Below are 115,343 nucleotides of genomic sequence, written 5' to 3'. Positions count from 1 at the left end.
CTCTTTAGGATTAAAACAATCACTTACCACAAAACCACATTTTTCATAGGCCTTTATAGCACGAGAATTTTTAATCCATGGTCGAATAATAAATGTGCCTACCTCATAGTCTCTAGTCAAGCTGTCAATTAACAACTTCATAGCTTTTGAACCAATCCCCTTCCCAGTATATTTCATTGAACGCAACCACATATCTAGCTCCATATTAGGTATCTTACCATCATTGTATGCATGAGAAATGGTACCCACAATTTGATTATCATATTCTATAAGCAAGTATTTATTAAGACCAGGAGTACTACTAAAAAAGTAAGATTCTTCATCATGAATGTCAGACCAGTCAAAATCCTCTTTATTGTCAAACATTGACTTCCATATCTCATCTTCCTCAAATGCCATATCATATATTAGTTTTCTATCATAATCTTCAGCATAAAAAAGTTTTATTTTATCTCTCATTACATATAAATCTCGCTTCATAAAAATCACTACCTTCATATAAACAATATTATAAATTAAATAGCTGTCTCTCTATTCTGATACAAAATTATTAATTTCGCTTTGCAATTTACTTAAGAACATTTTAGTTGCCTTAGAAAAAACCTGATACTTTTTCCATACAATATTTAAGTGTGCTTCTAATCTCGGTTCTAAAGGTCTAAAACAAAGATTGCTATTACCTGTTGTATTGATTAGCTTATCCAAGCAAAGAGCATACCCAACCCCTTCATCTACCATAAGAGAAGCGTTGTAGACAAGATTATAAGTTGCCACTATATTAAATGCTTGAAAATCTTGCCCAGACCAACCAGAAATTACATTTTGAACCAATGTTTGACGTGAAGTTAAGATAGGAATTTCCTTCAAATCATCTGGACATACCGTTTTCTTTTGAGCAAGCTCACAATCTTTTTTCATAAGCAATCCCCATACATCATTAACAGGAAGTTTGATATAATCATACTTTTCCATGTTGGCAGGTTCGATTAAAATTCCAAAATCTAAAAGCCCTTTATCTAGTCTTTCCGTTACATCATCAGCATTTCCACTAAATAGATGATAACGGATATGAGGGTATTCTTTCTTCAATTCTTTCGCAGTTTTGGCAATAAAACGCATAGCATCTGTTTCTCCCCCACCAATATAAACATTTCCTCGTATATCATCACAATCATTGTTAAAATCTGAAGTAGTTTTATCTGTTAAGTCAATTATTTCCTGTGCACGTTTACGTAAAAATAAGCCATCCTCTGTAAGTGTGATTTTTCTGTTACCACGCAAAAACAACTTTTTCCCAAGTTCATCTTCAAGTTCCATAAGTTGTTTTGAAAGCGTAGGTTGTGTCACATTAAGTGATTGAGCTGCACTTGTAATACTTTCCTCTTTTGCAACTGCCAAGAAATATCTCAATACTCTAAGTTCCATTATCTATACCTCCTATTTATAGTGTACTTTTCCCTACTATGCCTGTCAACTATGGGAAGGCATTCTTTATAAGTATTTGCTATTATATTGTTTCGTTAATATAATAAACGTATAGAAACTATGATATAAATTTTAATAAAAACAATAACATAAAAAGGAGAAAAAAATATGAATTTTAATATGTATATACCAACTCGTTTTATCTTTGGAAATGGACGCTTAGATGAATTACATCAACAAAAACTACCTGGAAAGAAAGCCTTGCTTGTTATTTCAAGTGGAAAATCAACTAAAGAAAATGGTGCACTTGCCCGAACAGAAAAACAGTTAAAAATGGCAGGAGTAGAATTTGTGTTATTCAATGAAATAGACGCAAATCCTAATAAAAATTCTATCATGAACGGAGCTTTCTGTGCTCGTAAAACAGAATGCGATTTTATCATTGCCTTAGGTGGTGGAAGTGTCATGGACGCTTCAAAGGCAATTGCAATGATGGTGACAAATGATGGTGACTTATGGGATTATGTAAATGGAGGTACTGGAAAGGCTCAACCATTACAAAGTGAACCACTACCAGTTGTTTGTATTACAACCACTGCTGGAACAGGTAGTGAAGCTGACCAATGGGGAGTTGTTACAAATGAAGAAACCCATGAGAAAATTGGTGTTGGTGGTTATGACTCTTTATTCCCTGTTTTGTCCATAATTGACCCAGAATTGATGAAATCTGTACCACCTGAACTTACTGCTTATCAAGGATTTGATACTTTATTCCATGCCGTGGAAAGCTATATATCTTCTTTTTCCAGTGTTATGAGCGATATGTATGCTTTAACTGCTATCGAAAATGTAGGCAACTATCTTGCACATGCAGTAAAAAATGGTAATGATATGAAAGCAAGAGAACACATGGCTTTTGCAAATACAATTGCAGGAATTGTCATGACAATCAGTGTCACTACAGCACAGCATTCTTTAGAACAAGCTATGTCTGGTTATTACCCAAGACTTCCTCATGGTGCAGGTTTGATTATGATTTCTAAAGCTTTCTTTGGATTTTTTATAGAAAAACATGCTTGTGATGAACGCTTTGTACGCATGGCACAGGCATTGGGAATGAAAGATGCTAACAAAGCAGAAGATTTTATTACGGCTCTTAGCAAATTACAAGAAGCTTGTGGGGTTGCAGATTTAAAAATGTCCGATTATGGAATTACACCAGGAGATTTTAATCTAATAGCAAAAAGTGCACGAGAAACAATGGGAGGTTTATTTGCAGCAAATCCTTGTGAAATGACACATGAGGATTGTGTAGAAGTATTGAAAAAATCTTACAGTTAATCAGAAAGGATGTGCAAAATGAACTTGAACTTAAATACATTTTTAGAACACCTTAATCAAGGACTTATTGTTGTTGGAGGTTCAAAGTTACATCAGTTTATGAGTGAACTTAGCAATGAAGCCATGAAAATTACATCTAAATTAAACAATCATTATCATGAGCCGGAAGAAATTAGAACATTATTTTCAGAGTTAATTGGAAAACAGGTAGATGAAACATTTAACATGTTCCCTCCATTTTATACTGACTGTGGAAAAAATATAACAATAGGTAGAAATGTTTTTATAAATTCAGGATGTCGATTTCAAGACCAAGGTGGTATTACTATAGGAGACAATTCGTTAATTGGTCATAATGTAGTATTGGCAACTTTGAATCATGATTTTGCTCCAAGCAAACGAAGCACTATGCACCCAAAACCTATTAAAATAGGGAAAAGTGTCTGGGTTGGTGCTAATGTCACAATAACTCCTGGTGTAATAGTAGGAGATGGGGCAATTATAGCAGCTGGAGCTGTTGTAACAAAAGATGTGACACCTAATACATTGGTGGGAGGTGTACCAGCAAAGTTTATAAAAAAAATTGAGGAGGAATAAATAAATGAACAAAAAAGTCTTAATTATATCTACAAGCTTTCGCAAAGACGGAAATTCTGAAATGTTAGCAGATATGTTTTTAAAAGGAGCAAAAGAATCAGGAAATATTGTTGAAAAAATCTGTTTGTATGATAAAACTATTCACTTTTGTAAAGGATGTCTTGCTTGTCAGAATACAAAAACAGGGCATTGTATAATGCAAGATGATGCCGATATGATTGTACAAAAGATGATGACTGCTGATGTAATTGTTTTTTCAACTCCAATCTATTTTTATGAAATGAGTGGACAGATGAAAACATTACTTGACCGTTCTAATCCACTATTTCCCTTAGAGTATTCTTTTAGAGATATTTATCTTCTAACAACTGCTGCTGATAAAGAGGAACATGCAATGGATGGTGCAGTGAAAGGATTGCAGGGCTGGATTGATTGTTTTGAAAATGCAACACTTAAAGATGTTTTGCGCGGTACAGGTGCAGATGAATATGGTTCTATCTCTGCTTTACCTAATCTATTAAGTAAAGCATATCAAATGGGAAAGGTAGTATAATCATATGAAGCAATGTAATCATATAAAAAAGATTATAACCCTCATGTTAACTGCACTCTGTAGCTTTGCACTATTAGGTTGTACAAGTATTCCAGCCTCAAAACAAACAGTAAAACAAGAATCTAAAAATAATACTTTGACTGCAACTCCTATTTCTTATAAAGAAAAAGAAGTAATAACACCAACTGAAAATAAACCAATTAAAAATAACATTATAACTGCCAATCTTAAAATTGGAGATAAAGACTTTGTATTGAAACTTTATAATAATTCCTCTGTACAGGCATTAATAAAAAAAATGCCACTTACAATAGATATGAAAGATTTAAATAAAAACGAAAAATACAATTACTTTATAAAAGATTTGCCATCAAATGCAGAATCCGTAAAAAATATTAAAACTGGTGATTTTATGCTCTACGGCTCTGATTGTTTGGTTCTATTTTATAAAGATTTTCAAACCTCATATAACTACACTAAACTGGGGTATATTGAAGATACCAGTAAGCTTGCTGAAATATTAGGAAGTGGAAACATACAAATAGTACTTAGTATTATTGATTAAAATAATAGTGTCATCATGGCAAATGCATCTACTATGATGACACTATTAAACCAAACGTTCTCTAACTTACAATTCTATTTTTCCCATTATTTTTAGCTATGTAAAGTTTTGTATCAGCTCCTTTTACTATCTTCTCCATAGTCATATTTTCAACATACTCCTCTACACCACCGCTGACTGTAATTTTGTCCACTAAATCAAATAATTTTTTGTCACTAGAAACATGTATGCGAATACGCTCTGCTACCTCAACCGCTTTAGATTTAGTAAAGCTAGGCATTACCACTATAAACTCTTCTCCTCCATATCTTGAAACAATTCCATCATTTCCAACCTCTTCAATTAAAATCTCACTAAATCGAATTAATACATTATTTCCACATAGATGACCATATTTATCATTTATTTTTTTAAAATCATCTATATCAAATAACACAATGGACATAATTCTTTCTTCCAATGGTTTTTTTAATATATCGGACATATATTGTATTAAATATCTTCTATTATATAACTTTGTCAAATCATCTATAATTGCCTGCTTTTCAAGTCTTTGGTTCAATTTATATACTTTATCACGCTCATGAGAATACTCTTGTAAAACCACAATCATTACTATACATAAAAACAATGAAACTATAATAAAATTACTTATCGTATCTGATGCACGAGATTCACCTATAGACACAATTAAGTTTGGGTAATTAAATGCCAAAAATATACATATACTATACACAAGTGTAGATACAAATATTATAACTATTCTCTTAAGACCATTAAGAGTCAATGATATAACACATATTCCCAACAAGAAATAAAACATCATACCACTATCCACTCCACCACTTATAAAAAAGAGTACTGGAAATAAGAATATATTAAGTCCTATATTAATTACTAGGCACCCTCTATCAATATCTTGTGTTTTAAGAGAATAGATTGCCAATATTGACATGATACAAAAACAAGAAAAACTCCCCCATACAGATATACTAGGAAGATTACTAAAAAGAGCTGCAACAAAGGCTAAAAAGGAACAAACAACTCCAGCAAAACAAAAAAGATAAAAAAGTCTTTCTTGTAAGTTTAATTTTTTATTGAAATACTTCTCCATATAATCTTTAATAGACTGTTGTATAGATGCCAAATATTTAATCTCCTCCTTTATTAAGATATTTTAATTTAATTATACTTATAATATTATATCATATAATAAGTATGTTTAAATAATAGCTTGTATATCCAATATATGGAATTAAATTTATCTAATAAGTATATATAATAATAAAAGTATGTAGAAAAATATTAAAAGTAAAACTTATAAAAAATAACAGACAATTACATGTATAAAATAACAAAGCAAAGCACTCATATTATATTAAAGTGTCTTGCTTTGTTTATATATTCTATAAAAATTTATAACCTATAATTTTTATTCCAACTCAAATGCCTCTGTATAAAGACTATAATAAACAAAAAATGTAAAGGAAAAATATATTCGATTCTTTATAGATAAATTTACTGGTTTGTAAATAGAAAAAAGGGGTTTAAATAGAAAAAAAGAAGAACATCAAATATAAAGGTTCTTCTCTTTCATCTTAGTATACTATTTTTTAGTGTTTTAACTATATTCAAATATATTTTTTATATAAATATATTCTTACTAATAAATCTAATATTACATTGTACCTAATTGTATAATTATGGTATAAATTTGCTTTGTTTTTATTGATTTACTGCTTTATCAATTTACTTATTTATTGTATTAATTCATCTTTATTGTCTCACTTAATATTTATTGTTCTACTTCATTTTTATCGCCTTACTATATTTATTGATAATATTCCATGTCCCATTTTCTTTTCTTAATTCAAGACTTATTTTTGAATAATACTCTCCATCTTCACTAGATTGTGTCACTATAACTTTATTTCCAGACTTATTCTTATAGGTACGTTCTTTTATCTTATTTTTGGTATGCCCAACTACAATAGCATCTATTCCATCTACTGTAGTAGCAAGTTTTTTTATCTCGCTACTTGGATTTTTTAAATTTATATTATCACTATCTGAATGTACAACTGTGACAATTGCATCTGGATTTTCTTTTTGCATAACCTTTACCCACTCATTTGCATCCTTCACTAAGTCATTAGTATATAATCTATTTGTTTTTTTAGAATTTTTTTCTGAACTCGAATCATTGGTATTTTTTTCATCTTTATCTATAGTAAGCCCCAATATTCCAACCTTTATATCACCTTCCTTAGTCTCAACTTTATGCATTATATAAGGTTTTACATAATTTTCTCCAGACTCATCATATATATTAGCTGATAAAACAGGAATTTTCATTTCCTCAAAGTTTTCTATAATAGAATCCAATGTAGACTTTTTTTCTTCAAAATCATTTTTTTCAGATAGAAGTTCATGACTACCAAGTACTACAGCATCATAGCCGAGATAAACAATAGGCCATTCGTTTATTCTTTTATGAATACCTTTTTTTGTATTATACTGCCATTCTTTAGACCATCTAGTCATTTCTTTTGTATTAGCATCAAAAAAGTCTCCAGTATCAATAAAGATTGGCTGTACAGCTCTATATCTTTCATTAAATAAACTAACTGCCATTTCATCTGAAAAATTTGAATGTAAACCAGATGTCGTAATTATATTTACTTCTTTTCCAAATACCTTTAATTCACTATGCTTATCTTTTATAAACCACTTATCATTCTTCTTATCCAACTTAAAATTAATCTTTGATACACTATCACCATGAGCTCCAGGCTGTGTCACTATCACTTCTTCACCAGATTTATTTTTAAATGTATGTTGCTCTATCTTTTCATGCGTATGACCAGCTACAATAGCATCTATTCCTTCTACTGTTGTTGCCAGCTCCTTTATTCTATTTCCTGGGTTTTTAGGATTTTTAGGCTCTTCACCTGAATGTACAATGGCAACGATTATATCTGGACTTTCTTTTTTCATGATTTTTACCCATTTTTGGGCATCTTCCACCAAATCATTTGCATATAATTTACCTTTATATTGTGCTTGTTCTTCAAGTGCTCTAGCTTTTTTATCTTGCTCAAAGCTTTTAAATCTTGAACGTTCTCCTACTTCTTTTATAGTAAGCCCTAGTATTCCTACCTTTACATTCCCTTTTTCTGTTTTGACATCTTTCATTATGTACGGTTTTACATAGTTTTTTCCAGATTGTTCATATATATTTGCAGACACTAATGGTATGTTGTTATTTTTAAAATCAGAAACTAACCTATCAAGACCTTGCTTATCATTAGAAACGAACTCATGATTTCCAAATGTAACTGCATCATATTTTAATTTTGCCATTTCTTTAGCTATAGGAACTTCTCCTTCACGTGGCTCAGCTATTTTTTTAAATTCCGGCATCCCATCATTAAATCGTACTAGTTTTTGACCAGTAAACCATCCATTCATATCAATACTTTGTATGTCAAAAAAATCGCCTGCATCAACCATTAGCAAGTTTTCATCGTATTTTCTCTCTTCTTGCACATAAGAAACTAGGTTTTCTGGGACTATTGAGTGTAAGTCGCTTGTACCAAGTACATTGATTTCTATATCTTTAGTACTTTCACAGCCCACTAATAATATTATTAGAAATATTATTGATGTAACTATAATAAATTTTATTTTCATAAAAGCCTCCCCCTTAATTTTTTTGATGATAATAAAATTTACTCTTATACCTTATCTTTACTATATAAGTTTGTACTGTTTATTATACTAAAAAAACTATATGTAAATTCCTTTTTAAATAAATCTACATATAGTTCTTGATATTTTTCAGTTACAAAACAAGGCTTACTCTAGTATGCTAAAATTATTCAACCTCAATTGTTTTACTAGATTTATCATTAATAACCCATGAACCCTTTTCTTTTTTCACTTTAAAAGTAATTTTAGAATAATATTTACCATGTTCACCTGGTTGTGTCACTATAACTTTACCTCCAGACTTATTCTTATAGTCATGTTCATCTATCTTTTCATGAGTATGACTAGCAACAATAGCATCAATCCCATCTACTGTAGTTGCTAGTTCTTTTACTCTATTTCCTGGATGCTTGGGATTTTTAGGCTCTTCTCCTGAATGTACAACTGCAACTATTATATCTGGATTTTCTTCTTTCATCACTTTTACCCACTTCTTTGCATCTTCTACTAAATCATTTGCATATAATTTACCTTTATATTGAAATTGCTCTTGTAAATTTACATTTTTAAGACCTTTACCTACCTCTTTTATCGTAAGACCCAATATTCCTACTTTTACATTTCCTTCATTTGTCTCCACATCTTGTATGACATATGGTTTAACATAGTTTTGTCCAGATTGTTTATATATGTTTGCTGATAATACAGAAATTGTTGTCTGTTCAAAATCCTCTACAACGGCATCTAAAAGACGCTCATCTGCCCAAAATTCATCTTTCTCGGATACAAACTCATGATTGCCAAGTACTACTGCATCATACATGCCCTGATTCATAGCTATTGCCATTGGGCATCTACTAATCACTGTATCAGTATTATTATCCCTTATAGCCTTCCACTCTTTATACCATTCAATCATTTCATCTGTTTGAGGGTCTAAAAAGTCTCCTGCATCTACTACAACAGGTTCAATTGGCTTACTTCGTTCATTAACAAGGCTTACTAATAATTTGTCAGAAAAATGTGAATGTAAATCTGCAGTAGCAACTATATTTATTTCTTTATCAACTATTTTTAATTTGCTAGTTTTTTCCTTTATACCCCATTTACCATTCTTCTTATCTAATTTAAAGCTAATCTCTGACACACTACCTGCATGCGAACCTGGTTGTGTAACAATTACTTCTTTCCCAGATTTATTTTTATATGTATGTTGCTTTATTTTCTTATGAGTATGACCTGCTACTATTGCATCTATTCCATCTACTGTAGTTGCTAGTTCCTTTATTCTATTTCCTGTATTATCAGAACTCTTAGATTCTTCCCCAGAATGTACAACTGCAACTACTATATCTGGATTTTCTTTCTTCATCACTTTTATCCATTTCTTTGCATCTTCTACTAAATCATTTGCATATAATTTACCTTTATACTCAGCTTGCTCTCCAAGTTCTCTTGATTTAGTTTCTTTTTCAATATCTTCAAATCCTGAACTTTTCCCCACTTCTTTTATAGTAAGACCTAGTATTCCTACTTTTACATCACCTTTATCTGTCTTAACATTTTTCATCACATATGGTTGTATGTAGTTTTTTCCAGATTGTTCATATATATTTGCTGATACTACTGGTATATTATTATTTTTAAAATCAGAAACTAATTTATCAAGACCTTGCTTATCATTTGAAATAAATTCATTATCGCCAAGTACTACAGCATCATATCTCAATGGTATCATGTCTTTAACTATAGGTACTTCATCTTGACTATTCTTAACTATGTCTTCATATTCTGCTGTACCACTCTCTCTAATATTAACTAGTTTTTTGCCAGAGGTCCATTCCCACATTTCTTTACTCTGTTCACCAAAAAAATCTCCTGCATCTACCATAAGTATATTTTCATTCTTTGCTCTTTCTTCATTTACATATGAAACTAGAGAATCTGTCACAACTGAATGCAAATCACCTGTTCCTAATATTTTTACTTCTGTATCTGATACATTAACTTTTGTATCTTCTATTTTAGTTTCTTTATTTTTAGTACTTTGACATGCCACAAGCAATCCCACTAAAAACACTATCAATACCATTATAATAAATTTTATTTTCATAAAAGCCCCCCTCATAAATTTTTAGATTATAATAAAATTTAATATCATGCTTTATTTTAAACTATAGCAGGTTATAGGATTATGAGCAACATTCATTGGACTAGTAGATTATTACCTGTAAATATATCTATAATTTAAAGATATACATTTCATTTCTTATGTCATGGTATTTAAACATACTTAATAATATATTTAAATATACTATTAGAAAACTTTAAATAGATACTTCAAATAACAAACTTTTATTTAACACAGATAGCTATGATGAGATTGTAGCGATATTAAAATATATGGAGAAAATCGAGTATAAAATATTATTTGAACAGTTAAGTAACCAGAATGGTTGTAAAATTGATAAAGGGACTTGTGTATTTTTGACTGTATTACGTATATTTTATCTGATATTCAAAATATAGAAATACAAAGTAATTTTATATCCTCAGATATGATTGTTGCATATGTAAGCATCCTCAATATGCATGCTTATAGGAACTTCATTGTACCACTTCACTTTCTTATGTTAAAAGGTACAATGAAATTCTATTTTATTTATACTATCCTTTATAAATTAGAGCATTACTTCTTAGGATTTATAAGTTCATCAAGCAACATTGGAAGTAACTCGTCTATTTGTTCATCATTAAATTGGCAAGTCCCAACAGCTTTGTGACCTCCACCGCCATACTTAAGCATTAGACTACCAACATCAACATTTGAAGTTCTATTTAAAATACTATATCCTACAGCTACAGAACACCCTTTCCCACCCTTTCCATTTACAATCCAAGCAGAAATATTTTGTTCTGGATACATACTGTAAATCATGAAACGATTACCTGTATAAATTGGCTCTACTCCACGTAAATCAGAAATAATAACATCTCCTTCTGTACGTGTGTATTTAGCAACCATTTCTTTAAATTTATCTGTTTGCTCAAAATAAACTTCTATGCGTTCCTTTACATCTGACAGATTTAAAATTTCTTCTGTATCTAAAGTTCTACATGCATCAATTAACTTTTCCATCAATTGATAGTTAGATATAGTAAAGTTTCTCCAACGCCCCAACCCTGTTCTTGGGTCCATAAGATAACCAATTAAAATCCATCCAGTTGGATTTTGTACCTCTTCTATAGTAAGATTTCCAGAATCAACTTTGTCTACTGCTTCTAACATTTCATTAAAATGAGAAAATTTTTCATTTCCACCATAATACTCATAAATAATTCTTGCACAAGAAGGAGCAATACGACTTTCGCCTTTATACCTTCCTTTAAGCTCATTTCTCTCAAATTCACTAGAATGATGGTCAAACCAAAGACCACACCCTTCTACAAATGGTACATTGGCAAGACAATCATTTTCTGTCACCTCAACCAACCCATCTTGTAAATCCTTAGGATGAGCAAATTTCCAATCATCAATAATACCTGCTTCTTTTAATAATGCACCACAAACTAATCCATCAAAATCAGAACGTGTAATCAATCTCATATGTTTCAACCCCTTTGCTTTAAATATATGCCTATAGATATTGTAATTTTTTCCTTAAATATATAATATCACTTTACATGTCAGCTTGATATACATTTCAATATATACTAACAAAACTTATTTTTGGGACTATAAATAGCTTTATTTATTATCTAAAGTACAACGTTGTCTTTTACTAAGAATATAGTTATAACTTGCCTAACAGCCAAAATTAAATCAAAATAAAATACTTATATTACTATGAATATACTTATATTTTGTTGTAGTCTTAAATATAACCTATATCACGTTATATCAATTCATCATATAAATTTTATAAATTAACATAAAAATATCACTTATCACTTATCACTTATCACTTATCACTTATCACTTATCACTTATCACTTATCACTTATCACTTATGTAAAGTTTAACATGCTAAAATAAAGATAGCAATTTGATATAGAAATCAAACTGCTATCTTTATTTTAAAACTACCCTCAATATTTTATTTAATCATACTAGCTTATATATTGTTTACACTGCACTTCAACAATTTTACTTTATTCTTCTTTAGGAGGTGCAATTATTAATCCTATAGAGTGCATTTTGCGTCCTTCTCCTGATGAGTTATTTCTTAAAGGTTCTAGTATATCACCAATCTTTCTAGCTACTTCAGTTATTTCTTCTAGATTCGCATATATTGGACAGACAGAAAAAACAGAGCCATCTTTTAAAATATCTTTTTCTTCTCTTTTAGCATAATCATAAAACTCCTTCATAAATGCCATCATATATTGAGTAAACAGCTGTACATATGCTTCTGCTGAGTTTTCATTTATCATTTTTTTTGCATCATCATCAATATCTGACTTAACAGCATATACCTTTTCAACAGTTCCTCGTATTTTATTTTCTTCAACTACCTTTAGAATATTATCCTTTAACATTTTATCAAGATAACGATAAAGTGTAGCTTGTGATATATCCTTAAACTTCTCTGCTAATTGCTTTGCTGTAGTTTGCTTATTTGAATAAATCTCAAGTAACAACTTGCATTTAACTGGATTTATGAAGCAATCCATAAGTTTATCATTCATATTATACTACCTCCTCATTATTATTAATAAGATAATATTATTATATTGATAATATTTAATCAAGTTTATTAAAAATTTTATATAAACAAATAATATTCAAAAAATAAAAAAAGCCCTTGAATTATTTAAATAATTCAAGGACTTTTTTTATCATGATTTAATACTAAGCTAATTTTGCTTTAGCAACTTCTGCTAATTTAGCAAATCCATCTGGATCTTGTATAGCCATTTCAGATAACATTTTTCTGTTAACTTCAATACCAGATAATTTTAATCCATTCATTAATCTTGAATAAGATATTCCATTCATTCTAGCTGCTGCATTTATTCTTTGTATCCAAAGTTTTCTGAAGTCTCTTTTCTTTAACTTTCTTCCTATATAAGCATTTTTTAATGCCTTCATTACGAATGTATTTGCTGGTCTATATAATTTGCTTCTAGATCCTCTGAATCCTTTTGCAAGTTTTAATATTTTTTTATGCTTCTTACGAGCGTTCATAGCTTTTTTAACTCTTGCCATCGTTATGACCTCCTTTTATATCCCTCTTCTATAGTTATTGTTTATAATCCGTATCCTATCCTAGTATGGTAATAATTGTGCTATTCTCTTAGCATCTCCATCACTTACTAGAGTTGATTTTCTTAAGTTCATCTTAGTTTTTGCAGATTTTTTAGTTAATATATGTTTTTTATAAGCTTTAGCTCTCTTTAACTTTCCTGTTCCTGTTTTCTTTAATCTCTTTGCTGCACCTCTATGAGTTTTCATTTTAGGCATGACAAATTCCTCCTCTCAGTTAATCATCTATTTTTTTGGATCTATAATTACAACCATATTATTACCCTCAAATGCAGGGGCTTTTGTTGGTTCTCCAAACTCTTTTATTATCTCTAAAAACTTTAACATAACTTCTCTACCTATATCTTTATGTCCTAGTTCTCTACCTCTAAATCTAAGTTCAACTTTGACTTTATCCCCTTTTTTAAGGAATTTTATAGCATTATTAGCTTTCGTATTTAAATCATTTTGTTCAATACCTGGTCTAAGTCTTACTTCTTTTACAACTATAGTCTTTTGTTTTTTCTTAGCTTCTTTATCTTTTCTCGCTTGCTCATATCTAAACTTTCCATAATCCATTATCTTACACACTGGTGGATTTGCATTTGGCGAGATTTGAACTAAATCTAAGTTTTTACTAGTAGCCATTGCTTGAGCTTCTTTAGTAGGCATTACTCCAAGTTGTTCACCTGTAGGTGAAAGGACTCTTATTTCCTTGTCTTTTATTTGTTCATTGATTGCTAATTCTTTGCTAATTGTAGGACACCTCCAAAATTTTTATAAAATATAAAATAAAAAGCGGATGACATAATCATCCGCAATATAAGTTACCAAATTTAAACAAGCTTAAATTACTATTAAGCTTTAACTTATATTTACCTTACTAACCATCGGCGTAAGGTGAGAAGCGGACTTCTTCTTTGTTTTATTCTTACCCTATCTACTATATCATTTTATCAAATTTTTTGCAACTATTTTTTTAAGTTTAATAAATTTTTACTAAATTAACTGCTTTTTTATTTAAACCTACATATATTTATTATAAGGTACACAGTATTTGCATTTAATTATTTCTTCCTAATACTTATTATATGATTGTACTATTTATTTTGCTCTTATTTTTCAAAATTTAATTAAAAAAATTCAAACTTCAACTTTAAAATCTTTTATTATCCTACTACTCTATATAGTAAATACCTAAAAACACTTCTTTAGCCAATTTTATACTGAATACTTTACTTTACATCCTTTAATATCTATATTATGGTTTTTTCATCATTTCAATTTTATCTTGATTTGTCGTATTTTTTTAGTATATAAAGTTAATTTGCACATATTTATAAATGACTTTTTTCAGTTAAATTTATGAATTTATTTTTATTTAGATTGCATGTATATTTTTTCCATAAAAAATAAATAATAAAAAATAGTAAATATGGAAAATATAAAATTGATTAACAATAATTAATTACCTGAGGTGTGAATATGAAAATGCTAAACAACTTTTTTAAAAAAATTAACAATCCAGTTCCTGTCTTTGCACAGACAAAAATGGAAAGAGAAAATCAAACAGATGATTCACTTTCTACAAAACCAAAAACTACATTTAGAGATGTAGCTGGATTAGACGAAGTAAAAGAAGAACTATTTGAAATAGTTGATTTTATGAAGTCTCCACAAAAGTATCAAAAAATGGGTGCAAAAATACCTAAAGGGGTATTATTTTATGGTCCTCCAGGAACAGGAAAAACATTACTTGCATCTGCTGTAGCTGGTGAAACAAACTCATCATTTTTCAATGTTACAGGTTCTGAGTTCGTTGAAAAATATGTAGGTGTAGGAGCAAAAAGGGTAAGAACTCTATTTGAAAAAGCTAGAAAAGAAGCTCCAAGTATAATATTTATAGACGAAATAGATGCTGTAGGAGCAAAAAGACATCTTGAAAGTAACAATGAGAAAGACCAAACGTTAAACCAACTTTTAGTTGAAATGGATGGATTTAATAAAGACTCCAATGTATTAATAATAGGTGCTACCAATAGACTTGACTTATTAGATGAAGCTTTACTTAGACCAGGAAGATTTGACAGACACATTCATATAGGTGCACCAAATTATCACACTAGATTTGAAATTCTAAAGGTACATACAGATGACAAGCCTATAGACAAATCTGTAAATCTAGAACTTTTAGCTAAAAAAACTCACGGTTTCAACGGAGCCCATCTTTCAAATATAGCAAATGAAGCAGCTATATTTGCAGTTAGAGATGACAGTGAATATATTACAGCAGAACACTTCGACAAAGCACTTGAAAGAGTTATTGCAGGATTAGAATCTAAAAACTCTTCATTAGTTGAAAAAGAGAAAAAGATAGTAGCTTATCATGAGGCTGGACATGCTCTTGTAAGTGATATCGTTGGAATTTGTCCTATACAAAAAATATCTATAGTACCTAGAGGACAAGCATTAGGTTATGTTCTTCAATTACCTGATGAAGATAGATATATTTATACTAGAGATGAACTGATTGGAAAAATAAAAATATTACTTGCTGGAAAAGCATCAGAAGAATTAATATTTAATCATAAATCTACGGGAGCAAAGGATGACTTAAAGAAAGTTACTGAGATAGCTAACCAAATGGTTTGTGAGTATGGTATGAGTAACTTAGGATTTATGACTATTGATGGAAATGATAAGACTTTCTTATGTGATAAAATTCAAAAAGAAGCTAATCGTATAGTTGAAAGTTGTTATAAGGAAACTTTAGAGATGTTAAAGGATAATCTTGAAGATTTACATTCTGTTTCTAAATTCCTATTTGAAAAAGAAACTATGACTCATGAAGAATTAAAAGATTTAATAGGAAAAGAAGCTGTAAATTAATTTGATAGTATTTTAAATAATTCTTACATTAAAATTAATAATTAATCTTAAAAAGAATTTCAATATTTAAAATGTACCAAAATACTTTAAGATGATATGTCTTGAGGCTGTAGATAGATTTGTGTAAAAACAAATTTACCTACAGCCTCTTCATTAATTTTATAGCCTCTGACTACTCTATTCTTTCTTCAAAATCCTATATTTGTGATTTGTCTTTATCAGTTACATCTATAGCAATTAGATTTTTGTATATTAAAGCTACACAACTTTATCCTTATGTAAATATGATAATCTCTTAATATAAACATGACAATCTCTTATCTGATTTTAAGAATCATTTAGAGATTGTCTCTTTTTATTTATATGCTTAATAATAAATGCTATCTTCCTGTAAACATAAGATTAACATTACTATGATATTGTTTTGTATATAAATACCAATAGACTAATATATAAGACACTAATAAAAAGTAAATTTTAAATGTTAAACACATAAATAATACATATAAAAAGGGGGAAATATCATGAATAAAAAATTAAATGCAAGAATTATATCTACAGGAATGGTTATGACTACACTAGTTACAGGAGTTGCTCAGGCACAAGAAACTGCTCAAGGTAATACTAATATAGAAAAGTCAGAAAAAACAACACAATCTAAAAGTAGAAAAGAAATTAAAACTAGTAGTACTACATATAGTCAACTAGCTGATTTTCTTTTACAATCAGCTAAATCATATAATTCTAATATAGATAAAAAGAAAATCCTGTCTGGATACGAAAAGAAAGAAAATCAAAAAGTTAATAGACTAGATGGTCTTATCATGATAAGTAGAGCTTTTGGAACTTTATCAGCTCCAAAAGGTCAAAATGAAAGAGTGGCAGATAAAAATGTAAGTTTTACAGATATCCCTGTTTCTGCTAAGTCTCATATAGATAACTTAATAAAGGGTGGAGTTATGGTTAACACTAAAGACAAAAAACTTCATGGTAGTGATGTTATGACTGTAGGAGAAGTTGATACTATGGTTAGACGTATCTGGGCATTTAAAGGTAGCAATCCAAAAGATGATTTTTATAATTTTGTAAATAAAAAGTCTTTGGAAGAATCAAAGCTTCCAAGTGACGAAGCAGTATCTGGTGGTTATGTTGATATTGAAAATGAGAACACAAAAAAAATTAATGCTATTATTAAAAAGATAGTAGAAGGGAATCATAAAAAAGGTAGTGAAGAGCAAAAGATTAAAGATTTCTATCTTAATATACTAGACATGAAAAGCAGAAATGAACTTGGAAATAAACCAATAAAAAAATATCTTGATGCTATAGATAAAGCAAAGAATGTAAAAGAACTTAGCGATATTCAAAAAAAATCACTTGAAGAAATAGGAACTGGTGGTTTGATTACTCTTTCTTTAATGCAAGACAATGTAGGTGAAGCAAAATATGCTTTATATATAGGAACAATAGCTGATACACATTTATTTAGCTCCTATTCAAATGATCAAGTAATAGAAAATAGTAAAACATTTTTTAAAAAACTGTTAATTTTAAGTGGAGAAAGTGAAGCACAAGCTAGTAAGCATGTTGATGAGTATATAAACTTTGTAAAAAAAGTATCTGGAGGTGAAGAAAATATTGATAAGAGGATGACTTTAAAAGAGATGGAAGAAAAAATGCCAAACTTAGAGTTGTCTAAAATGCTTACTGCTGCTGGATATACTAATCTTCCTAAAGAAATCAAGCTAATGAATCCAAAAGATTTAGAACTATTTAATAAGGCATACACTAATAATAATTTAGAAGTTTTAAAAACACTTTTTAAAATAAAACTTTCTGAAGAAAATGCGCAATTTTTAGACCAAAACTATCTAAATGTTTGGGCTGAAAATTTTAATCCTGGTGCAGATGCTTCACAAAGTAAAATAACTGAAAAAGATGCATCAGTATTAACATCAGAAAGGTTCAATTCATATCTTGGAAAATTATTTGTAGAGAAATATTTTCCTGAAAAATCAAAGAAAGATATTGAAGATATGATTAAATCTTTTGTAGAATTATATAAAGAAAGAATTAAAAAACTTGACTGGATGAGTGAATCTACCAAAAAAGAAGCCATAAAAAAACTTGATAAAATGACATTTGTAGTTGGCTATCCTGATAAATGGGAATCTGATACAGAAAATGTAGACATTAAAAGTAAAGAAAATGGTGGAAATTATTTTGATAATATAACTGCTTTTAAACTTGCACGTCTAAAAAAGGATGCTGAAGATACAGGTAAGGTAGTACCAAAAGATAGATTTAATTTAGCAACATTTACTGTAAATGCAGTGTATGGAATGTATGATAATGCAATGACTTTCCCAGCAGGTATTTTACAAGCACCTTTATATGACCCAAATGCATCAAGAGAAGAAAATCTAGGTGCAATAGGTGCAATAATAGGTCATGAAATTTCTCATGCATTTGACAACAGTGGAGCCAAATATGATTCAAGTGGGAAAGAACATGATTGGTGGACTAAGGATGATTACAGAGAATTTCAAGAACGTTGTAATGATGTAGTTAATTTCTATGATGGATGGGAAATAGCTCCAGGTGTAAAAGCAAATGGTAAGATAAGTTTAGGTGAAAATATTGCAGATATAGGTGGTGTAGGAGCAGCCTTGGGAATTTTATCAAAGATGGAAAATCCAAATTATGATAAGTTCTTCAAGAGTTATGCAAAGTCATATACTAGATTATACACAAAAGAATATGCAAAGAACTCTACAGGAGATGAGCATAGTCCAAATACTTTAAGAGTAAATCGTGTCTTATCAAATTTCGAAGAATTCTATAAAACGTATAATATAACAAAGAATGATGGTATGTATGTAGCTCCTGAGGATAGAGTAAATTTATGGGATAATCTAGACACTAATGTAAAATCTAAAAAAATGACTGGAGATGACAGATTCGAAACAGCAGTAAAAGTATCTAAAGAAGGCTGGAAAACTTCAAATACTGTAATACTTGTAAACGGTACTGATAAGCACTTAGTAGATGGATTATCGTCTACTCCACTTGCAAATACAAAAAATGCACCAATGTTACTTTCTAATGGAAATAATGTAGATAAATCAACAATGGATGAAATTAAAAGATTAAAAGCATCTAATGTAATAGTTGTAGGTGGTGAAGCTTCAATATCCAATTCAGTTGTTAACCAACTAAAAGGTGTTAATAAATCTATGAATGTAAAAAGAATAGGTGGGAAATCAAGATATGAAACGTCTTTAAATATAGCTAAAGAAATGTCTGGTAATAACAATATTGATACAATATATGTAAGTGCTGGAGATGGAGAAGCTGATGCACTCTCTATTTCATCAGTAGCAGGAAAAAATAACTCTCCTATAATACTTACACAAAAAGATGGTTTAGATAAAGATACATATGATTATATTAAATCTAAAAAAATAAAAACTTCTTACTTTATAGGTGGGGAAACTAAAATCTCTCAAAAAGCTATAGAACAAATTAATAATGTAACTTCAAATGATGTATCAAAAAATAGAATTGCTGGAAATGACAGACAAGAAACTAATGCCCGTGTTATTGAACATTTCTATAAAGATAATAGCATAAATGGGGTGATATTAGCTAAGGAAAATAATCTGATTGATGCTTTATCAGTAGGTCCATTTGCCTCAAAGGAAAATATGCCAGTTGTAATAGCTACAAGTAGTTTAAATAAAGAGCAAGAAAATATATTAGATAAAAAAAACTCAGAAAAAGTATATCAAGTAGGTGGTGGCATAAAATTATCTGTACTTAATAAATTGAGACTTTTATTAAACAAATAATATAAATAAAAAAATATACTATAAATATAGGTTTACTAAATTAATCACAAGTATTCAAGAAAGTATTCTTCATTTTGAATTTGAAGAATACTTTTCTTGTTTATACAGTATTATTAGTATATCTTTAATATAATTTTATCCTAAATGGTAGAATCTCTTTTAATTAATTCAGGCTTAAGCATTTCAACTACTGGCTCACAATCATCTTCTTCTAATAAGATTTTAAGTATATTAATCGTTTTTCCAATTAATAAGTCTAATGGTTGTCTAATCGTTGTTAAACTATAACTTTTCCATGAAGCCATCTGAATATCATCATATCCCATTACTGATAAATCCTCTGGTATCTTCAATTTATACTCAAATCTTGCGGCATCCATTACACCCATAGCTATCAAATCACTTGTACAAAAAATTGCTGTTGGAGGATTTGATAATGCTAACATTCTCTTTCCAGCTTCATATCCAGAATCATAATCATAATTTGCAGATTCTTCTTTAAGGTTGTGAATTCCGTTTTGTCTTAATTTAGAATAAAATCCAATTTTCTTTTCCATTTCCTCACTTGTTTCTCTTGTAAATTGAATGTATCCTATATTTTTATGTCCCCTATCAATTAGGTATTCAGCAGCCATTCCTCCACCTTCAATTGGGTCTACATAAACTGTACTTATTTTTATACCTGGTATAAAACGATTAAAAAGAATCACAGGAATATTATTTTCTTCACATGTCTCAGCCATTACCTTATTCATAGCTGAAGCTGTAATAATCACAGCTTCCACTTGAAACTGAATTACTCTTGAAATTATATTATCTATTCTTTCTTGTCTAGGAACCTTAAAAACAAGACACTGTTTACCTATTTCTTGAATCTTTTCCACGAATAAGTTAATAATTCTGTTGTAAAACGGACCTAGATTATCACCAACTATCAATCCTATAACATTTGTTTTGCCACTAATCATTCCTCTTGCAACTAAATTGGGAACATATCCAATTTCATCTGCTACACGGAAAATTTTTTCTCTCACTTCAGGTTTTACACCTTTTCCATTTGCACTACCAAATGCCCTTGAAACTGATGACTGCGATACTCCTGCTAATTTTGCAACATCTTTTGAAGTAGCCGATTTATTATAATGAACTTTCTTTTGATTCATTTAGTATTTCTCCTTAAACATCTTGTATTTCTTTTTAAACATCTTGCATTTCTTTTTAACGCCCTTTACTTCTTATTAAACATCTTGCATTTCTCATTAAAATTGTATTAAAAATAAGATTATATATTGGACAACGAAAAAAACTAACACAATTAACTCTTGTTTACCTAAAGAAAATGGCAATACAGACACTCCATCTACTTTATCTATTCCTTGTGAAATAAGTTCTTTTCTCATACCAAATACAGTATATTTTTTAATATCTTCTATATTATGATTATCCTTTAAAATGATACTAAAAATATATCCAAATATTAATGTTATTGTAGCACCTATTGCTGGATTCCACAACCAACTCACATTATATTTATTAGAAATAAAAAATCCTAAAACTAATCCTATGATAAAACCAATAGATACCCCTTTATCATGAGTTTTGTATGTAAACATAGCCAATATAAATGCACCCGTAGCTGGACCAGCAAAATATGAAATATAGTTACCAACAAGGTCAAGAATTGATTTGATGCTTCCTCCAAATCCCATAATAATAAAACATGTCATAACAATACCTATAATCATTGTTATAATCATCGTGACTTTTAATGACGATTCCTCATTATCTTTTTTAAAATAAAACTCATAAATATCCTTTGTAAAAACAGTTGTCATACTATTTAATATAGAGTCAATACTAGACATCGCCGCTGCAAATACACCAGCAATAATAATTCCAATTGCCCCTACTGGAAGTTCATTCAAAATAAAAGTAATCATTATTTCATTTGAAGTTTCAAATGTCCTTCCCTTATAATAAACAAATAAAATCACTCCTACTAATAACATAAAATAGTAAGCTAAATTCATAACAAATGCACTAACTACAAAAGAATTTTTGGCTCCTTTTAAAGATTTAGATGTCAAAACTCTTTGAACTTGAGATTGGTCAAAGCAGAAATATCTTATCCACATTACAGTTCCGCCAATCAGAGTAGCCCAAAAAGTATTTGTAATTGAAACATCCATATTAAAATCAAATGTATTTAATTTACCACTCTGTTGTGCAATTTGCAATGTATCAAAAAAGCCAAGATTCATTCCTTTTAGTGCTGTCATACTTACTATAAATACAGCACCTATTACTACTAACATTTGAATACTATCAGTCCATATAACTGCTTTAATTCCCCCTAGTAGTGTATATATAATTGCTACACATACAACTATTGGAACCAAAATATAAAGTGACCAACCAGTGATTATTTGAATAATAAGTACTGGTATATACACCATAGAACTCGCTTGAATCAATGAATTGATAAAAAATTGAATAATAGTTAAGCCCCTTGAATAATTGCCTAAACGAAGTCCCATATATTCATATACAGATGTTATTTTTAATCTATAAATAACTGGGGTGGTAATGCTCAGTGCAAAAAATATTGCTAAAGGGACTGTAATGTTAACCATTACTGGATACATTCCATCCATATATGCCCATCCAGGCCCCCCTATAAATCCATTAGCACTAATCATAGTAGCAGCAACTGACAAAGCGATTGGAATCCATGGCATTGACCTACCTGCTAAGAAATAATCTTCTTGATTTTTATTATCTTTTCCTGAATAATAACCAATAACCAACATTAACAGCAAATATCCTACTATAATACACACATCGATTACTGAAATCATAAGCCACCCCTTTCTAACCAACAAAATAGTTCTTAGAATTCTACTCTTTCTTGTTTAATGTTTCTGGTAAGAACAGCCATACAATAGCACCTGCTAAAAATACTGCTGTTGATATATAAAAAATAGTTGTCATACCTAAAGCACCAGAAGCTGTACCAGCTATTGCAGGAATTGCAAATGTAGATATAATTCTTCCTCCATTAAATGACATTCCAGAGGACAATGAACGATATTTACTTGGGAATAATTCTGTATAGTATGCTCCCCATGCTCCAGAATATCCAACAGCAATTCCTAATAATACTGATATCATATAAAATGCTGTTGTATTATTTCCTCCTAGTTTTGTATATATAAATACAAATACTGCTGCTAATGCCATCCCTATAAAAGGTACTTTTCTTCCAAATTTATCTGCTATTGAACCCCAAAATAAATATCCTACTAATTGCCCAATTCCTTGTAAACTATATATAGAACCTGCTACTGCTGCTGTCATTCCTATCCCTGTTACCAAATATGTAGTTGCATTGTTTGAAAATGCTGAGTATGCTGTGAAGTTAGCACCTGATAAAATAATTGTTCCTAGTCCAATCCACAAATATTTCCCCTTATACATACTTACATAGCTAATTTTTTCACCTGTTTCTTTTCCTTTTTTAACTAATTCTCTTGTATACTCTGAATCATCTGGTACAAAGAAAAATGCCAAAATAGCTCCAACTATAGGTGGTATAATCGCAGTATACATTAATATTTGCCAATTTGCATCACCTAAAAATCCATACACTTTCCCACCAAAAATCATAGCTAGTGAAAATAATGCAGTTAATACAGCAGCTAACTTACCACGATATTTGCTTGGAAACATATCTGCAACTAGAGGCATAGCTGTTCCAAATACACCACCCAATACTACCCCTGTGCATAAACGTGCAATTTTCCACAATATAATATTTGTAGGAGATAACATTGGAATAAAAGTCGTCAACCCAATTAATAAAGCTACACTAATTAAAGTTTTCTTTTTACCAAGCTTTGTAGAAATCACTCCAAAAATGAATGTACCTGGAATTGTACCAAAGGACATGACAGCAAATATTTCTTCTGTCTGTTTTAATGAAAACCCAAATCCACCTTCTGCCAAAGTATAAATCATTGTTGGTTTAATAAAGGTACCTACCATAAAGTTATAGCAATAGAAAAAGTATATTAAAGCAATCGAAAAAAATGCAATTCCCCTTTTTAGATTTGAATAATCTTTTCCTAGTATAATATCATTTTCTATCACATCTGTTGTTTTCATATTATTCATAATTACCCCTCCCTTACTATTAAGCATACTATTGCTAAAACTTTAAATTTTTACTTTTCATACATATTTCTTGCTTAAATTATATAACAAGAATACTTATTATATAATTTCTAAAAATATTTATACTCTAAACTATCTTACTCTTCTACACCCATGTACATCTGCTTCAAAACATCCATACCATCAAAAGTCATCCATTCTTCCTTTACCTTACCTTGTAGTACATGATAATGATTAATTCCCATTACCTCTACATGCTTACCAGAAGGTTGTCCAAAAAATCCAATGCCTTCATTTATTCCACGTAGTCTCCATCTCACAGATACATCATATCCTTCATTTTTTTCCTTTTGATTACAAGTTACTCTTTCTACTTCATAACTGCCATTTGGAATTGAAGCAAGTAAACTTACAATCATTCCTTGAATCTCATCATACCCATTTAAATCTTTATCACATATGAAATGTACTACTGCATTATCGTGATAGTACTTTTTAACTTCATTTATATATTTATAATTGTAAATACGACTTGTCATCTCAAGCATCATTTCACCAACAGAATCATCTTTAGCTTGATACTTTGCTGGCATAAATTGACCATCCATAGACTCACAAATACCATAAGTTGATTGTAAACTCAATACTTTAGATGCACTTGCCTTTGCCATATTTTTTGCCACTTCTTGAGGATTTAATCCTAACTGAGTAACAATCCATAGATTATCTCTAACTAGCCATTCTTCATGGATTCTATTATTCGTAGTAGCACAATCAATTACAGTTCTAAAATTTATCTTTTTTCCAGTTGCTGGAGCAAAATTACTGTCACCTAAATTAGTTGCTGTCGACAAAACACGATGAGAAGACAAAAAACCATCAGCACCAAAATTAGACCATATTACATTTTGACCAATCAGCCTTCTATCTGGAAACGCATGTAAAGTTTGAAGAGTATTCGAGATAACATCTTTTATACCAACTAAATTAGAAGAACCACAGTGCATTGTTACATTATTGTGATATGTATCATAAATAACTCCAATACCTTTTTCTTCCCAAATATTATGTGTAATTTTCATAATATAGTCTACAAAATCTCTGTATTTGGAATCAAATCCAGGTAACTTCTGCTCCCTTTTTGTTTGATTTGAAAAATCATTATAATCCATTACTCCAACAGGTGTTACTTCTAGTGAATCTCCATAGTAAATTTTTGTAGACTCCATATTTGTTTCTCCCTTCAATGTAATTTCTTCAGCTTTTTTAATAGTATTATTCTCATTGATTTTATCTATATTAGCTTTATTTACTTCAACATTATTAGCTTTATTTACTTCAACATTACTTAATTTAATCTCATTTATATCAACTTCTTTTGCTTTTGCTTTTTCTTTATCTTTTTCTCTTACATCATTTTTATCAATATACTTCAATTTACATTATCTCCTTCCTTGAATACGTATTCAAAATTAATTATTAAAAATTAAACATTAAAAATACTTTTAGTTCTTTCAAGAATATCAAGACCTTGTTGTTTTAACCAGTATGGAATATCAATCAACACCCAATTTTCTTTAAGTTTATCTCCTTTACGATAGTAAACATCAACGACTTGCATATCTGCCTTAACCTCTCCACCTGGCAATCCTAAAAATCCTCCACATGGGATATTGCTTAAGTTAGGCCATCCAAAGAAACAAGCAAAATTACCTTCTGCGAATCTACATACATGTCCATTAAAAGTCTTTCCTTTTAAATTATTTCTAAATGGCAATTGATGTTGTTCTTGATATCTAGGTATAGTATAAGAAGCTCCAATCCCCCCTGGTCCATACCAAATCATATCTTTAGCCCATGATTTTTCAAGTATCTCTGGTGGGCATCCCATAGAACCACTGTCATTTAGTTCAGACAAATCATCTACCATTTTATTGACTAATGCTAAAGTCTTAACCCCCTCTACTTCATCTGCATCTTCAAAAAGTAATCCATTATGGTCAATTGGTCCTGGATATACAAAATATGAACCTGTTTGTGGTGGCAATGGATTGACACCTGCCTGAATCATAAATCCAATTATATCTACAAATAATCCAGTTTTGGAAATTCTACCATCCTTCACACAGTTAAATTCCGCATATCTTAAGCTAATCATCTTGCGAGTATGCTTAATCCCAAGCCAATCATTATCAAAAAGTCCCATAAAATGACCCATACTCATTACCCACTCACTGTTATCAATTTCATTAGTACCTGCAATGAAGATATCTTGTCGTCTTTGCATATTACTCAATGAATGCTTTAAAGGCTTCCAAAATATATCTGCTACATTTTCAACTCCTTTTTGTTCACGAAATGGATATACGCCTCTCCAGTCATAATCTGACTTCATGTGCTGTTTTAAAATTTTTTTAATTTCATCTCCATTGGCATTTTCTAATGCTTCAAAGTAATTTCTTACAACTCTTTTTGATTCTTGATATTTTCCCATGATTATATCCTCCCAAATTTATAAAGTATAATCTAACTTTATTGACTTGTCATTGCATACGTTTTCTTTTTTATAGCTTTTTTATCTATTTTAAGGCTATTTTATGAATACATATGCATTTTTCTAAATATTAACATATATCTAAAAAATTGTAAAGAAAATGTTATCATAAAAATGTAAATTGTAACTTATATCTACTCAAATTTATATGTTTTTAATCATTCCTAATAAAACTAATCTTTATCTCCCATATTTATTGAAATACTTGCACCAATAAACAACTATAAAAAAATAAAGGTGACAGTCTTTTTAAAGCTATCACCTTTTTGATTTAGTCAATAATATGTTTTTATTTGTATTCTGATATTTATTTTTTAACCTTTAATTTAATTGTTTATTTATTGAATTTCTAACCCTATTTTTTATCAGTATCTTTTTTTTCACCTTTAATTTCTTCTTTAGTATTATTTTTATTAACCTCTTCTACTTGTTCATCAGTTGCTGTTTTAGATTCATAAATTTTTTCATATTCTTTTATATTATTTTTCTCAGTATCTGATTTATTTTCAGACACTATTTTTTCATCTACATTTTGGTTTTCAAATCTTCCACATTTCTGATATTCATTGTTTTCTTGATAATTTTTAGCATCAAATTCTTCATTTTCTTTAAATTCTCTGTAAGTTCTTTCATGACCACTTGGTGCAAATCCTTCATGACCTCTACATTCTCTATTGCCATGACCTCCTTCGTATCCTCTTGGCACAAATTCTTCATGACCTCTATATTCTCTATTGCCATGACCTCCTTCGTATCCTCTTGACGCAAATCCTTCATGACCTCTATATTCTCTATTGTCATGACTTCTACATTCTCTATTGCCATGACCTCCTTCGTATCCTCTTGGTGCAAATCCTTCATGACACATCATTTCAAATATTTTGCACCCTTCACATACATGATTCCATGGATGTCTATGAGGACCTCCATATCCCACTTGAGCATGATGTTGTGAATATTTACTATCTTCTCCATGATGTTCTTGGTGTTTATGATGTCCTCTCATTTCAAAATCTCCATATCCTCTAAATCCTTCTCTTTTATCTTTGTAATAATTCATATTAACTCCTCCTAATTAACTCGATTTTTTCTATTAATTTATTTTTTCAGTTTTATTAAGGTACCTTATCTATTTTTAATTATAAAGGTACCTTACAATTTTGTCAACACTATTTTTAAGGTACCTTTGTATTTTCTTCAATTTCTTTTATTTTCTATTTTCAAAATGAAAAAATTAGGGATACTCCTACTAATAAAATAATTATTTAAAAAAAGTGAACCATTTATAGTAAAATTTTATCTAATAAGTGTAAGGCAAAAAAGTAGCGCTACGATTTGCATAGAAAGGTAGGAGTACAATTGGATAAAACTACATTTATTAATAATATTCTTGAGTCAGAACAGACTTTGTATCGCATATCTAAGTCTATTTTAGGAAATGACCAAGATTGTGAGGATGCTGTCAACAATGCTATTTTAAAGGCATATGAAAAATTAGACTCACTAAAAGAACAACAATATTTTAAGACTTGGTTGATTAGAATAGTCATAAATGAATGTAATTCATTAAGACGTAAACAGTTTAACCTTCTACCCTTTGAAGAAATTCTCAAGAACAAAAAAGTAGAAGAAGATGATGATTACAGTGATTTATATATTGCTATTCAAGGTTTATCTAAAAAAATTAAGATTCCAATAGTTCTTTATTATATCGAGGGATATTCAATAGATGAGATTAAAGAAATATTAGATATACCTCAAGGAACTGTAAAAAGCAGATTATCAAGAGGTCGAAAATTATTAAAAACTAAATTAGAAAATATGGAGGTAATGTATGAACAAAAACAAATTAAATAATTCATTTCCGAAAGCTCCAGAAAGCTTTCATAATAGATTAAATAAAACATTAAATAGTCTACCAGAAAGAGGGGAAAATTATAAAATGATTAATAATAAAAAACATAAATTACCATTTAATTTATCATTCAAAAAAGGATTAATTGCAACTTTTGCTGTTACTCTACTTTTGGGTACAACAGTTCTTGCTGCAGGAGAGATATCTAGTATAATTGGAAAATCAAGTACTAGGGCTACCTATACATCTATCCCAACTACAGAACAAGTAAAAAAAGACTTTAAATTTGCCCCTAATATAGTTTCTGAATTTAGTAATGGATATAAATTTAAAGGAGCTTATACTATAAATGAAAAAGGACTTGATAAGGAAGATAACATTTTAGGCGAATTAAAAGCACTTGATTTTACCTATGAAAATGGTAATGATGAAATATCTCTTAAAACATCAAATAATGTACTTGGAAAAGATTCTGAGAATATAAAAGTTGTAGATACATACAAAGATGTAAATATTTCTTATGAGGAATTCAAGCAAAAGTATGTACCAGAAGGTTATAAAATGACAGAACAGGATAAACTTGATGAAAAATCAGGTAAATATGTATTTAGTGAGTGGTCAGGTGATGTGGAAGTTAATGAATATAAATATTTGAGCTGGAAACAAAATGGAGTTTATTACTCATTTATAGTTCAGGACTCAAATTTATCTATGAATAATTTAGTAGAGATGGCTCATGAAGTAATAGATACAAAATAAAGATAAGTAACATAAAGCATATCTAACAATTGAATTATTTATGAGTCTATTATTTGTGACTTTAATTTATTTATTAGTAAACATAACCATCTCTTTTATATTAATATTTTTTTTAGAATTTATATCAGATTTTAACTATTTAACTGCTATACAAATTCTAACTAAATAATACTACTAAAAAAGCCCTTAAAAAACATCTATTTTGAATTTTAAGGGCTTTAACTTTATCATAAAATACTCATATAAATATTCATTACAAGTACATAATAAATATATAATAATCCTAAAAAATTAGAAAAGAGTTAAAATTTCATTATTTTAATATTACTTCAATATTATTTTAATATTGTTTTAGTATTACTTTAATCTTACTTTAATATTGTTTTAATAAAGAACTTATCTCATCTAAATAATATATGTTTAGTACATGAAGAGCTCTTGTACAACAAGTATAAAGGAGCAACCTTTCATCTTCATTATTATAATTTTTATTACTTGCATTATATATAATAACCACATCAAATTCAAGCCCTTTAGATAGATATGAAGGCATTATTAACACGCCATTTATATACTCATCATCATCTTTTGTTATACACTGTACATCAACATCATTCTCTTTTAAAAACTCGTATACTTCTCTAGCTTCACGAACTGTTTTTGTTATGATACCAACAGAGTTATAATTTTTCTTTTTATAACCTTTTATATCTTCAATAAGTTTTTTATTCAGTTGATTTTTATCTTTAAAACCGATTATCTTAGGCTCATCACCATGTCTTTCAACATATTCATCATTTATAGATTCAGTAAGAAGTTTTCTTGAAAATCTAGTAATTTCCATTGTTGAACGATAGGTTTTACTTAGATTTATTATACAAGTATCATTCTTTAATATATCATGAATATTATTGTAATCTCCAACATTCATAAATGGATTGATTGATTGGTTGATATCTCCTAATATAGTCATATTTGCAGAATTAAAGAGTTTATAAAATATTTCATATTGTAATGGACTGTAATCCTGTGCTTCATCTATGATTACATATTTAATTTGTGATGTATTTGGGATACCTCCAAGAACCCCTTTTAAATATAAAAGAGCAATTTGGTCCTCATAATAAAGGCTCTTTACACTCAAATTATCCATTGTATAAGTTCTTATATTATCTATAAGATTTTTATCATACTCAATATTCGTTTTATCTAAAAACAGCTCCAAATTCTCAAATAGATTTTTATAAGTGTCTATCAAGTCTAGCTCTGTCATTTTTAAAACTTTAGAATAGATTTCTTTCAAATTTTCTTTTACAATAAGAGTACTTTTTTCTATCATTTCTTCTTTTTCTATATAATCTCCAGATTCTTCAAGTTCTTTAAATATTTCATCAACCCAAATTTTTTCATATGGTTCAATTAGAAACATTATTCTTGATTTTATCTTTTCTAATCTTCTCTTGATTGGTAGATTTGAATAATCATTGGAAAACAAATCTTGCAAATCCTTAGATGAAATTATCAACTTGCCTCTCACAATAATATCTTCAAAGCATCTATCCTCTGTCTCTAGATGAGTTATATATTTTTTTAATATATCCACAAACTCTGAAGATGTTTTAAATTCTATATTTTCTATCCTATCTCTATATGTTATTTTTTGATTATTATCAAATATATACTCCATCATTTCTGATGGACTTTCTTTTTTAAAATCATTTCCTAATTCTTGATGCATATAGTCTTTAAATGTGGTCTGACAAATATTATCTTCACCAAGTTGTGGTAATACATTTGATATATAGTCGTTAAATATGTTATTTGGAGAAAATATTATTATATTTTTAGATGTTATTTTATCTTTATGTCTATATAGTAAATATGCAATTCTATGAAGTGCTATAGATGTTTTTCCACTTCCAGCGGCGCCTTGTACAATTAAGTTTTTATAATCTTCATTACGAATCACTTGATTTTGCTCTCTTTGAATAGTTGTAACTATAGTTTTCATTTTCTCATCAGAGTTTTTGCCTAAAAGCTCCTGTAAGACATCATCATCAATATTTAGATTGCTGTCAAACATATACTCAATTTTTCTATCTTTTATTTTATACTGTCTTTTCTTAGTTATTGCTCCAGAGATTAATCCTTCTGGGCAATCATAACTTGCTTGTCCAATCTCATAGTCGTAAAACATACTTGAAATAGGAGCTCGCCAATCATATACAAAAAAATCATAATCATCATCAATGAGATTTGATAGCCCAATATAACACTTTTGAGTATCAACTTCATTATCTTCAGTAAAGTCAATTCGTCCGAAATAAGGAGATTCAATCATTTTTTCGTATTTATCTTTGAGCTTTTCAGTAAATTCATGGCTCCTTTTTTGATGCTTCATAACATCCATAAATGACATAAACTCAGAAAGTTGTTCTAATCCATTTTCAATAGAAATAGCCCCCAAATCACTCCATAATTCCCTTTGAGTTTCTATAGCATCTTTTTTTAGTTTATCCTTTTCTCTACGTTTTTCCTCAAGCTGTCTGTTAGCTTCTTTAAGAACTTTTTGGAGCCATTCATTTTCAAGATTCAATTCAAAATCATTTAGATTCATATTATAATCCTCCTCAATTGAAATTAACGTTTAATCCGCTATATCAATTATATAGAAATGAGGATATATTCATAGTCTTAAAAAAACTTTTTATTTATGATATAATTATAGTGGGAAGATAGATAGTTTCTAATCTTCATTAACATCCTTTTCGCTATACTTTTCATCCTTAGATACATTCTGCTCATCAAATTTCTTATTCTTGAAAAACTCTGGATGTTCTTTTACTATCTGTTCAAAAAATCCTGGATGCTGTTTCGTCATTTGCTCAAAGAATTCTTCTCTATTAAAAAAAGCTTGAAATGCTTCCATACGTGGATTGTAAAACTCTTTTTCTTCTTGAGAACTTGGATGTGGTTCCTCATGTGGATTTGGATGTGAACCCATATGCCCCATTCCAAAACCTTCTCTTCCATTAAAACTTAAGCGTTGACCAGGATATGGTCTTGAGTGTGCTCCCATATGCGCCCCATCAAAATTAATATTATCATCATTTTTTATAGTTCTCTCCAACTCATTAGTAATCTTAGTAAGAATATCACTTAGAATACTTTTTTCTTCTTTTTCTAAAATATCGAATATTTTATTAGTTGGGTCTTCTTCCTGCTCAATTTTATTAATTTCATCCATACCCTTTGATGTCAGTCTTACTACCATTACTCTACGGTCTTTTTCTGAAGGTGTACGAGTAATAAATCCTTGATTTTCTAGTTTTGAAAGCAACTCGCCTAAAGATTGAGGTCTCATATCAAGCAAATAAGATAGTTCTTTTTGAGTAATTTCTGGTTTTATTTTTAGCATAGATAATACTCTTCCTTGACCTCTATGCGTTCCTCTAAAAAAACCATGTGATTTATGATTTTGAAGGTGAAATTTATGTAGTAACGATTGTACTTTAAAAAATTGCTCTAATAAATTTTCATCTTGAGTTTCATTCATGATTTTTACCTCCTAAATTAATTATTAATTTTGTAATCATACATTTTACTAATTATATGATTTTTTTCGAATAAGTCCTTTAAAAAGGTACCTTACTTGTATTGAGTATAAGAGCAACCCTTCGATTTGTCAAATATTTTAACACTTTATTACACTTTAACTGTACTATATTTTAAACTTTTACTAATATTATGCCCCGATTATACTCTACTCATATTTCTTATGTTTAAGCTTTTCTCTTAGGCATTTTGTAGCCTTCTAAAGCTTTATTAATATAATCATTAAAAGGTTTCATAAGTAAGAATTTATCAGTAACCATTTTACAAAATTCATATAAATTGTCTAAGTCACTATCCTGTAAGTGATATTCAATATACCAGCTTTTGTGTTTTAAATACTCTCCTTTAGTAAAATCTTTTGGATATCCTCTTGGAATATTTTTTAGTTTTTCGCCATCTAAAGTAAAATTCTCTGAAAATTTATGATTATACAAAATAGATTCTAATTCATCTGAATGTTTAAGTATATAATCCCTCACTCTTGTTGTTGCATCTGAAAGCTGTGGTGTAAAAAGTCCTGCTCCTAAAAATATATTTTGTGGAGAAATATCTATGTAATACCCTACTGGAATTGGTACTCGTCCAGCAGATGAAATATGTGCTCTAAATGATGGGTTATAAGGTGATTTATCATTACTAAAACGAGTATCTCTATTCAACCTAAATATTAAATCTTTTGCATTTAGATGTGCAATAGATTTATCTTGATAAGCTAAAGCATTAATTATATCTTGTACCAACTGTTCAAATTGCAATGTAGATTCTTTTTTCCATTCTTTATTTTCCATCATCCACTCTCTTGAATTATTGTTTTTCAGTGCATTTAAAAACTCTAATATACAATTTTTTTTCATAATTTTCTCTCCCTTTTTATATTAATTTTATTAATATTTTTAAAAATTATTTAAATACTTGATTGATACTCAAATACCATATAGCTATTTTAAAATACTCATTAATTAATTTTTAAAATTACATATCTAAATAACTTCTAATACCCATACTTAATACTTATTAAAGTTTTGCATCATATTTTAAAAATTTTCTAAGTATTTATAAATTTTTAATTATTGAGTAGCAGTCTGAATGTAAAAAATCTGTTAGAAATTTTTTTAATTTTTCACTAGAATAATATGATGGAAGTCTTGAAAATACTGTTGAAAAATTTTCAGCTTCCTCCATAGCAGATTTAAATTTAAATATAGTATTATCATCATCTTTTTCTAGACTAGAATACTCCAAGTTTTTAGGATTTATACGGTGATTAACTATTGCATAATTAATACGCTTCTTGCACTGACATACCCCTTTTCCACTTAATCCACAATACTCATCTAAAAATGAGGCCATTTTCTTCCTAATTCGTGATAGCCTCTGTCTATATGCTTCAGAAGATATATCCAAAATATCAGCAGCAACTTTACTATTTAGTTTAAACATTGTACCTAAAATAAAAATGCATCTACTCTCTACATCCAAGCATTGTAACATTACATTTGTACATGAATATTTTAGTTCTTCTTCAATAATAGAAGTTTCAACATTTTGAGATAAATCAGGTATATCTTTTGATTTGCCATTTTTGATATCAGCTCCATAATATTCAAAACTTAAATGCTGTTTAGAAAACATACTTTTTTTATAATTTTGTAAATGATTGTATGCTATCCTAAATACCCATGTAGAAAAAGAACTTTCTTTTCTAAATGTAGATAGATGAGTAATTACACGTATCATAATTTCTTGACTGGCATCCTCTGCATCCTGTACAGTACCTAACATTCTTAAGGATAAATTAAATACTAAATCCTGTACATCCAATAACAAAATTTCAAGAGATTTTTTGTCTCCTAAAATAGCTCTATCTATCAAATTTTCTATTTCATCTTTTTTTACATTATTTTGTGTACTTTCACTCATAATTTCACCCCCATATTAAGTTAGACAATTTAAAAAGTACTTTGTGACATAAAATTTTTATTTTTAGTATATTATTACAAAATAAAAATACCCAATCAACCTAAATAGTCCAATTGGGTATAAATTCTCTAAAAAATCATTTTGTATTTAAATAATCATCTTTATATTTGAATAATTATTTTTGTATTTGAATTTTTATCTAACTCTAATCTTTATCTGATTCAAATCTTTATCAAGCTCTAGTCTTTATCTAACTCCAACTTTTATTTAACTCTAGCTATTAGAGAAATTGTATTAAAATACTTACCATCTTCTACTTCCATCATTTTTTTATCATTTTTTGCATAAGAATTATCGCAGTTTAGCCAATCTTGCCATGCTTCTTCATGACAACTTAAAGCTTCACATTTCTCTAAAATCACAGACTCCGATTCTGACCAAAGCTCATTCCACCATTTAAGAGAATGAAAATTCATGTTATCTTGCCAAAATGGAATAAGTTCATCAGGTATACAATCTACAAAATCTTGTTTTAATCCTGGCATTGCCATTGCAATTATTCCACCCTCTTTTACAAGAGGCGATATGTGATTTTCTAAAAAACCTTCTTTATTTCCAAAGTAGTGATAAGAATGAACACTTATTACTGCATCAAAAAAACCTTCTGCGTAAGGTAATTCATGTGCCTCTGCTTGTATTGGAAATATTTTATTATCTAAGTTAAAGTCCTTAAATCTTTCATAATTCTCAGTTGGTTCTATCCACAAATCTGTTGCAAATACCGTTGCATCAAATTCATTTGCTAAAAATATAGAAGATATACCTCTTCCACATCCTAAATCTAAAATACGCATTCCCTTTTCTAATTTTATCTTATTTGTCAGTTCCTCTAGTATTTTTATACAATTAGGTCCCATCATATTTTTCATGAGGAACTCTTTGTCATACTTATTACTTTTCGTAAATACCATTCTATCTTTCCTTTCCTTATAAATTATTATTTATTTAAATTGTTTATATTTTAATGTATATACTAATTAATCTATTTAGTTTAGCGGATATTTGACACTTTACCTTTTATTATACCATTTATTCTCATAAATATAATAATTCTATTATTTTAAAATTAATATTTATAATAATTTAAAATAAATACTTATAAAATATAGTTTATCATAATAATACTATAAAAAAACATCGAAAAATAAGTATTCTATAGTGAAATAGGAAAAATAACCTTGATATATGTTAGCTATAAAATATGAACAAATAAAGAAGCAGATATGAATAGATTTTGGAATATCTAAAAAATCTAACTCCAAGACAATTTCTTTAAATTCTCCAGAGAGTATTACGATACTACATTATAAAGCTAATTAAGATATTATTCTAAAAACAATAAAATAGGCAGTCAGTAAACACAAATTTTTACTGACTGCCTATTTTTGTTTAATATCTATTATAAATCTTCTAAATAATACTTTCCTTCCAAGAATTCTGATTCTAGCCCTAGATTTTTGAAGTAATTAACTAAAGACATACATGCAAATTTTTCTGTAGAATAATGAGTAGCACCTATAACATTAATTAAATTCTCTTTTGCAATTCTATGAAATTCTAATACTGGTTCAAAATGTTTTAAAGGCTTGGTAAATCCAGTAATATATAAATTTATACCAAGCTCATCAACTTCACTTGCTACAAATGGGTAACTTCCTCCCCCTGCTGCAATAGCTACTAAACCATCTTTTAAAACAGAGCTTCCATAATCATATAGTTTCACATCATGTCCAACTGCTTTTTTAACAAGCTCCTTAATCTCTTCTACTGACTTTAAGGATGTTTTACATATAACTCCTACCTTGATTTTATCATCATATTTGCAGAATGGTTTGACAATTTCAAGACCTAAAGCATTTGCAAAACTAACAGAAGTTGAATAATCACTATAATTGTCTAATGGAGAATGTAATACATAAAAAGAAATTCTACGTTTTTTCATCTCTTCCATATAAGATAGTGGAATATCATGAAATGGAAAACCTTCATCAGATGCTATATACCCCATTGCATGGTGTGAAAAAAGTAATATATCTCTTTCATCTTTATCTATGATTTGCTGAATTATTTCTTTATCTGGAAAAGTAACTGTATATACTTTATTAATGTCTTGAGAATTATCTAATACTAAACCTATGTATTTTTTCTTAAACTCTGGAGTAATAAAATCATTTTCAAAATTCATAAAACTCCAATCATCATCAATATTTTTAATATCAAATTCTAAGTCTAACTTTTTATAAAGTTCTTTTGCTTTAATACTAATCACTCCTTTACAATAATATTTAACTAATATCTATTTATACAAGAGTTCTATAGTATACTTATACTTTAAAAATCAACTATATCTCAAAACACTATAAATACTCACTTATTTTAAAGAATAGTTTATTTTTCTAGTATACATTCTATCTCAATACTCTTGTCTAGAAATATCTTTTCATTTTAATTTACATCATTAATCTTGTCAAATACTATTATTTTATATGATTAGATTTTTTGGAGGCTTTTTCTTAACTTCAATAATCTTTAAAATATCATCAAGCTCTTTCTCATTCTCCACTCTATAATTTATCCATCCTCCACTTCCACAAGGGTATCGCTTATCCCAAAATTCATTTGTCTTTGGTAATAAGTTATCCAGTATATCTAATAGCTTGTCTACATCATTACTTCCAATTTGAATAGTTGTTGTAAAGCAATCTTTCTCAAAAAACACATAAAATAGATGCATTGTTTTATGTGAATACTTATATCCCCAGCCATAATTATTTCCAAAAGGAAATCTTAATTCTTTACGCAAATCATATTTTTTATCTAATAAATTCTCAAGATGCAAAATAAGATTAAAATGTTTTTTGCCAACATACTCAGAAATCTCTTTTTCTGATGGCATAACACTTTTATTCAACATTCTTTCATACAATTTTAATCACCACTTTTGATTTATTTTTAATCTAAAAATACTAGTAACAAAATTATTCACTCCTTTTACATTCCTCTACAAATTCAATTGGATGTTGAATAATCTTAGAAACTTCTTCTACAGAATACCCTTCATCTAAGTATCTTCTGGCTATAACTTCCATAGCTTCTCCTACCTCAATAATATGCTTATCAGGGTCATAAATACGCACTACTCTCTGTTTCCATTCATATTTTAGTGGTTGGTGAACATACTCTACATCTTTATATGATTTAAGTTTTTCAATAAATTTATCAAAATCATCAGCTTCAAAATAAAGTTCCATATTGTGTGATTTTTTCACAACTGTATCTGGATTTAGTCCTGTTAACCATGCGAAATCCTCTTGTATTGCAAATCCTCCACTAAAAGTTACATTTTTCCCTAAATCTAACACAACTTTTTGGTCAAACAATTCTCCATAAAACTTTTTTGACACTTCTACATCATTTACTGCCAATAATGAACATTGATATTTCATAAATATCCCCCCTAATTTTTATTATTATTTTATTGTACCAATTTAAACTTGAAAGCTATATGTCATATTTATAAAAATTATGAAATTATGTATTCTACACAACTACAATCCATATGCAAAAAGCTACCCTAAAATATAGTTATTTAATTGATAACTAAAGGTAGCTTTTTATATTGAATTAATAGAATTGTCCATCATTAATTTACACTCATATTTAATTTTATTTTGGTTCATATTACAATCCACTTATAATTTATAATTTTCAAATACAGATATACTACATATCATAAATATACTGTATATGATTTATGTTTATATTATACAAAATTTTGCTTTAATTTTGCTTTAAGATTGTATTTTTATAATATTTAATTTACATATAATCTATTAAATTACATAAATCACCAATCTAATGTTTTACTTATATTATACAAGCTCACAAAATTTCTAAAAATAAGTTTTCATATTTTTAGGTATCATGTTTTATTTTACAAATAGCTACTATTTTTCTTTAATCTTATTTTCTTATTTTTATTTAATACTTCTTAACCACTCTTCAATAAAAAGTATATCTTTTTCACTTATATTATCATCTGCATGAAGTGATAATAATAAGCTTTTTATAGAGGAATCATGAATATTACTAAAAAATTCTCTCGTTTCAACATTCAAGTAGTCCTTTTTATTAATTAAAATCTCATACTGTGTATGTTTATTTACCTTTTTAGAACTTAAAAATCCTTTAACTACTAATCTAGATAAAATAGTTAAAGTTGTCGTTTGCTTCCATTGATATTTTTGCTCCATAGCTAAAATAATATCTTTTGATGTTATTTTGGAATCTACTTTCCATATAAATTTCATTATCTTCAATTCTGATTGTGGCAACTTTTTTATTGGCATAATAAACCTTTGCTACTCAGAATACAGACAAGCAATATTCACAGTAAAATTTTCATCAATTTAATTGATGTTATATTCATTTAAATTACTGTAATTTTATAAGATTTTCTCAATCTTAAATTCTAAAGTTAGCTATTTGTACATAATAAACATGTGTAAATAGTGTCAGAATTACTTTATATTGCTTAAGTTTTATGAAATATCTTGTACTCAGCTATATACTTCTGGATACTTGTCTCAGTAGCTCTCCCTTCTTTTAAATTTTTCTTTCTAGTTTTAAGCATTTATATTTTAGTAATCTTACTTCTTTTAATTTTGACTTATTGCTTCTCTAGCTTTTAAAAAAAGAATCTCTCATTTATGATTTTTATAATCCAAACCTTTTCCTCAACAGCTCTTTATAGCTCTAATTTAATTCAACATATCTAGACATCTATACTTTATATCACTAAAAATCAGACACCAAAACTCTACTTTAGTAGAGTTTATATGGTCAAAAAATGTCTATTTAAGATGCTCTTTCGCTCTAAATACAAGGTTCTAATAAAATATTCCTCTAATAATTACATAAAAGTTCTTCTAATTAAATCTGCTCTTAAAATCTGGTTATCTTCTTCTCAAAATTAAAAACTACTATATTATAATTCTATTTTAGTAGAATATTTTTGTCAATAATATTTTAAGTATTATTGAAAAATATTAAAAAAAAGGGAACTATTTAAAGAGTTTAACAGTCTTACAATAATTCCAAAATATATTATTCCTATGAAAATTTTGATACCATGAGTAACTTAGCTCTAAGCGCATAAAGCAAAAGTTACTATTTTATTTAATAAAACTTGACAAGAAAAGAATTTATATTTATTCTACTACGATAGAACATTTTTGTCAATAAATAATAAAATTATTTTCAAAATATTTTCATTGTTCACGCTTATTTATTATTTTATCATAAAATTTTACTTTACTAGTGGTAATTTTAAAGTTATTTTTAGACCATGACAATCATCACTTGTGATATTTAATTTACCTTTATGTGCGTTTATAATACCTGCTACTATTAAAAGACCCAGACCATGATTCTGACCTTTAGCATATGCATCACTCAAATTATATTGATTATTCAATAAATAACTAATTTTATCTTTGCTCATACCTTTTCCATCATCTTCAATAGTTATATAGCAAAAATCTAAATCAGACCTTGAAACTACATTTATATTACACCCATGTTGATTGTGAGTTATACTATTTTGTATCAAATTGCTAATAGCTCTTTTTAATAACTTTTTATCTGCATCTATAATAATATCTTCATCCAATATATTAATCTCAATATAAAAGTTATTATCCAAATTATTATTTATAAAATCAGAAACAACCTCTCTCAAGAAAACAGAAACTCTAATTTTACCACAATCCAATGGTTGCATATTGTATTCCAATTTAGAGACTAAGTTAAGGTCGCTTACTAATTCCCTAATCTTAATACCTTGATTACATATAATAGATACTTGCTCATGTTCTCTTTGATAAAGATTTTTACTTTCCTCAAGCTCTCCAGCATATCCTATTATCATTGAAAGTGGTGTTCTTATATCATGAGATATTCCTGCAATCCAATTAGACCTAGCTTCTTCTCTTTTTCTAAGCTTTGCATTTTTTTCCTGTAATTCTCTAGATACAGAGTTAATAGATTTTGAAATATCACTAAGTATTCCCTTTTCTTGAAGAAATACTGGCTCGCCCTTTGAAATAAGCTTCATCCCTGTAATAATTGGCTTTATAGATTTTACCATTTTTAATCCTATGAACAAAGCTATTAAAAAAGTAATTATTGCATTAAGCAAAAGCATAACTAATATTAACCTTGGAAATTGCTCTATTTCTCTAATGGTATAAGTAAGGTTAAACCTAGTATACTTGTCTTTTGGATATCCTGTAACTAGAAGCCCCTCAGGATGCTCCCATACATACACAGGATAGTCTTTTAAAAAGAATTTTGAAAATTTAGCTACATCCGTTAAAGTATAATGCTTTGGTATTTCTTTGGGTAAATCATACTCCCATATTCTGTCCCCATTATCATCAATTAACATCGCCCAAGCTTGATTTTTATGTAACACATCTTTGCTAGATTCATCCAAAACAAATTTACCATCTTTTGAGGTTAACTTTTCTTCAAGCATCATTAAATTTGCTTTAGTCTCTCTGCTAGTGCTTATATCCGATTCTCCCAAGTATGGATATATAAAGGTTACGTATGAAAATATCAAAAATCCTGTTATGTTTAAGATAATTAGAAATAATGAAATCAAGATGCTTGAACCTATAAATCGCCTCAATATATATTTTACACTATCCAAAGTTAAATCACTCCTCTTGAAATCTTCCTATGGCATAAATCAATTAACAATTAATTTATATCCAAGCCCTCTTACTGTAAGAAGATGCTTAGGAGAAGATGGTGCTTCCTCTATCTTTTCTCTAACTCTCCTAACATGTACCATAAGAGTATTTTCATACCCATACATGTCATCCCCCCATATAGCTTGACATAGTGCATCACTAGTAACAATTCGCCCTTTATTTTCATACAACTTTAAAAGCAGGGAATGTTCTTTAGCAGTTAAAGATATTTCTTGTCCATCTTTTTTTACACATGCAGTATTTAAATTTACAACAACAGAATCTCCTAGTTTAAATACTGGCAACTCCTCTTCTTCCATAGGAATATATACACGATTTAGTATACCTATTAACCTTAAAGTAAGTTCTTTAGGTAAAAATGGCTTTACTATATAATCATCAGCTCCTAAACCCAAACCAATCAATCTATCTTCATCCTCTCCTCTTGCAGAAAGAAAAATAACTGGTATCTTAGACGTCTCTCTAATTTTTCTCATAATAGAAAATCCATCTCCATCTGGCAATACTACATCTAAAATTGCACAGTCTGGTTTTATATTTTTAAATACTTTCACAGCTTCTTCATAACTAGAGGCTAGAAAAATTCTATTAAATCCATCTTTTCTTAAGATTTCATCTATCATTTTTAATAATTCTTTATGGTCATCAACCACAAGTATTTTTTTATCCTTTATTGTTTCCATAATCATCACCCTCCATAAGTATATCATATACCCATTTTTATAACTTTACCCCAATAGACTATTTAAGGTTATCGTAAGGTAAACTTCAGCTATCTGAAATGTAAGTACTTTATTGTATTAATATAAGCTACAAACACTACTATATGTAAGTCATAAAAATTCATACTAAATTATAGAAAAGAGGATAAAACATATGGAAATGATAGTTAAAACAAACAGACTTTCAAAAGAATACAATAAAATATTTAGAGTAAAAGACTTAGACCTTAGAGTACCAAAAGGAGCTGTATATGGCTTTTTAGGCCCTAATGGTGCTGGTAAATCTACTACTCTTAAAATGCTACTTGGACTTGCAAAACCTACACAAGGAAATATTAGTATTTTAGGTAAAGAGTTAAATGATAAAAACAGAATATCAATTTTAAATGATATTGGCTCATTGATAGAATCTCCATCATATTATGGACACTTGACAGGGCTTGAAAATATGACTATTATGCAAAGACTATTAGATTTACCTAAAAAAAATATACATGAAGCCTTAAAAATAGTAAGACTAGAAAATCAGAAAAATAAGAAGGTCAGTCAATATTCACTAGGTATGAAACAACGCCTTGGCATTGCCATGGCAATAATGAAGTTTCCAAAACTATTGATACTTGATGAACCTACAAATGGACTTGACCCAGCTGGAATTGAAGAAATTAGAGAACTAATAAAATCTCTTCCAGAAAAATTTGGCATGACAGTTCTTATTTCTAGTCATCTTCTAAGTGAAATTGACCAAATCGCCACATCAATAGGAATAATAAATCATGGTGAACTTGTTTTTCAAGATAGTATAAAAGAACTTCATGATAAAGGTCAAAGTCATATTGCTATTAAAACACAAAATCCAATATCTGCTCAAAAACTTTTAAATACACAAGGATATATGTCACTTATACAAGATGGATATTTAACTATTGAAAATTTAAAAAATACAGATGTAGCTAAAATAAATAACATACTTGTACATTCAAATATGGATGTATTTAGAATAGAAGAACATAAAAAGAGCTTAGAGGATATATTCCTTGAACTTACTGGCAAGGCGGTGACTTTATAATGAAATATCTTAGTTTAGAATTTTATAAAATTAAAAGAAAGAAAATTATTTTGATGACATTTTTATTTGTAGCTGTTGAAATAATATGGTGTATCATGAATTCAAGTAGAGCTCTTACAAAGAATCCAGACATGCTAAGTGGATTTGAATATTCATACATGATTATGAGTTTTACAAGTTTAAATGGATTATTTTTTCCTATCTTAATATCAATAATTACTTCCCGAATAAGCGATATAGAGCATAAAGGAGATACATGGAAACTTTTAAAGTCTTCTGCTACACCCTTAAATAGTATTTATTTTTCTAAATTTTTATGCTCTACTATTTTGATATCATTATCTATACTTATACAAATATTGGCTATTTTAGGTTTTGCATCTTTTAAGGACTTTATCGAACCATTTTCTATGTCCTTAATTGTCAAATATACCTTAGGTACGATACTAGTTAGTATAGCTATAATAGCACTGCACCAATGGGTTGCAACTGTATTCCAAAATCAAATGCTTGCTGTTACACTTGGTATGTTAGGTAGCTTTATAGGTTTAACATCAGGACTATTTTTTCAAGGTATTCGTAGATTATTTATATGGTCTTATTACATAGAATTAACGCCTCTAAATTATGCTTATGACACTGCCCTTGGTTCATCAGTTTACAAAGTAAATATGAATTTTTCAATGACTGTTTTAATCTTCTTTGTTGGAATGTTAATTTATTATATTGGAAAAAATCATTTATTAAAAAAGGAAATATAGGAGGGATTTAAATGTTAAGAAAATCAGTTTTGGGAGAAATCCTAAAGTTAAAAAATTCTTTTATATGGTATATATTATTGGCTTTACCACTTCTAAGTGTGCTAATTGGTACTGGAAACTTTTATCTAAATCAAGATATCCTTAAGAAAGAATGGTATAGCTTGTGGACTCAAGTTAGTCTATTTTATGGTGAGTTTTTCTTTCCTATATTAATAGCAATCTTTTGTGCCTATGTTTGCAGACTTGAACATATGAATCATAATTGGAATAATGTAATGACACTTCCAATCAATTTAAAAAACATTTTTTTATCTAAACTTATAGTTATTTCAATACTTACGGCTATCACTCAAATTGTTTTCGTTATTTTTTACATAGTTGCTGGAAATATGATTGGATTTTCCCAAAGTGTACCTAATGAACTCACTGGCTGGATTGTTAAGGGTTGGATTATTTCAATTTCAATAGCTTCTATACAACTATACCTATCTATAAAGATTAGAAGTTTTGCTACTCCTATTGGTATCAGTCTTTGCCTTTCTCTATTTGGAATGGGCTTACTAATAGCACAACCTTCTATTGGTATATTTTTCCCATACTCTATGTTAGGAAGTGCTATGGGTATTATAAAACAATCTGCTTTAAACGTTAATGATACTATAGTTACAATATGTGTTGCATTTGCCACTACTATAATATTTTCTGAAATCGCTAAGAGAAACTTTAGAAAAAATGATGTTATATCTTAGCCTTACAATAAAATTATATATGACAAGATGGTGTCATCCTATTGTATTATAATAAATCAAGGATATACGATAAATAATTCAAATCACCTCTTGACCATCTAATCAATAAAAAAGACTTTCATGATGTAGTATGGTAAAATATAAAAAAGCTTGCCTATATTTGCAATTATGTCATATGAAAAATCTGGATTCAAGAAATCTGATAAGGCAATGACTGATTTTTTATTAGATGAATATGTATCTCTCTATGGAGCTGGAGATTATGTAATAGATGGAACTGCTATTTTGGTAAAACACTTAGATGTGTAATGCATTTTATTATGAAAAGTGATAAAACTATTGATAAGGCTATAGTACACTGCTATTTTCATTTTCTAGAATTAACCTTAATAGAATTAGCTTTAATATAACAGATAAAAAAATTTAATCCACAGGAGTATAAATTAAAATGATAATTAGACAAGAAAAAGCCAGTGACAAAGATAAAGTATATGAAGTTATTAAAGCTGCATTTACAAATGAAGAATCTTCTGACCATGATGAACAAAACCTTGTTAATCGATTAAGAAATAGTACTAGATTTGTTCCAGAACTTTCACTTGTTGCTGAAGATGATGGAGATATAGTTGGGCATATTCTATTTACAGAAATAAAGATTAAAAATGATGTACTACTTGCACTAGCACCAGTAGCAGTTTCTCCAAGTGTCCAAGGCAAAAAAATAGGTTCAAAGTTAATTGAAGAAGGACATAAAATTGCAAAGTCAAAAGGATATAAAGGTTGTGTAGTTTTAGGTCATGACAAATATTATCCTAAGTTTGGCTATCAAGTAGCAAGTAAGTTTAATATAAAAGCTCCATTTGAAGTGCCAGATGAAAATTTTATGGCTATAGAGCTACTAGACAATGGATTGAAAGAAGTGTCTGGTACTGTAGAATATGCAAAGGAATTTTTTGAACAGTAGTTATAAACTATGATTGGTAATTCTATTTAATATTTAAGATATAAGGAGTGATATAATGGGTGAACTTTCTAAATTACCAAATATAGGTCCTGTAGTTGAAGGTCAATTAAACCAAGTTGGAATCACAACCTATGAACAGTTAAAGGAAATAGGTAGCAAACAGGCATGGTTAAAAATAAAATCTGTTGATGCTTCTGCATGTATTAACCGTCTATATTCACTAGAAGGTGCAATTCAAGGCATCAGAAAAAGTCAATTATCTTCAGATGAAAAGGAAGAATTAAAAGAATTTTATAATATATTTAAGTGTTAGAAAAGGAGAGTTTATATGTTTGAATCAAGATGTGGTGTACTCTGTAACAGTTGTGCAAGAAAAGAGAAAGTAAATTGTAAAGGATGTACTCAAATGAAAGGTCCATTTTGGGGTGGTGAATGTAAGGTTAAGACTTGCTGTGAAAGCAAAGAACTTAATCATTGTGGAGAATGTGATACTTTTCCTTGTGATATGCTTTCAAATATGGGGAAAGAGCAAGGTTTTGACCCTACAATAAAGATTGAACAATGCAGAAAATGGCTATCTGAAGAAAAATCTTTAAATGATTCTCTTAATTAATTTAATTCATTGATTGAAATACATATTATGTTAAGATACATATGATGAGTGAGGTATTATAAAGGAGCTAAATAATAGTTTTAATTATTATTCAAAACTGATATTTAACTCTTTTATAATCACTCTTTAGTCTTTTATAATTATTCTTTAATCCTTCATAATTATTCTTTAGTCTTTCCAATACCACCACTTTAGTTTTTCTGGGTCTGGGTTTTCTGTTGATGCAAAATATATTGCACAGCGGTATACATATAGTTGACATCTATCTATATGTTGCCCACTCATTAAGCATTCTTTTTGGTACAACTCTTCTGGATTGGCATCTTTAAGGGATTCAATTGTTGTATATCCCAACATTATTAGGTCTTTTTCAGTTTCCTTTCCTACCCCAGGAATTTTTCTCAATTCTCCCATGTTATACCTTCTTTCTAGGATATGTGTTTTTATATTTTATTGTATATTAAATATTATTTTTATGCTACATCTAATATTGAAATTTCATAGTACTTAATTTATATTTTTTAATATAAATTAATAATGCTGACTAAATCCTACTTTTTTGATATAAAATATTATTATTGTATGCTTTTTAATAAAATAAATTACTTAGTTACAACCTAAGTGATACCAAACACTTCACCTTTCAATTAATATTTACTTTCCCATAAAAATGGTCATAGAAAATCAGTTCTTTATACTTCACTTTTTGCCTATTTTTTGATATTATTATGTTAAGAAAATTAATATAATTTAGTATTATCAAATTAAATTAGTTTACATTTTCCTAAAAAGTTTATTTAAACACCTTATATGACGTCTATTAAAAGCCTATCTTTCCTTTTAAAAATTTTTAGCTTAAAATAGGAGGTAAATATTGTGCATAATAAACTTTTGTCAATTACCCAATTAGCAAAACTTAGAAACCTTACAAGTGAAACACTAAGATATTACGACAGAATAAATCTTATAAAACCTAACTACGTAGACCCTAATACTAAATATAGATATTACTCTATTCTTCAATATGAAGAGTTAGGAACTGTAAAAGAACTAAGACAATTAGGAATGTGTATTAATGATATTACAAGTTATTTTAATGACAGAAATTTCAAAAAATCTATTGAAATTTTTGAAAAATACCAAGAAACACTTCACTCAGAAATCAGAGAAAAAATAGAGCTTGAAAAGGTATTAAATAAAAAGGTTGAATTTTTAAAACAACTAGATTCTCTATCTCCAGTAAATACAATTACAGAACTTACACTTCCAGATAGATATATGATTACCTTTGATAAACCAACTGGTGGACCTCATGAATTAGCTCTTGCTGTAACTGAATTGGAATCTCATTTAAATGAGATTGCTCCAATTGTTGCAAGCGATAGAGTGGGTGCTTATGGTAATGATTTAATTTTAGACGAATCTAAAGATTATATTCCTTTATCTCCATTTATATTCATAGAAGATGATGATATACAGTCCTCTTTAAAAAAACTTGTTCCAGGGGGGTTATATCTTTCTATGTATTATGATGGTGATGAACTTGAAAGATACCATCCATCTTTTGATTTTATAAAAGAGTATATGAGTGAGCACAACCTATGCCTTAATGGCGATATTTATCAAATATTTAAAATAGATGTGACTCTTACTAGTTACTTAAATGAAACGCTTATGGAAATTCAAGTTCCAGTAAAAAAAATATAGTCTATTACATAAAGGCTATGATTGTTAGCTTATCATAGCCTTTTTACTTACTTTTATCCATAGTCTTTTTATTACTTTTGTGATTCCCAATCTGCTGGGTATGTTACATATATAAACCTAGCATAATTAGGTACTGAAAACTTTATACTACTTCCTTTTGGTATGAGTATTAGTTCCCCTTCAGATGCTGTTATCTTTCTGCCATCTATTAATATATCTAAAGTTCCTTCTATTATATAGTCTACTTCATCATAATTTAAGGTCCAATCGAAAGTTGTTTCTTTCATTTCCATAATTCCACAACCTAGTCTTGGACTTTCTTCTAAAGTAAATAAATCTTTTGTATAAACTATATCATTTGGATTACCAGTATCTAATCTATTACTTTCATCTACCTTTACTCTTGGTAATTTTATAGAAGTTATTCCACTTATATCTTTGTGTCTATTAAAATCTATATTATTTTTAGAACCATTTAAATTTTCTTCTATTATTTGTCTAACTAAGACTTCCAACATATCTTTGTTTAATGTACTTATATCCATCTCTTATTACCTCCTTAACCTTATATCTCTATATCACCAATACTTTTACTCATTTGTTATTCATCCGCAAATTCAAGAGAATCGACTATACCAACTATAGTTGCATCTATTGGAACACTCTGTCTTTCTATTGAAGTTCTAGCAGCAGAGCCTCTAGTTATAAGAACTAAATCTCCATTCCCTGCCCCTGCATTATCTGCTGCTACTAAAAAACCTTCTTTATATGTATCTTTAGCATTTAATAGTTTCACAACTAAGAATTTTTGTCCATTTAACTTTTCATCTTTTCTTGTTGCCCATACATTACCAACTATTTTTCCTATTTCCATAAGTCTCCTCCACTATATTCTTTTTACTGTTATATTATGTATTCTTATAAAATCAATAGCTAATGGAGTTATTATACTATTTTTGCTTACGATAATATCCTTAGTTCCACTTATCATAGGCTTTCTCAAATCAGACTCAGATATAAGCCTTTTTTGTGTCAAATCTATGCTAAAATTATCATCTATTTTTACTTTTTCTTCGTTCAATATTTCTTCATTCAATATTTCTTTATTAAACGTTTCCTCACTAAATGCTCTCTCACTTAATGTTATCTCATTTAAATTCTTTATAATCTTTACTCCATACCTACAAATATCCTCTTCATAAGCTCTGTATTTATTGTATAGTGCTTTAGGTGCAGTGTCTTTATAGAGTTTGTATTCTATTCCTTCATCTAACACATATACTTTCTTACCTTTCATAAGCATTTTTAATAGAAATCTTTCTTCATTTGAAAAACTATTTCCTAATGCTAAGTTGCAAATACCCCTCATACAAAGTTTTGATACTATTACTGCATCACAATCTTTTGTAGCACTATCAAACATTTCTATATTAAACTTATCATTTAATAAGTCAAATTTACTTTTATCATTTTCATATAATATAATTACTTTTTTTCTATTTTCATTTTCTATATATCCAACATTCGTAGTATTTATTTTTTTGTAAAGTTCTTCTACTATAATCTCTATAAGATTGTTGTAATCCATAAGCTTTCCTTTCTAGATATATAGCTATCTCTTTATTATCCTTGCAATACTTCCTTTTGAATATGCGCATGCATTTGCCTCATCGTAATCTATATGCATATAAGTTTTAAACTTATCGCTAACCCTAACAACTACATCATCAAATATTAGAGGTCTTTTACCAAATACTTTAACTTCAACTACCTCATTGTCTCCCACATTAAATTTTTTGGCATCTTCTATCGACATGTGTATATGTCTTTTTGCTACCATAAGACCTTTTTGAAGTTCAATCTCTCCTTTTTCTGTAGCTATTTTAATACCTAAAGTATTTTCTAAATCTCCACTTTGCTTTATTGGTGGCTTCAATCCTAATATGGAACCATCTGTTAGTGATATTTCTACTTGTGTTTTCTTTCTACAAGGTCCAAGGACTACAACATTTTTTAATGTACCCTTTGGTCCAATTATTGTAATTCTTTCTTTACAAGCATATTGACCTGGTTGAGATAAATCTTTTAATTTTGTTAATATATATTCTTTACCAAATAATTTTTCTACATCTTCTTCACTTAAATGTACATGTCTTCCTGACGCTTCAACTTCTATAAATACTTCTTTTTTAACTCTACTTACTACTTCTTTTACTATTTCATTTAATAGGTTTTCCATAAACTTCCCCCAACTACTGGTATTGTCCAGTTCTTATTTTATAAATTATAATCCAGAACACTGATGACAATCTATTAAGAGCTTTTATTAAATCTTCTCTCTCAACTTCTCCATATTCACCTTTAAACGCTTCATATGCACAGAGTTCAGCTTCCCTAGTACTAGTTCTTATACTATTTATGAGTACTACTTCTTCACCCATTTTATAAGTTGGAAATTCATGACCTATACCAAAATATTTTTTAGGATTATGAGAATGCTCTCTCAACTCTTTTTCAGATAGACCTAAAAGCTTAAAGCTATCTAATTTTTCTTCTAACACTTCACATCTCATTATTTTCCTTACAAACTCTAATATTTCTTGTAATTCATTTACTAATTTTCCAAGACTCTTTTTGTTGCATAAAACTTGAACTTCTAGTATTTTTGATTCTAACGAGTCTATCTTTCCCCTTAAAATTATCCTTTTATGGTCTTTAAATACTAATATATCTCCATTTAAATGAGTCATATGTTCTGGCTTTTCATTTAACTTAGCTCCAAATACAGTTTTGTACTTATAAGATTCTTCTCTTACGGTTTCTTTTATAGCTTCCTTATTCTTATTATTTTCATTTGAAATATTATCAATATATTTTATTTCAATCTTTTTTTCGGCTAAAAAAGACTTTGCTAAAGGAGTTATAATTTGACCTTTTTCAATGTAATATTCAGTTATATTCCCTTTATTTTCACGCATTTCTTTTCTTATTTGATTCTCTGTTAAAACACTCATTTTATCACATCTCCTATTAGATGTATAAAAGGGGACCCCTCAAAATATATTGACATCCCCTTTTTATCAAATTTAAATTTTATTTACTATATAAACTTATTAATCAACATTTACTTTTGGTAATATAGCATCTACTTCAAAGTGTGGTCTTGGTATAACATGAACAGATACTAAATCTCCAACTCTCTCCGCAGCAGAAGCACCTGCATCTGTAGCAGCTTTAACAGCTCCAACATCACCTCTTACCATTACTGTAACTAAACCTCCACCTACTTGCTCTTTTCCAACTAATTGAACATTGGCAGCCTTAACCATTGCGTCTGCTGCTTCTATTGCTCCTACTAATCCTTTAGTTTCTATCATCCCTAATGCGTTTGCATTTGCCATAATGCTTACCTCCAAAATTTTATATTAATATTTTTTAAAATTATTTTAGTTTTTCAAAATCTAACATAGCTCTAAAGCTATCTTTTTTACTAATACATTTATTAGTTCTTCTCTATCCATAGAGTCAAATATTGATTTTTCTACTTTAGAATTTGTACCTCTAAGTTCTTCTATTTCTTTAACTCCATAGGCTATTTTCTTTATATTTAATAAGTCTAATGGTCCTACATTATTTGAAGTTGAACTTCCACCTATAGCTCCACACCCTAATGTTAAAGCTGGTGATAAGTTTGTTGCTCCACCTATTCCTCCAAGTGCAGATGGTGCATTTACTATTATTCTTGATACTGGTATATTAAGTGCAAATTTCTTTACAAGTTCCTCATCATTAGCATGCATTGAGAATGTGTGACCAGCACCTTCATTTAAAAGTATCTCTCTAGATTTTTGCATAATAGATTCAATATTTTCCTCTACATAAAATGCAAGTATTGGAGTCAGTTTTTCTCTAGAATAAGCTACATCATTTCCTACTCTAGATTCTCTTGCTATAAGTACTTTAGCATAACTTGGCACATTACTTAAATTAGCTAATTTAGCAAGTGTTTCTACACTCTTTCCAACTATTTGAGGATTCATTGTTCCATTTGCTCTTAATATAAATTTAGACAGCTTTTCACTTTCTTCTTCATTTAAGAAATAAGCCCCTTGATTTTTCAGTTCATTAACAATTATATCTTCCATAGATTTTTCTACTATTATAGATTGTTCAGATGCACATATTACACCGTTATCAAAAGTTTTAGAATCTAATATTCTTTTAACTGCTAACTTAATATCTGCACTCTTATCTATAAATGCTGGTCCATTTCCTGGTCCTACTCCTATGGCAGGTGTTCCTGATGAATAAGCAGCTCTAACCATAGCCTCTCCGCCAGTTGCTAAAATAAGTTTAGTATCCTTATGCTTCATTAATTCATTAGTACCTTTAAGGCTGGGATTAGTTATACCTAATATAATATCTTCTGGACTTCCTGCTTTTATAGCTGCCTCACTTATTATTTTTATAGTCTCAAGTATACATTTTTTTGCATTTGGATGTGGTGAGAAAATTATTGAATTTCCTGATTTTATAGAAATCATAGCTTTGTAGATTACTGTTGATGTTGGATTTGTTGATGGTATAAGCCCTGCTACTACTCCTACTGGTGTAGCTATATCAACCGTTTTTTCTGCCTTATTTTCACCTATTATCCCAATAGTCTTCATATCTTTTATTGCTTCATATAACATTTTAGATGCAAATGTATTTTTAACTATTTTATCTTCATATTTTCCAAACCCAGTTTCTTCATTGGCCATTTTAGCCAATTTAGCAGCATTTTCATATGCTGCCTCTGCCATTGACTTAACTATTTTATCTATTTGTTCTTGGCTCATTCTGGAAAGTTTAACTTGAGCTTCTTTAGCTTTTTTTACAAGATTTCTAACTTCTTGTATAGATAATAAATCTTTATCTAAAATTTCCATCTTTATTTATCCTCTCTAATCAATTTATAAACTAAATCTACTAGGTCTTCTTTTCTCAAAGAATTTAATTCTTTATTAGTCAAAGAAGAATCGTATTCTCTAGCTAAAGTTTTTAATTCTTTTATATTCATATTTAATAAATTTCTATTATTAGTGACCTCATCTTTTACTGGTTTTACTTCATTTAAAGTTTCTATATTTGTATTTTCATTTTCTTCAATTTTTATGTCTTCTTCTAAGGTTTCTGTATTTTCATTTTCTTCAACTTTTACATCTTCTTCTAAAGCTTCTACATTTGTATCTTCATTTTCTTCTATCTTCATATTTTCTTTGATTGGTATTTCGCTAACTTCATTATATTTCTGAGTAATTCTTTCTTCTTTTTTAAATAAATTATCAGCTACTTCTTTATGTATCCTTGGTATTACATGAGTTGCTCTTAATACTCCAACCTTGTTTACAGCTACTTCTCCAGCTTCTATAGCTGATTTAACTGCGCCTACATCTCCAACTATTGTTAATGTAACTATTCCCGCTCCTACTTTTTCAATGCTAAGTATATTTACACTAGCAGACTTTACACATGCATCACATGCCTCTATTGCAGCAACATATCCTATTACTTCTATTAAACCTACAGCATTCATTTATCTTTAAAACCTTGTTGGGTCATCAGCTACAGATTTAACAGCTTCAGCAAAAGCATCACAAGCTGCTTTACAAGCTGATTGAGAACCTGTAAGTAATGCTCCACCAAAGTTTGTTTCAGTTGGAGGTGCAAATAATTCACATAGACTTACATCTGCTGCTTTTAATGCTGCATCTAGTGCATACATAGCTTCTAAAGGTGGTGCTACTAAATAAGCTATGGCTTCTCCTTCTTTGATTCCTGCCACTTTAGAAAGATATGTTCCTGTTCTAGATACACAGTGAGCATAATATACTATTGAATCATCATCATTTGCACTTATAAAAGTTGCTCCGTATTCCATAAAATCAACTACTGCATTTAATCCACTTCTTACTTCAGCTGGGCTTGGTCCTGCTATTATACCTAATACCTCACCAGCAAGTTTTGTTGAAGCATTTGTAGCACCTGCATACATTGACTTTGCATATACAACATCAACTTCTGAAGCTTTAGTTGCTTCATCAAGGGCAGTATATGTCACATCATCACAATCAGCAGTTATAAACCCTAAACTTTTATGGTCAGAATTTAATTCTAGCTTTTGTGCCATTTCTGGACTTATGTTTGAAATCATTTTAATTCCCAGTATTTTAGGACGAATTACATCATTTTTCATAACTTGTACTCCTTTAAGTTATTATTTTAAATCAATTCCAGAAGCTTTCTTATCTAAAATTGTTTTTATAAGTTCAGCTATATGTGCACCTGCTTCAACAGCAGTAGTTCCACCTTTATGGATGTTTGACACCACTGTTCTCTTGGCTTCTGCTATACCAACTTTAGGCTTATATGTAATATATGCTGACATAGATTCTGCTGTAACAAGACCTGGTCTTTCTCCAATTAACACACATACAACTTCACAGTCTAACTCTTCACCTAAATGGTCCATAGCCCCAACTCTACAATGTTTAACAAATACAATATCTCCCACTTCAATTCCATACATCTTTAAACCTTGCTTTATAGCCATAATACAGTCATTTGAATTGGCCTCTATAGCAGCTGAACTTAGTCCATCTCCTGCCATTATTAATACTTTCTGATTTGTACCTATTTGCGTTTTTATAAAATTTATAGTTTCACTTGAAAACTTTCTTCCAAGGTCTGGTCTAGTTAAAAATTCATCTTTATCCTTACATAAAGTTTCTATTTTTATTAAGTTGCTATTTTCCACGAAATCTTCATCTACATAAGAGAAAACAGCATCTTGTGCAGCAGCATGGTCTGCTCTAAATCTTAAAACTGTTTCTGTTTTATATCTAGCTCCACATCTACCTATACCTATTCTTGCAGGAGTTTTAGATTTCATATCTAAATAGGCTTCTGCATCCTTAGGATTTTTTACTAATAATTGCTTTTTTAAATCTATTTCCGTTATATCTTCTATGCAAGCATCATCGTCTATTGTACTTTTATTTACTTTGTCTACTGTATTTTCAACAACTTCATTTACAACACTAGAATCAATTTGACCAGCCATTTGATTTACTAACTGCTCTACTAATGCTTTTAAATCTTTTTCATTCATACTTAAGACCTCCTACCCTAATAATATTGATGCATCTCCAGCTTTTTCTGTTAATTTACCATCTTTAGAGAAGCCCATTTGTTCCATCCAAGCATCAAACTCTTTTATTCCTGTAAGTCCAAACATTTCTCTAAGTGATGCTGTCTCATGGTATCCTGTAGTTTGGTAGTTAAGCATTACATCATCTCCATGAGGTATGCCCATAAAATATGTACATCCAGCTGTAGTTAATAATATCGCTAAATTTTCCATATCATTTTGGTCTGCTTTCATATGGTTTGTATAGCAAACATCAACACCCATTGGTAATCCATGTAATTTACCCATAAAGTGGTCTTCTAGTCCTGCCCTCATTACTTCCTTTGCATCATATAGATACTCTGGCCCTATAAATCCAACTACTGTGTTTACTAAAAACGGCTCAAACTTTTTAGCAAATCCATAACATCTAGCTTCCATAGTAACTTGGTCTATCCCATGATGTGCTTCTGAAGAAAGCTCTGAGCCTTGCCCTGTTTCAAAATACATTACATTTGGACCAGTAGCTGTTCCATGCTTTAAAGCTAAATTTCTTGCTTCTTCAATAGTTTCTGAATTAAATCCAAAAGCTTCATTTCCTTTTTCAGAACCAGCTATTGATTGGAATATTAAATCTGTTGGAGCACCATTTCTTATAGCTTCCATTTGTGTTGTAACGTGTGCCAACACACAAGTCTGAGTAGGTATTTTATATTTTTGTTTTACTTCCTCAAATCTCTTTAATACTTTAGTTACACTTTCAACTGAATCATCAACTGGGTTTAATCCTAATACTGCATCACCTATTCCAAAAGTTAATCCTTCTAGAAGTGATGCAAGTATTCCATCTGGGTCATCTGTTGGATGATTTGGTTGAAGTCTAACTGATAAAGTACCTTCTTCTCCTATTGTTGTATTACAATGAGCTGTAACTTTAATTTTTTTTGCTGCATAAACTAAGTCCATATTTGACATTAGCTTTGCAACTGCTGCTATCATTTCTGAAGTTAATCCTCTTGAAACTCTTTTTATATCTAAACTACTTGTTTCACTATCTAATAGCCACTCTCTAAGTTCTGAAACAGTCCAGTCCTTTATTTCACTATAAACTTTTTCATTTACTCCATCTTGAATTATTCTTGTGACCTCATCTTCATCATAAGGAACTGCGGGACTGTTTCTTATATCCTCTAATTTTATATGAGATAAAACTACTTTTGCTGCCACTCTTTCTTCGGCACTTTGAGCTGCAAGACCAGCTAACTTATCACCAGACTTTTCTTCATTTGCTTTTGCCATTACATCATATAATCCTTTGAACTGATAAGTACGCCCAAATAATTTTGTCTTTAAAATCATCTCCTTACCCCCTTTTTTAATTAAAAACTAATGTCTTTATTACTACAGGTAACACCTTACCTTCAGCTATTGGCTTTCCAATATCTATGTAGTCTCCATTTTCAACCTTAATACTATCTATACAAATAATATCTTTTTTGTAATCTAAAACTGCACAAATAGATTGTCCTAATACTTTTGCCATGTCATTTTCTATAATTACTACAAATGGCAAGTCATTTTCTATAATTTCTTCCATACCACTCACTAATCCACGTGCATACTCTTGAATTTCTAAAAAGCTTGGATTTTTACTTCCTTCTATAGCGATAACAATTTTTTGTAAGTCATTTTCTAACTTAAACCAATTTAACTTATTTTTTATACTTTCACTTAATGCCTTTTCATTGCTACTTTCTTCTTCTCGTGATAGTTTTAAAACAGGTAAGTTTTTAAGTGGAAAATCTTCACTTGTATAAGTTATAGTACTTCCACTTACTTCAGTAGTATGAGAACCAGCACCTACTACTGTAGCTCTAATAGTTTCTAATGGAGTTATTACATTTATTTTTTTTAGTTCATCACAATTTTTTATCGCTTGCCCTAATAAAATACCTAAGTCTCCATATTTAAAATATTCATCTATTTTTTTATCATAGTAGATATAATCAGCGACCCCACCAGAAAAAGATATGTTATCTATCTTTTCACTTAAGTTTATAGATTTATTAGTTACCATAAACTCAAATAGACTCGTTTTCTTTTTTATTCCTATACTTTGTAATATTAAATCAACCATTATATCTATTATTGGCTTTGTGTTTTCTATGGTTGCTATAGTTCCTATTTGAAGACCTAAATTATAATCTTTTATGATTTTTTCTATCTTAGGTGATATATAAGTTATTTTTTTACTATGCTTGTCTATTTTTATAAGTCTCCCACCTATATCTAGACAGCCAGTATCTAATACTTCACCTCTTTTAAATAAAGCTAAATTGCTAGTTCCTCCACCTACATCTAAATTTACAACATTAGTTGAATGATTTTTAGAATAAATATGGGCCCCTGCTCCTTTGCCAGATATGATACTTTCTAAATCTGGTCCTGCTGTTGCCACCACAAAGTCTCCTGCAAACCCACTTAAATTATGAAGTACATAATTTGCATTTTCTTTTCTTGCAGTTTCTCCAGTTATAATAACTGCACCTGTATGTATGTCTTCTTTAGATATATTTGCTTTTTTATATTCACTATCAACTATGTTTTTTATTTCATTTCCATTTATCTCATTATTGGAGATAAGAGGTGTAAAGTATATTTCACTTTTATATACAATTTCTTTGTCTATTATACTTATCCTAGGTACTGAAAAACTAGATGCAGTGTTTTCAACTATCAATTTAGAAAATATTAGTTGAGTAGTACTTGTCCCAATATCTATCCCAACACTTAATAACTCTTCTCTCATTTTCTCACCTCATAATTTAAAAGTATTTCTTAAACAAAGAAGTTAGATTGTTCTATAGACTATCAATATTTTTCTTCCAATGAGCTTATCTCATTTAAATATTCAAATAATTCATCTATACCTACATCATCTATTGTGTCTACTTTAAATATTTTATTGACTCCTGCTAACGTTAATCTTTCTATTCCTAAATCTATTTGATTTTTATCTAATTTATTTATCTTAGTCAGAATGCCTATAGTTTCTTTACAAAATATACTTGCAAAACCTGGTGCCATATAATTTTCTTCTTGAGTTGCATCATAAACTATAGCCACTACTTTAGCATCTACAGCTGTAGTTATTAAAGCATTATACAATGCTCTATTTTCCATATATTCACCTGGTGTATCTATTGCATTTTTATAAATTTCTATTGACTGTGTTTTCTTATATTTAATCTCTAGCTCATCTAGTTTTTGGCAAAGAGTCGTCTTTCCACTACTTGTTTTTCCCATAAAAATTATATTTTTCATTTTATGTCCTCGTTATCTTAGTTGATGAAAAATTCAACATCTCACCTAACACTTCTAATACTTCATTTAATGCAGATTCTACAGAACTCACATCTCCAGATATTACTAAAGACCCACTAAATCTATCTATAAATCCAAGCGTTATATCTGATGATTTTGTTGCTACATCTGCTGCTATTATTGAAGCTTCACTCGGTGTTATTGTAAGAATACCTATTGCATCTTTTCTATCTAGTATTAATCCTAACTTTTTGTATATATCCTCATTTGGATTAGCTATTATATGAGCAAGTGTTACTTGCTTTCCTGGAACATATTCTTGTATAATTCTTTGTTTAGTTTCTTCGTTCAATTTTGCCCCCTAATTTTTATCACATTTTTACTTAATTTTATTTAGTATTTCTATTATGTCTTCTTCTATGGGAACTTTAGGATTTGCATTAGTACATCCATCTTGAATAGCCAAAACTGCTATTTCACTCTGTAAATTACTTAGTTCTTCAAAACTTACATTGCATTCTCTCAATTTAGTTGGCATGTTTAGTTCTTTTTGTAATTTCTTTATTTCATTAACTAAACTCTTTACACCACTTCTTGTATTTGAGGTACTCAGTCCTATTAACTTTGATATTTGTGTATATTTTTTTGCTGATAATGAGTAGTCTGTATTTAAATATCCTGTGATATTAGCATTGTATTCTATTACATGTGGCAATAATATTGAATTTGCTCTTCCATGTGGTATATGAAACTTTCCACCTAGAACATGTGCTATGGAGTGATTTATTCCTAATGATGCTTGATTAAATGCCATTCCAGCTAGACAAGATGCATTATGCATTTTTTCTCTAGCCTCTAAATCATTTCCATCCTTATATGCTTTCAATAAATATTCAAATACTAGTTTTATTGCCTTTTCAGCAAGTGCATCAGAAAAATCATTAGAATTTACTGATACATATGCTTCTAATGCATGTGTCAAAACATCCATTCCAGTATCTGCTGTTATAAAATCTGGCACTGTTTTAACCAACTCTGGGTCTAGTATTGCTATGTCTGGAATTAATTCATCTGACACTAGAGGATACTTTGCACCTTTTTGCTTATCTGTGATTACAGAAAATGATGTTACTTCTGAGCCAGTTCCACTTGTTGTTGGGATAGCAATAAATTCGATTTCATTAGTTCTTAAAATTTGCTTTGAAAAATCCTTTATAGCTTTGGCTGCATCTATTGCAGAACCTCCACCTAAAGCTATTACTGTATCTGGCTTTATATTTTTTAATACTTCTATGCCTTGTACTACTGTATCTATAGGTGGGTCTGGTACTATATTACTAAATACTTCATATGTACTGTGTTTTAAATTTACTAAGATTTTATCTATAGTTTTTGATTTAACCATAAAAGGGTCTGTTATAACCAACACTTTTTTATCTTTTATCTCTTGTAAATATTCTAAAGAACCTACTCCAAATTTTACTTTGGTTTTTATTTCAAAATTATTCAATCTAATCTCCTCTTTTATAAAAACTTATTTAAAATTAAACAATTGTTAAGCAAAAGCCCCACAGAACAATCTATGGAGCTTTTATTAAGCTTTCAATATTTCGTTATGACATTATTTTAGTAAATATTGGATTTTAGTAAAGTCAAGAATCTTGTATATTAATACTTTATGTTATGCTTTTTCTTATAAGCTATATGAGATATAAATTCATACATTATACCCGCAGCTGTAAGTGAAGTAACATTTCCAGCATCATATTGTGGCGCAACTTCAACAAGGTCATAGCCTACTATATTTAACTCCTTTAATCCTCTTATTATTTCTAATGTTTGGGCAGATGAGAATCCGCCTATAACAGGAGTTCCTGTCCCTGGTGCATATGCTGGGTCAACAAAATCTATATCAAATGTAAGGAATGCTTTTGAATCACCAACACGTTGTTTAATTCTTTCTATTATTTCTTCTGTAGTCATCTTATGACATTCAACAGCTTTTAAAACTTCATACCCTAAATCAGTTGAGTGGTACTTATCTTCTTCACCATAATAACCTTCTCTTATTCCAACTTGAATTGATTTAGATGTATCAACAAGATTTTCTTTAGCAGCATGGTAGAAAGGTGTTCCATGACTATAAGGCTTTCCAAAATATTCTGCTATTGTATCATAATGAGAGTCAAAGTGTATTAAAGCAACTGGTCCATGAACCTTATGACAAGCTCTTAATTCTGGTAATGTTACACTATGGTCTCCTCCCATAGCTATTGGAACTACACCATTTTCAAAGATAGGTAACATCCCCTCTGTAATTACATCAAATGTATCTTCTACATATCCTGGTACAGAGCCTAAATCACCATAGTCTACCCCAGAACAATAGTCAAATATACCAACATCAAGAACTGGATTATATGGTTTACAACCTAGAACTGACATTTCTCTTATTGATGATGGACCAAATCTAGCACCAACTCTAAATGTAGCACATGAATCAAATGGTATACCAACAACAGCAAAATCTACATCGTCTGTTGTAACTACATTTTGTAATCTCATGAATGTTTTAATTCCTGCAAATCTAGGTGATTTTAAAGAATTTATTGTTTTATATTTAATCATAACTACTCCCCTTAATTTTCTTTGTTTTTGTTATTTTTTTATCAATTTTACTCTAAGCTTCATCTACCTCATCTTCTTTTTCCATCTTAAGAACGTATGGAACTGCAATTAATTTTGCAAATATTATACCTATTACTCCACCTACTATTTGACCAACAAGTATTGCAATAACCAAGTTTGGTTGGAAATTGACATTGAAAGCTATAAAATCTCCTAAAGAATATCCTGCACAAACTAAAAACGACATAGATATTACTTTACTTGTTGGTTTCATATCTTTGACTAGTCCAAAAATTGCGATACCATTTGCCATACATGCAACTAATCCAGCACTACCAGCACTATCTAGCCCAGCTATTGAACCAAGCTTTTCCAGTGGCTTTTTAAAATACTTACGTATAAGGTAAACCATTGGGAATGCTCCACAAAGCATCATTGCAATACTCCCTAGAAGCTCAATAGACCTAAACATTTCTTTCTCATCTGCAAACATTGGGTCAAATCCCCAACTTCCAAATACTTTAGTGAAAATACCTGTATAGTGTTCAACAATAGATGATACTACGACTATTATTAATATGCTTGTAAGACCTTTTCCAAAATACATGAATCCTTTTATCATTCCATTAGGGAACAATTTTAACCCTAATGCAAGCAACACACACACCACAACAATAGGAATTAGATTTTGGAAAATCATTAGCATACTTAAATTTAAAGTATAATTAGAATTTCCTACTGTAGAAAGTGTTGTACGTATTGTAGGATTTGTAAGTAATGCAACCATATATGACGTGAATACTCCAAAAGGTACTGATAAAAATCCAGACATAGCTCCTAAAGCTAGGTACTTGTAATCTTTTTTATCTAAAATTGAAAGTCCTATTGGAATATTAAATGCCACTGTCGATGCACACATAAATCCAACTGCTAATACTATCACTAATATTTCACTTGTTTTCCCAATTTCTATAGCTAAAGCATATGAACCGCAATCTGGTGGCATAATCATAGCTGCTGCTACCACTGGGTCTGCGCCAAACATACTAAACAACTTTCCAAATATTTTCTCTACCCCGACCTTTAGATACGGAACAGATACCATAAGACCTACTATTGGTATAAACATCGTTGCCATAGTATGTAAGCCTTCATCAAAAGATTTAGCTAGCTCCGATTCTTCTTTGAAAATCTTTGCTAAACCTCCAGCTACACAACAAGCCATGATGATATACAGTACTGAGTCTCCTAATAATTCCATACAGTGTACCCCCTATGTACTAAAAACATTAATCAGCTCTTTATTACTTAATTTTTATTTAATATTTCTCATAATAAATACTTCTTATGCTAGTGGTTCTACAGATTCTGTAAAGTTAGGGTCATTTATTATATCTAAGTAATGTTCAAAGTTTTCATCCTTCATAAACTCTATACAATCAGCTGCACGAGTTCTTCCATATTCCCAATAGAAGTCATGGTCTTTACCATATGTTATTTGAACTAATGACCATAAAGACCAGTGTGCATTAACTAAAAACTTACTTGTAAGCAATCTTGCTCTTTGTTCTTCTGTTGGTTCTCCGCCAAAGTATGTTCTTACATAAAGCTCCTCTTTATCTTTTGGAAGAGGATTTTCCACACACACACATGCCATATCGTAAAATCTATCATTTGTTCCACCGTATTCCCAGTCTATTACACGCATAACTTTTCCATCATACATAAAGTTTTCTGCTAGTGTATCATTGTGACAAGGAACTAATTTTTGTGGATTATTTTGATAAGCAACTTCTATTATATCTACTTTTTCTGTTATGCTATCCCATCCATCATATCTCTTATCAAAACCATTTTCTTTAAGTATTTGTATGTACTCTTTCATCTTAGCTATTGGGTTAAATACACTTTTAAACTCCATTCCACTATCATGGTATTTTCTCATAATTTCTGCTGATTTCATGACTACATCTGAATTATTTATAAAATCCTCTGCATGCATTGTATCTGATTTTATAAATTCACAAAGTTGTGAACCTGTTTTTGGGTCATAGTAATATATTTCTGGAGCTATTCCAAGACATGACATTAAAGAAGCATTGTGCTTTTCTGCTGGACGATTTATATATCCTGCTGTTCCTACTCCTGCTACACGCATTGCTATTTGAGTGCCATCTTCAATCTCAAGCTTAAAGTTTTTATTTGTAAGCCCGCCTGGCATTATTTCTATTTTGCTAAGTTCTTGGCTAAATGCTGTTTTTGTTAAATTGATTAACCTAAGGAAATCTTGAATTTCATAAGGTTGTATTACCTCTCCAAATACTGACATATTTTCTCTTATACTTTCATTTTTCATAATAATTTCTCCTTTGTATGATTTGTTTTTGGTCAAAACTTTTTCTATTAAAAACCATTTTCCTTTGATTAGAATTCTATATCTTTGTGCAACACAAAGGTCAATACTATTTTTGTTTAATTTTTTGTTATAATGGATTTTTTTATATATTTTTGGGATTCTATCTCTATTTGTGGAAATAAAAAAACTTTTAAATAAAGTTATTTAAAAGTTTTTCATCATATTATTAAAATTATGTATACAAAAAATATTTATTATAGTATTGTTTTATTTATTCAATTTATAATTCTCTACTTTATGAACTTTATAAAATTGATAATTCTTTTGTCTATTTTTATTTATCAACCTTTATATTTCCATTTCGACTTTCCAGCTTAACTGTAACATTTGGTGCAACTCCAACACTTCCTTTTAGAATATTATCATTTATAGATAATTTGTCTTTGAATGATGTGGAAATAGCCCCATTAAAAGTATGAATAATACCAAACACCAAGAACTTAGTATCTAAAGCCACATTTTTATAACGAAAGACCCCTTCTTTTATACCCTGTTCTACAATTAGAATTTTATTAAAGCTATTGCACTAAAAAAAGAAACCACATTCTGTTTTTATATAGAATATAGTTTCTTGAACTTTAAATACTTAAAAGCAATATTTTATTTATTTTTTGAATTTTCTAATTTTATAGTAGACAACTTTATTAGTTAACTCTTAAATTTTTATCTTCTCTACAAAACTTTCTTCTTATTAAGAAATATGCAGAGATTACAACAAGCTCTATCGCTAAAAATATACCATAAGTAGCTATAGAATCTATGCTGTCTATACCATTTCTAAAGAAAATTAATGCTATTCCTGCTGCTATAATTCCTATAGCATTTTTACCTATAGCATTCTGACCAAAACCATAAAAAGAAGGGAAGTTTCCTTTTATCTCAACAAATGTCAAAATTAATCCAATTACTATAAACAATACTCCTACAACTTCCATAATCATACTAGCCATTTTACACCCTCCTTATTAGAGAATTAACCACTACTATAAAAATAGCTTGCTTTTATAATTACATTATATATTCAATTGGACATTTTTGGAAGTATTAGTTAAAAATAATTTTATATTCTATTTAAATATATCTTTTATATTAAAATCATCTCAATTTTTATATAAATATTAATCTAACCTTTATAGTTTTATAAATTAAACAGGTTTAGCATAACCATCTTCTATTATAACTTGACCAATATTTTTAAGATGGATGGTAACAATAGCTCAATAACTCCAGTAATAATCAATGAAAATATTATTGATACCAAAAACGAAGTATAAATCAAACTTTCTGCTTTTTTATGCTCTTTTGCCCCCAATTGCTTGCTAAAGTAAAATAGATATACCATTTGTAGCCCCAATAGCTATAGATGTCAGAGTTAAAATAATTGGCGTGGAAGTTGTAAGTACTGCCATAGCAGTCTCTCCTAATAAATTACCAATCCATATACTGTCTACTAGATTATATGCCATGTTTAAAAACATAGCTACTATTAATGGCAAAGACATCTTTGTTATACATTTTTTTTATCCTCTGTGATAAAATCCATTTTTGTACTCATGTGTCCTTCTCTTTATGAATGAATTTCATTCATTAATTAATTTTAAAAAATACCTGAGATTTAAACAGGTTTGAGTTAAAAATTTACAAAATTATAAAGTATCATATTTTTTATTTTTTATACTTTTTTATTTTTTTATACTTTTTTATTTTTTATACTTTTTTATTTTTTATGTTTTATTTTATGTAATTTTCTTTATATGTTTTTCTCTATGTGTTTTTCTTTTATACTTTCTTATTTTATGCTGGTCACAATATATGAAGTATGATTCACGCTCTTCCACACAATGTTTCTAAAATCTACAGCTAACAATTTACATATTTCTTTTTCTGAGTACATTTTTACATCTCCATCTTTATTGTACTTCATAAAAATATTTATTATATGTCTAAATAAAAATGGTTGCCAACAGTCACAAATTATTAGGGTTCCTTCTGGCTTTAATACCCTACATACCTCTGACAATACCTTATTAGGTTTAGGATAATGATGAAAAGAATCATTACAATATACAACATCAAAAAATTCATTTTCAAATGGCAAATACTCTGAATCTCCTAAAACTAAGGTAGCATTCCCTTTTAGTTTATTTTTTGCTATATTTGGCATATTCTCAGAAATATCAATTCCATAAGCCTTTTTCCTACAATCTTCATTTAAAATAGCTTGTAATACTGCTCCTGTCCCACACCCTAAATCTAAAATAGTATCATATGAAATATCTGAAAGTGTTTTAAGTAAAACTGGATAAAGATTTCTTGCATGTTGTCCCTTTATATCTTGGTCATAGGTATCTGCTTGATTATTAAATGTTTTTCTTGATTTTTCTTTTATATTTGTCATATCTAAACTCCTCCTTTCTTGTATTGTTCACAGTATATCATGGGTAGTTCTTTATGTCAATGAATGATATTCATTCACTACTAATGTTAATATAACTATATTAAGTTCTCTATAGTTATATTAACATTCAATTTATACTATGTGTATTATGATTAAGTTATATTATGCATACGATTCTTAAATTATACTATGTGTATTATGTTTAAGTTCCATCATTCACATTTTTCTTAAATTATACTATATATATTATTTTTATTTGGTCAATTTGACCTTTTAATATTTTTTCTTTCTTCTAACTTTTATAAAATAATACTAAAATAAAGTATCATAATAATTACTCATACTTATCATACATTTTGCTGTTTTATCGTGACCTTTTATCCTGTCTCTGTAAATTTCACAATTAATACCTTGCCCTAACTAGCTCCTACCTTTAAAAATTTACTTTTAGAACCTATCAATTTTATTCTTTAATTTTCTCTTTACTTTAAAGATAAATCGGTCACAATACTGTTCGTTTTTTACCAACAGCTCATATGCATCCATAATCCCAATAGATTGTACGAAACCAAAAATACCAACTGCCAATCCCAAAAATACAAGTAAATGATATTCTGCCCATTCAATGTACCCTCTAACTGTTACTGCGATAATAAGAATACCAACCACAAACAAAAATGTACTTGGGATAGCAACTAACTTATATTTTTTCTTGATTGAAATATATTCCTTTGATAATTCTTTCAAAAACTCATAATCAAATAACAGTGGCTCTTTTCTCAAGATTTTATAATCTTCTTGTTCTGCAAACATTCCAAGTATAACAGCACCAATACCTAAAACAACACAAACTGCAATTCCTAAAATACGCCAACTTGTATGAGTTGGAAACATTACATAAGGAATACCTGCTAATGCCCAAAACAAAAAACCTAACCCCAAATATTTGCATTCTCTTTTCTCATTGATAAGATAACCCCTTGCCACTTCCTTGCTTACATAATATCCCTTTTCATTTGCTCCTTTTATTGATTTCTCATCTTTTAATAAAAAATCAGTTGATACTTCAAAAATATTAGATAGTAGTAAAAGTTTTTCTGTTTCTGGAAATCCCTGATTGTTTTCCCACTTACTAACCGCCTGTCTTGTTGTTCCAACTTGTTCTGCAAGTGCTTCCTGTGATAATCCTTTTTCTTTTCTTAACTTAAATAATTTTTCACCAAAATTCATATATTATTACCTCCTGTGATTTGATATCCAAATATTATCAAACTATACTGTTAAATTCTATATTTTAAGAAATGCACATTGTCAACTTTAAGTTGCACTCATGTAATTTGTTGCTAAAACATGATTTTGTAATAATTTTTGCCTCTCTTTTTGTATTATAGCATCAATGGAAATCTAAATCCTTTCCTTTATATTTTGAAAGTAATATTTATCAAAATATGATTTTATTAAGTGTATAACCATTTGATTGACAATAGGTTTTTTACAAACTATTCTCTAATATACTGTTTTATAGTAATAGAAAAGCACATCTTTTCAGACGTGCTTTCTGCAACACTTTATCTACTTTATCACGATTCTTTATTTTATATATAACACTTTATCTTCTCATTAGCATCTAGAATTTATATTCTAAATACAGCATATCCACACATTGAGATTCCCCTTCAAAAATTGGCTCTGGATAATTATCTATAAAAAAGTTTTTAATCTTATGTGAATAAACAAATCCAAATTTATCATAAAACGGGATTCCACTTTCAGCTGTACCCACAACCATTGATGAATACTGTTCACTATAAACATCTAAAATATGATTTATCATCTTTGATGCATAACCCCTATTTTGAAAATGCTCATATGTAGCAATATTTTTTAATTCACAGGTTTCTTTAGAAATTTCAATTACAACTGCTATACAAGTAAGTTCATCATTATCATATAGAGCATACATAATGCCTTTATCAAGATACTTATCAATCATTACCTCATATGGGTCAGCTCGCAACAAAAGGTCAATATGACCTTTTTTATTTTCATCTATAGTTTTTATTTCTATCATATATATCCCCCCTTCCTTTTAACATATATTTCCTTTATGTATTTAATACACTTCACTATCCTTTACATATTTGATACACTTAACTAAATGATAATACAATTGAAACATTGAATAATTATTACTATCTAATTTCATTGTATTTATTGTTTTTTAGTTTTTACTTTTTACTTTTTGCTATTTAATTTATAATAGAATAAATTTTTAGAAGAATGAATAGTAATTGCAACTTATAGCTTAAAAAAACTTTAATTGCATATCTGATTTCTTATACGCTTCTATAATATCTTTCATCTCTGTCAAAATACCATAACGAGCACATTCTTTTTTTAGCACTTGTTCACATCTCTTTCCATTCAAGCTAGGACATACATAATTTAAGCCATACGTTTTTTGATACTGAAATACTAGTTTTGGTGATATATTCTTTAAATGCTTATAAAAAAATTCTCTCTGACCATTACGCATTGTCATTCCATACATACAATAGATAAACTTTGCATTAGCCTTATGTGCTTTTTCAACAATTGCTCTTATTTCATTCTCATTGTCAGTCAAAAATGGTATCAAAGGTGTCAATAATATACCACAAAATATTCCAGCATCATTGAGCTGTTTTACTGCTTCAAATCGTTCAGAACTTAGACTCACATTAGGCTCGATTTTCTTTGCTAACTCATCATTTGCAGTGGTTATAGTAACTTTGACAATAGCAGAATTGTTTCTTGTTATTTCCTTCAAAATTGGTATATCTCTAACTACCAAACTACTTTTTGTATCAATAGATACTCCAAAATGATTTTCTGAAATTAAATTCAAGGCTTGTTGAGTAATGCAAAGGTCTTTTTCAAAAGGATTGTATGTGTCAGACATAGCTCCAATACCAACAACTCCTTTTTTTCTCTTTGAACGTAGCTCCTTTTTTAGAGTTTCTATCACATTTTCCTTATATCTCACTTGGTCAAAATTTTCTATGTTGTATACTGTGCTACGACTGTCACAATAAATACAACCATGAGGACAACCACGATAGAGATTCATATTATAATCAATCCCAAACCATCTTGAGTTGTCAAATTTAACTTTCTGTAAAATTTGTTTTGCTGGTATGCTTTTAATCATTATCTTATCCCTAATTCCATCATATAATTTTTTGTTATCCATTGGGATATCTTGTAATCAATACAAATCCTACTCTTTTCAAGAAAATACTATTACACTTTGTCCATCTTGTTATAAGTGGCTGTACATAAGGAGTATTTTCAAATAAGTTTTGGCAGGATAAGTCGTAAATATCCAATGAATAAAATTCAGATGACCATTTTCTAATTTGTTTCTTAATTGCTTGTAGTAGGTCATCAATCATTTTAGTCAAAATCCTAGCTTCATAATATCCATTTTACCACAATGAGATTGCTAATTCAGATTGCTAATTCAGATTGCTAATTCAGATTGCTAATTCATGATGACCTTTATATTACTTTGCAATCTCTCTTAGATGAGTGAGATTAATCTCTTTCACTGTCAACATCTAGAATAACCTTTAGAGAATTCACCCATGTTTCTAATGTTTGAGCCAATACCAATTGCTGGTCTAAAATAGCCTTACCTGTTTCTGGTACATTCGATTTTGTATTTATATTTTCCTCTATATACGACTTCAATACTTGTATATTTTCTTCAATACTATTAAGACACAACTTTTGCTTTTCTGGTGTAAGACTGTATAAATTTACTATTACAGCATTGAAATCCAGAAAAATATTTACTGGCTTTGAAGCTGTATCAAACATTAAGTCTAAAAAATGTTTTTCACCCAATTCTGTTAAAGAGTAAATTGCTTTTTCTGGCATTCTCCCCTCTCTTACAATTGTGCTTTGGATATAACCTTTTTCTTCTAGTTGAATTACCTTCTTATAAATTGATGGTGTACTGATTTTAACCCAACGTGATATATTTCTATATTCCACCACTTTTTGAATATCATAAGCACTCTGAGGCTGTTGCTTTACTATACCCAGTACAATTAAATCTATTGTTGCCATAAAAATTCTCCTCTCGTTTTCTCTCTATTGACAAATACTATAATTTATAGTAGCATTTTCTTTATTACTATAATTTATAGTAATATATTTTAGAGCTAATGTCAATAGAAAGGGAGTGTTTAGCATGAAAGAAATCAACAAAAAAATTGAATTATTAGGGTCTGCCCCAATACCAAAAGCCTTGTTATCTATGGGATTACCTACTATGATAGGTATGATGATAACTGCATTGTACAATTTGGTAGATGCATACTTTGTAGGTGGTCTTGGAACAAGTCAAATGGGTGCTATATCTGTTGCATTTCCACTAGGTCAGATTATTGTGGGATTAGGATTATTATTTGGAAATGGAGCTGCTTCCTACATTGCCAGACTCCTAGGTCATGGAGATAAGGAAAAAGCAGGCAAAGTTGCTAGTACAGCTATTTACAGCAGTATAATAGTTGGTATATTATTTATTATTGTCATTATGATTCTTCTCAATCCTGTTTTAAAATTATTAGGAGCTACAAAAAGTATTATGCCTTATGCAATGTCTTATGCTAGTATCTATGTCGTATCATCTATTTTTAATGTATTTAATGTCACTATGACTAATATTGTCACAAGTGAAGGAGCTGCTAAAACAACCATGTGCGCTATGCTATTAGGTGCATTGCTTAATATAGTTTTAGACCCAATATTCATTTATACCTTTGGCATGGGTGTAAAAGGTGCTTCCATTGCAACTGCTCTTTCTCAGATGATTTCAACACTTGTTTATATCAGGTACATTTTTAGCAAGAAAAGTATGTTTAGTTTTAGAATTAAAGAATGTTGTTTTTCAAATGAAATCATGTCAGAAATTTTAAAGATTGGTGTACCTACTTTAATATTCCAGTTATTGACTAGTCTCGCTATCACATTAACTAATATGGAAGCTACAAAATATGGTGACTCTGTGATAGCTGGAATGGGTGCAGTAACACGAATAATGTCTTTGGGGAGTCTTATCGTATTTGGGTTTATAAAAGGCTTCCAACCAATTGCTGGTTATAATTTTGGCTCAAAGAACTATGATAGATTACACCAAGCAATAAAAACATCTATAGCATGGACTACTCTATTTTGTGTAGTACTTGGTCTTGTAATGGTGTTTTTTCCAACAGCTATAATTTCACAATTTACAAGTGGTGATGTGTTATTAATTGAAAATGGTAGTAAGGCTCTTAGAGCAAATGGATTTTCATTTATGTTATTTGGTTTTTATACAGTATATTCTACATTGTTCCTTGCACTAGGAAAAGCAAAGGAAGGTGGGTTACTGGGTATGTGTAGACAAGGTATATGTTTTATTCCTATAATCTTGATTATTCCTATATTTTGGGGATTAAATGGTATTTTATATGCACAACCAATAGCTGATTTTGCTGCTGCAATAATCGCAGGTTTTATGGCAATAAAACTACATAAAGAGCTTCATACTTTAAAAATAAATTCTATTTCTTCTAAATAAATATACTTCAAGATATGTTCTAGTTATACAAATCTAATATATATATTAGTTATACAAATCTACCATCAGAAAAGATATAAAATTATTTCATGCATTTTGTAGGCTCAAAGAATTGTATGATAAATTCTTTATCAAACAGCTCTTTCAGCTTACAAGATATGTATATTATAATTCATTAATTTACATGCTTAATATGACTTAATCTACTTACAAATAGGCAATAATATATATTAACATATATTTTCTACACAAATCATACTATTAATATACAATTGAATAATCCTTTTTCACAAACTACTTGTTATTTTATCTATTCACTTGTATTATGGGATTATAATTATTTTAGGAAAGGAATCACTATATGCTTTCACAAAACGATATTGATATACTTACACAAAGTTTATCTTTTTGGGATAAACTCACTGACTCACAAAAAAGCTTATTAATCTCTTCAGCCAATATATCCCACTTTAAAAAAGGAAACTCAATTCATTGTGGTGATAGTGATTGTATTGGTATTTTGATTATAAAGTCTGGAACAATACGTACATACATACTTTCAGATGAAGGGCGTGAGGTGACACTTTTCCGTCTTGATAATGGTGATGTATGTATCTTATCAGCATCATGCATTCTAAACACAATAACTTTTGATGTATATGTGGATGCTGAGACAGATTGCGATATTATACAAATTAGTTCTTCTGTTTTCTCAAAATTGTCTACAGAAAATATTCACGCAGAATTGTTCTCATATAAGCTAGCCACTGAACGTTTTTCTGATGTTATGTGGGCAATGCAACAAATCCTTTTTATGAGTTTTGATAAGCGTTTGGCATCTTTTTTAGTTGATGAAATAACTAAAAACAATAATACCACTATAAATATGACTCATGAGCAAATTGCTAAGTATATGGGAAGTGCTAGAGAAGTTGTGTCTAGAATGTTGAAATATTTTGCTAGAGAAGGTCTTGTGTCTGTATCTCGTGGTGGTATAAAAGTATTGGATAAAGATAGACTTCGTTCTTTAACATTATAAGGAGATGTTTCAAAATAAGAATTTGAATCATCTCCTTTTTATCTCTTTCTTCAACTTCTTCTTTAAAATTTCCACTTTTATTCATAATGTAAGTACCCTTTTTTATTCTATCGATTCTTCATTAATTTAATCTTATTCTCCATATAATTGCCTTCCACTTTTATAAATACTCATAAATTTAATTTGAACTTTTATTTGCTAATAAAATAGCTTAGTTTTACTTCTATTAGTAATATGAAATAAGTAGTAATATGAAATAAGTTTAAATTTTTTTAAAGTTTACTCTTATGATTAGTATAACTTACCTGCGACTTTACCTGAAACTTCTCTATCCATTTCATCAAGAATATAAGAATATATATCTTTTATTGTTATGTTAACAATTCAAACACTATATTTCAATCGGAAATATTGCATTTCAAATTGAAATATAATATTTCTATTTGAAATATAATATAAAGAAATATAATGTTATTTTATCAAACTAGAAAAAAATATTTTAATAAAATTGTATCAAAGTAATTTGATTAACAGTTAAATTACAATAAATCACATAAAAAAACAAATAAAATATTATTAATCTAAAAAGTTGGCATATTTCGTGCTTTTATAATTTAGTATAAATCTAAAATTAAATAAGGAGAAGAAAATGAATAAAAAACAGTTGATGAAATTCTTACTTGTTGCAGCTATACCAATAATTATATGGAATTTACCTGCACCACAAGGATTAAAGAAAGAAACTTGGGATATTGTTGCTTTATATCTAGGTTTACTAGCAGGTCTTATTATTAAACCATTTAAAGAACCAATCATTACTTTAATCATTGTAGGTGTAGCACTTATGTTTATGGATGAGTCAATACTACTTCATGGATATTCAGATAAGATGACTTGGTTTTTAGTTGTTGTAACTATTGTCTGTACAGCTTTTGTAAAGACAGGATTAGGAAAACGTATGGCATACAACCTTTTGCTAAGAGCAGGAGATTCTACCTTAGGACTTGGATACCTAATGATGATAAGTGATTTAATACTTAGCCCTGCTACAGGTTCAAATTCATCTAGAACAACTATTATATACCCTATATTTAGAAATATAGCAGAAGGTGCAGGTTCTAAACCTGATGATGAACCTAAAAAATTAGGTGCATATTTAACAGTATTAACATATGTAGTATCTCAAGGAACAGCAGCATTATTTTTGACAGGTATGGCAACCAATGCGATAACAGTTTCTTTGGCAGCAAGTATGTTAGGTGTTAACTTAACTTGGGGAACTTGGTTTATGGCATCAATCGTACCAGCAGGTTTATTCTTACTAGTAGCACCACTTATAGTATATAAGATATACAAACCAGGTTTAACTCATTTAACAGATATTAAACCACAGATAAGAAAAGATTTAGAATCATTAGGTGCTATTACAAAACATGAAAAGGTACTAGTTGTATTCTTTATTCTTGCAATTCTTGGATGGATGTTTGGCGAAAAAATACCTTTTATAAACTTAAATATGCAGGTAGTAGGATTTGTATTCTTAGCATTAGTCCTTATAGCAGGTATTTTAGATTGGGATGATGTTATTGGTGCTAAAGGAGCATGGAATATATTTATATGGTATGGTGCATTTTATGGTATTGCTGGCTCATTAGCTGATGCAGGTTTTTACACTTGGTTAGCTGATAAATTAGGTACAGTATTAAATCTATCAGATGTAAATGGATTATTAGTTACAATAGTACTATTGTTAGTGAGTTTGGCAGTTAGATACTTCTTTGTATCAAACAGTGCATTTGTAGCATCTTTTTATCCTGTACTATTTGCAATAGTTTTATCTACTAAAGCAAATCCGATGGTAGTTACATTATTGCTAGCATTCTTTGCAAGTTATGGAGCTTTATTGACTCATTATGGAAATGGAGCTGGTCTTATAGCCTTTGCATCAGGATATGTATCTCAAAAAGATTTCTGGAAAGTAGGCACTATCATGGTAATGGTTGCATTAGCAATATTCTTAGTAATAGGCTTACCTTACTGGAAAATAATTGGATTATGGTAAGTACACATTAAATTTATATATTGGAGATGAATAATTATGCTAGATTTACTTATTGTAAATGGACACGTAATAGACCCTAAAAATAATGTAAATGGCAATAAAACAATTGCTATATACAATGGAAAAGTAACTGAATATAAACATGGTGATAAGGCAAAACACACAATAGATGCAAGAGGTAAATTTGTTTTTCCAGGGCTGATTGATGCACATGCTCATATGTTTGCAGATGGAACTGAAATTGGTATATATCCAGATAGCACATATCTTCCAACAGGCGTTACTAGTGCAATTGATTGTTCAGCAGGAGTAGCAAACTACCAACTCTTTAAATCTTCAATTGTGGCTAGAAGTAAAGTAAATATAAAAAGTTTCTTACAAGTTTGTTCAGCGGGATTAGTAACTACTAGCTATCATGAATGTATTGACCCAAAGTATTTCAATCATGAAAAAATAGAACGAATATACAATGAAAATAAAGATAATATATTAGGTCTAAAAATAAGATTAAGTGAAAATTTAGTAGAAGGTCTAGGAATAGAGCCATTAAAGGAGACTATTAAAATAGCTGAAAAAATAGGATGCCCTGTTGAGGTGCATTGTACAAATTTACCAGTTCCTACAGAGGATGTGTTAAATATCTTAAGACCAGGAGATATATTTGAACATGTATATCAAGGTGTTCAAAACACTATCCTCGACTCAAATGGCAATTTATACGAATGTGTAAAGAAAGCAAGAGAAAGAGGAATCATATTTGATACAGGAGAAGGTAGAAAACATGGTGATTTTGAAGTCATGCAAAAAGCAAAAGAACAAGGATTTATAGCTGATATTTGTAGTACAGATTTGGTATTGGAAAGCATGTTTAGAAGACCTATATTCTCTCTACCAAATCTTATGTCTAGATACATATGTATGGGAATAAGTCTATATGATGTTGTAAAAATGACAACACAAAATCCAGCTAAACTTATGAAAATGGAAAATCAGATAGGATGTCTATCAGAAGGTGCAAATGCAGATGTAGCAATATTTGACATTATGGATGTTAAACAAACTTATACAGATTGGAAAGGTAGTAAATTCGAGGCAGATAAATTATTAAAAACAGAAATGACAATTAAAAATGGATTTATAGTATATTGTGCCCCAGATTACATATATGAAAATTAATTAGGAGGAAAAAAATGGGTTGGAAAATATTATTACCACAAGAAATAATGCAAGAGGGAAGAGATTACTTAGAAAGTAGAGGACATGAACTGATAACTGGTTCAGGCATGGAGACTAAAGATATAATAAATGATATAAAAGGTATTGATGCAATTATAGTTAGGTTATCTAAAATAACAAGAGAGGTATTTGAAGCTGCTGATAACTTAAAAGTAATAGTACGTCATGGAGCAGGATTTGATACTGTAGATTTAGATGCAGCAAAAGAATTTGGTGTTCAAGTATTGTATTGTCCAGTAGCAAATAGTACTTCTGTTGCAGAAGTAACACTAATGTATATGTTATACTGCTCTAGAAATTATACAAAAGTAAGAAAAAGTTTTATAGAGGACTATTATAAAGCTAAGCTGAGAACTCCTAAATGTGAGCTTGATGGAAAAACTGTAGGAATTATTGGATGTGGAAACATAGGTTCAAGAGTTGCTAAGATGTGTATGGATGGATTCAATATGAAAGTGGTTGCATATGACCCATATAAACCATCTAAAGACTTCCCACAAGGTGTAGAAGTAACTAGAGATATAAGCAAAATATATAAAGAAAGTGATTTTGTTTCTGTTCACTGTCCAACAACTTCTGTCACTAAACATTTTATAGGAAAAGAACAGTTTAGTATGATGAAAGAAACAGCATTTTTTATAAATGCAGCAAGAGGAAGTGTTGTAGATGAACAAGCTTTATATGAAGCATGTAGAGATAATATTATAGCAGGTGCTGGCTTAGATGTATTACAACAAGAGCCAGTAGATTCTAAAAACCCTATATTGTATTTAGATAATGTTGTGGTATCTCCTCATATAGGAGCAGCAACTAAAGAAGCTACTAATAGAGCCTCTTTACACTCTGCAATTGGAGTTAATGAGGTATTTGAAGGTAAAAACCCTACTTGGCCAGTAAAATCAATAGATTGGGACAATGCAACGATATACAATGATTAGTAAACAATAAACACTTATTAGGAGGAACTTAAAATGACAATAGGAAATAGAGTATATTTAAAAAGAGATTTACCAGATAAAGAACTTGTAAAAAGATTTAGTGTATTACCAGCAGCTAATGTAGGAGATTGTATGTATAGGTCAAGTGCATTAAGTTCAGAAATAAAGTTAATGTCTTCACCAAAAAACAAAATGTGTGGAGTTGCGTTAACAGTAAAATCAAGACCAGGAGATAATTTAATGCTTCATCAAGCTCTTAATATAGCTCAAGAAGGCGATGTAATAATACTATCTAATAATGGAGATAGAACACAAGCCATCATGGGAGAAATCATGTACAAATATCTTGCAGATTTCAAAAAAGTATCAGGAATTGTAATAGATGGTCCAATAAGAGATATTGATGTTATATCAAAGTCTAGTTGTCCAATATATGCTACAGGAACTACTCCAGGTGGCCCATATAAAGAAGGTCCTGGTGAAGTGAATGTACCTATATCTATAGGAGGAATTGCTGTTAATCCAGGAGATATAATATTAGGAGACAAAGATGGTGTAATCGTAATCCCTAAAAATGATGCAGTAGACCTTATTGATAAAGCAGAAGCAAATGCTAAACAAGACCATGCTAAAGTGGTAAAGGCTTCTGAAGGAACTGCAAATAGAGAATGGGTAAATGAGACATTAGAAAAAAAAGGTGTACAAATTATAGATGATGTTTACAGAGTTTAGTAATAAATGACTTCTACTCTATGTATATAAAATATTTATATATAAAAATTTTAAAATAACAGGTGCTGTTACATAACGATTCTAAATTGTTATGTAACAGCCTCTTTTATTTTATTCAATAAATATTTAATCTGAAAGTTGATACTTTTTAAGTTTACGCCAAAGAGTAGTAGTACTGATACCCAACTGACTTGCAGTAACAGATTTTACTCCATTATTTTTCTCTAACGTCTCAAGAATTAATTTTTTTTCATAATCTACGATTTTATTCTCTTCCAAAATAGGAGAATAATCTATTGTAGTAGTTAAACTTATATCCTTTCGAAAATGTGGCTCAGAAGTTAAAATTTCAGAAACTAAGTACTCATCTATAAAATTATCATCACACATAACTACTAGTCTTTCTACTATATTTTTTAATTGTCTTATATTACCAGGAAAGTCATATCTACTTAAAATTTTAAGTGCAGAATCAGATATTGACACTGGTTTGTTATAATGAGATATAATAGCATATGTAAGTTGTTCGATATCTTCTTTTCGCTCTCTAAGAGGAGGTAAATCTAACTTCAACACACAAAGTCTGTAAAATAAATCTTCTCTAAAATTATTATTATCAATCTGCTCCACTAAATCTTTATTAGTAGCTGTTATAACTCTTACATTAATAGGTACAACTTTAGTATCCCCTATTCTAGTGACTTCCCTCTCCTGTAATACTCTAAGTAGTTTGACTTGAACATCTTTAGAAATTTCTCCAATTTCATCTAAAAATATAGTCCCATTATGTGCCAATTCAAAGACACCTGCTTTCCCTTCATTTCTAGCACCTGTAAAAGCTCCCTTTACATATCCGAATAATTCACTTTCAAGTATATTTTCAGGTATAGCTGCACAGTTTATAGCCACAAAAGGTCCATTAAATCTATTGCTATAGTTATGAATACTTTGAGCAAATATTTCTTTTCCAGTACCAGATTCACCCGTAATTATGATTGTAGAATTAGATTTAGCAAATTTCTTAGCCATGTTTACCGAGTGCATTAATGCATCACTTGAACCCAATATATCGTTAAAATTGTTCTTTGCACAATGAGATTTTGAAATTAAACTCTCTCTTATTTCTTTTTCTGTTGATTGAATATTTTCGATATCTTGTATGGTTGCAACACATCCAAAATGCAAACTATCAATTATAATCGGGAAACAATCAAATGTAAGGGAAGAACCTTTAAAATTAATTATATTGTTACATAGAGAGTGCCCATTTTTTAGTGAATCTGAAATATCACCAGAAGTTAAATAATCTTTTATAAATTTATCAACTTGGTTAAATAGTAACCTTTTTGCTTGATTATTTATAAAAAGTGGTGAGTGATTTTTATCAATGGCAATTATACCACTATGTGTACATTCTAGAATTTCTTCTGTAATAGAGTTATTTATTCTCTTTTCAATTCCTATGTTATATAGATGGATTGCTTCATTGATAGACGCATGAATAGAAGACTTTTCAACTTCAGTCTCTATACAGAGTTTATTGTATTTAGAGGTGATTTCTTTTGTTGTTTTACCACCTATGAAAATCTCAGTGCCATTATCAATTAATTCTTTTATTGTATCTTCAAATTCAGAAAGAGAATTTAACTTAGGTATTTCTAAATCAAAATTGGAGATTTCTTTAAATCGTTTAGCAGTTTTATATGATGATTCTAAACCTATAAATCCTATTTTTGAAGAATACTTAAGTGCTTTTTTATATGAATAAAATATGTCTTCGTATTTGTATCCAACATCCACTATAGGAATTGAGACATGTTTACGCAATAAATCAACATTTTGTCCACGAGTAATTATTACTTTAGTGCCTAAGTTAATTATGTTATCTGCTAGTTCTATAGTTTCTTTACCTGTAGCAATGTATGATGGAATTTTTATATGTAATTCTTCAAGTACTTCATATACAGTATCTGAAAATAACTTAGAGGGAGCAATGACTACTATCTCATTTTTCATATCATAAAACCTCCTTTTGTTAGTCTATTTTTTATATTATTTTTTCACACAAAATAATGTCTTCAGAGTGACACTCAATTTTCTACTCACAGGATTTTAAAAATATTCACCTCAGAATTACTTTACTATTTACTTTTGCAGTAATTTTCTCAATTGAAATTGTTTTTCTTTCAAAATCTACATTCTCCCATGACGGACCTAATATTTTGGATGTTCTCATACCCAGACTAATATTTAAGTTTATGTGAAGTTCTAATTCAGTATCTTTACATACTTCTAATAGTTTTATTATTTACTCTTCATCATAATTTTTATTTTGAATTTGTTTTGATTTAACTAAATCTACTCCTTTAGTTGAATTCTTATCATTTTTAAATCAAAAACACTTTCAAATACAAGCTTCATTATATTGATGTAAATTTTTAATGACTTGAAACTTAGTATATCTGATAAATTATTCACATAACGATATATATGTATTGTATCAATATCTTATACTCTCATTTTACCATGATAAAAGGTGATGTCTCAAAATAAAAATTTGAATCTTCTTCTTTTTTTATATAAAAACAGAAAAGGAGTTCCTAAGAACCCCTAATCTATATGATAATTGCTCTGTTAAAAAACAAAACTCACATTATAATTATATCGACTATGAATATTATAATTAATCGACAGTACCATTAGACATTGAAACAATTCTCCTCTAAGATGATTCAATAAAATTACTTAGCCTAATTATATATATCCATAAATATAAAATACTATTAGTCACAAACAATAACATACAAACAATAACATACAAACAATAAGTAAAAATAAATATATTATATATACATATTATAAACCTCAAAAAATTCTTCAGTCGTAACTGTATCTAACCATTTTTTAGAAGGATATAAAAACTTATACTGATTATCTTTAATAAGACTATCATCTATAGTATCATAGATGCAAGATAGTAATGATGCAGACTTCACAAAAGAATTACAAAACTCCTTAGATACAAGAGATTTTAATACCTCTAACATAGTCTTTTCGTCTAATGATTTACTTGCAGTAATATAAGATGGTAATGCTATAGCCCCATCATCAGGATATGACATAAATAAATCTTCATTATTAGCACGCTTTGCATATATACTAGGAGTTATAGCTAATCTATCCGAACCATTTTTTACATCATTAAATGATTGTATTGGCATATCTAGTATAGTTGAATTGGACAAAAATCTCTCTACATACTCTTTTCCATACCTACTCCAAATGGCTTTAACAACAGATTTCGCACCAGAGTTATTTATACCACCAATGACAGTTTTTGTATCAGTGTCAATTACGTTTTTTATAGAATCTATCAAACCCTTGTAATTCTGGTTATAAGAAAATACTAATGGTATAACTAAAAATGGAAGTAATCTTTCATCAAAATATATAGATGATGATTTAATCTCACTCTTAATATTGAAATAATTCGATAATGGATATAAGTTACTTGAAAACTTTGAATAGATATTCTTGTCTTCATACACTTCTAAATCTGTAGAAACTATAATATCTGGAATTAAAGCGTCTGTTTTTTTTAAATATTCATTAAGTTTGTAAGGATAACCTATACCAAAATAAGTTACCTCTAAATTAATATCCTTCTCTTTTAAAGACATAATTAAATTATCTAAATAGTTTTTCTCATATTTATGAAGTATACAAATATTGCTCCAATACAACCTAACATTTTTCATGAAGAGTCTCTCCTTTTCTTAATTTATATTGACATTCTAGTTGAAATTCATATATATCTTTAAGTTTGCCTAAGATTTCTTTTTCTTCGTTAGTCTTATTGATTACTTTGAAGATTGAACCATTTTTCATTATTATACGCTTCTCTGCTATAAGTGCTGTATGAGGGTCATGAGTAACTATAAAAATCAGTTTATCACTTTTCAATAAGATATCTAAAGCAACATTTTTATTTATTCCAGCATTCTCTATTTCATCTATCAAAACAATAGGATTATTTGAAATGAAAGCAACATCTGCAATCATTAAGGCACGTGTCTGTCCCCCACTCAATGATGTAAGGTCTTGAGATAGGGAAATAGGTTCTGCTGTTATGGAATTTGCTACATCTAGTACTTCTTTTATTGAGACAGAAGTATTGTTTTTACATTCTTTATGTATAACTAAAAATTCCTCGACTGTAGAATCAAGAACAAACCTCATATTTTGGCTAAGATGAGAAATGAGATTTGTAGAAAATTTATTTCTTTCCTCAATAGCAACTTCCATATTATCAATGACTACTTTTCGATTAGTCAAAGAATCTTTATTGACAAACTGCTCTATATCTTTGATTAACCTGCTTTTACCAGAACCAGTATTACCTACAATGGAATAAATATGACCTCTATAAAAAGTTAGAGATTCAAAGTTCTCTGTATTACCAAGTTTGTTTTTTCCAGGATATATGGTTATACTTTTCATTAAAATTCACCTCTAAAATTCATTTTAGAAACTATGCCTTGTTGGAATTCATCACCAATTCTACATTCTCCAATACAATAAGAACACACCCCACTTGGCATTGTATGTCTCAATAAATGTTCGTCATTGTTTAGAATATTAGCATTGTTTATATAGTTTGAAATTAGCTCTACACCAAAACCAACTAATCCATCTATAAAGAATATATTAGAATTAGGATTTATTTTTTTTATATTGAATGATATTATCTCTCTTTCTGCTTGTGATACCATGTCTATTTTACTTAGAACTATGGCATCACTTTCACTTAACATAGGACCTAGTTTTTGAGGAGTCTTAAAGCTAGATGTACAATCACATACACATATGTGTAGTGTTTTATTTGTTGCAGGTGAACACCTATTGCAAAGCCCAGCAGTTTCTATTAGTAAAATATCGCTACTTTTATTTTTAGCCCAAAGCATAAGTTCGTTTATGTTTGATATAAGAAAATGGTCTGGACATATGTCTTTACTAAGTCCAACAATATAAGGTATATTCAATTTTTTATATATTAAATCATCATCAGTAGCTAGACAATCTATCTTACATATTGAAGGGTTAAGCCCATTAGACTTAAGATATGGAATTAAATGTTTTATTAAAGCGGTCTTCCCTACAGAGGATGACCCAGAAATTAATATAGTTTTCATGGCTTATGTAAAGTCTCCTTTCATATTTTGTTAAGAGATATGATAGCATTAAAAACTACTAAAAATTGTATCAGATGAGACAATTAATAAATAAACTTGATTGAAAATAATTATCAATATTATTGAATTTTGGTAAATACTGTGATATTATTGCAATCAAAGTGAATATTTATCAGAAAAGGTGATGACTTTGAATGAGAAAGAAGTACTAATAAATAGTAAGTTATTTTCTGAAAGATACATTGTAGAAGATAAGATAAAAGCAAAGAGTTATAAAAAAGGTCAATTTATAAGTGATTTTTTTGATAAAGAATATTATGTAGGTGTAGTTAAAGCAGGACAAGTATCCATCTATTGTATATCGAGTGATGGAACTGAAGTTAACATGTCTATTCTAAAGGAAGGAGATGTTTTTGGAATTTCTAATATATTTGATGAAGAATCCTTAGATACTGTACTAAAATGCAAAAGTGATGTTTATGTAGTTTTTTATCCAAAAAAATGCTTTATAGATATGATGAAGTTGGACATTTCTGTAGCTTTAGAGTATTCAAGATATTGTAATAGAAAAATACAATTTTTACTGAGAAAGATAGAGTTTTTAAATATACAGTCTAGTAAAAAGAAAGTTATTGAATATTTACTAGAAAAAACTAGTAAAAATGACACTATCCTATTAGAATGTTCTAAAGAGGAGTTAAGTAAAAGGATTAGTTTAAGTCGAGCATCTTTATATAGGGAATTACAATCATTACAAAATGAAAATTGTTTAGAGTTTGGTAAAAAGTGTATAAAAATATTGAATAAAGAAAAGTTAACACAAATTCTATATGAAATATAAACTTAAATAACAGATTCTATATAAAATTAAATACTAGGAGGAAGGTTTTATGAAAAAGAAATTATCAATATTATTACTGGCATCATTAATAATAATTTCATTGGTAGGTTGTGCATCAAACCCACCAGAAAAACAAACAAAAGAAGAAACTAAAGTAGTTGCAAAGGTGACAGCACTAAAAGGTCCTACAGGAATGGGAATGGTTAAGATGATTGGCGATGAAAAGGATAAAAAAGAAAAAGATTATGAATTTTCAATAGCAAATTCTGTTGACGAAATTACACCTAAGCTTGTGAATAAAGAACTAGATATTGCTGCTATTCCCGCAAATCTATCATCTGTTTTATATAATAATAGCAATGGTGAAATAGAAACACTAGCCATTAATACTTTAGGAGTTTTATACATAATTGAGAATGGAAATTCTATAAACAATGTAAATGATTTAAAAGGCAAAACTATTTATTCTAGTGGTAAAGGCTCTACTCCTGAATATGCTTTGAATTACATATTGAAAGAAAATGGAATTGACCCAACTAAAGATGTCAACATAGAATACAAATCAGAACATACAGAATGTTTGGCGGCATTATTAAACGATAAAAATGGAATAGCACTACTTCCCCAACCTTTTGTAACAACAGCATTGACTAAGAGTGATAACTTAAGAGTAGCTTTGGATTTGACAAAAGAATGGGATACTTTAAATAAAGATAAAAATACTGAAAGTGCTTTAGTAACAGGAGTTGTTGTTGCACGAAAAGAGTTTGTTGATAAATATCCAGAAAAGGTTAAAAGTTTCTTAGAAGAATATAAGGAATCAGTTGATTTTACAAACAATAATATAGAAGAAGCTTCAAAACTTATTGAGGAAAATGAAATAGTTCCAGCACAGATAGCAAAAAAAGCAATTCCAAAGTGTAATATAACATTTATAGAAGGTAATACAATGAAAGATAAATTAAGTGGATACTTACAAGTACTTTATGATGCTAATCCAAAGTCAATAGGAGGAAAGATGCCAGGTGAAGATTTCTACTATACACAAGAAAATTAGTAAAACTCATATACTAGCAATAATCTTTTGGCTTATCGTTTGGCAAATAAGTAGTATGATAATTGGTCAGGAGATACTTTTAGTATCTCCTTTTTCATCTTTGAAAAGGTTATTCGAATTATCTATGAAGTTTGAGTTTTGGCAATCTATACTCTTTTCTTTTCTGAAAATAACAACAGGATTTATATTAGCCTTTATCATTGGAATAATATCTGCCATAATAGCATCTAATAAAAAAAATTTTAGGATACTTATTGAACCCTTAATACTTACAATACAATCTATACCAGTAGCTTCGTTCATAATATTATCTCTAATATGGATATCTTCAAAGAACCTGTCTATTTTTATATCCTTCTTGATGGTATTGCCAGTGGTATATAGAAATATCCTAGATGGAATAAATAGTATATCTAGAGAGTTAAATGATATGGCAAAAGTATTTAAAGTCAGTAAGATAAAAAAAATAAGGTACATATATTTGTCTGAGGTAGCACCATATCTAAGAGCAGCATGTAGTGTTTCTTTAGGTCTATGTTGGAAATCTGGAATAGCAGCAGAGATAATAGGAATGCCTGCTAATTCTATAGGTGAAAACTTATACAAAGCTAAAGTATACTTAAATACACCAGATTTATTTGCATGGACTATAGTTATCATTATAATAAGTATTTGCTTTCAAAAGGGATTTTTATCATTAATAGACTATTTATTAAAAAGATTGGAGATAAACTAAATGGATATAGTAATTGAGAATCTAAGTAAAAAATATAATGATAAGGTTGTTTTAGATAATTTTAATAATGTATTTAAAGATAATGCTATCTCATTTATAACAGGAACCTCTGGTATTGGTAAGACAACATTGATAAGAATATTAATGGGTTTGGAGAAAGCAGATAGCGGAAAAATTGTAGGTATTAGTAATAAAAAGATTAGTGCAGTATTCCAAGATGATAGTTTGTGTGAAAATCTAAGTGTGTCATTGAATATAAAGTTGGTATGTGAAAATCTGGGTAATTCAGAAATTGAAAGTGCCTTAGAGGTATTAGACTTAAATGATTGTATGAATAAAAGAGTAAGGGAATTAAGTGGTGGTATGAAAAGAAGGGTTGCAATATTAAGAGCTTTATTATATGATTTTGACTTGCTTATAATGGATGAGCCATTTAAAGGGCTGGATACAGAAACTAAGTATAAGGTTATGGATTTTGTAATAAGAAAGATGGAAAACAAGAGTGCTATAATAATTACTCATGATATGGATGATATAAAATACTTTAGAAATCATGAAAAGTTAATAATTGATTTTAAAATGCCTTCAATATATTGATTTTAAAATCAACTAAAGTTTTTATATGAATGTTATTTCAAACTTACTAATTCTGTATACCAAAAAGGCTGTAGGCAAATTTATTTTTACATAAAAAAGTACCTGCGATTAAAACAAGTACTTTACATATTTTTTCTAATTTGTGATATAATAAAAGCAAGAAGAACTACAATCTATTTGCAGTAGAGTGGAGTTCGTAAATTAGTGTTTCTTTTTGAACTTAATCTTTAGTTCAAAACTAAAGTCACTCCTGCCAGAGTGGCTTTTTACTTTTTTAAACAATTTATCAGTTAAGTAAACTATTAAACTGGCAACTAAACTTGCTAGTACACCTTGTAAAAAATTATCCACACATACTCACCTCCCTTCTATACGTTGGGAGGATAACCTTTTGTATGAACTCCACTCTATAAATTGTAGATTACATCTTCTTGCTAAAACTATTATAACATATAATTCCTACATATTTTACCTATTATATAGTTATTTTCCTATCTCCTTCACCCTCTTTTTCTTTCCCTTTCTGCCTCTTTCATTGCTTTATATTCTATCTTATTATTTAATTATTATTGCTATCTAAATTCCTTGTATCTACTCTTTTTAATTTTTCTACTTAATTAATGCTCTTACACATAAAAAAGAAGCATAGACAAGTTTATTTTATACAAACTCTATCTATACTCCTTACATATTCACATAAACTCTATCTATATAGACTTACTCTTTGCCTTACATATCATCTGAGTCATAGTACCCATAGGACAATAAACACACCATGAACGAGGCTTAAATAGTATCATCGTAATCAATCCAAGAACAGTCGATGTAAGCATAACACTATAAAAACCAAACGCAAACTGTACCACCCAAGGTGAAACTAAAGTCCCATGATATGCCCATTGCCAAGGCATCTTTATAGTCCAAAGCAAAGTCACTACCTCTTTAAAATTTCTACTACCCTCAAACACTAGATAAGTTGAAAAAAGCATATTAGCGAACATAACCATAAAAAATGTCAAAAAACCATATCTAAACCACTTACTTCTAATAAATTTAGGAATATCTTTATTTCTTGACAACTTTAATTTATTTCCAAGCAAATTAAACAGCTGTCCTCTTCCACAATACTTATTGCAGTACGCTTTATTTCCTTTAATAATAGAAATAAGCAATGGAACAAAGAAACAAATTAACCCAATCCAAGCGAAAATAATATTTACAAATCCCAATATCAAATATATAGAAGAAAAAATCCATAAATAGTCATACCAGTGTTTTTTATTATTCATGACACTTACCTTCTTCCTCTTTTAATATTGTTATAATCTCAATCACAGATGCTGGACATACCTTCTTACAAATACCACATCCTACACATAAGTCTTTATCAATTTTTGCACTAATACCATATGGTACTGAGATAGCTCTCCTTGGACAGACTTTTATACAGCTACCACAGGCTACACACTCATTTTCTAAAATATTTGCATACTTCTTTTTTTTATTAGACATAATAACCTCCCTGTATTATTAATCTATAAGAATTATAACAATATATTTACTTTTTATCTGTGACTTAATCACATAAGATATCGAGATTAGAAATTATACTCTAATTGTAGAAGGATTTTAAGTAAATAAGCGACATTGAGTTGTTCAAATAATCATAACTTTATACACATTCTTACTCTATTATTCACAGTTTAAACTTAATTATAGTCGTAACTTTATACACATCACACTTACCTTATCCACAATATATCTATTTTTTTCTAACAATGTACCTGACATTAATAACACTCATATCAAACATTCTAGCTAATTCCATATAATTTTTTCCATTAAACAATTTAATCATAAGCTCATTTCTAGCCTCTTTTAAAGCACCCTCCACTGTCTTAATATAAAAATATGTTCCCCCACTTTGTTGACACAATTTCAGATACTCCAATAAATTATACTTATGTAACTCCTTTGGAATACTCACTTCTATATTGTGTTCTTCAAGCAATTCTATGATTTCCTCTAATTCTAACATCTTTTCACCTCATATTTTATATTATTTTTCGACTTTCAATAAGCTTGTTATGGCTATCTCATTACTCTAATAATTTAGTTCTTGAAAATGCAACCTATCCCCATAGTAACAAAAATGCTTATGCCTAGTCTGTCCATCCCTACACTTCGCAACTATTAAATCAACAATCTTAATTCCCCTGTACTCTGCTTCTCTAACTAATTCCTCACTTTCTCTTATATCTTTTACTGCTTCTTCATAATCACTCCCTTTTAATTGATGTATATAAACCACATTGTTGCTATCGTGGTAGATGGCTTTACTATCCCTCATAGGTCTATCTCCATAAGGTCTAAAATCTTTCATTTCATCATTTAATTGACTTAACTGAATTATTGGTATATCAAAATCCAAAGTCATACTTTTTAATTCTCTAGAAAAAGTGGCTACTTCTCTTTCTCTTTTTTCCATACTTTTTTGAGATGTAAGAAGTTGCACATAATCAACAATTAATAAGTCTGGCTTTATTTGCCTTATCCTCTTTCTAATTGCACTGATTGTGTCTATCTTGTCATTTATATAAATTAAGTTATTCTCACGTAAATCTCCTATTGCATTTACAATTAGTTTCCAATCACTTTCACTTATCTCTTTAGATTTCATATTTCTTGTACTTACTCCTGTTATCTTGCATATATTTCTCATAAACACTTGCTCACTTGTCATTTCTCTACTTATAAATAGAGTCTTTTTCCCTTGCTTGGCCGAATTTAACATTATTTGAAGAGCTAAAGCAGTCTTTCCAACCCCTGATTTAGCTGCTATTGTCGTTAGCTCTCCTTTAAAAAGACCTCCTATAGTCGAATCAAGTAAACTTATCCCAAACTTAAATCCAACATCCTTTTTACTTTCTAAAAAATCAAGGACTTTTTCTGCTATGCTATGTACATCATCATTTTCATAAGTATCTTTGTCCAAGATTTTTCTTATATTATTTTCAAATTTATAGATGCAAGTATCAATATTTTCTCCAAAGTTTATGCCTTCCAAGAGTCTTTGACAATTTTGATTTATGCTTCTTCTTGCTAAGTTTTCTTTTAAAATTTTTATATAACCATCAATACCAAAAGTTTGACCCCATGTAATTACACTAGTTAAACTACTCATTTTAATTGCTAAAGATTTCTCATCTATCTTTGATTTTACAGTTGCTACATCAATTATTATATTTTCTTTTCTAAGTTCTTTCATGATTTTAAATATTTCAATGCATGTAGAGTTCATAAACATATTTTCATTTAAGTCATCTAGTTTGTAGTTTAATTTATTGTCTAAAATAATTGTGCCTAAAATAGCCTGCTCTATTTCAACAGCTTTTGATTTAACCATATAAATTAATCTCGCTTTCCTCTTAAGTTTTATATTTTAATATTATTAAGTCTTTTATTTTTATATTAGATTGCAACGATATTGTCAGTTAGAAATATACTTTTAATTATAAAAGATATAAATATATTACTAGTTAGAAATGCATTATCAGCTATAAAAAGGTATAAATGCATGGTCAGTTGTAAAATGTGTAAATACATGTTAGCTAGAAACACATTATCATCTATAAAATATATAAATTCATTCCACCTATAAACGCATTATCAGACTAATTAAAATTCACAGATTGGATTCCAATACCTTGCATTTTCATGTTTTTTTCTTTCACGATTGCTGTCGTCATACGTGGTATAGTCAGAATACATATAATTATTACTGCTATTATTGTCGCTCTTTTTACACTGGTAAACATCACTTTGATTTTTTACAGATATGTTTTCATTAACATAGGATTCAAATTTATGGCTAAATAAGGTCTCTGGTCTTATATACATTTCCATTATGGTATCTTTCCACTTAGCTACTTTTACCTCAATAACTTTGTAGAAATCTTCTAAGACATAACCTTCCTTTAGTCTTTCGTTGATAAGTTTTATGCTCGTTGGAGAATTGATTTTAAAGTTTTTTCCTGTTTTTTTATTTAGCATATTTATAATGCTTTGCTGTATATTTTTTTTATTAAATTTATTTAAGGATTCTTTTTTATTTGTTACAAACTTATCTTCTTTTTGTGTATCATGAATATTATCAAAACCACTCTTTTTACCATCTCTATTCATGCTACTAAATACTTTACTATTACTTAATTTTATAGCATTTTTACTTTGATTATCTTCTATGTCATTTTTAGTTATTTTATCTATGTCATTACATGTTTCATTAAATCTAACATTTGAAGACCTCGATTTTAAATTAGAGTTTTCGATTTTAAGTTCTTCTCCAATAAGTGTTTTTTTGGTATAATCTTTAATTTTATTAGTTACATTAGTAAAATTAATAACAGATTTTTCAGAGTTGATATTTTCATTGTTGATATTTTCATTATTAGAGCTAGTATTTTTACCATGAGTTTTTATTCCACTAGAAGCTAAGTCATTGCTTTTTTTATTAGCAGAATTATTCTTACTACTTAATATACTACAGTCATCACAACTACTACATTCTGTATTATCATAAGCACTATTGTACTTTGACATTCCACCACCATAAATACAATCTTCATCAATACAACCTTTATTTTCAACATTTCCATAACTATACTCTAAATTACTGAATTCATAGTTCTCTACACTGTTATAGTTAAAATCTATAGTTTCATCACTATCAAGTAAATTCTCACTAGTACTATCAAATAAATCTTCACTAATTTCTGAACTGATATAGCTATATATAGAATGCATCTTCCCCCTTGTTCCCTTAGACACAAGCCTTATTACTCCTAAATCTGAAAACTCTCTTACAAGCCTACTTATAGTAGAAATAGAAAGTTGTAAATCTGTAGCAGTTCTTCTTACTGTCATATAAAATTGACCTCTTGGTAAAGTACCTTGCAATCTCTGTATATTTTCTTTTCTCATTATATAATGATTAAATCTTATTTTATTAATATCATTTGTTATATCAAAGCCTAATACTACTGAATTCAATTTATAAAATCCATTATTCATATCTACTAACCCCTTTTCTACTAATAAGTAATCATTTCTCAATAATTATTACTTTATATAGATAACATAAAGTTTAAATTTAAATATATATTTATTTTAATATATTTTAAATATACTTATTAATCCCTTAAAATCCCTATTTATATTCTTAAATATGCAAATATATTATGTCATATTTATTTATATTTTTTTATTTATATAGCTTATTTATTGTTTTTTCCCCTTTATACAAGCAATTGTATCATTTTGTTTATTTTTTATCCAACAAATATTTTCGACTATTTTTTTTGAATTCTCAATATATCTCCATTATTTAACAGAATATTTTATAGAATATACAATCTATTTAAATTAATAGGCAATAAATTTAGTAATTTTGTCTAAAAAAAACTTTATAAAATGTCTTTTACCTACTTCACACTTAATCTTTACAAAATACTTTGTATAACAACTTATATACTGTTTTCATTTATTATTCGCTTAATATTGCTTACACACATGTTGTGTTTAATGGCGAGCTCCCCATAATTAACCCCATTAAATTGTCTCACTATCTCCCTATTTCTTGCATATCTAAAAATCCCCTTACATGTAGGTATATAAGTGTTTGTACCTCCATACAATTTAGCAATCTCTACAAACTTATCAATACCCACTATTTCCACCATTGCATGAAACTGAACTGGTATATCTTCTAATTTTACTTTCATAAACTACACTCTCCTTTAAAATATTTTTAATAACTTTAGTAGCTTTAATAAAGATTTTAATGGTTTAAGAGTAAAATGTTAATATTGGACTTTTAACTTTTTTATTTACAGATTAAATTTAATAATTTTTTTAACATAAACCTTAGACTAAAACGAACACTTTTAAAGCATTTTTAATATAATAATATTTTTCCAGAAGGAGCATATAGCTATATATCACTTTTAAATTCAACAATAAAAAAAGCAGTAAACCTTAATCGATTTACTGCTTTGGTAATTTAAAATTAAAAAATACAAGTTAAAGCACTTTAAATTTACAACTTGATAGCACACTCCATTGCAAGCTCAAAAGTATGTACTTTTTGTGAAATAGGATGTATAGTTAATCCTCGTTGTTCCCATACATCTGAGTTTAGATTATCACAAGCATAAACAAACTGTGAAAATATAACATTTCTAAATTGTGCTGCGACAGCTACAGCAGCACATTCCATATCAACTGCAATACACCCCTGTGTCTTCCGTGTAAGTATTTTATTAGGTGTTTCACGATATGGAGCATCAGTAGTCCATATTTTACCTTTTATGTATGATAATCCTTTTCTTTTAAATACAGATTCAATAACTTTAACTCCATGTGGGTTAAGTATAATTTCATCAGAGGCTGGTTGATAATGATAACTTGTGCCCTCATCATGGATAGCTGATGTTGGAATGATTAGATACGCATCATCAATAGAATTGTCTAACACACCACATTCTCCACAGATAAATATCTTCTTTGCTCCTAACTCAACTAATTCTTCAAAGTTGGTTACACATGCTGTTGCACCTACCATAACCTGACAAATTCCAATTCTTACATTCTTGAAAAATACTTCATAAATTGGTATATCTCCAGCAACATTAATTAAACGACTTATTTTTTTACCATTATACTTTTCAACAATTGTTTGTACCATAGATTTTGAAAATTCACATACGATAGTCTCAGGAAAATGACAATCAGGTTTTTCTATTACATATTCTGGCATCAAAATCCCTCCCAAATCAGAGTCAAACTGTTCCAACAGAATTTCACTCACAATATAACCTCCTCTCAAAATTTAGTATAGCATATTGTTGTTCAATATCGTGTTCCTGTTCAACATATGGAGCATACAAACATTCAATCAATCATTAAAATATATATACTTATAAAGTTTTCTATAAGATTTTAACAAAAAATCTTAAGAAATTACGGTTTAACTCCTATATTATCTTATATGATACTATAGATTTAACAAAGAAAGTCGACAAATCTTTGAAATTAAATTTTTAGGAGGTAGTTTTATGGCAGTTGTTTCAACAAAAAATTTATCTAGTATAAAACTGAAATTGGATGCTGGTTTTGATGATAAGGGTAAGGCAGTTATTAAAAGTAAATCTTTCGCAAATGTAAAGGCAGAGGCATCAAATGATGATGTTTATGCAGTTGCAGAAGCAATCGCAAATCTTCAAGAAAATCCTATTGTAGATATTTTAAAACTAGATAGCACATCACTATCTAAATAGTAACTTTCAAATATAGTCTATACTAATGATTATAGTCTACATTAAAATTCATCAACTATTTATATATCATGTTCAATATATAATACACTTGATATTATATAAATTTAACAAATTATACACTTAATATATTGATACTTTAAGCAGTTTAATATCTTAAGTAATTTAAATATGTTCGTAAATTAAACATGTTAGTTATTTTAAATACTGCTTTGCTTTAAGTATAACAATACCAGAGTATTTTCTACCCTAACAATAATTAAAATACTTAAAGCAATTAAAAAAATAAATTATTATCGTGGAGGTAACTGTATGGAGATTAAGAAAAAATTAGTCATGAGTTTCAAGAATACAAAGGATAAACAAGTTTCTTTTTCTATAGAAAATCCAAAGGAGGACTTAACTGAAGAAAATATAAAATCTGCTATGGATTTGATAGTATCTAAAAATGTTTTTTCAGTTGGAGGATTTGACCTTGCTTCTGCTGTTGAAGCTAAGATTGTAGAAACTAATACTACTCCTTATGACCTAGTTTAGGATGGGAGGTAATTTTATGGATGATAGTTTACAATTGTTAATAACTAATGTTGGTTTTCCTATAGCTCTATCCATGTATTTATTGGTTAGAATTGAGGGCAAATTGAACACACTATCTAACAGCATTGATGTACTATCTAAAAATATTTTGACATTTGAGAAGTAATTTGACAACATATGTAAGTCATAAGATAGGTCTATTTGTATAATAATTAGAGATATTCTATGAAAAGTACTACGATATTTGGATAACATTTCCAAATAGTCGTAGTATTTTTTCGAATTTTACCACTTTAAATTTGAATTTTACTATTTTAAATTTGAATTTAACTGTACTTAATTTGAAATTTAGCACTCATCTAGTTGGACTCAATAAAATATAATGCTATTCTAATGACAGTAATAAAATGAGGTGATAATTAATGAAAATACATGTCGAACAATCCACTAATTTTGATGATATTGAAATAATTATAAAATGCTCTACCATTGACAATAATATTGAAAAAATAATTTCACTACTAAATACACCATTACTAGATATAAATGGTAAAAAAGCAGGAGAAATTTATAAGCTTAATATTTGCGATATTTTATACTTTGAGACAGTTGGCAATAAGACATTTGCTTACTATAAAGATGATGTATTTGAAGTTGACCTAAAAATATATGAATTATCAAACCGATTACACAATACATCTTTTTTACGAATATCTAAATCTATGATTTTAAATATGGATTACCTAGAAAGTATAAAAGTAATATCACATAATCGCATGCAAGCTACTTTATCAAATAATGAAAAAGTTATTATAAATCGCCGTTACATAAAAAATATTAGAGATAAGCTAAATATTTAATAAAAATTATAAAAATCGAAAATATTTTATTAATATCACTAATTATCTACTTATTAATCAACTTTATAGTCAAAATAAAATAAATATAAATTAAACCACTATTAACAAAATGAAAGGATAGTGAACATAAGATGCAATTATATAATCCCCATTTTAATTCAGATAAAAATTTAATTTTTTTCTTTACAAGCACTCTATTATGGACTTGGTTATTTAGCTTTACACCTGTATTATTAGGAGTTACAAATACCATGCTTGGAAAACTTCTTTTTTACTTCGCATATACAGCCCCTTCTGTCATAGGGCTACTTTTTATTTTCACAATATATCCAAATAGCGCAAGAAAAGATTTTCTTTACAGGAGCTTTAGCTTCAAAGAAATAGGAGTAAAATGGCCATTATTAACAGTACTCTTTTTTGCTTTAATTGTAATTTGTTCTTTGCTAATAGGAAAATATTTTCATCTAGAAATTAATGATGTGGATTGGATGCACATAGCTATTTATACACCTTATAAAATACCAATTATGCTATTTATAAGCTTTATACTAAGTATACTTAGCCAAGGATTTGGATGGATAGGGTATTCTCTTGATAAATTATTAGTCAGATTTGGATTTACAGGTGCTTCAATTATTTTAGGTACTATTTGTGGAGTTTGGTATTTGGGATGGTATCTTACACCTGGTCAAATCCCATATAATCTACTGCAATACTCTTTATTTGATGCACTTTTATTTATACCATCTACTATACTTCTAAACTTTGTTATTACATTTGTATATATTAATACACATAGAAGTATTTTAGCAGGTGGATTTGTACATATGATGTGTGACTTCTTTACCATTCAACTATATTCTTACTACCCTATTGAAGCCTATGTAATGGCTCAATATGTAAAAATAATATTTTGCCTCATATTAATTATTTACATAATTTCTTCTACTAAATTTAAACAGAAAATTAATTCTGAAATTGAGAAGATAAAATCAGACGAATTTGAATTTGAGTTAGACTGCTGATTATAGATTAAACTGATAATTAAATGCATTTTCCTAAACACTTGAAGTATACAAAAACAAAATATATACTGATTATAAGTGAGAAGGGGGTCATATTTTCATGTTTAAAATTGGAGAATTTTCAAAACTAACACAAGTCTCTATTCGAATGTTACGTTATTATGATGAACTTGGTATTCTAAAACCAGCAAAGATAGATAAATACACAGGTTATCGCCTATACTCTGCTGACCAAATTTCAACTTTACAAAGAATTATTTTACTAAGAGATTCAAAATTTACTGTTTCAGAGATATCAAATATTATTCATAATTGGAACGACGAACTTGTGATTAAAGAATTGAATCGAAAAAAAATTGAAATACAAGATGAAGTTAAAAAAGAACAACAAAGAATAAATAATATTAATAAATTGATTAAGGCTATAGATGACAATAAAGATGAGATTCATTACAATGTTATCTTTAAGGAAATTCCCAGTTATAAGATTATCTCGTTTAGAGAAATAATTCCAGACTATCACCATGAAGGTATACTGTGGGAAAAATTATATGAATTTATTAAAGAAGAACATATAGAAATATCCCACCAAGCAAGCAACAATATAGCACTTTATCATGATGAAGAACTGAAAGATTGTGGTGTAGATATAGAGGTTGGAACGGTTGTAAAAAAATTAGGAAAAAACAAATCTGGATTTATATATCGTGAGACAGAGGCAGTTGATATGATGGCATGTAGTATGGTATATGGCCCATATGAAAATATAGCTGGTGGGTATGAGTCATTTGCTTACTGGCTGGATAAAAATAGTGATTATAAAATGTCTGGTATCAATAGGCAAATTGGTCATAAAGGGGTTCATAATGAGGAAAATCCTGAAAACTATCTTACAGAAATTCAGATACCAGTAATAAAATTTAAATAGATTTCAATATAAATATTTACATATTAATGTTAAAGGTCTTATTATACATCTTAATAAGACCTTTGAATATTCTGTTATAGCTTACACCCACTTATGTATAACTGTTATAGCTCAAACTTTGAAGTCAAAATCTCTCTCTAGACCTTTTTAATTTAGGTATCTCAAAGTAATATCTTTTTTTTGAATACGACTAATTCTCGAGTTAAATAAGAACTTAATTATGGTATATATAATATTTAGCAAAATAAAAATAAACAAAATTACAAATATATTACATTGAAAAGGAATATATTCATTTGTTGATAAAGATAAACTTTTATGAATGAACTTACAGATTTCAATACTTGGTATAAGTAAAATGATAAAAGCAAACACCCAATAATACAGCCTAATATTTGGCATATTACAGCGCTAGTACGATTTGAAACATTATTCTCTTCAAGTTTAGCTATTCGTTCTGATATATTTTGTATATGGGCTTTTCCTATCTCTGGTATCTCTGTTATATTGTTTGTATAAATACCATTGTAAGAGTTTTGTGATAGATTTAATAGTTTTTTCAAATTACTTTTTGATGTGTATATAGAATCATTATCTGCATTTTGTGCAATATCGTAAACATGAAGTGATATTTCTATATTATTTTTATTATCTACAGAAAAATATCAAGTTGAATGAACTCCTGTAAATCATGTATTTAACAAGACAATTATAAAAAAACTGCCCCCTACTACCCTCCTTAAAAACTAGCACTCCATTGACATATAAAAGCTTTCGTGATAGTACCTAAACGTGTATTAAACACGTTTAATTTTTTTATGAGGAATTCTTAAGGGGAAAAATAAATCTGGATTTATATATCATTAGGCAGAAGCAGTTGATATGGTGGCATGTAGTATGTCTATGGTCTATATGAAAATATAGCTGCTGGGTAATAAGTCATTCGCTTACTGGCTAGATAAAAATAGTGATTATAAAATGTCTCTCTAAGCTCACAAGATACCTTCCTAAATGTAAAAAAGCTATACACATCCCAATACCGAGCAGATGTATAGCTTCTTTGTTTTAATTACTCTGTTTTTGTTTATTTATAACAACTATTTATGTAACTTTCAGACATTTACTAAAATATATTAATTATTTGTTTACATTTGTCTAAAATTAATATACAAACTCTTTTCTAGTTAAACCAGTTACATAATTTATATTTCATCAAATACTTTAGTAAGCATATATGTATACAAGATTATGTTTATCCTTAATATAACTTATTATGAACTTCACTCTATAGATTAACTTTAATGTATAATTTTTCTCTGAATATCATTATATTTATACGAAGTCTGCAGTTTCAACTAACCTATTATACAAACCATCTTCACTTAAAAGTTCCTTATCATTTCCAGATTCTATTACCTTGCCTTTATCTAATACATATATATTATCAGCACTCTTAATTGTTGAAAGTCTATGAGCTATTATAATAACTATCTTATCCTCTATATACTCTTTCAAGTTGTTCAATATCTCTTTTTGTGAAATATTATCTAATGCTGAAGTTGCTTCATCCAAAATAAGTACCTTTTTATTACTTACTAATGCTCTAGCAATTGATATACGTTGTTTTTGTCCTCCTGATATTTTGACTCCCTTTTCTCCTACTACTTCATCCAATCCCTTATCTAGATTCTCTATAAACTCATATAAACAAGTAACTTTTAATATCTTATTTAATTCTTCATCTTTTATTTTATTATTTAGTACTATATTATTTTTTATTGTATCATCAAATATAAATTGATTTTGAGTTACTATATCAATACTATTTCTTAATGATTTTAAATTAATATCCTTTATATTAACATCACCTATTAATATATCACCTTCATTTATATCCCAAAGTCGATATATTAGATTTGTTATTGTTGATTTACCACATCCACTTCCACCAACAATTCCAGTTACGTCTCCTTCTTCAAACTCTAAATTTATATTATTTAAGACAGTATTTGAATCATCATTGTATCTAAATGATACATTTTTAAAGTTTATCTTTTTAATTTCGTTATTATCTATTTTATATCCATTATTATCGACTTTAATATCTATCTCTTCATCTATTACTGAAAATACTCTATCAATAGATACTTTCGATTGTGCTATTCTAGTATTCGCCCTTACAATAGCTATACATGGTCCAATTAACATTCCTGTGTATTGTTGAAATGCTATTAATTCTCCCATTGTCATCTTATTATTTATTATTTTATATCCACCAAGTCCATATATTAATATTGTTATCAATCCTGTTAGTACTTGGGATATAGCTATATTACTACTAATAATCAAGTTTAAATTTAAATCTTTTTTTATTAAAGCTCTTTCTCTTTTTAAATATTTATTAAAGAAGTTCATCTTTGAATTTAATATCACAATATCCATAATGTTAGATACATACTCTTGAATCAAATTTGATAAACTTCCCGAATCACTCCTTATCTCATAAATTTTCCTAGATATAAGTTTTGTCATTTTATTTTGAGAAAATGTTAATATCAACTGTAAAAATAAAACTACTAAAAATAAATCAAACTGCAAATTAACCAAGAAAACTAATGATATTAAAGCTTTAAACACATTGACTACAATATCAAATATAATCTCTGCTCCAAAATTTTCTATCATAAATATATCACTTTCCATAATAGATAATATATTACCTGTTTTCTTACTTGAGTAATATCTCCCAGAAAGTTTTGATATATGGTTGAGTAATTTTACTTTTAGATTTATAGTAACTTTATTTTTTATTGAAGTATATAAATATGATAGTATAACATCAAATGTAGCTGATAATACCCTTATAAAAATATATATAAATACTAAATTTATAAGTAGCGAAATATTCTTATTTCCTATCCCATCATCTATTATATATCTAGTTATTTGAGGTATTATAATATCCACACCAGCAATTATAAAAACCATTATAAATGATGCTATTAGCTTAATCTTATTTTTATGTATTATTATATTTAGTATTCTAAATAAATTGTTATTACTAATTCTTTTCATCTATTTTACCATCTTTTATAGTTATAACTCTGTCAGCTGTCTTTGCAATATTATCATTATGAGTTATCATAACTAGTGTTTGTCTGTACTCTTTAACACACCATTCAAGCATATTCATAACTTCATTTGTTGTCTTACTATCTAAGTTACCAGTAGGCTCATCTGCAAATATAACTGATGGTCTATTGGATAATGCTCTCGCTATTGCAACTCTTTGTTGTTGACCTCCTGATAGCTCATTAGGATATTTCTTTATTTGTTTTTCAATCCCTAATTTGTTAATTAATCCCATAACATACTCTTTGTCTTCTTTCTTACCATCAAGTGATACTGGAAGTACTATATTATCATATACATTTATAACTGGTATTAAATTGTAACTTTGAAATATGAAGCCGAATTCTTGTCTTCTTATTTCAGATAGTTTATTATCATTTAACGTATATAAATCTACATCATCTAAGTACACATTGCCTAAAGTTGGCTTATCTAACCCTGCAACACAGTGAAGTAGTGTACTTTTACCAGAACCACTTGCCCCTACAATAGCAGTAAATTTGTGAGGCTCTATTTCCAAATCTACACCATCAAGAGCCCTAACTTCACTCTCACCTTTTCCATATATTTTTTTTAAATCTTTTACTCTAAGTATTTTCATAACATATCTCCATTCCTATATTCAAAAATCTATATTTTTTTAAATCAAATTTTCGTAAATAAGATCTACTGCCCTGGTTAAATCCTCTAATTGATATAAATATACTCCTTTGTAGTCAATGTCAATATTAAACTCTTTATTTAAAGTAGTTAAAAGATCATATGCATTATAATTTCCAATACATGTAAAGTTGTTAAATAAAGAATATTCATTTACAAAATCAAAATTTATCTTCGTTTTTGAGAAATCTCTATTTATCACATGCATTATTTGCTTTGCTATATCTAATCTTATCAAATTAGATCTATAACTTGGAATGTACAAATTTTCTATTTTTAAATCCTCTTTATTTTGGCTTCTTTGAATGAGTATTTCTTCTAATTCATTAAATTTAATATCAGGATTCTTTTTTAATATATTTGCAACAATACCAGTTGCCACTGCACAAGCTTTACTATTTTTACCAAAATGAGTTACTTTATCTTTAAATTTAATAAAATTATCTTTTGAGTTTGCATACATCTGAATCTTATTTCTCTGTTTATATATGTACTGATTATTTTTATATATATTTTCATTACCTACTACACCAATAACACTTTCAAATATAGTAGGAATACTTTCTTTCTCTGCATATCTATTATGTTTTGAACAAATAATAAATCTACCTTGGCTATTCAAAATATTACAAACTTTTTCTAATTCTTTTTCATATTTACTATTAATAGATGCAGCTGAAATATTTATTATCTGCATATCTGACATAGTCAACTTGCTCAATGTATTAAGAAGATTTAAAGAACTTGTTTTTCCAGAATCATTAAAGATATTAATAGGATAAATTTGGACATTCTTACTTATATTTAATATAGTTTTTGATACAAAAGTTCCATGCCCATTTATATCATTTATTTCCCTCCCCCCCAAATCTTCCAATTGAAAATTTGAATCATAAACATAATTTCCATTCATATCATCATCATTTATATCTAATCCTGTGTCTAAAACTGCTACTTTTACTTTACTCAATTAATAATCACCTCCAAAATACATTACTTTAGATATAAAACCAATTCTTACCATACTATAGGCTCTAAAATATTTTTCATTTTTTTACAATTTGAAGCAAACATTTTTTGGTCATTTTTCAAAGTATATATTTTTGATGGACAAGTTGTACAAAACAAATTTATTTTACAATCTTTACACTCTTCAATATTTACTGGTTTTAATTTATCAAATCTACTAAACATATCCATTTTTCTATTAAGAATATTCTCTAATATGTTTTCATTAAATTCCAATATATTGAACATCTTTAAATCCTTATATTCTAAGTTTGGACATGGATATACATCCCCCTTGTAATCTATACTTATCTGATTAACACCTGCTTTACACATATTTGAACATAAACTATTTTTATCTACATAATCATCTTTACAAATATAGTCAATATCAAGTTTGTTATTAAGATATTTGCTATAGTTCTCATTTCCTCTACCAATGTTCATAAAATTTCTTATTATAGATGTTGTGCCCAAATCTTCATTCAATTTATTAAATTTATCTATGTTTTTTTCATTATTCTTTCCTACAACCATAGATAAACCTATGTTCTCGAACCCTTTTGATTTTATAAGTTTAATCACATTTAATACTTTACTGAATACACCTTTACCCCTTACTTTACTACAACTTAATTCATCATAGCCGTCCAGACTAATTTCTATTGCATATAAATCATTAATTATATTATCAATCTGGCTCTCTTTAATTAAAGTTGCATTTGTAGATAAAATTATCTTCCCTTTAAATTTTTCTTTTACATAATCCAATATTTCTAAGAAATCATCTCTTATTAATGGTTCTCCACCTGTAATTGTTAATATTCTTGGATTTAATCGAGCTACATTATCTATTACTTTTTTTACTTGAGATGTCTCTAAATAATCATTATTGTCTATTTTAGAGTCTACACAGCAATAATCACAACTTAGATTACATCTATTAGTTGGAGAAAATGAAATTTTGTTTATTCTCTCTAGTCTAAATTCACTTATAATAGAATCACTTATAAGCCCTATAGATTCCAATTCATTTATAACTCGTTCATAATATTTTTTATCTTCGTTTTCTTGGAATACATCATATAAATTATCAAGTTGTAATTCATTATCTACTGAATACTTTATAACTTCATAACATTCTATTGGAATTTTAATCCACCTTCCATTTACCTTATTACTAAGAATAACTTGATTATTATTTATTATTTTTTCGCATATACAATTTAAAAAATATTTATTTGAGCTATTCATTTATTTCACTCCTTTCCAATATATTTAAATTAGCAATTTTATTCACTTTCTTTTATACCACTTACTATACTAAGTTTATTTATCATTCTATTAGAAAAGTAAACTGCAATAACACAAACGAAAACAGATATTGAGCCAAATATTAAAATTTCAAATGTTGGAATTTCAAATTTAACAGAATTACTTATACCATATATCTGTTGATTAAGTTTATTAGTTTCAGAAACCATTTTATAATAATTGAAACTAGATATAATTCCAGCCACAATCATACTTAATATTCCATATATAATATTTTCTTTTATTAACATTCTTTTTACATGTTTTTTAGGCATTCCTACTGCCCTGAATGTACATATCTCACTCAATCTTACAATTATATTTGATCTAACTATAAAAATAATATTTATAGATGATATTAATAAAACTCCAAATACACAAATCATTGCTAATTTATATGAAGAATCATTATAGTGATCACCAAAGTGATTACGTACATATCTTCCCTCTATATCTGAAAACCCATTTTTTTCTATTATATTGTTTATTTTTTTTATTACTTTTTCATCTGTTCCTTTTTTTATCTTGACGAAAGCTTTATTATAATCATTTATCCCTGTCAATTCTTTTAAATCCTTTTCATTAAATATAACTTGAATTCCACCTGATTGAGATTCTCCATCTTGCTCTGATATATAGCTATTTTTCATTATTCCAGCTATTCTTACTTTTGTATTTATATATTTATAATCTCCATCTTTATATACAGGCATTTTTATATCTACTAAATCTCCTACTTTGGGTGACTTTATAATTTGAGCGTTATTTGACATTTCAATTCTAGAATAAAAATTATTTACTAACAAAATATTTTTATAATCACTCTTTGTATAACTATATACATTTTCACCTTTTTCTATATACTTATCTATATTATTTAACAACTCTTTATTGTAACCCCTAATTAAAACTGTAGATTCATTTTTATTATTTATTCCAGTTCTGTCTAATTCATCCAAATAACTTTTTTCTAGTTCAGCATTTCTTAGATATCCATCTAAATAAATATTAGGTTCAATATCTGTTACATCATCAATAGCTTTTATTTCATCTAATAAAGAGTTATCATACTTAGAAAAGGTATAATTTGCATTTATTGGTGAATAGCCCAAATAAATATCAAAATTACCATATGATTTACTTGTTATATTAGCTGCTTCTGACTCTTTTCCATATATGAACTTTGTAGAAGTTAAGCTCCCTATAAATAAAATTCCACATAGCGCTATTGTAATAATAATTATTATTGATGTAACCTTATTCCTAAATATATTTTTAAAAGCTATCTCATTTATAATTCCAACAACTTTTTTATTTGATTTTAACAACAAAAACTTAGGAACATAATTTAATTTATCTGTCTTTTTTATAGCATCAATTATAGATAAATTTCCAGCTTTATATATAGGTACTATAGAGGCTAATATAACTGCTATAATCGACATAATGATAGATTCAATTATAGAATTTGTATTTATAGTTAATTCTGCACTTTTATCATATACAATCATAAGACCTAAATAAGAAAAAACTATACCTCCAAGTAAACCTATTACTATACCCACGGATAAAACTACAATACTCTGAATAAAAAATATACGTCTAATATTTTTCTTATTGGCTCCAACAGCTCTAAGTAAACCAATTTGCTTGGTCATATCTAATATTATTATGTTAAACATGTTATATATTACTAATATTGCACATAATAAAGGTAATAATCTTTGTTTTATTGAGTAAGTTGTTGTTTTTGAAATATTTTTCATAGACATAGCCATACTTACTTCTGTATTTGGATAAAATTCATTATTTGTTAACTTATATTTTACCCCTAGATTCACTACTTTTTGAGTATCTAAATCTTTTGTATTAAGTTTTAATGTCCCCATATGATTTATTAATTCAGATGGAACAATATCTTTGCCATCGTTTGAATATGTAAAAGCTCTTACCTTATATTCATTTAAACTTTCATAGTATTCATCTGGTTTACTTAAAATCCCAACTATTTTAAATTTCTTATCTTTACTGTAAATAGCATTTTCATTATTTTTATTTACATACTCATTAACAATTTGAAAATCAATAGTTTGATTTAATTTAACATCTAGTTTCATTTTATCTAAAACTTTTTGCTCTATTACTAATTCATTAGAATTTCTAGGTTCCCTACCTTTAACCAATTGATATCTAGTAGAATCTAAAAAATTTTTATTGTAAGAACACAAATTTATAGATGCCCCATTGTTTTTACTTACAATTTCTCCAAATTTAAGTACATCATTGAATTCCTTTATATCTTCTTCACCATTAAGTTTTTTTACTATATCACTACTTACATCTTCATAAAAAGCATGATAATTGCCTGAGTTTTTGTATGCATGATTTATATCTGATTGTCCTTGAGACTCTTTAATAACACTTAATGAAAAAACTAGCATAACAGCAATCCCTATACTAAGTATTAATGATAAAGTTTTTCCTTTTTGTCTTTTTAAATATGACACTGCAAGTTTAATATTAATCATAATTAGAATTCTCCTTATTCACATTTACAAGAAAAACTCTATAATCTAAAATGATAGATTATAGAGTCCTATTCATTAAATACTAACTAACTTGTTGCGCTAGTTAAATTTAATTATTAAAAATACTAGAGTCTAAAAAAGCATATTTCATTCATGAAAACTACATCTAGTACTTTCAATATTTAATAGATTGATTAGTATTTTTTAATATGCTACTGTTCCTTTTGGAGTTTTTCCTGCACAATCCTCCATACAGTCTATTTGCGAAATTATTCCATGTGTGTCATAATACCATTTGCATGGATCTGCTTGCACCTCAACATCTTGAAGTTCTATTTTTTCTTCGATTTTTCTTATATGTATCATAATACATATCCCCCTTTACTTTTATATTATATTTATTATAACTAGTTAAACTAGGTTATAAACTACATAGCTTTTTTGTTGTTTCTACATAAACTCTTTCTAATCCACAGTAAATTGGAACTGGAGTATAGAATCTACCTGTTACCTTTTTATTTATAAGTTTACATCTAGTTGACATACAATAATCAAATCTAGTACATCCATCACACTCTTCATTCTTAGATGTATAAATTTTTATAAGGCTCTTAATTTTTTTATCATCCAATCCATCATATATATTTCCTAGTAAAATATCCTGTTCTCCAACACATACTGTACATGGATATACATCTCCTCTAACATCTATTGCATAACTATTTATACCTCCAAAACAGTCTCCTTTTTTCTTGTTTATAAATTGTTTATCTAAAATGGAGATATCTATATCAGGATAATTTTTTTTAATATCCATAATTTTACTAATTTGTTCATTTAATATTTTAATATGAGAATCATCCCAATTTTTATCCATAAAATCTGAAATTGGAGCTATATTTTTAAATCCTTGCTTTGCTATATCATATACACTCTCATAAAGATACTTAACGGTATTTGAGTTATATGTCATTCTTGCCCTAACATATATACCTTTCTCTATAAGTCTTTTTCCATTTTCTATTACTTTTTCATAAGTACCTACTCCATTAGCATATATTCTATTTGTATCATGTATATTCTTTGTTCCATCAATACTTATTGATATATTTTTTACATTCTTTGCTATAAACTCTATTACTTCATCATTTATAATAGTTCCATTTGTAGTTATATCAAATAATATTTCTTTGTCATTCACTCTATCTACTAACTCTTTATGTATATACTTAATCAAATCAAAATTTATAAACGGTTCTCCTCCATGTAAAACAATTGTTGTATAATCACTATCACTTTCTAATTCCTTATTACAAATAAAATTTATTGTTTTATCAGCAGTTTCATAACTCATATTTTCTTTTTTTTTATCATTTCCTTCATAGCAATATGTACATCTCAAATTGCAGTCTTCAGTTACAAATATGGTAAATTTCACTTAACTTCTTCATCTCCCCATATAGCTATATTTAAATTATGTTTCATCATCCTACACCATCTATCCAATTCTAGTTCATTATCCTTAACTGAATCTAATATCGCTGGGCAATGCCAACAAAAAATATTTACATCACAATTTTTACATTTTTCAAAGTTATATGGATAAATGCTTTCTAATTTAATCAAAGACTTTAAGCTCCTTGTTTTATTTCCTTTTATGACTTGTACAAATTCATTGTCAAATATATTTCCCATTTTATATTCATTCTTTATCAGTGAAGGACAAGGATATACATTTCCATCATAATTTATAAATATTTGAGAATTTCCTGCATTACATGCGCAACATCCCATTTTTTTATTTTTTTTATCTTTAAATTTTTTTAATTCATTATCTAAAATATAGGGAATCGTAATTGGAAGAACTGTATCTTCAAACAGATAATTTTCTTTATTTTCTAAACCTCTTCCTGTTGGAATAAAACATCTTTCAACGAATTCTGTACCAAGTTTTTTATTTAAATCTTTAAATTGTTGATTTAAGTGAGCATTTTTTTGACCAAATACCATAGATAACTTTATATTATTGAATCCATTCTCTTTTAATAGATTCACAGAGTTTATTACTTTATTAAATACACCTTTTCCTCGTGTTTCACTACAAGTATTTTCATCTACTCCATCAATACTAATGTCTATTTTTTCAAAATTATCTATAATAAAATCAATGTTATGTTCATCTACTAAAGTTCCATTTGTAGATAATATTAATTTAGTATTAGGTAATCTTTGTTTTATATATTTAATTATCTCAAAGAAATCTTCTCTTACTAATGGCTCTCCTCCAGTTACAACTATATGAGAAGCATTTAAAATTGATATTATATCTACTATATTTTTTAAATCATATGTGCTAAGTAAATCTTTCTTATTAGAGGACGATTCAACACAACAATGTTTACAAAATAAATTACATCTATTTGTTAAACAAAAATAAATTGCTATTTCATTGCTTAATCCTCCAATGTTTAAATTATTACTTTTAAAAATTTCATTTTTATTCATAATATCTATAAGATTGATAATATATTTTCTATCACTTTCATCATCAAAACAATTTACAAAATCATAGGCATTCATTTTATTTTCTTGGCTTAAAAGAAAATACTTATATATTTCCTCCGATAGTCTAATATATTTTCTAAATTTTTTATTATAAATTATTACTCGTTGATTTTTTCTATAAATAATTAAATCTTCTATATTAAAACTCATTTCTTCAGAATCTATCATAATTAAGTCCTCCTTAAGCTAATAAAACGTTTTCTTTCGAGTTTTTTTAATAAATATTTATTGCCAATATCAATTCCACTATATATCAATTACTACATTACTATTTTTATATTACTCAATATAAGCTTTACTAAGCTTATATTTTAAGATTTTTTCATTTTTTACTCCCCCATTTTCTACTTAAATTTATTTAGCATATATCCTGTTAACAATATGACTATTATATCAACTATAAAAGTTATCAATGTTTTAAATCTTTATAAATATAAATCATATTATTTTTGTTCTATGCTCTTATTTAGAATTAAAAAAGATGTTATCTTATTAGCGCAAGATTCGATTATTTTTATTGCCTCCAAATCTTATATGCTTAAAAGATAACATCCTCTATATCATTTTTCAATGCTATTTATCCAACTAGGCATTTTAAAGCTCCAACTGGAATTATTTTCTAGATAATGGTATATAAATAGTAGTTGTAAACTTATTTTTATCTGAATATATTTCTATATTTCCATTATATTTTTCTACTGAGCTTTTTATACTGTTTATTCCTATTCCATGTAAAAATGAGTCTTTTTTATCTGTAATAATTTTATTATTCTTTAATATAATCTCATTTATTTTTGTATTTTCACATTTAATTACAAATAATCTATTTATAATAGTTCCTCTTAATTTAATCTTTTTTTGTATATTTGTATCGTAAATCTTATTACAAGCTTCTATTGCATTATCTATCATATTTGAAAATATGCTACACACATCCGCCATTTCTATAAAATTGCATTCTAAAAAATTAATATCTACTAAAAAATCTATGCCATTTATATCACAAATAGATTTTTTCTCACTTAAAATAACATCTAAAATCATACTTTGTGTATTAAATATAGTATTACATTCATTTATTTGCTTATTTATATCTTTAATATACTTCTCTGCAATCTCATTTTTACCATAAATATTCTTAATACAAATAATATGATTGTTCATGTCATGGTATAGTTTTCTTATTTTCGACTGATATTCCTGTAAATTTAAATAGTATTTATATTGCATATTTATCTTTTCTTTTGTAATTTCATGTTCCATCTTTAGGTTATTGTCTTTTATTATTCTACCTATAATACTTACTAACGAAATATTTGAAAGTAAAAATACAATTGATATAACAAGTATTGTCAAACTTTCAGTTGGATTAATACTCTTATCTTTAAAAATAAATCCAAATACAACTATTATGCTAACAATATTTGCTATTAAGGGGAAAAATAAATAGATACAATCCTTCTTGTTTATTTTTATTTTTAATCTAATAGCTTTAAGTAATGGTATTAATCCTATTAGTAGTGATTTAGATATAATTATTAATTCTAGTTTTAATAAATTATTATTTAATAAATCACTCATCTCTTGTATAGAGTTAAGTGTGCCTACTATACTTAATCCAGTACTATCAAATCCGATTAATAACATCCAATATAATAAACTTATAAACACACTTTTCCATTGGTCCACCACATAATTACTTCTATACAATAGATATGTAATAAATATACATATAAATAACTTAACCTTTATATCAAATTCAATTATAGTCAAGGTAGTAATTATTATAATTGCAATTAGTAGACTACTATTTAAAACTGACTTGCTCTTTCTTAGCTCACTAAGTTCATCTAATATAAATTTTAATACAATCCATTCTATCATTGTAGAAAATAAAGTTAGAATAATCCCCCATACATCTATCCCTAACATAATACATCTCCCAATACATGTGTTAATTTTGTCTTTAAATCAGATATTCTATATTTACTGACTGGAATATTTTCATTATTAATAACTACAGTATTTTTGCATATAAGTTGAATATATTCCATGTTTATTAAATAGCTTTTATGACATCTAAAAAAATTATATTTTTCTAATTCTAACTCTATTTTATCCATACTATTATTAGTATTATAAATACCATCTGTAGTATGTATAGTCAAAACCTTTTTCCTGACCTCTATATACATAATACTATTAATTAAAATTTTGTTGATTATACCTTTATTTTCTATCAGCATAAAGTTTTCTCTTTTTTTAATAATATCTGATATACAATTTAAAATATTTTCATTTAAATCCTCAAAATCTATAGGCTTTAATAAATATCTATAAGCCCTTACCTTATAACCTTCTTGTATATAGTCGACTATTGAAGTTATAAATATTATTTCAGAAGTATCATTTGTTTCTCTAATTATTTTAGCTACATCCATCCCTGTTAGTTGAAGCATTTGAATATCTAAAAAATATATATCAACTCCTTCTAAAGCAGACTCCAATAACTCTTCTCCTGAATTAAACTCTAATAGTTCAATTTGACTAGAAACTCCCTCTAAGGATTTTAGTATACACTCTCTTAAGAAAACCATTTGTGTAATATCATCCTCACAAATAACTATTCTATACATAAAAATCCCCCCTTATCCCTTAGATAAAAAAACAGTTAAGGCTACACATTTATAAACTACAGTACCTCCTTACTATTCCTAAACTTAAAGAGTTGGCTATCCTATTTTTGCTTAATCCTTATTCCTTTAACTTTTTATATTCTCTATCTCCTTTTTTATTCTATTACCCTCTTCATTAATCCATTTTCATTTTTTCTTTTCACGCTTCTTTTTTCATTACTTATAGAATGTTTTTAATCAGTATCTATGATAGTTTTCATACATTTTTATTTTCTTGATATTATACTGAGTCTAACATCATATAAATGGTAACAAAACTTTGTCATTTACAACAAAAAATTCTCCTCTATTTTTAGCATGTTTGCACTAAAGATAAGGAGATTTTACAGATTTATTAATAACAATCAATACTTAATATGGTTTAAGCTTATTGCCTCATTAATAATTTTGTATACTTTTTAAATATCGAAATTATTAATGTTTTATGATTGTTATGATAATATTAAAAGATGATAACAATATAAAAAGCTCCCTAACTAGAGTACTCTCTTACCAAGAATGACTGTATAAAAAGCTAAGAGTAAGTCGCCAAACTTAAGAACTCATGACTTTTTTTATTTATTTTTTATTTCATTATAATATAAATTTTAACATAATTCTATTTATTAGTATACAATCTTTAATAATTATATATATTAATACATGATTGATAGAACACCTCTTAAACTTAGTATCATATAACCTTATTTATCATGTATTTAACAAGACAATTATAAAAAAACTTCCCCCTACTATCCTCCTTAAAAACTATCCCTCCATTGACATATAAAAGCTTTCGTGATAGTATCTAAACGTGTATTAAACACGTTTAATTTTTTTATGAGGAATTCTTAAGGGGAAAAATATGAAAATAGATTCAAAAAAAGAGCAACTAATTAACACAACAGTTCAGCTATTAACTTCAAATAGAGATATTTCAAGTATCACAGCTAGAGAAATCATAGCTAAAGCAAATGTCAATTTGGCTATGATTAATTATTATTTTAAATCTAAAGAAGCACTAATTAATACTGCTATTAAGAGAATTTTAAAATGCCATATGGATGAATATAAAACTACACATGATAAGCAAAATCTAACACCTAAGCAAGAGTTAAAAGAAATGTTAATGACATTTTGTGATGTTATAATTTTATATAGTCAATTTATAGAGATTTCTGTACCTTACATATTAGTTCAAGAAGACATTATTTATCCATTTGAAATATTGCCTTTGATTAGAGCTCATTATAAAAATCACGACAACAATAAAACTGAAGAAGATTACAAGGTTATTGCATATCAAATAACTTCATTTATACAGTTAGTTCTTCTTCGTTCTAATGCCTTTTTAAGATACTGTGGTATTGATATTATGGATGCAGAGAAAAGAAGTGCTTTAATTGACTCTCAATTAGAGTTATTTTTAATAGACACCATAAAGTAGTACTATTTCAGTTTAGTATTTATATCTATTTAGTATTATGTCTATTTAATACTATTTCAGTTTAACTATATATCTATTTAGTACTATTTCAGTTTAATTATATGTCTTTTAGTTTTGATACATAACTCAGCCATACTCTGACAGAACTTAAAGATATTCTCATGGACTCAAATACTTACATTAAATAAAGGGGGAATTTTAATGTTTTTTACATTTATAGGGATAATATCAGCAGTTTTATTGATATGTACAATTATATGTGGACTTTGGATAAAACTTAATAATCGCAATAATGACTCAAATTCTCACTTTACTTTTTCAATACTTTCAATTGTATTTTCGTTATTGATTGTGGTAGCTTTTTTAGTAAAAAAATAGTGTTTTTATATTATAAAATAAAAATAGATAATTATTTTACAAAAAAGACTACCATTTATACATCAACATATCTTTTATCTAAATAATCGTAACAATACCTTTTCAAAAATTTTTCTAACTCAAACATTACAAAAAAACACCCAATTCTTACAACGAGACTTATATTCCCATCCCCCTTTCAAATGCTATCATTGACTTACAAGATAAATGAAAGCGAGGATGATATATATGCTTAAAGTAAACAATTTATGTAAATCATACAAGACAGGTAATAAAACGTACCCTGTATTAAAAAATATTTCTTTTGAAATCAATAAAGGAGAATTCGTTGCAATCATGGGTGCATCTGGAAGTGGAAAGACAACTCTCTTAAACTGCATTTCATGCTTTATACCAATTGATGAAGGTGAAATAACTCTTGGAAACAATAATATAAGAAACCTACAAGAAAAAGAACTTTCCGAAGTTAGAAATCAGCAGTTGGGCTTTGTATTCCAAGATTTTATGCTGTTTGATGGTCTTAGTGTCTTTGAAAATATCTGTGTTCCACAAATTATCAAAGGTAGTAAAGTTATACAAATGGAAAACCGTGCTACTAGCCTATGCAAATTATTTGGTATTGAACATATACGCAAAAAATACCCTGCTGAAATATCTGGTGGTGAAAAACAGCGTACAGCAGTAGCAAGAGCTCTTATGAATAATCCAGATTTGATATTAGCATATGAGCCAACTGGTAATCTTGATAGCAAATCTTGTCGTACAGTAATTGACTCATTCCTAAAAGCCAAACAAGAGTTAGATGCCACTATATTCATGGTTACACATGATAGCTTTGCTGCAAGTTTTTGTGACCGTGTTATTGTCCTTAAAGATGGAATGGTCTACAAAGAAGTCGTAAAATCAAATTCAAGACGTGAATTCCTAGATGAATTATTGGAACTTTTAAAAGAAATGGGAGGCGGTCAAGATGACAATTAATAAATTATATGGAAAACTTCGAGCCTACAATTGGAAAAACTATACAACATTATTCTTTTGTATAATACTTTCTGTAGTCTTAGTAACTTCATATGCTTTAATTTATTTTAGTCCTACAGTGCAAACAATCCTTCCAACTGGAGGAGATAGTAGAAAACAAGCCATAATGATATTTGCAGTTGCTATATTAGGATGTGCTGTTTTTACTACTTATGCCTCTTCCCTATTTTTAAAATTTAAAAGTAGAGAAATTGGTATTTTTATGGCTCTAGGGACAGATAAGAAAAAATTGAAAAAAATTCTATTTTCAGAAATACTCCTTATTTCAATAGTCTGTTGTCTTTTAGGTCTTCTATTGAGTATGCCTGTATCTTTTGGTATATGGAAGATATTCCAATTGGTAATTATTGATACAAGAGAAATGACATACCACTTTGGAACTCAAGGATTTATATATGGTTTCATATTTTGTATATTTGTAACTCTATGTATTTTCTTACTTTCAGTAAAATTCATCAATCGTACAAATATAATTGATATACTAAATGACCAAAGAATCTCTGAACCAGTGCATGAGGTAAAAAGTTGGTATGGTATATTGGGAACATTTTTTATGGTATTAGGACTTCTTCTAGGTTATGTAGTACCTTCAATAGTCATAAGTGAACTTAATTACATGATGCCATCTATATGGAACATTACGTATGTATTCTCTGCTATTGGAATTTACATGATTATGACATATGTAGTAGTACATGCAAAAAGAGGAAAACATCCAGAAAAATACTACAAAAATATTATATCTACTAGTATGATGAGATTTATGGGCAAGCAAACTGTAAAAAATATGTGTGTTATTGCATTTTTAATTGCAGGAGCCTTATTTGCTGTATTCTATATACCTAATGTGATTGCAGGAATTAATGAAAATACTAAAAAGAATCCTATAGATTACACATTCACTTATAACCAAAGAGTGAATCAAATATCTAAAAAAGAAATTGAACAGTTGGCAGATAAGCATAAAGTAAAAATCCAAAACTATATGGAACTTCCTTCTATTGAATTAATTGTAGATGGTACAGAATCAATATTTAATAAAGATAGAACTATTGATGATGTATATATGAAAAAACATTCTTTAGCCATGTTCTTTAATTCTAAGGATTTCTCTAAATTAATTGATAAACCTATCAGTATAAAAAATGGTGAATATCTTGCTGTTGTAAGTAAAGAAAATAATAATAGAGATTATGATTTTCCAAAATTTATATCAAGCCCAGCCACAGAAAAAGAAACTCCTTTTAAATATTCTGGAAACCTAATATTTAATGGTTCTTTCTTTCAAAATGCTCGTATGACTGCTTATGTCCTTAGTGAAGACGATTATAATGCATTTGCTAAAGGTTTATCTATAAATAACTACAATAATTCTATCCTATTTAATGTAGATAAAACTACAGATACCTATGCTTTTGCTAATGATTTAAAGTCAGAGATTATAAAAAGAACACCTAAG

At 28.3% G+C, this 115,343-nt stretch carries 113 protein-coding genes and 1 other annotated feature (2 of these 114 running past the window's edge); of the genes, 36 read left to right on the top strand and 77 right to left on the bottom strand.

Features of this window, described 5'->3' with window-relative positions; all coding sequences use genetic code 11:
• Positions 1-480 carry the 5' portion of a GNAT family N-acetyltransferase gene (locus IC219_RS07490; protein ID WP_227831293.1) on the bottom strand. The gene continues 84 nt to the left of window position 1, outside the view, so 480 of the gene's 564 nt are visible here — the first part of the coding sequence; it begins with the start codon at positions 478-480; its stop codon lies off the left edge, out of view.
• A gap of 51 nt (positions 481-531) precedes the next feature.
• On the bottom strand, positions 532-1,425 hold the full coding sequence (locus tag IC219_RS07485) for a LysR family transcriptional regulator (RefSeq protein WP_227433479.1): 894 nt from the start codon (positions 1,423-1,425) through the stop codon (positions 532-534).
• Positions 1,426-1,593: 168 nt separating this feature from the next.
• Here IC219_RS07485 and IC219_RS07480 point away from each other — a divergent pair, with 168 nt between their 5' ends.
• The 4 genes from IC219_RS07480 to IC219_RS07465 are packed head-to-tail and all read left to right on the top strand — an operon-like array spanning position 1,594 to position 4,481.
• Positions 1,594-2,766, top strand: a complete 1,173-nt coding sequence (locus tag IC219_RS07480) for an iron-containing alcohol dehydrogenase (RefSeq protein WP_227853320.1) — start codon at positions 1,594-1,596, stop codon at positions 2,764-2,766.
• Between the two features lie 24 nt (positions 2,767-2,790).
• Complete coding sequence (locus tag IC219_RS07475; protein WP_227831381.1) at positions 2,791-3,363, top strand: DapH/DapD/GlmU-related protein; 573 nt, start codon at positions 2,791-2,793, stop codon at positions 3,361-3,363.
• Positions 3,364-3,367: 4 nt separating this feature from the next.
• On the top strand, positions 3,368-3,916 hold the full coding sequence (locus tag IC219_RS07470; RefSeq protein ID WP_227831295.1) for a flavodoxin family protein: 549 nt from the start codon (positions 3,368-3,370) through the stop codon (positions 3,914-3,916).
• Positions 3,917-3,920: 4 nt separating this feature from the next.
• A complete protein-coding gene (locus IC219_RS07465) occupies positions 3,921-4,481 on the top strand; it encodes a cyclophilin-like fold protein (protein WP_227831296.1) in 561 nt (186 codons plus the stop codon).
• 61 nt (positions 4,482-4,542) lie between these two features.
• Here IC219_RS07465 and IC219_RS07460 read toward each other — a convergent pair whose 3' ends face one another.
• The 8 genes from IC219_RS07460 to infC form a co-directional block, all read right to left on the bottom strand.
• Positions 4,543-5,628, bottom strand: a complete 1,086-nt coding sequence (locus tag IC219_RS07460) for a GGDEF domain-containing protein (RefSeq protein ID WP_227831297.1) — start codon at positions 5,626-5,628, stop codon at positions 4,543-4,545.
• Positions 5,629-6,284: 656 nt separating this feature from the next.
• Positions 6,285-8,174, bottom strand: a complete 1,890-nt coding sequence (locus tag IC219_RS07455; RefSeq protein WP_227831298.1) for a metallophosphoesterase — start codon at positions 8,172-8,174, stop codon at positions 6,285-6,287.
• A gap of 184 nt (positions 8,175-8,358) precedes the next feature.
• Entirely contained in the window at positions 8,359-10,305 is a 1,947-nt protein-coding gene (locus tag IC219_RS07450) for a metallophosphoesterase (protein WP_227831299.1), read from the bottom strand.
• Between the two features lie 576 nt (positions 10,306-10,881).
• Positions 10,882-11,799: an exopolyphosphatase gene (locus IC219_RS07445; RefSeq protein ID WP_227483022.1), complete on the bottom strand. Its 918-nt coding sequence runs from the start codon at positions 11,797-11,799 to the stop codon at positions 10,882-10,884.
• A gap of 545 nt (positions 11,800-12,344) precedes the next feature.
• Positions 12,345-12,881: a helix-turn-helix domain-containing protein gene (locus IC219_RS07440; RefSeq protein WP_227824702.1), complete on the bottom strand. Its 537-nt coding sequence runs from the start codon at positions 12,879-12,881 to the stop codon at positions 12,345-12,347.
• Positions 12,882-13,044: 163 nt separating this feature from the next.
• Positions 13,045-13,401 (bottom strand): 50S ribosomal protein L20, encoded by a 357-nt coding sequence (rplT, locus tag IC219_RS07435; RefSeq protein WP_227433488.1) that lies wholly within the window; start codon positions 13,399-13,401, stop codon positions 13,045-13,047.
• A gap of 60 nt (positions 13,402-13,461) precedes the next feature.
• On the bottom strand, positions 13,462-13,656 hold the full coding sequence (rpmI, locus tag IC219_RS07430) for a 50S ribosomal protein L35 (protein ID WP_003418222.1): 195 nt from the start codon (positions 13,654-13,656) through the stop codon (positions 13,462-13,464).
• Between the two features lie 27 nt (positions 13,657-13,683).
• Positions 13,684-14,193, bottom strand: coding sequence for a translation initiation factor IF-3 (gene infC, locus IC219_RS07425; RefSeq protein WP_227433661.1), 510 nt, complete (start codon positions 14,191-14,193; stop codon positions 13,684-13,686).
• Positions 14,194-14,221: 28 nt separating this feature from the next.
• Positions 14,222-14,364: a sequence feature (ribosomal protein L20 leader region), on the bottom strand.
• 558 nt (positions 14,365-14,922) lie between these two features.
• On the opposite strand from infC, the gene IC219_RS07420 reads away from it, so the two are divergent.
• Both IC219_RS07420 and IC219_RS07415 read left to right on the top strand, forming a co-directional pair.
• Positions 14,923-16,326, top strand: a complete 1,404-nt coding sequence (locus IC219_RS07420) for an ATP-dependent metallopeptidase FtsH/Yme1/Tma family protein (protein WP_227433489.1) — start codon at positions 14,923-14,925, stop codon at positions 16,324-16,326.
• Between the two features lie 524 nt (positions 16,327-16,850).
• Positions 16,851-20,177 carry a cell wall-binding repeat-containing protein gene (locus tag IC219_RS07415; protein ID WP_227831300.1) on the top strand — a complete coding sequence of 1,109 codons (3,327 nt, stop codon included), beginning with the start codon at positions 16,851-16,853 and terminating at the stop codon, positions 20,175-20,177.
• 140 nt (positions 20,178-20,317) lie between these two features.
• Here IC219_RS07415 and IC219_RS07410 read toward each other — a convergent pair whose 3' ends face one another.
• The 6 genes from IC219_RS07410 to IC219_RS07385 form a co-directional block, all read right to left on the bottom strand.
• Entirely contained in the window at positions 20,318-21,340 is a 1,023-nt protein-coding gene (locus IC219_RS07410) for a LacI family DNA-binding transcriptional regulator (RefSeq protein WP_227483025.1), read from the bottom strand.
• A gap of 96 nt (positions 21,341-21,436) precedes the next feature.
• Positions 21,437-23,035, bottom strand: coding sequence for a sodium:solute symporter (locus IC219_RS07405; protein WP_227831301.1), 1,599 nt, complete (start codon positions 23,033-23,035; stop codon positions 21,437-21,439).
• A 40-nt stretch (positions 23,036-23,075) separates the two neighbouring features.
• Entirely contained in the window at positions 23,076-24,350 is a 1,275-nt protein-coding gene (locus IC219_RS07400) for an MFS transporter (protein ID WP_227831302.1), read from the bottom strand.
• Positions 24,351-24,487: 137 nt separating this feature from the next.
• Positions 24,488-25,786 carry an ester cyclase gene (locus IC219_RS07395; protein WP_255612933.1) on the bottom strand — a complete coding sequence of 433 codons (1,299 nt, stop codon included), beginning with the start codon at positions 25,784-25,786 and terminating at the stop codon, positions 24,488-24,490.
• A 50-nt stretch (positions 25,787-25,836) separates the two neighbouring features.
• Positions 25,837-26,844 (bottom strand): nuclear transport factor 2 family protein, encoded by a 1,008-nt coding sequence (locus IC219_RS07390; protein ID WP_227483027.1) that lies wholly within the window; start codon positions 26,842-26,844, stop codon positions 25,837-25,839.
• Positions 26,845-27,259: 415 nt separating this feature from the next.
• Complete coding sequence (locus tag IC219_RS07385; protein ID WP_227831303.1) at positions 27,260-27,964, bottom strand: hypothetical protein; 705 nt, start codon at positions 27,962-27,964, stop codon at positions 27,260-27,262.
• A gap of 299 nt (positions 27,965-28,263) precedes the next feature.
• Here IC219_RS07385 and IC219_RS07380 point away from each other — a divergent pair, with 299 nt between their 5' ends.
• The gene (locus tag IC219_RS07380) at positions 28,264-28,761 is read left to right on the top strand and encodes an RNA polymerase sigma factor (RefSeq protein WP_227831304.1); all 498 of its coding nucleotides are present in this window, start codon (positions 28,264-28,266) and stop codon (positions 28,759-28,761) included.
• A complete protein-coding gene (locus IC219_RS07375; RefSeq protein ID WP_227831305.1) occupies positions 28,739-29,518 on the top strand; it encodes a hypothetical protein in 780 nt (259 codons plus the stop codon). The genes IC219_RS07380 and IC219_RS07375 overlap by 23 nt, the downstream gene beginning before the upstream one ends.
• Before the next feature lie 373 nt (positions 29,519-29,891).
• Here IC219_RS07375 and helD read toward each other — a convergent pair whose 3' ends face one another.
• The 11 genes from helD to IC219_RS07320 form a co-directional block, all read right to left on the bottom strand.
• Positions 29,892-32,135, bottom strand: a complete 2,244-nt coding sequence (gene helD / locus IC219_RS07370) for an RNA polymerase recycling motor HelD (RefSeq protein WP_227831306.1) — start codon at positions 32,133-32,135, stop codon at positions 29,892-29,894.
• A gap of 129 nt (positions 32,136-32,264) precedes the next feature.
• Entirely contained in the window at positions 32,265-33,074 is an 810-nt protein-coding gene (locus tag IC219_RS07365; RefSeq protein ID WP_227831307.1) for a MarR family winged helix-turn-helix transcriptional regulator, read from the bottom strand.
• 226 nt (positions 33,075-33,300) lie between these two features.
• Positions 33,301-33,987, bottom strand: a complete 687-nt coding sequence (locus tag IC219_RS07360; RefSeq protein ID WP_227831308.1) for a DUF2461 domain-containing protein — start codon at positions 33,985-33,987, stop codon at positions 33,301-33,303.
• A 199-nt stretch (positions 33,988-34,186) separates the two neighbouring features.
• On the bottom strand, positions 34,187-35,053 hold the full coding sequence (locus tag IC219_RS07355) for an RNA polymerase sigma factor (RefSeq protein ID WP_227831309.1): 867 nt from the start codon (positions 35,051-35,053) through the stop codon (positions 34,187-34,189).
• A gap of 263 nt (positions 35,054-35,316) precedes the next feature.
• Positions 35,317-36,024 carry an SAM-dependent methyltransferase gene (locus tag IC219_RS07350; protein ID WP_227433502.1) on the bottom strand — a complete coding sequence of 236 codons (708 nt, stop codon included), beginning with the start codon at positions 36,022-36,024 and terminating at the stop codon, positions 35,317-35,319.
• A gap of 488 nt (positions 36,025-36,512) precedes the next feature.
• Positions 36,513-37,382, bottom strand: coding sequence for a Nif3-like dinuclear metal center hexameric protein (locus tag IC219_RS07345; RefSeq protein ID WP_227831310.1), 870 nt, complete (start codon positions 37,380-37,382; stop codon positions 36,513-36,515).
• Positions 37,383-37,595: 213 nt separating this feature from the next.
• Positions 37,596-38,039 (bottom strand): DUF3788 family protein, encoded by a 444-nt coding sequence (locus tag IC219_RS07340; protein ID WP_227831311.1) that lies wholly within the window; start codon positions 38,037-38,039, stop codon positions 37,596-37,598.
• Between the two features lie 52 nt (positions 38,040-38,091).
• Positions 38,092-38,559, bottom strand: coding sequence for a VOC family protein (locus tag IC219_RS07335; protein WP_227483036.1), 468 nt, complete (start codon positions 38,557-38,559; stop codon positions 38,092-38,094).
• 531 nt (positions 38,560-39,090) lie between these two features.
• On the bottom strand, positions 39,091-39,462 hold the full coding sequence (locus IC219_RS07330) for a BlaI/MecI/CopY family transcriptional regulator (protein ID WP_227433507.1): 372 nt from the start codon (positions 39,460-39,462) through the stop codon (positions 39,091-39,093).
• Between the two features lie 959 nt (positions 39,463-40,421).
• The gene (locus IC219_RS07325; protein ID WP_227831312.1) at positions 40,422-41,828 is read right to left on the bottom strand and encodes a sensor histidine kinase; all 1,407 of its coding nucleotides are present in this window, start codon (positions 41,826-41,828) and stop codon (positions 40,422-40,424) included.
• A 39-nt stretch (positions 41,829-41,867) separates the two neighbouring features.
• Positions 41,868-42,575: a response regulator transcription factor gene (locus IC219_RS07320; RefSeq protein ID WP_227831313.1), complete on the bottom strand. Its 708-nt coding sequence runs from the start codon at positions 42,573-42,575 to the stop codon at positions 41,868-41,870.
• 193 nt (positions 42,576-42,768) lie between these two features.
• Here IC219_RS07320 and IC219_RS07315 point away from each other — a divergent pair, with 193 nt between their 5' ends.
• From IC219_RS07315 to IC219_RS07285, 7 genes are all read left to right on the top strand, one after another.
• A complete protein-coding gene (locus IC219_RS07315; protein WP_227831314.1) occupies positions 42,769-43,683 on the top strand; it encodes an ATP-binding cassette domain-containing protein in 915 nt (304 codons plus the stop codon).
• Positions 43,683-44,444, top strand: a complete 762-nt coding sequence (locus IC219_RS07310) for an ABC transporter permease (protein ID WP_227483040.1) — start codon at positions 43,683-43,685, stop codon at positions 44,442-44,444. The genes IC219_RS07315 and IC219_RS07310 overlap by 1 nt, the downstream gene beginning before the upstream one ends.
• Before the next feature lie 11 nt (positions 44,445-44,455).
• Positions 44,456-45,193 carry an ABC transporter permease gene (locus IC219_RS07305; protein ID WP_227831315.1) on the top strand — a complete coding sequence of 246 codons (738 nt, stop codon included), beginning with the start codon at positions 44,456-44,458 and terminating at the stop codon, positions 45,191-45,193.
• A 168-nt stretch (positions 45,194-45,361) separates the two neighbouring features.
• Entirely contained in the window at positions 45,362-45,502 is a 141-nt protein-coding gene (locus IC219_RS07300; protein WP_227831316.1) for a hypothetical protein, read from the top strand.
• A gap of 139 nt (positions 45,503-45,641) precedes the next feature.
• A complete protein-coding gene (locus IC219_RS07295) occupies positions 45,642-46,157 on the top strand; it encodes a GNAT family N-acetyltransferase (protein ID WP_255612936.1) in 516 nt (171 codons plus the stop codon).
• Between the two features lie 55 nt (positions 46,158-46,212).
• Positions 46,213-46,470, top strand: coding sequence for a TfoX/Sxy family protein (locus tag IC219_RS07290; protein WP_227831317.1), 258 nt, complete (start codon positions 46,213-46,215; stop codon positions 46,468-46,470).
• Positions 46,471-46,485: 15 nt separating this feature from the next.
• Entirely contained in the window at positions 46,486-46,770 is a 285-nt protein-coding gene (locus IC219_RS07285) for a DUF3795 domain-containing protein (RefSeq protein ID WP_227831318.1), read from the top strand.
• Between the two features lie 168 nt (positions 46,771-46,938).
• Here the strand turns inward: IC219_RS07285 and IC219_RS07280 are convergent, their stop codons facing one another.
• Positions 46,939-47,184 carry a helix-hairpin-helix domain-containing protein gene (locus tag IC219_RS07280; protein WP_227433517.1) on the bottom strand — a complete coding sequence of 82 codons (246 nt, stop codon included), beginning with the start codon at positions 47,182-47,184 and terminating at the stop codon, positions 46,939-46,941.
• Positions 47,185-47,646: 462 nt separating this feature from the next.
• Between IC219_RS07280 and IC219_RS07275 the strand changes: the two genes are divergently transcribed.
• Positions 47,647-48,477 carry a MerR family transcriptional regulator gene (locus IC219_RS07275; protein WP_227824688.1) on the top strand — a complete coding sequence of 277 codons (831 nt, stop codon included), beginning with the start codon at positions 47,647-47,649 and terminating at the stop codon, positions 48,475-48,477.
• Between the two features lie 71 nt (positions 48,478-48,548).
• Here the strand turns inward: IC219_RS07275 and IC219_RS07270 are convergent, their stop codons facing one another.
• The 27 genes from IC219_RS07270 to IC219_RS07140 form a co-directional block, all read right to left on the bottom strand.
• Complete coding sequence (locus IC219_RS07270; RefSeq protein WP_227831319.1) at positions 48,549-49,022, bottom strand: cupin domain-containing protein; 474 nt, start codon at positions 49,020-49,022, stop codon at positions 48,549-48,551.
• A gap of 56 nt (positions 49,023-49,078) precedes the next feature.
• Complete coding sequence (locus IC219_RS07265) at positions 49,079-49,351, bottom strand: EutN/CcmL family microcompartment protein (RefSeq protein WP_227824686.1); 273 nt, start codon at positions 49,349-49,351, stop codon at positions 49,079-49,081.
• 12 nt (positions 49,352-49,363) lie between these two features.
• The gene (locus IC219_RS07260) at positions 49,364-50,065 is read right to left on the bottom strand and encodes a TIGR02536 family ethanolamine utilization protein (protein ID WP_227831320.1); all 702 of its coding nucleotides are present in this window, start codon (positions 50,063-50,065) and stop codon (positions 49,364-49,366) included.
• Positions 50,066-50,089: 24 nt separating this feature from the next.
• Entirely contained in the window at positions 50,090-50,716 is a 627-nt protein-coding gene (gene eutD, locus IC219_RS07255) for an ethanolamine utilization phosphate acetyltransferase EutD (RefSeq protein ID WP_227831321.1), read from the bottom strand.
• Positions 50,717-50,729: 13 nt separating this feature from the next.
• Entirely contained in the window at positions 50,730-51,491 is a 762-nt protein-coding gene (locus IC219_RS07250) for a cobalamin adenosyltransferase (RefSeq protein WP_227831322.1), read from the bottom strand.
• Between the two features lie 99 nt (positions 51,492-51,590).
• Positions 51,591-51,878 carry a BMC domain-containing protein gene (locus IC219_RS07245; RefSeq protein ID WP_227824682.1) on the bottom strand — a complete coding sequence of 96 codons (288 nt, stop codon included), beginning with the start codon at positions 51,876-51,878 and terminating at the stop codon, positions 51,591-51,593.
• Between the two features lie 60 nt (positions 51,879-51,938).
• On the bottom strand, positions 51,939-53,408 hold the full coding sequence (locus IC219_RS07240; RefSeq protein ID WP_227831323.1) for an acetaldehyde dehydrogenase (acetylating): 1,470 nt from the start codon (positions 53,406-53,408) through the stop codon (positions 51,939-51,941).
• 2 nt (positions 53,409-53,410) lie between these two features.
• Positions 53,411-54,055 carry a BMC domain-containing protein gene (locus IC219_RS21895; RefSeq protein ID WP_285891629.1) on the bottom strand — a complete coding sequence of 215 codons (645 nt, stop codon included), beginning with the start codon at positions 54,053-54,055 and terminating at the stop codon, positions 53,411-53,413.
• A 6-nt stretch (positions 54,056-54,061) separates the two neighbouring features.
• Positions 54,062-54,715: an ethanolamine utilization microcompartment protein EutL gene (gene eutL, locus IC219_RS07230; protein WP_227831324.1), complete on the bottom strand. Its 654-nt coding sequence runs from the start codon at positions 54,713-54,715 to the stop codon at positions 54,062-54,064.
• A gap of 21 nt (positions 54,716-54,736) precedes the next feature.
• Positions 54,737-55,630 (bottom strand): ethanolamine ammonia-lyase subunit EutC, encoded by an 894-nt coding sequence (gene eutC / locus IC219_RS07225; RefSeq protein WP_227831325.1) that lies wholly within the window; start codon positions 55,628-55,630, stop codon positions 54,737-54,739.
• Positions 55,631-55,642: 12 nt separating this feature from the next.
• Positions 55,643-57,007 carry an ethanolamine ammonia-lyase subunit EutB gene (locus IC219_RS07220; RefSeq protein WP_227824678.1) on the bottom strand — a complete coding sequence of 455 codons (1,365 nt, stop codon included), beginning with the start codon at positions 57,005-57,007 and terminating at the stop codon, positions 55,643-55,645.
• A gap of 16 nt (positions 57,008-57,023) precedes the next feature.
• A complete protein-coding gene (gene eutA / locus IC219_RS07215) occupies positions 57,024-58,457 on the bottom strand; it encodes an ethanolamine ammonia-lyase reactivating factor EutA (protein ID WP_227831326.1) in 1,434 nt (477 codons plus the stop codon).
• A 62-nt stretch (positions 58,458-58,519) separates the two neighbouring features.
• On the bottom strand, positions 58,520-58,972 hold the full coding sequence (locus tag IC219_RS07210; protein WP_227831327.1) for a EutP/PduV family microcompartment system protein: 453 nt from the start codon (positions 58,970-58,972) through the stop codon (positions 58,520-58,522).
• A gap of 1 nt (position 58,973) precedes the next feature.
• The gene (eutS, locus tag IC219_RS07205; protein ID WP_227824675.1) at positions 58,974-59,324 is read right to left on the bottom strand and encodes an ethanolamine utilization microcompartment protein EutS; all 351 of its coding nucleotides are present in this window, start codon (positions 59,322-59,324) and stop codon (positions 58,974-58,976) included.
• A gap of 27 nt (positions 59,325-59,351) precedes the next feature.
• Positions 59,352-60,482, bottom strand: coding sequence for a 1-propanol dehydrogenase PduQ (locus tag IC219_RS07200; RefSeq protein WP_227831328.1), 1,131 nt, complete (start codon positions 60,480-60,482; stop codon positions 59,352-59,354).
• Between the two features lie 158 nt (positions 60,483-60,640).
• On the bottom strand, positions 60,641-61,600 hold the full coding sequence (gene speB, locus IC219_RS07195; protein ID WP_227824673.1) for an agmatinase: 960 nt from the start codon (positions 61,598-61,600) through the stop codon (positions 60,641-60,643).
• Between the two features lie 52 nt (positions 61,601-61,652).
• Positions 61,653-62,861, bottom strand: a complete 1,209-nt coding sequence (locus IC219_RS07190) for an ethanolamine utilization protein EutH (protein WP_227831329.1) — start codon at positions 62,859-62,861, stop codon at positions 61,653-61,655.
• Positions 62,862-62,945: 84 nt separating this feature from the next.
• On the bottom strand, positions 62,946-63,956 hold the full coding sequence (locus IC219_RS07185) for a choline/ethanolamine kinase family protein (RefSeq protein WP_227824671.1): 1,011 nt from the start codon (positions 63,954-63,956) through the stop codon (positions 62,946-62,948).
• A 334-nt stretch (positions 63,957-64,290) separates the two neighbouring features.
• Positions 64,291-64,473, bottom strand: a complete 183-nt coding sequence (locus IC219_RS07180) for a hypothetical protein (protein ID WP_227831330.1) — start codon at positions 64,471-64,473, stop codon at positions 64,291-64,293.
• A gap of 187 nt (positions 64,474-64,660) precedes the next feature.
• Positions 64,661-64,966 (bottom strand): hypothetical protein, encoded by a 306-nt coding sequence (locus tag IC219_RS07175; RefSeq protein ID WP_227483046.1) that lies wholly within the window; start codon positions 64,964-64,966, stop codon positions 64,661-64,663.
• A gap of 369 nt (positions 64,967-65,335) precedes the next feature.
• On the bottom strand, positions 65,336-65,518 hold the full coding sequence (locus IC219_RS21990; RefSeq protein ID WP_413926926.1) for an MATE family efflux transporter: 183 nt from the start codon (positions 65,516-65,518) through the stop codon (positions 65,336-65,338).
• 287 nt (positions 65,519-65,805) lie between these two features.
• On the bottom strand, positions 65,806-66,414 hold the full coding sequence (locus IC219_RS07165) for a class I SAM-dependent methyltransferase (protein ID WP_227831331.1): 609 nt from the start codon (positions 66,412-66,414) through the stop codon (positions 65,806-65,808).
• A 447-nt stretch (positions 66,415-66,861) separates the two neighbouring features.
• Positions 66,862-67,644 carry a helix-turn-helix domain-containing protein gene (locus tag IC219_RS07160; protein ID WP_227831332.1) on the bottom strand — a complete coding sequence of 261 codons (783 nt, stop codon included), beginning with the start codon at positions 67,642-67,644 and terminating at the stop codon, positions 66,862-66,864.
• Positions 67,645-68,041: 397 nt separating this feature from the next.
• Positions 68,042-68,485: a GNAT family N-acetyltransferase gene (locus IC219_RS07155; RefSeq protein WP_227831333.1), complete on the bottom strand. Its 444-nt coding sequence runs from the start codon at positions 68,483-68,485 to the stop codon at positions 68,042-68,044.
• A 234-nt stretch (positions 68,486-68,719) separates the two neighbouring features.
• On the bottom strand, positions 68,720-69,646 hold the full coding sequence (locus IC219_RS07150; protein WP_413926927.1) for an SPL family radical SAM protein: 927 nt from the start codon (positions 69,644-69,646) through the stop codon (positions 68,720-68,722).
• Positions 69,639-69,848 (bottom strand): DNA alkylation repair protein, encoded by a 210-nt coding sequence (locus IC219_RS07145; RefSeq protein WP_227831334.1) that lies wholly within the window; start codon positions 69,846-69,848, stop codon positions 69,639-69,641. Before IC219_RS07145 ends, IC219_RS07150 begins: the two co-directional genes overlap by 8 nt.
• A gap of 142 nt (positions 69,849-69,990) precedes the next feature.
• Complete coding sequence (locus IC219_RS07140) at positions 69,991-70,527, bottom strand: PadR family transcriptional regulator (protein WP_227824665.1); 537 nt, start codon at positions 70,525-70,527, stop codon at positions 69,991-69,993.
• A 124-nt stretch (positions 70,528-70,651) separates the two neighbouring features.
• On the opposite strand from IC219_RS07140, the gene IC219_RS07135 reads away from it, so the two are divergent.
• The 6 genes from IC219_RS07135 to IC219_RS07110 all read left to right on the top strand — a co-directional run bounded on the left by IC219_RS07135 (position 70,652) and on the right by IC219_RS07110 (position 78,029).
• The gene (locus IC219_RS07135) at positions 70,652-72,022 is read left to right on the top strand and encodes an MATE family efflux transporter (RefSeq protein ID WP_227824664.1); all 1,371 of its coding nucleotides are present in this window, start codon (positions 70,652-70,654) and stop codon (positions 72,020-72,022) included.
• Between the two features lie 361 nt (positions 72,023-72,383).
• A complete protein-coding gene (locus tag IC219_RS07130) occupies positions 72,384-73,061 on the top strand; it encodes a Crp/Fnr family transcriptional regulator (protein WP_227831335.1) in 678 nt (225 codons plus the stop codon).
• A 649-nt stretch (positions 73,062-73,710) separates the two neighbouring features.
• A complete protein-coding gene (locus tag IC219_RS07125) occupies positions 73,711-75,123 on the top strand; it encodes a DASS family sodium-coupled anion symporter (RefSeq protein WP_227831336.1) in 1,413 nt (470 codons plus the stop codon).
• Positions 75,124-75,159: 36 nt separating this feature from the next.
• Positions 75,160-76,299 (top strand): amidohydrolase family protein, encoded by a 1,140-nt coding sequence (locus IC219_RS07120; RefSeq protein WP_227433527.1) that lies wholly within the window; start codon positions 75,160-75,162, stop codon positions 76,297-76,299.
• A gap of 14 nt (positions 76,300-76,313) precedes the next feature.
• Complete coding sequence (locus IC219_RS07115; RefSeq protein WP_227831337.1) at positions 76,314-77,297, top strand: hydroxyacid dehydrogenase; 984 nt, start codon at positions 76,314-76,316, stop codon at positions 77,295-77,297.
• A 33-nt stretch (positions 77,298-77,330) separates the two neighbouring features.
• Positions 77,331-78,029 (top strand): RraA family protein, encoded by a 699-nt coding sequence (locus IC219_RS07110; protein WP_227433529.1) that lies wholly within the window; start codon positions 77,331-77,333, stop codon positions 78,027-78,029.
• Positions 78,030-78,155: 126 nt separating this feature from the next.
• Here the strand turns inward: IC219_RS07110 and IC219_RS07105 are convergent, their stop codons facing one another.
• The 4 genes from IC219_RS07105 to IC219_RS07090 form a co-directional block, all read right to left on the bottom strand.
• Positions 78,156-80,045 carry a sigma 54-interacting transcriptional regulator gene (locus IC219_RS07105; protein ID WP_227433530.1) on the bottom strand — a complete coding sequence of 630 codons (1,890 nt, stop codon included), beginning with the start codon at positions 80,043-80,045 and terminating at the stop codon, positions 78,156-78,158.
• An 827-nt stretch (positions 80,046-80,872) separates the two neighbouring features.
• The gene (locus tag IC219_RS07100; RefSeq protein WP_227831338.1) at positions 80,873-81,787 is read right to left on the bottom strand and encodes a hypothetical protein; all 915 of its coding nucleotides are present in this window, start codon (positions 81,785-81,787) and stop codon (positions 80,873-80,875) included.
• Positions 81,774-82,529, bottom strand: coding sequence for an ATP-binding cassette domain-containing protein (locus IC219_RS07095; RefSeq protein WP_227824659.1), 756 nt, complete (start codon positions 82,527-82,529; stop codon positions 81,774-81,776). The genes IC219_RS07100 and IC219_RS07095 overlap by 14 nt, the downstream gene beginning before the upstream one ends.
• The gene (locus tag IC219_RS07090) at positions 82,529-83,221 is read right to left on the bottom strand and encodes a GTP-binding protein (RefSeq protein ID WP_227483057.1); all 693 of its coding nucleotides are present in this window, start codon (positions 83,219-83,221) and stop codon (positions 82,529-82,531) included. The genes IC219_RS07095 and IC219_RS07090 overlap by 1 nt, the downstream gene beginning before the upstream one ends.
• A gap of 190 nt (positions 83,222-83,411) precedes the next feature.
• Between IC219_RS07090 and IC219_RS07085 the strand changes: the two genes are divergently transcribed.
• Genes IC219_RS07085 through IC219_RS07070 form a run of 4 tightly spaced genes read left to right on the top strand, consistent with a single transcriptional unit; the run spans position 83,412 to position 86,452 of the window.
• Entirely contained in the window at positions 83,412-84,062 is a 651-nt protein-coding gene (locus IC219_RS07085; protein ID WP_227831339.1) for a Crp/Fnr family transcriptional regulator, read from the top strand.
• A 49-nt stretch (positions 84,063-84,111) separates the two neighbouring features.
• Positions 84,112-85,119, top strand: coding sequence for an ABC transporter substrate-binding protein (locus tag IC219_RS07080; protein ID WP_227831340.1), 1,008 nt, complete (start codon positions 84,112-84,114; stop codon positions 85,117-85,119).
• Positions 85,088-85,855: an ABC transporter permease subunit gene (locus IC219_RS07075; RefSeq protein WP_227433536.1), complete on the top strand. Its 768-nt coding sequence runs from the start codon at positions 85,088-85,090 to the stop codon at positions 85,853-85,855. The genes IC219_RS07080 and IC219_RS07075 overlap by 32 nt, the downstream gene beginning before the upstream one ends.
• On the top strand, positions 85,856-86,452 hold the full coding sequence (locus tag IC219_RS07070; protein ID WP_227831341.1) for an ATP-binding cassette domain-containing protein: 597 nt from the start codon (positions 85,856-85,858) through the stop codon (positions 86,450-86,452). It begins immediately after the preceding gene.
• 201 nt (positions 86,453-86,653) lie between these two features.
• Here the strand turns inward: IC219_RS07070 and IC219_RS07065 are convergent, their stop codons facing one another.
• The 8 genes from IC219_RS07065 to IC219_RS07030 all read right to left on the bottom strand — a co-directional run bounded on the left by IC219_RS07065 (position 86,654) and on the right by IC219_RS07030 (position 93,320).
• Positions 86,654-86,803 (bottom strand): type I toxin-antitoxin system toxin, encoded by a 150-nt coding sequence (locus tag IC219_RS07065; RefSeq protein ID WP_227433538.1) that lies wholly within the window; start codon positions 86,801-86,803, stop codon positions 86,654-86,656.
• A 356-nt stretch (positions 86,804-87,159) separates the two neighbouring features.
• Positions 87,160-87,741: a 4Fe-4S binding protein gene (locus IC219_RS07060; protein ID WP_227433539.1), complete on the bottom strand. Its 582-nt coding sequence runs from the start codon at positions 87,739-87,741 to the stop codon at positions 87,160-87,162.
• Entirely contained in the window at positions 87,734-87,964 is a 231-nt protein-coding gene (locus IC219_RS07055; protein ID WP_227824657.1) for a 4Fe-4S dicluster-binding protein, read from the bottom strand. Before IC219_RS07055 ends, IC219_RS07060 begins: the two co-directional genes overlap by 8 nt.
• Before the next feature lie 250 nt (positions 87,965-88,214).
• Positions 88,215-88,490, bottom strand: coding sequence for a Mor transcription activator family protein (locus IC219_RS07050; protein WP_227433541.1), 276 nt, complete (start codon positions 88,488-88,490; stop codon positions 88,215-88,217).
• 66 nt (positions 88,491-88,556) lie between these two features.
• Positions 88,557-89,858: a DnaB-like helicase C-terminal domain-containing protein gene (locus IC219_RS07045; protein WP_227433542.1), complete on the bottom strand. Its 1,302-nt coding sequence runs from the start codon at positions 89,856-89,858 to the stop codon at positions 88,557-88,559.
• 272 nt (positions 89,859-90,130) lie between these two features.
• The gene (locus IC219_RS07040; RefSeq protein ID WP_227831342.1) at positions 90,131-91,525 is read right to left on the bottom strand and encodes a conserved phage C-terminal domain-containing protein; all 1,395 of its coding nucleotides are present in this window, start codon (positions 91,523-91,525) and stop codon (positions 90,131-90,133) included.
• Between the two features lie 452 nt (positions 91,526-91,977).
• Positions 91,978-92,235 carry a Mor transcription activator family protein gene (locus tag IC219_RS07035; RefSeq protein WP_227433544.1) on the bottom strand — a complete coding sequence of 86 codons (258 nt, stop codon included), beginning with the start codon at positions 92,233-92,235 and terminating at the stop codon, positions 91,978-91,980.
• A 314-nt stretch (positions 92,236-92,549) separates the two neighbouring features.
• The gene (locus IC219_RS07030; protein ID WP_227831343.1) at positions 92,550-93,320 is read right to left on the bottom strand and encodes a nucleoside phosphorylase; all 771 of its coding nucleotides are present in this window, start codon (positions 93,318-93,320) and stop codon (positions 92,550-92,552) included.
• 247 nt (positions 93,321-93,567) lie between these two features.
• Here IC219_RS07030 and IC219_RS07025 point away from each other — a divergent pair, with 247 nt between their 5' ends.
• The 6 genes from IC219_RS07025 (at position 93,568) to IC219_RS07000 (ending at position 97,136) form a co-directional block, all read left to right on the top strand.
• Positions 93,568-93,789: a DUF1659 domain-containing protein gene (locus IC219_RS07025; protein WP_227433546.1), complete on the top strand. Its 222-nt coding sequence runs from the start codon at positions 93,568-93,570 to the stop codon at positions 93,787-93,789.
• Positions 93,790-94,098: 309 nt separating this feature from the next.
• Complete coding sequence (locus IC219_RS07020) at positions 94,099-94,323, top strand: DUF2922 domain-containing protein (protein WP_227433547.1); 225 nt, start codon at positions 94,099-94,101, stop codon at positions 94,321-94,323.
• 16 nt (positions 94,324-94,339) lie between these two features.
• Positions 94,340-94,489: a YvrJ family protein gene (locus IC219_RS07015; RefSeq protein WP_227433548.1), complete on the top strand. Its 150-nt coding sequence runs from the start codon at positions 94,340-94,342 to the stop codon at positions 94,487-94,489.
• 256 nt (positions 94,490-94,745) lie between these two features.
• Positions 94,746-95,183: a LytTR family DNA-binding domain-containing protein gene (locus IC219_RS07010; protein WP_227831344.1), complete on the top strand. Its 438-nt coding sequence runs from the start codon at positions 94,746-94,748 to the stop codon at positions 95,181-95,183.
• Positions 95,184-95,434: 251 nt separating this feature from the next.
• The gene (locus tag IC219_RS07005; RefSeq protein WP_227831345.1) at positions 95,435-96,208 is read left to right on the top strand and encodes a CPBP family intramembrane metalloprotease; all 774 of its coding nucleotides are present in this window, start codon (positions 95,435-95,437) and stop codon (positions 96,206-96,208) included.
• A 100-nt stretch (positions 96,209-96,308) separates the two neighbouring features.
• Positions 96,309-97,136 (top strand): MerR family transcriptional regulator, encoded by an 828-nt coding sequence (locus IC219_RS07000; RefSeq protein WP_227831346.1) that lies wholly within the window; start codon positions 96,309-96,311, stop codon positions 97,134-97,136.
• Positions 97,137-98,468: 1,332 nt separating this feature from the next.
• On the opposite strand, the gene IC219_RS06995 is transcribed toward IC219_RS07000, so the two are convergent.
• The 10 genes from IC219_RS06995 to IC219_RS06950 all read right to left on the bottom strand — a co-directional run bounded on the left by IC219_RS06995 (position 98,469) and on the right by IC219_RS06950 (position 110,979).
• Positions 98,469-100,211, bottom strand: a complete 1,743-nt coding sequence (locus IC219_RS06995; protein ID WP_227433552.1) for an ABC transporter ATP-binding protein — start codon at positions 100,209-100,211, stop codon at positions 98,469-98,471.
• Positions 100,198-100,869, bottom strand: coding sequence for an ABC transporter ATP-binding protein (locus IC219_RS06990; protein WP_227433553.1), 672 nt, complete (start codon positions 100,867-100,869; stop codon positions 100,198-100,200). Before IC219_RS06990 ends, IC219_RS06995 begins: the two co-directional genes overlap by 14 nt.
• Before the next feature lie 39 nt (positions 100,870-100,908).
• The gene (locus tag IC219_RS06985; RefSeq protein ID WP_227433554.1) at positions 100,909-101,898 is read right to left on the bottom strand and encodes a S8 family serine peptidase; all 990 of its coding nucleotides are present in this window, start codon (positions 101,896-101,898) and stop codon (positions 100,909-100,911) included.
• Positions 101,899-101,945: 47 nt separating this feature from the next.
• On the bottom strand, positions 101,946-103,190 hold the full coding sequence (locus IC219_RS06980; RefSeq protein ID WP_227433555.1) for a radical SAM/SPASM domain-containing protein: 1,245 nt from the start codon (positions 103,188-103,190) through the stop codon (positions 101,946-101,948).
• A 38-nt stretch (positions 103,191-103,228) separates the two neighbouring features.
• Positions 103,229-105,778, bottom strand: coding sequence for an ABC transporter permease (locus tag IC219_RS06975; protein WP_227831347.1), 2,550 nt, complete (start codon positions 105,776-105,778; stop codon positions 103,229-103,231).
• A gap of 204 nt (positions 105,779-105,982) precedes the next feature.
• Positions 105,983-106,144 carry a hypothetical protein gene (locus tag IC219_RS06970; RefSeq protein WP_227433557.1) on the bottom strand — a complete coding sequence of 54 codons (162 nt, stop codon included), beginning with the start codon at positions 106,142-106,144 and terminating at the stop codon, positions 105,983-105,985.
• A 55-nt stretch (positions 106,145-106,199) separates the two neighbouring features.
• Complete coding sequence (locus IC219_RS21985; RefSeq protein ID WP_227831348.1) at positions 106,200-107,216, bottom strand: radical SAM/SPASM domain-containing protein; 1,017 nt, start codon at positions 107,214-107,216, stop codon at positions 106,200-106,202.
• The gene (locus IC219_RS06960) at positions 107,213-108,511 is read right to left on the bottom strand and encodes a radical SAM/SPASM domain-containing protein (RefSeq protein WP_227433559.1); all 1,299 of its coding nucleotides are present in this window, start codon (positions 108,509-108,511) and stop codon (positions 107,213-107,215) included. The genes IC219_RS21985 and IC219_RS06960 overlap by 4 nt, the downstream gene beginning before the upstream one ends.
• A 444-nt stretch (positions 108,512-108,955) precedes the next feature.
• Positions 108,956-110,275, bottom strand: a complete 1,320-nt coding sequence (locus IC219_RS06955; RefSeq protein ID WP_227483063.1) for an ATP-binding protein — start codon at positions 110,273-110,275, stop codon at positions 108,956-108,958.
• The gene (locus IC219_RS06950; protein WP_227433561.1) at positions 110,269-110,979 is read right to left on the bottom strand and encodes a LytR/AlgR family response regulator transcription factor; all 711 of its coding nucleotides are present in this window, start codon (positions 110,977-110,979) and stop codon (positions 110,269-110,271) included. Before IC219_RS06950 ends, IC219_RS06955 begins: the two co-directional genes overlap by 7 nt.
• Before the next feature lie 904 nt (positions 110,980-111,883).
• Between IC219_RS06950 and IC219_RS06945 the strand changes: the two genes are divergently transcribed.
• The 4 genes from IC219_RS06945 to IC219_RS06930 form a co-directional block, all read left to right on the top strand.
• The gene (locus IC219_RS06945; RefSeq protein WP_227831349.1) at positions 111,884-112,465 is read left to right on the top strand and encodes a TetR/AcrR family transcriptional regulator; all 582 of its coding nucleotides are present in this window, start codon (positions 111,884-111,886) and stop codon (positions 112,463-112,465) included.
• 201 nt (positions 112,466-112,666) lie between these two features.
• Complete coding sequence (locus tag IC219_RS06940; RefSeq protein ID WP_227433563.1) at positions 112,667-112,843, top strand: hypothetical protein; 177 nt, start codon at positions 112,667-112,669, stop codon at positions 112,841-112,843.
• Between the two features lie 228 nt (positions 112,844-113,071).
• Positions 113,072-113,824, top strand: a complete 753-nt coding sequence (locus IC219_RS06935) for an ABC transporter ATP-binding protein (protein WP_227831350.1) — start codon at positions 113,072-113,074, stop codon at positions 113,822-113,824.
• Positions 113,814-115,343, top strand: partial view of an FtsX-like permease family protein gene (locus IC219_RS06930; RefSeq protein ID WP_227831351.1) — the 5' portion only. It continues 591 nt past the right edge of the window; 1,530 of the gene's 2,121 nt are visible here — the first part of the coding sequence; its start codon is at positions 113,814-113,816; the stop codon falls past the right edge of the window. The genes IC219_RS06935 and IC219_RS06930 overlap by 11 nt, the downstream gene beginning before the upstream one ends.

It is taken from the genome of Clostridioides sp. ES-W-0018-02 (assembly GCF_020658175.1).
Lineage (GTDB): Bacteria > Bacillota > Clostridia > Peptostreptococcales > Peptostreptococcaceae > Clostridioides.
This window is presented reverse-complemented; position numbering and strand designations above follow the sequence as displayed.

Bases quoted from the DNA above. Each gene is read 5' to 3' on its own strand.
- IC219_RS07485 (WP_227433479.1), bottom strand. From the start codon at position 1,425: ATGGAACTTAGAGTATTGAGATATTTCTTGGCAGTTGCAAAAGAGGAA.
- IC219_RS07480 (WP_227853320.1), top strand. From the start codon at position 1,594: ATGAATTTTAATATGTATATACCAACTCGTTTTATCTTTGGAAATGGA.
- IC219_RS07470 (WP_227831295.1), top strand. From the start codon at position 3,368: ATGAACAAAAAAGTCTTAATTATATCTACAAGCTTTCGCAAAGACGGA.
- IC219_RS07465 (WP_227831296.1), top strand. From the start codon at position 3,921: ATGAAGCAATGTAATCATATAAAAAAGATTATAACCCTCATGTTAACT.
- IC219_RS07455 (WP_227831298.1), bottom strand. From the start codon at position 8,174: ATGAAAATAAAATTTATTATAGTTACATCAATAATATTTCTAATAATA.
- IC219_RS07450 (WP_227831299.1), bottom strand. From the start codon at position 10,305: ATGAAAATAAAATTTATTATAATGGTATTGATAGTGTTTTTAGTGGGA.
- IC219_RS07445 (WP_227483022.1), bottom strand. From the start codon at position 11,799: ATGAGATTGATTACACGTTCTGATTTTGATGGATTAGTTTGTGGTGCA.
- IC219_RS07440 (WP_227824702.1), bottom strand. From the start codon at position 12,881: ATGAATGATAAACTTATGGATTGCTTCATAAATCCAGTTAAATGCAAG.
- rplT (WP_227433488.1), bottom strand. From the start codon at position 13,401: ATGGCAAGAGTTAAAAAAGCTATGAACGCTCGTAAGAAGCATAAAAAA.
- rpmI (WP_003418222.1), bottom strand. From the start codon at position 13,656: ATGCCTAAAATGAAAACTCATAGAGGTGCAGCAAAGAGATTAAAGAAA.
- IC219_RS07420 (WP_227433489.1), top strand. From the start codon at position 14,923: ATGAAAATGCTAAACAACTTTTTTAAAAAAATTAACAATCCAGTTCCT.
- IC219_RS07415 (WP_227831300.1), top strand. From the start codon at position 16,851: ATGAATAAAAAATTAAATGCAAGAATTATATCTACAGGAATGGTTATG.
- IC219_RS07410 (WP_227483025.1), bottom strand. From the start codon at position 21,340: ATGAATCAAAAGAAAGTTCATTATAATAAATCGGCTACTTCAAAAGAT.
- IC219_RS07405 (WP_227831301.1), bottom strand. From the start codon at position 23,035: ATGATTTCAGTAATCGATGTGTGTATTATAGTAGGATATTTGCTGTTA.
- IC219_RS07400 (WP_227831302.1), bottom strand. From the start codon at position 24,350: ATGAATAATATGAAAACAACAGATGTGATAGAAAATGATATTATACTA.
- IC219_RS07390 (WP_227483027.1), bottom strand. From the start codon at position 26,844: ATGGGAAAATATCAAGAATCAAAAAGAGTTGTAAGAAATTACTTTGAA.
- IC219_RS07385 (WP_227831303.1), bottom strand. From the start codon at position 27,964: ATGAATTATTACAAAGATAAAAGAGAAGGATTTAGAGGATATGGAGAT.
- IC219_RS07375 (WP_227831305.1), top strand. From the start codon at position 28,739: ATGAACAAAAACAAATTAAATAATTCATTTCCGAAAGCTCCAGAAAGC.
- helD (WP_227831306.1), bottom strand. From the start codon at position 32,135: ATGAATCTAAATGATTTTGAATTGAATCTTGAAAATGAATGGCTCCAA.
- IC219_RS07365 (WP_227831307.1), bottom strand. From the start codon at position 33,074: ATGAATGAAACTCAAGATGAAAATTTATTAGAGCAATTTTTTAAAGTA.
- IC219_RS07360 (WP_227831308.1), bottom strand. From the start codon at position 33,987: ATGAAAAAAAATTGTATATTAGAGTTTTTAAATGCACTGAAAAACAAT.
- IC219_RS07355 (WP_227831309.1), bottom strand. From the start codon at position 35,053: ATGAGTGAAAGTACACAAAATAATGTAAAAAAAGATGAAATAGAAAAT.
- IC219_RS07350 (WP_227433502.1), bottom strand. From the start codon at position 36,024: ATGGTATTTACGAAAAGTAATAAGTATGACAAAGAGTTCCTCATGAAA.
- IC219_RS07335 (WP_227483036.1), bottom strand. From the start codon at position 38,559: ATGAAATATCAATGTTCATTATTGGCAGTAAATGATGTAGAAGTGTCA.
- IC219_RS07330 (WP_227433507.1), bottom strand. From the start codon at position 39,462: ATGCCAATAAAAAAGTTGCCACAATCAGAATTGAAGATAATGAAATTT.
- IC219_RS07320 (WP_227831313.1), bottom strand. From the start codon at position 42,575: ATGGAAACAATAAAGGATAAAAAAATACTTGTGGTTGATGACCATAAA.
- IC219_RS07315 (WP_227831314.1), top strand. From the start codon at position 42,769: ATGGAAATGATAGTTAAAACAAACAGACTTTCAAAAGAATACAATAAA.
- IC219_RS07310 (WP_227483040.1), top strand. From the start codon at position 43,683: ATGAAATATCTTAGTTTAGAATTTTATAAAATTAAAAGAAAGAAAATT.
- IC219_RS07305 (WP_227831315.1), top strand. From the start codon at position 44,456: ATGTTAAGAAAATCAGTTTTGGGAGAAATCCTAAAGTTAAAAAATTCT.
- IC219_RS07300 (WP_227831316.1), top strand. From the start codon at position 45,362: ATGTCATATGAAAAATCTGGATTCAAGAAATCTGATAAGGCAATGACT.
- IC219_RS07295 (WP_255612936.1), top strand. From the start codon at position 45,642: ATGATAATTAGACAAGAAAAAGCCAGTGACAAAGATAAAGTATATGAA.
- IC219_RS07290 (WP_227831317.1), top strand. From the start codon at position 46,213: ATGGGTGAACTTTCTAAATTACCAAATATAGGTCCTGTAGTTGAAGGT.
- IC219_RS07285 (WP_227831318.1), top strand. From the start codon at position 46,486: ATGTTTGAATCAAGATGTGGTGTACTCTGTAACAGTTGTGCAAGAAAA.
- IC219_RS07280 (WP_227433517.1), bottom strand. From the start codon at position 47,184: ATGGGAGAATTGAGAAAAATTCCTGGGGTAGGAAAGGAAACTGAAAAA.
- IC219_RS07270 (WP_227831319.1), bottom strand. From the start codon at position 49,022: ATGGATATAAGTACATTAAACAAAGATATGTTGGAAGTCTTAGTTAGA.
- IC219_RS07265 (WP_227824686.1), bottom strand. From the start codon at position 49,351: ATGGAAATAGGAAAAATAGTTGGTAATGTATGGGCAACAAGAAAAGAT.
- IC219_RS07260 (WP_227831320.1), bottom strand. From the start codon at position 50,065: ATGGATTACAACAATCTTATAGAGATTATAGTAGAAGAACTTTACAAA.
- eutD (WP_227831321.1), bottom strand. From the start codon at position 50,716: ATGGAAAACCTATTAAATGAAATAGTAAAAGAAGTAGTAAGTAGAGTT.
- IC219_RS07250 (WP_227831322.1), bottom strand. From the start codon at position 51,491: ATGAGTGTTTTAACAGAGAATCAAATAAGAAAAGAAATGCGTGAAAAT.
- IC219_RS07245 (WP_227824682.1), bottom strand. From the start codon at position 51,878: ATGGCAAATGCAAACGCATTAGGGATGATAGAAACTAAAGGATTAGTA.
- IC219_RS07240 (WP_227831323.1), bottom strand. From the start codon at position 53,408: ATGGAAATTTTAGATAAAGATTTATTATCTATACAAGAAGTTAGAAAT.
- IC219_RS21895 (WP_285891629.1), bottom strand. From the start codon at position 54,055: ATGAATGCTGTAGGTTTAATAGAAGTAATAGGATATGTTGCTGCAATA.
- eutL (WP_227831324.1), bottom strand. From the start codon at position 54,715: ATGAAAAATGATGTAATTCGTCCTAAAATACTGGGAATTAAAATGATT.
- eutC (WP_227831325.1), bottom strand. From the start codon at position 55,630: ATGAATGAAAAAGATTTAAAAGCATTAGTAGAGCAGTTAGTAAATCAA.
- IC219_RS07220 (WP_227824678.1), bottom strand. From the start codon at position 57,007: ATGATTTTAAAGACAAAATTATTTGGGCGTACTTATCAGTTCAAAGGA.
- eutA (WP_227831326.1), bottom strand. From the start codon at position 58,457: ATGAGAGAAGAGTTATTAAGTGTTGGGATAGATATTGGGACAAGTACT.
- IC219_RS07210 (WP_227831327.1), bottom strand. From the start codon at position 58,972: ATGAAAAATATAATTTTTATGGGAAAAACAAGTAGTGGAAAGACGACT.
- speB (WP_227824673.1), bottom strand. From the start codon at position 61,600: ATGATTAAATATAAAACAATAAATTCTTTAAAATCACCTAGATTTGCA.
- IC219_RS07190 (WP_227831329.1), bottom strand. From the start codon at position 62,861: ATGGAATTATTAGGAGACTCAGTACTGTATATCATCATGGCTTGTTGT.
- IC219_RS07185 (WP_227824671.1), bottom strand. From the start codon at position 63,956: ATGAAAAATGAAAGTATAAGAGAAAATATGTCAGTATTTGGAGAGGTA.
- IC219_RS07175 (WP_227483046.1), bottom strand. From the start codon at position 64,966: ATGGCTAGTATGATTATGGAAGTTGTAGGAGTATTGTTTATAGTAATT.
- IC219_RS21990 (WP_413926926.1), bottom strand. From the start codon at position 65,518: ATGTCTTTGCCATTAATAGTAGCTATGTTTTTAAACATGGCATATAAT.
- IC219_RS07165 (WP_227831331.1), bottom strand. From the start codon at position 66,414: ATGACAAATATAAAAGAAAAATCAAGAAAAACATTTAATAATCAAGCA.
- IC219_RS07160 (WP_227831332.1), bottom strand. From the start codon at position 67,644: ATGAATTTTGGTGAAAAATTATTTAAGTTAAGAAAAGAAAAAGGATTA.
- IC219_RS07155 (WP_227831333.1), bottom strand. From the start codon at position 68,485: ATGATAGAAATAAAAACTATAGATGAAAATAAAAAAGGTCATATTGAC.
- IC219_RS07150 (WP_413926927.1), bottom strand. From the start codon at position 69,646: ATGGATAACAAAAAATTATATGATGGAATTAGGGATAAGATAATGATT.
- IC219_RS07145 (WP_227831334.1), bottom strand. From the start codon at position 69,848: ATGATTGATGACCTACTACAAGCAATTAAGAAACAAATTAGAAAATGG.
- IC219_RS07140 (WP_227824665.1), bottom strand. From the start codon at position 70,527: ATGGCAACAATAGATTTAATTGTACTGGGTATAGTAAAGCAACAGCCT.
- IC219_RS07135 (WP_227824664.1), top strand. From the start codon at position 70,652: ATGAAAGAAATCAACAAAAAAATTGAATTATTAGGGTCTGCCCCAATA.
- IC219_RS07130 (WP_227831335.1), top strand. From the start codon at position 72,384: ATGCTTTCACAAAACGATATTGATATACTTACACAAAGTTTATCTTTT.
- IC219_RS07125 (WP_227831336.1), top strand. From the start codon at position 73,711: ATGAATAAAAAACAGTTGATGAAATTCTTACTTGTTGCAGCTATACCA.
- IC219_RS07120 (WP_227433527.1), top strand. From the start codon at position 75,160: ATGCTAGATTTACTTATTGTAAATGGACACGTAATAGACCCTAAAAAT.
- IC219_RS07115 (WP_227831337.1), top strand. From the start codon at position 76,314: ATGGGTTGGAAAATATTATTACCACAAGAAATAATGCAAGAGGGAAGA.
- IC219_RS07110 (WP_227433529.1), top strand. From the start codon at position 77,331: ATGACAATAGGAAATAGAGTATATTTAAAAAGAGATTTACCAGATAAA.
- IC219_RS07105 (WP_227433530.1), bottom strand. From the start codon at position 80,045: ATGAAAAATGAGATAGTAGTCATTGCTCCCTCTAAGTTATTTTCAGAT.
- IC219_RS07100 (WP_227831338.1), bottom strand. From the start codon at position 81,787: ATGAAAAATGTTAGGTTGTATTGGAGCAATATTTGTATACTTCATAAA.
- IC219_RS07095 (WP_227824659.1), bottom strand. From the start codon at position 82,529: ATGAAAAGTATAACCATATATCCTGGAAAAAACAAACTTGGTAATACA.
- IC219_RS07090 (WP_227483057.1), bottom strand. From the start codon at position 83,221: ATGAAAACTATATTAATTTCTGGGTCATCCTCTGTAGGGAAGACCGCT.
- IC219_RS07080 (WP_227831340.1), top strand. From the start codon at position 84,112: ATGAAAAAGAAATTATCAATATTATTACTGGCATCATTAATAATAATT.
- IC219_RS07070 (WP_227831341.1), top strand. From the start codon at position 85,856: ATGGATATAGTAATTGAGAATCTAAGTAAAAAATATAATGATAAGGTT.
- IC219_RS07060 (WP_227433539.1), bottom strand. From the start codon at position 87,741: ATGAATAATAAAAAACACTGGTATGACTATTTATGGATTTTTTCTTCT.
- IC219_RS07055 (WP_227824657.1), bottom strand. From the start codon at position 87,964: ATGTCTAATAAAAAAAAGAAGTATGCAAATATTTTAGAAAATGAGTGT.
- IC219_RS07050 (WP_227433541.1), bottom strand. From the start codon at position 88,490: ATGTTAGAATTAGAGGAAATCATAGAATTGCTTGAAGAACACAATATA.
- IC219_RS07045 (WP_227433542.1), bottom strand. From the start codon at position 89,858: ATGGTTAAATCAAAAGCTGTTGAAATAGAGCAGGCTATTTTAGGCACA.
- IC219_RS07040 (WP_227831342.1), bottom strand. From the start codon at position 91,525: ATGAATAATGGATTTTATAAATTGAATTCAGTAGTATTAGGCTTTGAT.
- IC219_RS07035 (WP_227433544.1), bottom strand. From the start codon at position 92,235: ATGAAAGTAAAATTAGAAGATATACCAGTTCAGTTTCATGCAATGGTG.
- IC219_RS07025 (WP_227433546.1), top strand. From the start codon at position 93,568: ATGGCAGTTGTTTCAACAAAAAATTTATCTAGTATAAAACTGAAATTG.
- IC219_RS07020 (WP_227433547.1), top strand. From the start codon at position 94,099: ATGGAGATTAAGAAAAAATTAGTCATGAGTTTCAAGAATACAAAGGAT.
- IC219_RS07015 (WP_227433548.1), top strand. From the start codon at position 94,340: ATGGATGATAGTTTACAATTGTTAATAACTAATGTTGGTTTTCCTATA.
- IC219_RS07010 (WP_227831344.1), top strand. From the start codon at position 94,746: ATGAAAATACATGTCGAACAATCCACTAATTTTGATGATATTGAAATA.
- IC219_RS07005 (WP_227831345.1), top strand. From the start codon at position 95,435: ATGCTTGGAAAACTTCTTTTTTACTTCGCATATACAGCCCCTTCTGTC.
- IC219_RS07000 (WP_227831346.1), top strand. From the start codon at position 96,309: ATGTTTAAAATTGGAGAATTTTCAAAACTAACACAAGTCTCTATTCGA.
- IC219_RS06995 (WP_227433552.1), bottom strand. From the start codon at position 100,211: ATGAAAAGAATTAGTAATAACAATTTATTTAGAATACTAAATATAATA.
- IC219_RS06990 (WP_227433553.1), bottom strand. From the start codon at position 100,869: ATGAAAATACTTAGAGTAAAAGATTTAAAAAAAATATATGGAAAAGGT.
- IC219_RS06980 (WP_227433555.1), bottom strand. From the start codon at position 103,190: ATGAATAGCTCAAATAAATATTTTTTAAATTGTATATGCGAAAAAATA.
- IC219_RS06975 (WP_227831347.1), bottom strand. From the start codon at position 105,778: ATGATTAATATTAAACTTGCAGTGTCATATTTAAAAAGACAAAAAGGA.
- IC219_RS06970 (WP_227433557.1), bottom strand. From the start codon at position 106,144: ATGATACATATAAGAAAAATCGAAGAAAAAATAGAACTTCAAGATGTT.
- IC219_RS06960 (WP_227433559.1), bottom strand. From the start codon at position 108,511: ATGATAGATTCTGAAGAAATGAGTTTTAATATAGAAGATTTAATTATT.
- IC219_RS06955 (WP_227483063.1), bottom strand. From the start codon at position 110,275: ATGTTAGGGATAGATGTATGGGGGATTATTCTAACTTTATTTTCTACA.
- IC219_RS06950 (WP_227433561.1), bottom strand. From the start codon at position 110,979: ATGTATAGAATAGTTATTTGTGAGGATGATATTACACAAATGGTTTTC.
- IC219_RS06945 (WP_227831349.1), top strand. From the start codon at position 111,884: ATGAAAATAGATTCAAAAAAAGAGCAACTAATTAACACAACAGTTCAG.
- IC219_RS06940 (WP_227433563.1), top strand. From the start codon at position 112,667: ATGTTTTTTACATTTATAGGGATAATATCAGCAGTTTTATTGATATGT.
- IC219_RS06935 (WP_227831350.1), top strand. From the start codon at position 113,072: ATGCTTAAAGTAAACAATTTATGTAAATCATACAAGACAGGTAATAAA.